At 53.2% G+C, this 115,343-nt stretch carries 98 protein-coding genes, 1 pseudogene and 2 riboswitches (1 of these 101 running past the window's edge); of the genes and pseudogenes, 25 read left to right on the top strand and 74 right to left on the bottom strand.

Annotation, left to right across the window (positions count from 1 at the left end; translation table 11 throughout):
- From ET33_RS03940 to ET33_RS03930, 3 genes are all read right to left on the bottom strand, one after another.
- Positions 1 to 285: the beginning of an acetyl-CoA C-acyltransferase gene (locus ET33_RS03940; protein ID WP_036676790.1), read on the bottom strand. The gene continues 900 nt to the left of window position 1, outside the view; the window shows 285 of its 1,185 coding nt (coding positions 1–285); it begins with the start codon at positions 283 to 285; its stop codon lies beyond the left edge, outside the window.
- Positions 286 to 308: 23 nt separating this feature from the next.
- Entirely contained in the window at positions 309 to 2,705 is a 2,397-nt protein-coding gene (locus tag ET33_RS03935) for a 3-hydroxyacyl-CoA dehydrogenase/enoyl-CoA hydratase family protein (protein ID WP_036676788.1), read from the bottom strand.
- A gap of 170 nt (positions 2,706 to 2,875) precedes the next feature.
- Positions 2,876 to 5,056: a (Fe-S)-binding protein gene (locus ET33_RS03930; RefSeq protein WP_051775121.1), complete on the bottom strand. Its 2,181-nt coding sequence runs from the start codon at positions 5,054 to 5,056 to the stop codon at positions 2,876 to 2,878.
- Positions 5,057 to 5,252: 196 nt separating this feature from the next.
- Here ET33_RS03930 and ET33_RS03925 point away from each other — a divergent pair, with 196 nt between their 5' ends.
- From ET33_RS03925 to ET33_RS03915, 3 genes are read left to right on the top strand one after another with little or no spacing between them, the layout of a single operon-like run.
- Positions 5,253 to 5,837 carry a TetR/AcrR family transcriptional regulator gene (locus ET33_RS03925; protein WP_036676785.1) on the top strand — a complete coding sequence of 195 codons (585 nt, stop codon included), beginning with the start codon at positions 5,253 to 5,255 and terminating at the stop codon, positions 5,835 to 5,837.
- Between the two features lie 49 nt (positions 5,838 to 5,886).
- A complete protein-coding gene (locus tag ET33_RS03920) occupies positions 5,887 to 6,654 on the top strand; it encodes an electron transfer flavoprotein subunit beta/FixA family protein (RefSeq protein ID WP_036676783.1) in 768 nt (255 codons plus the stop codon).
- A gap of 21 nt (positions 6,655 to 6,675) precedes the next feature.
- The gene (locus ET33_RS03915) at positions 6,676 to 7,653 is read left to right on the top strand and encodes an electron transfer flavoprotein subunit alpha/FixB family protein (RefSeq protein ID WP_036676780.1); all 978 of its coding nucleotides are present in this window, start codon (positions 6,676 to 6,678) and stop codon (positions 7,651 to 7,653) included.
- Positions 7,654 to 7,968: 315 nt separating this feature from the next.
- On the opposite strand, the gene ET33_RS03910 is transcribed toward ET33_RS03915, so the two are convergent.
- From ET33_RS03910 to ET33_RS03900, 3 genes are all read right to left on the bottom strand, one after another.
- The gene (locus ET33_RS03910; RefSeq protein ID WP_036676778.1) at positions 7,969 to 9,291 is read right to left on the bottom strand and encodes a DRTGG domain-containing protein; all 1,323 of its coding nucleotides are present in this window, start codon (positions 9,289 to 9,291) and stop codon (positions 7,969 to 7,971) included.
- 101 nt (positions 9,292 to 9,392) lie between these two features.
- Positions 9,393 to 10,610, bottom strand: coding sequence for an FAD-dependent oxidoreductase (locus ET33_RS03905; protein WP_036676777.1), 1,218 nt, complete (start codon positions 10,608 to 10,610; stop codon positions 9,393 to 9,395).
- Positions 10,611 to 10,655: 45 nt separating this feature from the next.
- Positions 10,656 to 11,273, bottom strand: coding sequence for a PadR family transcriptional regulator (locus ET33_RS03900; RefSeq protein WP_081890195.1), 618 nt, complete (start codon positions 11,271 to 11,273; stop codon positions 10,656 to 10,658).
- 125 nt (positions 11,274 to 11,398) lie between these two features.
- On the opposite strand from ET33_RS03900, the gene lgt reads away from it, so the two are divergent.
- The 4 genes from lgt to ET33_RS03880 all read left to right on the top strand — a co-directional run bounded on the left by lgt (position 11,399) and on the right by ET33_RS03880 (position 15,637).
- On the top strand, positions 11,399 to 12,193 hold the full coding sequence (gene lgt / locus ET33_RS03895; RefSeq protein ID WP_036676772.1) for a prolipoprotein diacylglyceryl transferase: 795 nt from the start codon (positions 11,399 to 11,401) through the stop codon (positions 12,191 to 12,193).
- Positions 12,194 to 12,366: 173 nt separating this feature from the next.
- Entirely contained in the window at positions 12,367 to 13,695 is a 1,329-nt protein-coding gene (locus ET33_RS03890) for a cytochrome ubiquinol oxidase subunit I (RefSeq protein ID WP_036676769.1), read from the top strand.
- A gap of 12 nt (positions 13,696 to 13,707) precedes the next feature.
- Positions 13,708 to 14,724 (top strand): cytochrome d ubiquinol oxidase subunit II, encoded by a 1,017-nt coding sequence (locus ET33_RS03885; RefSeq protein WP_036676766.1) that lies wholly within the window; start codon positions 13,708 to 13,710, stop codon positions 14,722 to 14,724.
- 157 nt (positions 14,725 to 14,881) lie between these two features.
- Positions 14,882 to 15,637, top strand: a complete 756-nt coding sequence (locus tag ET33_RS03880) for a MerR family transcriptional regulator (protein ID WP_036676764.1) — start codon at positions 14,882 to 14,884, stop codon at positions 15,635 to 15,637.
- A 77-nt stretch (positions 15,638 to 15,714) separates the two neighbouring features.
- Here ET33_RS03880 and yhfH read toward each other — a convergent pair whose 3' ends face one another.
- From yhfH to ET33_RS03830, 11 genes are all read right to left on the bottom strand, one after another.
- Positions 15,715 to 15,897, bottom strand: a complete 183-nt coding sequence (gene yhfH / locus ET33_RS03875) for a protein YhfH (protein ID WP_036676762.1) — start codon at positions 15,895 to 15,897, stop codon at positions 15,715 to 15,717.
- 19 nt (positions 15,898 to 15,916) lie between these two features.
- Positions 15,917 to 17,518: a malate synthase A gene (gene aceB / locus ET33_RS03870; RefSeq protein ID WP_036676760.1), complete on the bottom strand. Its 1,602-nt coding sequence runs from the start codon at positions 17,516 to 17,518 to the stop codon at positions 15,917 to 15,919.
- A gap of 13 nt (positions 17,519 to 17,531) precedes the next feature.
- Positions 17,532 to 18,818: an isocitrate lyase gene (gene aceA, locus ET33_RS03865; protein WP_036676758.1), complete on the bottom strand. Its 1,287-nt coding sequence runs from the start codon at positions 18,816 to 18,818 to the stop codon at positions 17,532 to 17,534.
- 77 nt (positions 18,819 to 18,895) lie between these two features.
- A complete protein-coding gene (locus tag ET33_RS38865; protein WP_157244156.1) occupies positions 18,896 to 19,069 on the bottom strand; it encodes a hypothetical protein in 174 nt (57 codons plus the stop codon).
- Positions 19,070 to 19,292: 223 nt separating this feature from the next.
- Complete coding sequence (locus tag ET33_RS03860) at positions 19,293 to 19,487, bottom strand: hypothetical protein (protein WP_036676756.1); 195 nt, start codon at positions 19,485 to 19,487, stop codon at positions 19,293 to 19,295.
- A 139-nt stretch (positions 19,488 to 19,626) separates the two neighbouring features.
- The gene (locus ET33_RS03855) at positions 19,627 to 20,616 is read right to left on the bottom strand and encodes a siderophore ABC transporter substrate-binding protein (protein ID WP_036676754.1); all 990 of its coding nucleotides are present in this window, start codon (positions 20,614 to 20,616) and stop codon (positions 19,627 to 19,629) included.
- 66 nt (positions 20,617 to 20,682) lie between these two features.
- Positions 20,683 to 21,441 (bottom strand): iron ABC transporter ATP-binding protein, encoded by a 759-nt coding sequence (locus ET33_RS03850; RefSeq protein WP_036676752.1) that lies wholly within the window; start codon positions 21,439 to 21,441, stop codon positions 20,683 to 20,685.
- Positions 21,435 to 22,385, bottom strand: a complete 951-nt coding sequence (locus tag ET33_RS03845; protein ID WP_036676750.1) for an iron chelate uptake ABC transporter family permease subunit — start codon at positions 22,383 to 22,385, stop codon at positions 21,435 to 21,437. The genes ET33_RS03850 and ET33_RS03845 overlap by 7 nt, the downstream gene beginning before the upstream one ends.
- Positions 22,375 to 23,328 carry an ABC transporter permease gene (locus ET33_RS03840; RefSeq protein WP_036676748.1) on the bottom strand — a complete coding sequence of 318 codons (954 nt, stop codon included), beginning with the start codon at positions 23,326 to 23,328 and terminating at the stop codon, positions 22,375 to 22,377. The genes ET33_RS03845 and ET33_RS03840 overlap by 11 nt, the downstream gene beginning before the upstream one ends.
- Before the next feature lie 158 nt (positions 23,329 to 23,486).
- Complete coding sequence (locus tag ET33_RS03835) at positions 23,487 to 24,014, bottom strand: GyrI-like domain-containing protein (RefSeq protein WP_235206637.1); 528 nt, start codon at positions 24,012 to 24,014, stop codon at positions 23,487 to 23,489.
- A 169-nt stretch (positions 24,015 to 24,183) separates the two neighbouring features.
- Positions 24,184 to 24,588 carry a winged helix-turn-helix transcriptional regulator gene (locus tag ET33_RS03830; protein WP_036676746.1) on the bottom strand — a complete coding sequence of 135 codons (405 nt, stop codon included), beginning with the start codon at positions 24,586 to 24,588 and terminating at the stop codon, positions 24,184 to 24,186.
- A 169-nt stretch (positions 24,589 to 24,757) separates the two neighbouring features.
- Here ET33_RS03830 and ahlS point away from each other — a divergent pair, with 169 nt between their 5' ends.
- From ahlS to metE, 6 genes are all read left to right on the top strand, one after another.
- Positions 24,758 to 25,606, top strand: coding sequence for an AhlS family quorum-quenching N-acyl homoserine lactonase (ahlS, locus tag ET33_RS03825; protein WP_036676744.1), 849 nt, complete (start codon positions 24,758 to 24,760; stop codon positions 25,604 to 25,606).
- A gap of 87 nt (positions 25,607 to 25,693) precedes the next feature.
- Positions 25,694 to 25,884: riboswitch (cobalamin riboswitch) on the top strand.
- A gap of 143 nt (positions 25,885 to 26,027) precedes the next feature.
- On the top strand, positions 26,028 to 26,795 hold the full coding sequence (locus ET33_RS03820; RefSeq protein WP_036676742.1) for an energy-coupling factor ABC transporter permease: 768 nt from the start codon (positions 26,028 to 26,030) through the stop codon (positions 26,793 to 26,795).
- Positions 26,792 to 27,076 (top strand): energy-coupling factor ABC transporter substrate-binding protein, encoded by a 285-nt coding sequence (locus ET33_RS03815; RefSeq protein ID WP_036676740.1) that lies wholly within the window; start codon positions 26,792 to 26,794, stop codon positions 27,074 to 27,076. Before ET33_RS03820 ends, ET33_RS03815 begins: the two co-directional genes overlap by 4 nt.
- On the top strand, positions 27,073 to 27,876 hold the full coding sequence (gene cbiQ / locus ET33_RS03810) for a cobalt ECF transporter T component CbiQ (RefSeq protein ID WP_036676738.1): 804 nt from the start codon (positions 27,073 to 27,075) through the stop codon (positions 27,874 to 27,876). The genes ET33_RS03815 and cbiQ overlap by 4 nt, the downstream gene beginning before the upstream one ends.
- Positions 27,873 to 28,724 (top strand): energy-coupling factor ABC transporter ATP-binding protein, encoded by an 852-nt coding sequence (locus ET33_RS03805; RefSeq protein WP_036676737.1) that lies wholly within the window; start codon positions 27,873 to 27,875, stop codon positions 28,722 to 28,724. The genes cbiQ and ET33_RS03805 overlap by 4 nt, the downstream gene beginning before the upstream one ends.
- A gap of 99 nt (positions 28,725 to 28,823) precedes the next feature.
- A riboswitch (cobalamin riboswitch) is annotated at positions 28,824 to 29,021 on the top strand.
- Between the two features lie 158 nt (positions 29,022 to 29,179).
- Positions 29,180 to 31,474: a 5-methyltetrahydropteroyltriglutamate--homocysteine S-methyltransferase gene (gene metE, locus ET33_RS03800; protein ID WP_036676735.1), complete on the top strand. Its 2,295-nt coding sequence runs from the start codon at positions 29,180 to 29,182 to the stop codon at positions 31,472 to 31,474.
- 185 nt (positions 31,475 to 31,659) lie between these two features.
- On the opposite strand, the gene ET33_RS03795 is transcribed toward metE, so the two are convergent.
- The 3 genes from ET33_RS03795 to ET33_RS03785 all read right to left on the bottom strand — a co-directional run bounded on the left by ET33_RS03795 (position 31,660) and on the right by ET33_RS03785 (position 35,727).
- Positions 31,660 to 32,892 carry an RICIN domain-containing protein gene (locus ET33_RS03795; protein ID WP_036676733.1) on the bottom strand — a complete coding sequence of 411 codons (1,233 nt, stop codon included), beginning with the start codon at positions 32,890 to 32,892 and terminating at the stop codon, positions 31,660 to 31,662.
- A gap of 245 nt (positions 32,893 to 33,137) precedes the next feature.
- Positions 33,138 to 34,874: an ABC transporter ATP-binding protein gene (locus ET33_RS03790; protein WP_036676730.1), complete on the bottom strand. Its 1,737-nt coding sequence runs from the start codon at positions 34,872 to 34,874 to the stop codon at positions 33,138 to 33,140.
- Between the two features lie 205 nt (positions 34,875 to 35,079).
- The gene (locus tag ET33_RS03785) at positions 35,080 to 35,727 is read right to left on the bottom strand and encodes a response regulator (RefSeq protein ID WP_010498018.1); all 648 of its coding nucleotides are present in this window, start codon (positions 35,725 to 35,727) and stop codon (positions 35,080 to 35,082) included.
- Between the two features lie 264 nt (positions 35,728 to 35,991).
- Here ET33_RS03785 and ET33_RS03780 point away from each other — a divergent pair, with 264 nt between their 5' ends.
- On the top strand, positions 35,992 to 36,357 hold the full coding sequence (locus ET33_RS03780; RefSeq protein WP_036676726.1) for a c-type cytochrome: 366 nt from the start codon (positions 35,992 to 35,994) through the stop codon (positions 36,355 to 36,357).
- 70 nt (positions 36,358 to 36,427) lie between these two features.
- Entirely contained in the window at positions 36,428 to 37,039 is a 612-nt protein-coding gene (locus ET33_RS03775) for an SCO family protein (protein ID WP_036676724.1), read from the top strand.
- 3 nt (positions 37,040 to 37,042) lie between these two features.
- Here the strand turns inward: ET33_RS03775 and ET33_RS03770 are convergent, their stop codons facing one another.
- Entirely contained in the window at positions 37,043 to 37,903 is an 861-nt protein-coding gene (locus tag ET33_RS03770) for a cytochrome c oxidase assembly protein (protein WP_235206636.1), read from the bottom strand.
- A gap of 206 nt (positions 37,904 to 38,109) precedes the next feature.
- Here ET33_RS03770 and ET33_RS03765 point away from each other — a divergent pair, with 206 nt between their 5' ends.
- On the top strand, positions 38,110 to 38,859 hold the full coding sequence (locus tag ET33_RS03765; protein ID WP_036676720.1) for a response regulator transcription factor: 750 nt from the start codon (positions 38,110 to 38,112) through the stop codon (positions 38,857 to 38,859).
- Between the two features lie 246 nt (positions 38,860 to 39,105).
- Here ET33_RS03765 and ET33_RS03760 read toward each other — a convergent pair whose 3' ends face one another.
- From ET33_RS03760 to ET33_RS03750, 3 genes are all read right to left on the bottom strand, one after another.
- The gene (locus tag ET33_RS03760; protein ID WP_036676718.1) at positions 39,106 to 39,705 is read right to left on the bottom strand and encodes an acyl-CoA-like ligand-binding transcription factor; all 600 of its coding nucleotides are present in this window, start codon (positions 39,703 to 39,705) and stop codon (positions 39,106 to 39,108) included.
- Positions 39,706 to 39,728: 23 nt separating this feature from the next.
- Complete coding sequence (locus ET33_RS03755; RefSeq protein ID WP_036676714.1) at positions 39,729 to 41,183, bottom strand: FAD-dependent oxidoreductase; 1,455 nt, start codon at positions 41,181 to 41,183, stop codon at positions 39,729 to 39,731.
- A 180-nt stretch (positions 41,184 to 41,363) separates the two neighbouring features.
- Positions 41,364 to 42,260: a LysR family transcriptional regulator gene (locus tag ET33_RS03750; RefSeq protein WP_036676710.1), complete on the bottom strand. Its 897-nt coding sequence runs from the start codon at positions 42,258 to 42,260 to the stop codon at positions 41,364 to 41,366.
- A gap of 145 nt (positions 42,261 to 42,405) precedes the next feature.
- Between ET33_RS03750 and ET33_RS03745 the strand changes: the two genes are divergently transcribed.
- Complete coding sequence (locus ET33_RS03745; protein WP_036676705.1) at positions 42,406 to 43,662, top strand: MFS transporter; 1,257 nt, start codon at positions 42,406 to 42,408, stop codon at positions 43,660 to 43,662.
- A gap of 423 nt (positions 43,663 to 44,085) precedes the next feature.
- Here the strand turns inward: ET33_RS03745 and ET33_RS03740 are convergent, their stop codons facing one another.
- From ET33_RS03740 to pdxR, 26 genes are all read right to left on the bottom strand, one after another.
- Positions 44,086 to 45,309: an MFS transporter gene (locus ET33_RS03740; protein WP_036676702.1), complete on the bottom strand. Its 1,224-nt coding sequence runs from the start codon at positions 45,307 to 45,309 to the stop codon at positions 44,086 to 44,088.
- A gap of 31 nt (positions 45,310 to 45,340) precedes the next feature.
- Positions 45,341 to 46,372, bottom strand: a complete 1,032-nt coding sequence (locus ET33_RS03735) for an ROK family protein (protein ID WP_036676697.1) — start codon at positions 46,370 to 46,372, stop codon at positions 45,341 to 45,343.
- Between the two features lie 168 nt (positions 46,373 to 46,540).
- Positions 46,541 to 47,404 (bottom strand): DUF6923 family protein, encoded by an 864-nt coding sequence (locus ET33_RS36215; protein ID WP_051775093.1) that lies wholly within the window; start codon positions 47,402 to 47,404, stop codon positions 46,541 to 46,543.
- 64 nt (positions 47,405 to 47,468) lie between these two features.
- Positions 47,469 to 48,002, bottom strand: a complete 534-nt coding sequence (locus ET33_RS03725) for a GNAT family N-acetyltransferase (protein ID WP_036676694.1) — start codon at positions 48,000 to 48,002, stop codon at positions 47,469 to 47,471.
- On the bottom strand, positions 47,999 to 49,201 hold the full coding sequence (locus ET33_RS03720; protein ID WP_036676690.1) for a Gfo/Idh/MocA family protein: 1,203 nt from the start codon (positions 49,199 to 49,201) through the stop codon (positions 47,999 to 48,001). Before ET33_RS03720 ends, ET33_RS03725 begins: the two co-directional genes overlap by 4 nt.
- A gap of 51 nt (positions 49,202 to 49,252) precedes the next feature.
- On the bottom strand, positions 49,253 to 50,083 hold the full coding sequence (locus ET33_RS03715; RefSeq protein WP_051775092.1) for a metallophosphoesterase family protein: 831 nt from the start codon (positions 50,081 to 50,083) through the stop codon (positions 49,253 to 49,255).
- A 77-nt stretch (positions 50,084 to 50,160) separates the two neighbouring features.
- Positions 50,161 to 50,994, bottom strand: a complete 834-nt coding sequence (locus ET33_RS03710) for a carbohydrate ABC transporter permease (protein WP_374701657.1) — start codon at positions 50,992 to 50,994, stop codon at positions 50,161 to 50,163.
- A gap of 82 nt (positions 50,995 to 51,076) precedes the next feature.
- Positions 51,077 to 51,967, bottom strand: a complete 891-nt coding sequence (locus ET33_RS03705) for a carbohydrate ABC transporter permease (protein ID WP_036676686.1) — start codon at positions 51,965 to 51,967, stop codon at positions 51,077 to 51,079.
- Between the two features lie 12 nt (positions 51,968 to 51,979).
- Positions 51,980 to 53,347, bottom strand: a complete 1,368-nt coding sequence (locus ET33_RS03700) for an ABC transporter substrate-binding protein (RefSeq protein WP_036676682.1) — start codon at positions 53,345 to 53,347, stop codon at positions 51,980 to 51,982.
- Positions 53,348 to 53,568: 221 nt separating this feature from the next.
- Complete coding sequence (locus ET33_RS03695; protein ID WP_036676680.1) at positions 53,569 to 55,119, bottom strand: response regulator transcription factor; 1,551 nt, start codon at positions 55,117 to 55,119, stop codon at positions 53,569 to 53,571.
- The gene (locus ET33_RS03690) at positions 55,116 to 56,927 is read right to left on the bottom strand and encodes a sensor histidine kinase (RefSeq protein WP_036676677.1); all 1,812 of its coding nucleotides are present in this window, start codon (positions 56,925 to 56,927) and stop codon (positions 55,116 to 55,118) included. The genes ET33_RS03695 and ET33_RS03690 overlap by 4 nt, the downstream gene beginning before the upstream one ends.
- Positions 56,928 to 57,120: 193 nt before the next feature.
- Positions 57,121 to 58,041 carry an N-acetylmuramic acid 6-phosphate etherase gene (gene murQ / locus ET33_RS03685; protein WP_036677695.1) on the bottom strand — a complete coding sequence of 307 codons (921 nt, stop codon included), beginning with the start codon at positions 58,039 to 58,041 and terminating at the stop codon, positions 57,121 to 57,123.
- Between the two features lie 57 nt (positions 58,042 to 58,098).
- Entirely contained in the window at positions 58,099 to 58,923 is an 825-nt protein-coding gene (locus ET33_RS03680; RefSeq protein WP_036676675.1) for a carbohydrate ABC transporter permease, read from the bottom strand.
- Between the two features lie 18 nt (positions 58,924 to 58,941).
- A complete protein-coding gene (locus ET33_RS03675; RefSeq protein ID WP_233455164.1) occupies positions 58,942 to 59,898 on the bottom strand; it encodes a carbohydrate ABC transporter permease in 957 nt (318 codons plus the stop codon).
- A 41-nt stretch (positions 59,899 to 59,939) separates the two neighbouring features.
- On the bottom strand, positions 59,940 to 61,238 hold the full coding sequence (locus ET33_RS03670; RefSeq protein WP_235206635.1) for an ABC transporter substrate-binding protein: 1,299 nt from the start codon (positions 61,236 to 61,238) through the stop codon (positions 59,940 to 59,942).
- A 47-nt stretch (positions 61,239 to 61,285) separates the two neighbouring features.
- Complete coding sequence (locus ET33_RS03665) at positions 61,286 to 62,335, bottom strand: serine hydrolase domain-containing protein (RefSeq protein ID WP_036676667.1); 1,050 nt, start codon at positions 62,333 to 62,335, stop codon at positions 61,286 to 61,288.
- 239 nt (positions 62,336 to 62,574) lie between these two features.
- Positions 62,575 to 63,288 carry a 2OG-Fe(II) oxygenase gene (locus ET33_RS03660; protein WP_036676664.1) on the bottom strand — a complete coding sequence of 238 codons (714 nt, stop codon included), beginning with the start codon at positions 63,286 to 63,288 and terminating at the stop codon, positions 62,575 to 62,577.
- A gap of 582 nt (positions 63,289 to 63,870) precedes the next feature.
- Positions 63,871 to 65,328, bottom strand: coding sequence for a leucyl aminopeptidase family protein (locus tag ET33_RS03655; RefSeq protein WP_036676661.1), 1,458 nt, complete (start codon positions 65,326 to 65,328; stop codon positions 63,871 to 63,873).
- Positions 65,325 to 66,302 (bottom strand): ABC transporter ATP-binding protein, encoded by a 978-nt coding sequence (locus ET33_RS03650; protein ID WP_036676658.1) that lies wholly within the window; start codon positions 66,300 to 66,302, stop codon positions 65,325 to 65,327. The genes ET33_RS03655 and ET33_RS03650 overlap by 4 nt, the downstream gene beginning before the upstream one ends.
- Positions 66,299 to 67,297: an ABC transporter ATP-binding protein gene (locus ET33_RS03645; RefSeq protein WP_036676655.1), complete on the bottom strand. Its 999-nt coding sequence runs from the start codon at positions 67,295 to 67,297 to the stop codon at positions 66,299 to 66,301. The genes ET33_RS03650 and ET33_RS03645 overlap by 4 nt, the downstream gene beginning before the upstream one ends.
- A 16-nt stretch (positions 67,298 to 67,313) precedes the next feature.
- On the bottom strand, positions 67,314 to 68,210 hold the full coding sequence (locus ET33_RS03640) for an ABC transporter permease subunit (RefSeq protein ID WP_051775091.1): 897 nt from the start codon (positions 68,208 to 68,210) through the stop codon (positions 67,314 to 67,316).
- A gap of 11 nt (positions 68,211 to 68,221) precedes the next feature.
- A complete protein-coding gene (gene nikB, locus ET33_RS03635) occupies positions 68,222 to 69,151 on the bottom strand; it encodes a nickel ABC transporter permease (RefSeq protein WP_036676652.1) in 930 nt (309 codons plus the stop codon).
- A 95-nt stretch (positions 69,152 to 69,246) separates the two neighbouring features.
- Positions 69,247 to 70,830 carry a glutathione ABC transporter substrate-binding protein gene (locus ET33_RS03630; RefSeq protein ID WP_036676649.1) on the bottom strand — a complete coding sequence of 528 codons (1,584 nt, stop codon included), beginning with the start codon at positions 70,828 to 70,830 and terminating at the stop codon, positions 69,247 to 69,249.
- Between the two features lie 110 nt (positions 70,831 to 70,940).
- Positions 70,941 to 71,939: an asparaginase gene (locus ET33_RS03625; protein WP_036676645.1), complete on the bottom strand. Its 999-nt coding sequence runs from the start codon at positions 71,937 to 71,939 to the stop codon at positions 70,941 to 70,943.
- A 504-nt stretch (positions 71,940 to 72,443) separates the two neighbouring features.
- Positions 72,444 to 73,298, bottom strand: coding sequence for a hypothetical protein (locus ET33_RS03620; RefSeq protein WP_036676642.1), 855 nt, complete (start codon positions 73,296 to 73,298; stop codon positions 72,444 to 72,446).
- A 68-nt stretch (positions 73,299 to 73,366) separates the two neighbouring features.
- Positions 73,367 to 74,821, bottom strand: coding sequence for a MocR-like pyridoxine biosynthesis transcription factor PdxR (gene pdxR / locus ET33_RS03615; RefSeq protein ID WP_081890192.1), 1,455 nt, complete (start codon positions 74,819 to 74,821; stop codon positions 73,367 to 73,369).
- Between the two features lie 177 nt (positions 74,822 to 74,998).
- On the opposite strand from pdxR, the gene hisC reads away from it, so the two are divergent.
- The 3 genes from hisC to ET33_RS03600 all read left to right on the top strand — a co-directional run bounded on the left by hisC (position 74,999) and on the right by ET33_RS03600 (position 78,141).
- Positions 74,999 to 76,066 (top strand): histidinol-phosphate transaminase, encoded by a 1,068-nt coding sequence (gene hisC / locus ET33_RS03610; RefSeq protein WP_036676639.1) that lies wholly within the window; start codon positions 74,999 to 75,001, stop codon positions 76,064 to 76,066.
- A 265-nt stretch (positions 76,067 to 76,331) separates the two neighbouring features.
- Complete coding sequence (gene blaOXA, locus ET33_RS03605) at positions 76,332 to 77,138, top strand: class D beta-lactamase (RefSeq protein WP_374701658.1); 807 nt, start codon at positions 76,332 to 76,334, stop codon at positions 77,136 to 77,138.
- A gap of 148 nt (positions 77,139 to 77,286) precedes the next feature.
- Entirely contained in the window at positions 77,287 to 78,141 is an 855-nt protein-coding gene (locus ET33_RS03600; protein ID WP_152570587.1) for a hypothetical protein, read from the top strand.
- 95 nt (positions 78,142 to 78,236) lie between these two features.
- Here the strand turns inward: ET33_RS03600 and ET33_RS03595 are convergent, their stop codons facing one another.
- Both ET33_RS03595 and ET33_RS03590 read right to left on the bottom strand, forming a co-directional pair.
- Positions 78,237 to 78,773, bottom strand: coding sequence for a hypothetical protein (locus ET33_RS03595; RefSeq protein ID WP_036676633.1), 537 nt, complete (start codon positions 78,771 to 78,773; stop codon positions 78,237 to 78,239).
- A 48-nt stretch (positions 78,774 to 78,821) separates the two neighbouring features.
- The gene (locus tag ET33_RS03590) at positions 78,822 to 79,160 is read right to left on the bottom strand and encodes a winged helix-turn-helix transcriptional regulator (RefSeq protein ID WP_010498754.1); all 339 of its coding nucleotides are present in this window, start codon (positions 79,158 to 79,160) and stop codon (positions 78,822 to 78,824) included.
- 337 nt (positions 79,161 to 79,497) lie between these two features.
- On the opposite strand from ET33_RS03590, the gene ET33_RS03585 reads away from it, so the two are divergent.
- Entirely contained in the window at positions 79,498 to 80,046 is a 549-nt protein-coding gene (locus ET33_RS03585) for an NAD(P)H-dependent oxidoreductase (protein WP_036676628.1), read from the top strand.
- Positions 80,047 to 80,073: 27 nt separating this feature from the next.
- A complete protein-coding gene (locus ET33_RS03580; protein ID WP_036676626.1) occupies positions 80,074 to 80,787 on the top strand; it encodes an SDR family oxidoreductase in 714 nt (237 codons plus the stop codon).
- Between the two features lie 418 nt (positions 80,788 to 81,205).
- Here the strand turns inward: ET33_RS03580 and ET33_RS03575 are convergent, their stop codons facing one another.
- The 9 genes from ET33_RS03575 to xylA form a co-directional block, all read right to left on the bottom strand.
- On the bottom strand, positions 81,206 to 83,482 hold the full coding sequence (locus ET33_RS03575; protein WP_036676624.1) for a beta-glucosidase family protein: 2,277 nt from the start codon (positions 83,480 to 83,482) through the stop codon (positions 81,206 to 81,208).
- Positions 83,483 to 83,512: 30 nt separating this feature from the next.
- Positions 83,513 to 84,847 carry a glycoside hydrolase family 30 protein gene (locus tag ET33_RS03570; protein ID WP_036676622.1) on the bottom strand — a complete coding sequence of 445 codons (1,335 nt, stop codon included), beginning with the start codon at positions 84,845 to 84,847 and terminating at the stop codon, positions 83,513 to 83,515.
- A 40-nt stretch (positions 84,848 to 84,887) separates the two neighbouring features.
- A complete protein-coding gene (locus tag ET33_RS03565; RefSeq protein ID WP_036676619.1) occupies positions 84,888 to 85,700 on the bottom strand; it encodes a carbohydrate ABC transporter permease in 813 nt (270 codons plus the stop codon).
- Between the two features lie 8 nt (positions 85,701 to 85,708).
- Positions 85,709 to 86,593 carry a carbohydrate ABC transporter permease gene (locus ET33_RS03560; RefSeq protein ID WP_036676616.1) on the bottom strand — a complete coding sequence of 295 codons (885 nt, stop codon included), beginning with the start codon at positions 86,591 to 86,593 and terminating at the stop codon, positions 85,709 to 85,711.
- An 89-nt stretch (positions 86,594 to 86,682) separates the two neighbouring features.
- Positions 86,683 to 87,993 (bottom strand): ABC transporter substrate-binding protein, encoded by a 1,311-nt coding sequence (locus tag ET33_RS03555; RefSeq protein WP_152570586.1) that lies wholly within the window; start codon positions 87,991 to 87,993, stop codon positions 86,683 to 86,685.
- A 110-nt stretch (positions 87,994 to 88,103) separates the two neighbouring features.
- Positions 88,104 to 89,174, bottom strand: a complete 1,071-nt coding sequence (locus ET33_RS03550; protein ID WP_036676613.1) for a response regulator transcription factor — start codon at positions 89,172 to 89,174, stop codon at positions 88,104 to 88,106.
- The gene (locus ET33_RS03545) at positions 89,171 to 90,955 is read right to left on the bottom strand and encodes a sensor histidine kinase (RefSeq protein ID WP_036676611.1); all 1,785 of its coding nucleotides are present in this window, start codon (positions 90,953 to 90,955) and stop codon (positions 89,171 to 89,173) included. Before ET33_RS03545 ends, ET33_RS03550 begins: the two co-directional genes overlap by 4 nt.
- A 170-nt stretch (positions 90,956 to 91,125) precedes the next feature.
- Positions 91,126 to 92,616 (bottom strand): xylulokinase, encoded by a 1,491-nt coding sequence (gene xylB, locus ET33_RS03540; protein ID WP_036676608.1) that lies wholly within the window; start codon positions 92,614 to 92,616, stop codon positions 91,126 to 91,128.
- A gap of 36 nt (positions 92,617 to 92,652) precedes the next feature.
- Entirely contained in the window at positions 92,653 to 93,966 is a 1,314-nt protein-coding gene (gene xylA, locus ET33_RS03535) for a xylose isomerase (RefSeq protein ID WP_036676605.1), read from the bottom strand.
- 156 nt (positions 93,967 to 94,122) lie between these two features.
- Here xylA and ET33_RS03530 point away from each other — a divergent pair, with 156 nt between their 5' ends.
- Positions 94,123 to 95,325: an ROK family transcriptional regulator gene (locus ET33_RS03530; RefSeq protein ID WP_036676602.1), complete on the top strand. Its 1,203-nt coding sequence runs from the start codon at positions 94,123 to 94,125 to the stop codon at positions 95,323 to 95,325.
- Positions 95,326 to 95,397: 72 nt separating this feature from the next.
- Here ET33_RS03530 and ET33_RS03525 read toward each other — a convergent pair whose 3' ends face one another.
- The 4 genes from ET33_RS03525 to ET33_RS03510 all read right to left on the bottom strand — a co-directional run bounded on the left by ET33_RS03525 (position 95,398) and on the right by ET33_RS03510 (position 99,256).
- On the bottom strand, positions 95,398 to 96,609 hold the full coding sequence (locus ET33_RS03525; RefSeq protein ID WP_036676599.1) for an MFS transporter: 1,212 nt from the start codon (positions 96,607 to 96,609) through the stop codon (positions 95,398 to 95,400).
- 66 nt (positions 96,610 to 96,675) lie between these two features.
- Positions 96,676 to 97,275, bottom strand: a complete 600-nt coding sequence (locus tag ET33_RS03520) for a TetR/AcrR family transcriptional regulator (protein WP_036676597.1) — start codon at positions 97,273 to 97,275, stop codon at positions 96,676 to 96,678.
- 121 nt (positions 97,276 to 97,396) lie between these two features.
- Entirely contained in the window at positions 97,397 to 98,302 is a 906-nt protein-coding gene (locus ET33_RS03515; protein WP_036676594.1) for a TIGR03943 family putative permease subunit, read from the bottom strand.
- 18 nt (positions 98,303 to 98,320) lie between these two features.
- Positions 98,321 to 99,256 carry a permease gene (locus ET33_RS03510; RefSeq protein ID WP_081890191.1) on the bottom strand — a complete coding sequence of 312 codons (936 nt, stop codon included), beginning with the start codon at positions 99,254 to 99,256 and terminating at the stop codon, positions 98,321 to 98,323.
- Between the two features lie 355 nt (positions 99,257 to 99,611).
- Here ET33_RS03510 and ET33_RS36210 point away from each other — a divergent pair, with 355 nt between their 5' ends.
- Positions 99,612 to 104,906, top strand: coding sequence for a cadherin-like beta sandwich domain-containing protein (locus ET33_RS36210; RefSeq protein WP_051775088.1), 5,295 nt, complete (start codon positions 99,612 to 99,614; stop codon positions 104,904 to 104,906).
- Positions 104,907 to 105,164: 258 nt separating this feature from the next.
- On the opposite strand, the gene sigK is transcribed toward ET33_RS36210, so the two are convergent.
- The 9 genes and pseudogenes from sigK to ET33_RS03465 form a co-directional block, all read right to left on the bottom strand.
- A complete protein-coding gene (gene sigK / locus ET33_RS03500; RefSeq protein ID WP_036676591.1) occupies positions 105,165 to 105,866 on the bottom strand; it encodes an RNA polymerase sporulation sigma factor SigK in 702 nt (233 codons plus the stop codon).
- Between the two features lie 690 nt (positions 105,867 to 106,556).
- The gene (locus ET33_RS03495) at positions 106,557 to 107,678 is read right to left on the bottom strand and encodes a Fic family protein (protein ID WP_036676590.1); all 1,122 of its coding nucleotides are present in this window, start codon (positions 107,676 to 107,678) and stop codon (positions 106,557 to 106,559) included.
- An 84-nt stretch (positions 107,679 to 107,762) separates the two neighbouring features.
- Positions 107,763 to 108,332, bottom strand: a complete 570-nt coding sequence (locus tag ET33_RS03490) for a ribonuclease H1 domain-containing protein (protein WP_036677676.1) — start codon at positions 108,330 to 108,332, stop codon at positions 107,763 to 107,765.
- A 37-nt stretch (positions 108,333 to 108,369) separates the two neighbouring features.
- The gene (locus tag ET33_RS39625; protein ID WP_407668073.1) at positions 108,370 to 108,534 is read right to left on the bottom strand and encodes an IS1096 element passenger TnpR family protein; all 165 of its coding nucleotides are present in this window, start codon (positions 108,532 to 108,534) and stop codon (positions 108,370 to 108,372) included.
- Between the two features lie 46 nt (positions 108,535 to 108,580).
- Positions 108,581 to 109,600 (bottom strand): hypothetical protein, encoded by a 1,020-nt coding sequence (locus ET33_RS03485; RefSeq protein WP_051775087.1) that lies wholly within the window; start codon positions 109,598 to 109,600, stop codon positions 108,581 to 108,583.
- The gene (locus ET33_RS37195) at positions 109,587 to 111,500 is read right to left on the bottom strand and encodes an AAA family ATPase (RefSeq protein ID WP_051775086.1); all 1,914 of its coding nucleotides are present in this window, start codon (positions 111,498 to 111,500) and stop codon (positions 109,587 to 109,589) included. Before ET33_RS37195 ends, ET33_RS03485 begins: the two co-directional genes overlap by 14 nt.
- A 380-nt stretch (positions 111,501 to 111,880) precedes the next feature.
- A pseudogene (locus tag ET33_RS03475) lies at positions 111,881 to 112,081 on the bottom strand (RNA polymerase subunit sigma-70); the annotation flags it as partial.
- Between the two features lie 240 nt (positions 112,082 to 112,321).
- Positions 112,322 to 112,984 carry a response regulator transcription factor gene (locus ET33_RS03470; protein ID WP_036676585.1) on the bottom strand — a complete coding sequence of 221 codons (663 nt, stop codon included), beginning with the start codon at positions 112,982 to 112,984 and terminating at the stop codon, positions 112,322 to 112,324.
- Positions 112,985 to 113,008: 24 nt separating this feature from the next.
- On the bottom strand, positions 113,009 to 114,151 hold the full coding sequence (locus ET33_RS03465; protein WP_036676583.1) for a sensor histidine kinase: 1,143 nt from the start codon (positions 114,149 to 114,151) through the stop codon (positions 113,009 to 113,011).
- Between the two features lie 192 nt (positions 114,152 to 114,343).
- Between ET33_RS03465 and ET33_RS03460 the strand changes: the two genes are divergently transcribed.
- A complete protein-coding gene (locus ET33_RS03460; protein ID WP_152570585.1) occupies positions 114,344 to 114,877 on the top strand; it encodes a hypothetical protein in 534 nt (177 codons plus the stop codon).
- Positions 114,878 to 115,343: the final 466 nt, after the last annotated feature.

Below are 115,343 nucleotides of genomic sequence, written 5' to 3'. Positions count from 1 at the left end.
CAGGCCGGATGAGCAAAAACGGTTGATCGTGAGCGCCGGCACGGTCACCGGAAAACCGGCATAGAGCGACATGATGCGGGCGAAGTTAAGCCCCTGCTCGCCTTCTGGCATCGCGCAGCCGATGATGATATCTTCAACATCCTCTTTCTTCAGACCGGGCGCCCGCTCCACAGCGGCTTCGAGCACGGTCTTGCCCATATCCTCCGCGCGCGTTTGGGCCAAGCGGCCTTTTTTCGCTTTGCCGACCGCGGTGCGGGCGACCGATACGATTACAGCTTCTCTCATGGGTTTCACCTCTCCCGGGATTATTAATTGCGCAGCGCTTTGCCTTTGGACAGCATGTGCTGCATGCGCTGCTGCGTTTTCGACTCGCCGCACAAGCTCAGGAACGCCTCGCGCTCCAGATCGAGCATGTACTGCTCCGTCACCAGCGAGCCTGCAGGCACATCGCCGCCGGCCAGCACATGCGCCAGCTTATTGGCAATTTTCACATCGTGATCGCTGATATAGCCGCTCTGCCGCATCGAATAAGCGCCGAGCTGCATAACCGCTTTGCCTTCGGCTCCGGCGACGCGGATTTTTTCTTCGCGAATCGGCTCGTAGCCGGCTTTCACCATGCGCAGCACGGACTGCTTCGCTTCGTGAATCAAGTGGTCCTGATTGATGACAATCCGGTCCGTCGGCTTAAACAGCCCCAGCTTGAACGCATCGTGGCCGCTGGCCGATACCTTCGCCGTGCCGATCGTCTCAAACGCCTGGTTCAAGTACGGCTGCAGATTAGCGTCCGGATGCGCGGCAAGCTCGCTTACGCGAAGCGCCATCTCCTTGCAGCCGCCCCCGGCCGGAATCAGGCCGACGCCGACCTCCACCAGGCCGAAGTACGTTTCCGCCGCAGCGACGATTTGGTCCGCCGGCATGCACGCTTCCACGCCGCCGCCAAGCGCCATCCGGTGCGGCGCCGCCACGACCGGCTTTTCGAAGCGCTTGACTTTGTACATCGTGTTCTGGAACAGGCGGATGATGCCGTCGATTTCGTCCCATTCCTCGTCCTGCGCTTCCATGAGCAAAATCATCAGATTTGCGCCCACGCAGAAGTTCCGCCCCTGGTTGGCGATGACGAGCCCGTCGTAGTTGCTCCGCACTTCGTCCAAGCTTTGCTGGATCATCGTCAGAATGTCCGCCCCGATCGCATTGTTCGGCGAATGGAATTCGAGGCACGCGACCCCGTCGCCAAGGTCGATGAGGCTTGCACCGCTGTTGGATTTCACGACGCGGTTCTGCTCCTTCAGGCTGCGCAGCGAGATGACTTCCGGCGCCGTTTCCAGCTCCTTATACTGCCCGCCGTGCACGTAGAACGCGGCGCCGTCCTGCTTCTTGTAGAACGACGTATTGCCCTGCGCGATCCACTCCTTCACCCAGCCGGGAACGGCCGTGCCTTCCGCTTCCATCCGCCCCACCGACCGGACCAGTCCGATGGCGTCCCATGTTTCGAACGGGCCGAGCTCCCAGCCGAAGCCCCATTTCATCGCTTCGTCGATCTCGCGGATCGAATCGGCAATTTCGCCGAGCTTGGCGGCCGAGTACACAAGCACCTTCTTCAAAATGTTCCACGCCAGCTCGGAGTAACGGTCGCCCGCTCCGAGCAGCGCCTTCGTTTTCTCCCGCGCGCCCTTCGCCAGCTTCGCCGCTTCCAGCGAAACGGAGGCTGCTTTTTTCTGCGGCACATAGTCCATGGTCGAGAAGTCGAGCGACAAAATTTCGGTGCCGTTCGGCCCTTTTTTCTTCAAATAAAAGCCTTGTCCCGACTTCTCGCCGAGCCAGCCTTTGTCCACCATGCCGCGCAGTACAGGCGATTCGGCAAACACGGCCTTCTCGGTTTCGTCCGAGACGTTCTCATATACGTTATTCGCCACATGCACGAACGTGTCGAGTCCGACGAGATCGAGTGTCCGGAACGTCGCGCTTTTCGGGCGGCCGAGCGCCGGACCTGTCACGGCGTCCACCTCTTCGACGCGGTACCCCTTCTCCTGCATTTCCTGCAGCGTGACGAGCAGCCCGTACGTGCCGATGCGGTTGGCGATGAAGTTCGGCGTATCTTTAGCCAGTACGACGCCTTTGCCGAGGCGGTTTTCGCAGAACTGCTTCATGCCGCTGACGATGGCCGGGTCGGTATGCTCGCCCGGAATCACCTCAAGCAGCTTCATATAACGCGGAGGATTGAAAAAGTGCGTGCCGAGAAAATGGCGCTTGAACGCTTCGCCGCAATCGGCGGACATGGCATTGATCGAAATGCCGGACGTATTCGAGCTGACGATGGTGCCTTCTTTCCAGTGCGCTTCAATCTTGCTAAGGAGCTGTTTTTTGGCGTCCAAATTTTCGACGATCACTTCGATGACCCAGTCAACGTCCGCAATTTGCGCCAAATGATCCTCCAGATTGCCGGGCGTAATGCGCCCCGCGAAAGTATCGTCGTACAGCGGCGCAGGCTTCGTCTTTTTCAGCTTGGCTATCGCTTGGACGGCCAGCCGGCTGCGCACGGCCGGATGCTCCAAGGTGAGCCCTTTGGCCGCTTCCTCTTCCGTCAGCTGCTTCGGAACGATGTCGAGCAACAGGCAGGGAATCCCGGCACTCGCCAGATGAGCGGCAATGCCGGAGCCCATGACACCCGACCCGATGACGGCTGCTTTGCGTATCGATCTCATCATGATATTGCTTACCTCCCAATACGTTTTTGATATAAATTGCTTAAACAAACGTGTGAGTAAAAAGCATTCGGCGGCGTCTTGCAGCCGGGCGGGCGAATCTCATTGCGTAACATGTCGGCACTCGCCGGCCCCCGCCAAGCCTTCGCCTTACGGGGGCGGCGGGGCCGTTCTTACGATCCGCCCACGCCGATTGCATCGTTCGCCGGTTGTATATGGGATTCGCCGAATACGGATTGCTCCAGTATTTCAGCGATATCTCTCGTCTTGACGCGGTCTTCCGCTTCCTTCATCTTCGTGCCGTCCTCCATCATGGTCAGGCAGTACGGGCACGCGCTGCTGATGACCGTCGGGTTCGTTTCGAGCGCCTGCTCGGTCCGCGCCAGATTGACGCGCTTGCCCGACGTTTCCTCCATCCACATCATACCGCCGCCCGCGCCGCAGCACATCCCGTTCTCGCGGGTGCGCTCCATCTCGACGAGCTCGACGCCGGGGATCGCGCGCAGTACATTGCGCGGCTGCTCGTAAACGTTGTTGTAGCGGCCCAGGTAACACGAATCGTGATACGTGATCCGCTCGTTCACCGCATGGCGCGGCGTCAGCTTGCCCGACCGGATAAGCCGGTCCAGCAGCTCCGTATGGTGAAGCACCTCCACGCCCTCCAGCCCGAAGTCCGGGTACTCGTTTTTGAGCGTGTTGTACGTATGCGGACAAGCGGTGACGATTTTTTTGACGCCATATTTCTCGAAAACGGCGATATTTTCCGCGCACAGCTGCTGGAACAACATTTCGTTGCCGAGCCTGCGCGGCGTGTCGCCGGAATTTTTCTCTTCGTTGCCGAGAATCGCGAAGCTGACGCCGGCCTCGTGAAGCAGCCGGGCAAATGCCCGCGATACTTTGCGGCTGCGCAGATCGTAAGAGCCCATCGAGCCGACGAAGAACAAGTACTCGAAATCCGGGTTTTCCTTGACCGTCGGGACCGTGATGCCGTCGATCTCGCCGGTCCACTTCACCCGGTCGCTGCGGCTGAGTCCCCACGGATTGCCCTGCCGCTCGATATTTTGCATCGCGCGCTGACCCTCGTGCGGCATGCTGCCCTGCATCAGGACGAGATGCCGGCGCAGATCGACAATTTTGTCCACGTGCTCGTTGCCGACCGGACATTGGTCTTCGCAGTTGCGGCACGTCGTACAGGACCAGATCTCGTCCTCCGTCATCACGTCGCCGATCAGCTCGGCTTCCTCCGCCGGCTTCTCCTGCACCTTCCAAGCGTTCTTCTGCCATGCCAGCGTTGGACGAATATCCGTGATCCCTTCGGTCTTCCACCGGACGCCCGGCTCGGCCGCCGCCTCCATCGAATGGGCCCCTGCTGCGGAGAACGCGAACTCCGGCACCCAAGGGGATTTGGACGTCACGGCGGTGCCTTTTTCCGTCAGATGGTCGCGCAGTTTAACGATCAGGTGCATCGGCGACAGCGTCTTGCCGGTGTTCGAGGCCGGGCATACACTCGTGCAGCGTCCGCATTCGACGCAGGCGTAGAAATCGAGCATTTGCTTTTGCGTAAAATCCTCGATCTTGCCGACGCCGAACGATTCGGCTTCTTCGTCTTCCAGATCCAGCTTTTTCAGCCGTCCTACCGGCTCCTTGCGGCGGAACCATATATTGATAGGCGCGGTCAAAATATGAAAATGCTTCGATTGCGGCACGTACACAAGAAATGCGAGCAGGATCAGCAGGTGAAGCCACCAGCATACATAGAACAGCGCCGCCGCCGTCTGGCCGGATATGCCTTCGAACGCCGCCGCAATCGCGGAGGAGATCGGAGCGTAGGCTGCGCTAGTATGCGAGCCAAGCCAGAGCCGTTCAAAGGCGAGCGACAGCAGCACGGACAGCATCAAGCCGAAAATAAAGAAGGCGACGATGCTCGGCTTCCAGCCCTTTTTCAGGCGGGGCAGGTTCTCCACATAGCGGCGGTAGACCGCATACCCCATCGCCACGAGGATCGAGAATACCGTAATCTCCTGCAGCAGACCGAAGACGGCGTACCCGGGGAACGATACGCTCTCCCCTCCGCGCAGCCCTTTCACGATCAGATCCAGAGCGCCGAACTGCAGGATGATGAAGCCGTAAAAAATAACGACGTGCATGATTCCGCTTTTTTTGTCCTTCAGCAGCTTCTTCTGGCCGAAGATCTCGGCCATAAACTCGCCCAGCCGCTCCTTGCTCTGCTGCCGGAAATCTACGGGCTGTCCGAGCTTCATATACGCGTAACGGTGAGACACGGCTTTCCAAAACAGGCGGATTGCGTATGCTGTTACAGCAAGAAAGGCGAGCAGATTCACGATGAGCCACATCATTTGTTACATCCATCCTTTCCGTCCAATTAGGTCCAAGCTGTGGCAGGCTTGTTTGAAAGCGATAACATTAGGCCCCCATAAAAATCTTATGAGCAAAACACATTGACAAGTAGCAGCGTTTCTCATAAGATGAAATTGAAATGAATGAATGCTCATTCAGTTTCTGATTGAATAATAACATGGTGGTGATTGGATGGCAAGCAAAAAAATGGAGAAATACAATTTGATACTGGATGCGGCACTGAAAGTCATCGCCGAAAACGGCTATCACAACGCGCAGGTTTCCCGGATTGCCAAGGAAGCCGGCGTAGCAGACGGAACGATCTATTTATATTTTAAAAACAAGGAAGACATTCTTATTTCTCTCTTCCAAAAAAAATTGGGCGACCTGGTCGGTCAATTTCACAGCAGCATCAACGAGACGGACTCCGCAGACGAAGCGCTCCGCAAAATTTGCGAGATCCACTACACGATGCTGGAGCAAAACGTCGATCTGGCGTTCGTCACCCAAATCGAGCTGCGCCAAAGCTCGCTGGAGCTGCGCAAGGAAATCGGCCTTGTCGTCAAGACGTATATCGAGCTGATCGAAAAGGTGCTGCACCAAGGCATCGAAGAAGGCATCTTCCGGGCTAACCTGGACGTCAAGCTGACGCGCCTGCTCGTGTTCGGCTCCATGGACGAGGTAGTCACTTCATGGTTGATCGCCGGCCGCAAATATTCGCTCGCGGCGCAGGTCGAGAAAACCGTAGAGTTTTTCATACAAGGGTTGAAGGCTTAATACGTTATTTATTATTGTCTTTATTTTGTATGGGAGGGGTATTGGACTTATGAACATTTATGTACTGACGAAGCAAACGTTCGATACGGAGGAGAAAATCGTCATCCGTGACGGAGAGGTATCGGAGGACGGGGCGAAATTCGTCATCAATCCGTACGACGAATATGCCGTAGAGGAAGCGATCCGGCTGAAGGAAGAGCATGGCGGCAGCATTGTCGTCGTCTCGATCGGCCCAGAGCGCTGCGCCGAAGCGCTGCGGACCGCGCTGGCAATGGGCGCGGACGAAGCCGTCTTGATCTCGGACGAGCGCATCTCCGGCGACGAGTTCGCCGTGTCCAAAGTGCTTGCCGCTTACCTCGGGAAGCATTCGTACGATCTCGTGCTCGGCGGCAATTTCTCCGTCGATCACGGCGCAGGGCAGGTCGCGATCCGCGTCGCCCACCTGCTGAACATCCCACACGTATCGTCCATCGTGAAGCTGGAGCTGAGCGGCAGCCAAGCGACGGCGCAGCGCGACGCCGAAGGGGACACCGAGACGCTGGAGGTCGCGCTGCCGGTCTTGTTCACGGCGCAGCAAGGCTTGAATGAGCCCCGCTATCCTTCCTTGCCCGGCATCATGAAAGCGAAGAAAAAGCCGTTCCAGCAGCTGACGCTGGATGACTTGGGCTTAACCGCAGCGGATATCGCCCCGAAAACGGCGCGCGACACCCTCTCGCTCCCGCCGGAGCGCAAAGCGGGACAAGTGCTGCAGGGCGATCCGCAGCAGCAAGTCTCGCAGCTCGTTCATCTGCTTCGTACGGAAGCCAAAGCGCTTTAATGCCAAAGGGAGGGAATCGATATGAGCAAAACCTATGTGATCTTTGCGGAAATCCGGGGCGGCAAGCTCCGTCAAGTTACCTTCGAAACGATTCAAGCGGCCAGGCTGGTCAAAGACGACGGCGACCGGATCGTGGCGGCGCTTCTCGGCCACGGACTGTCCGCGTTTGCCCAGGAGCTGTCGGGCTACGGCGTCGATCAGGTCGTGTCCGTCGACCATGCGGAGCTCGCTCACTATAATCCGGAGACGTATTTCTCCGCATTGAAGGGCATTCTTGACGCAGCGAATCCGCACGCCGTTCTGTTCGGCCATACCGCCATCGGCCGAGACTTGGCCCCCAAGATCGCCGCTCACCTGCAGGCGGGACAAATTTCCGACGTCATCGCGCTGGAGAAGACGGGCGACGGCCTGTCCTTCACGCGTCCGCTTTACGCGGGCAAAGCGTTCGAGAAGAAGCGGTTTACCCAAAGCCCGATGGTGATCACGATCCGGCCGAATAACGTGCCCGCCGCCGAAGCCGTCTCCGGCTCGCAAGCGGAAATCGCCGCCACTCCTTTCTCCCCCGCTGCCGACCTGCGTTCCGTCGTAAAGGACGTGGTGCACAAAGCGTCTGGCAAGGTCGATCTGACGGAAGCAAAAATCGTTATATCCGGCGGCCGGGGTGTGAAGAGCGCCGACGGGTTCCGCACGCTCGAGCCGCTGGCCGAAGCATTGAACGCCGCCATCGGCGCCTCCCGCGGCGCGTGCGACGCAGGCTACTGCGACTACGCGCTGCAGATCGGACAGACCGGCAAAGTCGTGACGCCGGAGGTCTATATCGCCTGCGGCATCAGCGGCGCCATTCAGCACTTGGCCGGGATGAGCCAATCGCGCGTCATTATCGCGATCAATAAAGACCCGGAAGCGCCGATCTTCAAAATCGCCGATTACGGCATCGTCGGCGATCTGTTCGAGATCGTCCCACTGCTCACCCAAGAGTTCAAGAAAGTGCTGGCTTAAAGACCTATTCTACTACAAAAATGCAAGCCCCTTAACCTTAAATACGGTCAAGGGGCTTCAAAGTTGAGAATGTGGTCTAAACAAAAATAGAGATGCAAACGGAGGTGGGGTGTCCACAGGAGAAGCGATAGCGGCCGCCTTTGTCATCGGGAAATGTCCGCTACTAAGCGGCTTCCAATCAAATTTCCTGATGACAAGAGCGGTCGGAAGTGGATACCCCACCCCTTCGTAACCTCTATTACCTCATTTGACCACTTTCTCAACAAGCGAAGCCCCTTAACCTGAAATACGATCAAGGGGCTTGCCTTTTCAAATCTAATCCGTCAAACGGCAAGTAAACGTCGACTTCGCCATTCGTTTCCCGTCGCAGAAAATGTCCACTTCGATCTTCCCGTACTTGCGGCTCATCTCCAGCACGTTCGGCACGCATTCGATCACGCTATCGATCGGGATCGGCAGCAAAAAATAATTCGAGGAGCTGTCCACGATCAAATCGCCTCTTTTTTGTTCCCGGATCGTGCGGATCGCGACCTGACTCATCAGGGTCGTCAAAATACCTTCCGACACCGTCCCGACCGGATTGGTCATCTGGGCGGTAACGGTTCCCTGGTAATAAAATTCGCCGTCCTTGCCCCGCACCTTCTCCATGCCGGACCATATTTGATCCTCGAGGGTTTCCCCGTGCTGCGGCTGCGTTTGCAAATACTGCATCGCTTTGAGCACATCGTCCCGGCTGATTACGCCGACCATTCTCCCGTCCTTGCCGACCACGGGCAGCAGTTCGATGCCCTCCCACACCATCGTATGGCTGACCGAGGCAACGGGCGCCTGGTCGCTTACGGTAAGCGGGTCCAGCGTCATGAGCTGGTGAATCGGCTGTCCGGCTTCGGCTCCGACGACGTCCTTCGCCGTCACCATGCCGATCGGCTTGTTCCGTTCGTCCACGACCGGGAAGCGGGTATGTCCGGTTTCATCCATCCAATGGCGTATGTCCGAGACGGTATCCTCGGCGCGGAGCGAATAGACCCGGGCATCAGCCCGGATAATGTCGCGGACGAGCATAATTTTTTTCTTGATCAGCTGGTCGTAAATCGCGCGGTTGATCTTCGTCGCCACGGTAAACGTATCGTAGCTGGTGCTGATAATCGGCAGCTCGAGCTCGTCGGCCAGCTCCTTGGCCTCGTCCAGCGTCTGGAAGCCGCCCGTCACGAGTATACCAGCACCCTGCCCCAACGCATAAAGATGCGCCTGGGTGCGGTTGCCGACAATCAGCAGATTGCCCGGCTCGATGTAGCGTTTCATCGCTTCGAGCTGCATCGCCCCGATCACGAATTTATTCAAAGACTTATGAAGGCCACTCGCGCCGCCGAGCACCTCGCCGTCCACAATGTTGACCACCTCGGCGAACGTCAGCTTGTCGATCGGCTGCGGTTCTTTTTTCTCCACCCGCACCGTGCCCGTACGGTCCTTCGTGCTGACATAGCCCAGACTTTCCGCTTCCTTCATCGCGCGGTAGGCCGTTCCCTCGCTCACTTCGAGGGCCTGGGCAATTTTACGGACAGAGATGTGCGTTCCTACGCTCAATTCCTCGATATATCGAATGATCTGCTCGTGCTTGGTCAGCGTTTCTTCCTGCATCGCTTCACCCGCCTAGTTTACAACGGTAATAATCTTTAACAATTATACTATAAGCGGATACACAAAAACAGAGCCCCGAATGACGACAAGTGTGACTGGCATTAATTCTTGTACCGGCTTGCCGATACGTTCTTCTCCCAATCGACTCTGTACGAGTACATCCAGTCGGATGCCTTCGGATTCGCGAATAGCTTGAGGAACAGCGGCGTCGTCATATCCCGGAACCACTGTTGGAGTGAACCCGTTACATGCTTGCCGGAATCGCCGTGCCGCCCCACGTCGTACATTTTGACGGTGCGCTCCCGCCTGAGCTGCTCGTAGGTTGCGAAGGCATGCTCTGCGTTAGGGATGTCCCGCAAACATTTTGCCAGAACCATGGCATCCTCCAGCGCCATCGAGGCTCCTTGACCGGAGCTGGGGGAAATCGCGTGCGCCGCATCGCCGACCAGAGCAATCGGTCCCTTGTGCCAATGGGAAGGCTGCTGGGGAAGATCGTAGGATGGGAAAAATGGAAACGCCGTTTCCGCTCCCTCAATGATTTTCCCGATAAAGGGCTGGTCGTCTTTGTAAATGTCCAGCATCATCTTTTTGCGCTCTACATCGGTAATGTCTTTGAATGCATCTCTAGCGGGTTCATTCGCTTGCGGCCAATTCGTAAACCAATAAATGAAACCGCTAGGGCTGACGTGATATCCGAAAAAGGCCCGTTTGCAGAAAATGAAATGAATCGTTTCCGGTTCGCCGGGAACTTCGACACCTGAGGTATATCCGCCGCTGTTGATTAGCCCCGTAAAGGCGGGGCCTTGAAATCCCGGGTCGATGATCTGACGGGTACGCGAATGAACGCCGTCGCAGCCGATCAGGTAGTCTCCGGAGACGCTGGTGCCGTCCTGGAAAGTCGCAACTGCTCCTCCTTCCACGGCTGCCTTAATATCTTCCAGCTTTTTGCCGCGAAAGATGGGGATGCCCTGGCGTTCGACTTCATCCGAGATGATGCTGCCTAGAGGAACGCGCTTAATAAAGACGCTTTTCAAGCCTCCTCCTGCCAAGACGCCTCCGCCCAAATACTTCCCCCTTCCATTCCACATCTTCCATTTACTTACGGCAGATCCTTCCTTCAAGACCGCTTGGTCAAGTCCGAGCTCCTGCAGGACAGCCAGCCCATTGCACGATAAAGTAAGCGAGAAGCCTTCGGAAGATGTTCGGGCTTCGTAAATCTCCGCCTCAATACCTGCTCGTTTCAGAAACAGGGCGAGCGCCGGTCCGGCAAGACCGCCTCCGATGATCAGCGCTTTTTTTGCTTTACGGTTCGTCGGCATACTACCTCTCCTCTTCCGCGTATGAGTGATGATGGTGTACGACAGCTACTCTTTGCTATTGAGGCGCAGCGTAATTTCACGCAGCCACTCCTCGTCCCAGTCGAGATCCCCATTCCGCAAATCGTCGCTGATGGAGCGCACCCACTGCCATTCGGCCGTCAGCACGGCCTGTTTATACTCGGTTTCAAGCATGAACAGTCTGGGAATGATATCCTTGTAGGTTTGCAGATCCGAGCTTACGCGTTCAATTTCTTTTTCAAGAAGAAGCGATCTTCGTTCCAACTGCTTCAAGACGTCATCCGGCGTCAATAGAGACAGGAACGATACGGCAACGGGAAAATCGGGGAACTCCTGAGAAGGCACGGACAGCATATCCCGAAGCCATTCCCGAAACAGCTTCCGACCGTCCTCCGCGGATTCGTAAACCGTACGGTCGGGTTTTCCGGGTTCTTTCAACGTTTCACGAACAGCGATCAATCCGTCGCGCAGCAGGCGATCGATCGTTTGATAAATACTCGTACGTTGGCGTACGTTAATCACTTCATCCTTTCCTCTTTCTTTAAGCAGCTGCTGCATTCGGTACGGGTGCATCGGCTCTTCCGCAAGAAGCGCAAGGATGGCTAGGGCTAGAGGGGAACGTTGGATTGTATTCGTCTTTTTCATAGTTATAATATTACTATTCATTTTATAACTAAGTCAACTGGTTTCATCACTTCCATACTTGAAAAGACATAGCGGACTAAATTATTATTTTCATTATCAAACTAACGCAGAAAGAAGTGGCCTGATTGCATCAGTATATTGCACACATAGGTTCTTTTCCCATTCGTTCGTACAGCATCTTGTTTGTTTTGGCGATTATCCTTGGCGTTGGATTTACGATCACGTTAGCCAAACTGCAAAAAAAAGATCATTTGGCAGAGCATTTGATGAACTTGATTGTGCCGATGATGATCGGAGCCATTATCGGTTCAAGATTTTGGACGGTATTTTTCTTTGATTGGGAGTTTTACTCCAAGCATCCGGAAGAGATTATCGCGATATGGCATGGCGGTTTGTCAATTCAGGGTGGAGTGATCGGGGCCATTCTGGTAGGAATTTGGTATGTGCGAAAGCACAAAATATCGTTTTGGGAACTGGCGGACTTATGCGCTCCGGGTCTCATTCTTGCCCAAAGCATCGGCCGCGATGCCAACTTGATGAACGGCGATGCTTTCGGAGATCCGACAGGCGGCAATTTTGGCATTTTGTATCCCGAAGGCACCAACGCAAGAGCCACCTATGGCGATCAACCGCTATGGCCTGCCGAAGTATGGGAAGGACAAATGGACATTATCATTTTTGCCCTGCTCATGATTCTTTTGAGAAAAAAATTAAAACGCGGCTATCTGTTTCTTGCTTACAATATCTTCTACAATATCGGACGGTTCCTGTTGGAAATGCTGCGCGGCGATTCCCAAAGGTATTTATTTCATTGGACGGCGGCACAATGGACATCGGCAACGATCGTTATTCTTTCATTAGGAATTGGCGTTTATCTTTATTTTCGAGCCCCACAAACGGAAGAAGAAGGTATGGCATAGCTACAAAATATTTTCTTTCAAAGTCGCGAATCTCGCGGCTTTTTTTTATTGTTTTCTAAAATCAAAGCTGCCGCGGCTTCCTTGTATACTTTTTGGAAAAGACAGGAATATTAATCGATGGAACTCAAAGATACCGCCAGGGGTTTGATGATCGTAAGCAAGGAGGGTTTAAGATGAATGCGTTGAATTGGAGCCGCGGCTTGACGGAAATGACACTTGCCTTTCACATACTGTTCGCCACCGTTGGCGTCGGCATACCGATCTTCATCTCCATCGCCGAATGGATAGGGATCAGGAAAAAGGACCCCCACTATTCCCTCATGGCAAGAAGATGGACGCGAGGCTTTGTCATTACGGTAGCCGTAGGTGTCGTTACCGGAACGTGTATCGGTCTTCAGCTCAGCCTGCTATGGCCGGAATTTATGCGATTTGCAGGCAATGTGATCAGCTTGCCGCTTTTTTTGGAAACCTTTGCATTTTTCTTCGAAGCTATTTTTCTTGGTATCTATCTGTACACATGGAATCGGTTCAGCAATCCGTACCTTCACTGGCTGCTAACCCTTCCCATCGTCATCGGTTCCTCCGCTTCAGCGTTGTTTATTACGATGGTTAATGGTTTTATGAATACGCCGCAAGGGTTTACGATTGAAAATGGCAAGCTGACGAATCTTGATCCGCTCGCGGCCATGTTGAATCCAGCGACACCTTCAAAAGTGGCCCACGTGCTGTCTTCCGCTTATTTGACCGCTGCATTTCTGTTAGGGATGATTGCTGCATTTTCTATGCTGCGGGGACGAAACAACGATTATTACAAAAAGTCGATCCGGCTTAATATGATGACCGGACTTATTCTTGCGGCAGCCACAATTTGGATAGGAGACGCTTCCGCCAAATTTTTGGCCGAAAAGCAGCCTGAGAAACTTGCCGCGGCGGAATGGCATTTCGAAACAAGCAATCGTGCTTCGCTTGTGATCGGCGGTCAACTGAATCCGGTCACGAACGAGATCACGGGGGCGATAAAAATTCCTTGGGCGCTTAGCGTTCTCGCAACTAACGATCCAAACGGAACGGTGGTCGGCTTAAACGAATTTCCGGAAGACCAGTGGCCCCCGCTTTATGTGCACTATTTGTTTGATGCCATGGCAGGCATCGGCTTTTACTTGCTGGCCGTTCCCGTCATCTTCCTCATCATGACCCGAATGAAACGCCGGAATGCTTATAACCGCTGGATGCTTTGGGCCATTTTTGCCGGGGGGCCCTTTTCCTTGCTCGCCATCGAGCTTGGTTGGTTTTACGCGGAAGTGGGCAGACAACCGTGGATTTTAAGGGGATACATGCGTGTGTCCGATGCGGCGACGACGAATCCTCATGTCGGAATCACCTTTTGGCTGTTCGCTGCTTTGTACCTCCTGCTAGGCATAGTTTGCCTGCTCGTGCTCAGCCGATTGTTCCGCAATAAACCGGCTGAGTATGAGCTGGAGGAAAGGCGAATTATTTTGTAGGAGGACATCAACATGCAATTGGAACAAATTGGAATTACGGTTCTGTGGATATTCCTTTATGGTTACTTGATTGTTGCGTCCATCGATTTCGGTGCCGGGTTTTACGCTTATTACGGCAAGGTCATCGGAATCGAAAACGTTATTGGGCCCGTCATTTCCAGATACTTATCGCCGGTGTGGGAAGTTACGAATGTTTTCCTCGTCTTCTTTTTCGTCGGCATTGTCGGCTTTTTTCCGGAGACGGCCTACTATTACGGAACCGCCTTGCTGCTTCCCGGAAGCATAGCGCTCATCCTGCTCGCCGTACGGGGATCTTTCTATGCCTTTGCCAATTATGGCGCAAAGAAAAGTAATCTTTATCTGCTTGCCTACGGATCGACGGGACTGCTTATACCGGCCGCTTTATCAACCGTATTTACCATTTCGGAAGGAGGCTTTTTGTCCGTCAGCGGAAACACCGTTACGCTGCTGATGGAGGAGCTGTTCTTCAGCTCCTATTCTTGGGCTGTTGTCCTTCTTGCCGTTTCAAGTGTTCTATTTATCAGTTCAGCTTTCTTGACATATTACGCCGATCATGCGGAAGATAAAAGGGCGCTTGAGTGGCTTCGCTATTTTGCTTTATGGGGAGGCATACCGACGATTATTTCCAGTCTCTTTGTCTTTATTGCCCTTCGCAATCATAACCCGGAGCATTTCCAAAATACGCTTAAGGTATGGTGGATGTTCGCTTTGTCTTTTGGAAGCTATGTAACTTCCATCTGGCTGATTTGGCGGCGGAAAAACTACGGTACGGCTTTTGTGATGGTGATGCTGCAGTTTGCATTTGCATTTTTCGGTTACGGGATTTCGCATCTTCCTTATTTGCTTTATCCGTATTTAACGCTTTCAAGCAGTGTCACGAATCCAACCATGGGGCGGGCGTTAATCGTCTCGTTCGTAGCAGGTCTCGTGCTTTTGATTCCGGCGCTTGTGCTGCTGCTCAGACTGTTTTTATTCAGTGCCAAGTACGTGAAGGGGGAAACGTCTTGAATGCCTTTGATCGGCAGGAAAAATGGCTTATGCGCCTTTGCTTCGGAATTGCGGCTTTGTTATTGTTATCCGCACTACGTTATATGCTGAGATAAGTTTTTCTTGACCCTCCCCTTAGAGGAGTCTGTACACTAAATGCAGAAGGGAGGGAAACGACATCCTCTATACGGTCAAAGAAATATCTTCCTTGTCCGGCGTAACCGTCAAGACACTGCATCATTACCATAAAATCGGGCTTTTGCTGCCGTGCGCGGTCAGCGAGGCGGGATACCGGTTATACGGGATGAAAGAGCTGGAACGTCTGCAGCACATTTTGTTTTACCGGGAATTGGATTTTCCTTTGAAGGAAATCGCGCGGCTGCTTGAAGAGGAGCCTGAGCGGCACTCGATTCTCGCGCAGCAGGAGGAGCTGCTTCTGCTCCGCAAGCAAAGGCTGGAAACGATCATTGAAACGTTACAGCAATCCATGGCCAGCATGGAGAAGGGAGAAATCATGAATAGCCAAGATATGTTCAAAGGGTTCGAAAGCGCGCAGGAGTGGGAACAGGCATTGGAGGAGCAAAATCAGCACTTGAAGGACGCCTACGGCTACGACATGCTCGATTCCGCAGAAATCGATGCGCAAAGCATGAATGAGCAGGCTCAAGAGGCGGCGGCATTTATGAATCATATCGCAGAAGCTTTGCGTACGGGGATCAAGCACAGCGACGCGGAAATTCAGCGGCTGATCCGGGACCACCTTGTCTTTATGAACAAGCACGGGCATACCGTCACCGCTGCGAATTTTGCAGCCCAAACGCGCTTTTTCCTCGGCGACGACTTTCATCTTCGCATGCTGGAAGGCCAGCAAACCGGATTGGCGTATTATCTGACCGCGGCAGCCGAGTCCTACGCAGCGGCAGGACATGAATAACTAAAATAGCCGTCCAAAAATTTACAGCTCCCTTCCGCGCAGGAAAGGAGCTGTTTTGTGTGCGCCGCTGTGGCCCGCTATTCTTGAATCGCCGTATTGTACATGCTCAGAAAGATGGGCGACAGCGGATAAAATACCGTTTCCGAGCATTTATAGCACTCCGTATGATAGCAGTCCGCCATCTCCTCTACCGTTTCGCCGCAGCGGCTGCAGCACTTGGCCGGAAGCTGCTCGTAAAACTTCGTCGGTGATTGAAGCATATTTCTTCTCCTCCATTCCTTATAAATGCGCGTAGCTTGGGATGGTCAAAAAGTCCTCGAATGTCGCGGACGTCGTCATATCGCTAAACAGCGTCTTCCCCAGCATATATTGTCCTTGTTCGAACCGGTCGGCGCCAACGCGCTCCCGAATTGCCTTCAGTTCTTCTTCGAGCAGTTCTCCGAACAGCTCAGCCGTTACTTTGCGCCCGTCCTCCAGAACGCCCTTCGGATGGTGAATCCACTGCCACAGCTGCGCCCGCGAAATTTCCGCGGTAGCTACGTCCTCCATCAGGTTGCGGATCGGCACCGCGCCGTAGCCCCGCAGCCACGCTTCCAAATAGTGAAGCCCGACGTGAATGTTCGTGCGAACGCCGGCTTCCGTAATCGGTCCCTGCGGAACTTCGAGCAGGTCGGCGGCGGTCACCTCGATGCCCGTCAGCTGCCGGTCGATCTGATTGGGCGCCGGCATCAGGCGGTCGAATACATCCCGGGCAACCGGCACCAGGCCCGGATGAGCGACCCACGTTCCGTCATGCCCTTGCGTCGCTTCGCGCGTCTTATCCGCACGGACCTTCCGCATCGCCTCCTCGTTGGCTTCGGGATCGTCCTTAATCGGAATTTGCGCGGCCATGCCGCCGATGCAGGGCGCTCCCCGCTTGTGACACGTCTGGATCGCCAGCAGCGAATAAGCCCGCATGAACGGCGATTCCATCGTCACCAAGCCGCGGTCCGGCAAAATAACATGCTCCTGGTTTCTGAGCTTTTTAATATAGCTGAAAATATAGTCCCAGCGGCCGCAGTTGAGGCCTGCGCTATGCTCCCGCAGCTCATACAAAATTTCGTCCATTTCAAATGCCGCCAAAATCGTCTCGATCAGCACCGTCGCTTTGATCGTGCCTGCGGGGATGCCCAGCTTCTCCTCGGCAAAGAAGAAGACATCGTTCCACAATCTCGCTTCCAGATGGCTTTCCAGCTTCGGCAAGTAGAAGTACGGGGCGCTCCCCCGATCCAGCAGTTCTTGCGCGTTGTGGAAGAAGAACAGGCCGAAATCGAATAGTCCCGCCGACATCGGACGCTGATCGATCCATACGTGCTTTTCTTCCAAATGCCAGCCCCGGGGGCGGACTTTCAGTACGGCCGTCTGCTCGTTCAGCGCATACGTCTTGCCTTCCGGAGACTCATAGCGGATCGTTCGCTGCACAGCGTCCCGCATGTTGATTTGTCCTTCGATGCAATTGCTCCACTGCGGCGAATTCGCGTCTTCAAAATCCGCCATATACAGTTTCGCGCCGGAGTTCAGCGCGTTGATGACCATTTTCCGGTCGCCGGCAGGCCCGGTGATCTCGACCCTGCGGTCGGCCAGATCGGGCGGGATTGGCGCAATGCGCCAATCCCCGCTGCGAACGTCCGCCGTCTCCTTCAAAAAATCAGGCAGCTCCCCCGCATCAATCCGCTCCTGCCGCTCTTCCCGCTGTTTCAGCAAGGAGAGACGCCGATGACCGAATTTCTTCTCCAGTTCCGCTATAAATTCCAGCGCGCCGGGAGTCAAGATTTCAAAATAAGCCGGGTTATGCATTCGGCCCTTCAGCAGCACGCCTTGTGAAACCGCATGATAAGTCATTGCCCTGGCCTCCTTAGCCTGCAAACTGTTCCGCTTCGGTAGAATCCTTGAGCGCCGTCGTCACGGAATCGCCTCCGGACAGGACAAGCGATACTTCATCGAAGTAGCCGGTTCCGACCTCGCGCTGGTGCCGGGTCGCTTCGTAGCCGTAGCGTTCGCTGGTGAACTCCGACTGCTGCAGCTCCGAGTAGGCGGCCATGCCCCGGTCACGGTACCCTCTGGCCAATTCGAACATGCCGTAGTTCAACGAATGGAAACCGGCCAGCGTCACGAATTGGAATTTATAGCCCATCTTTCCTAATTCCCGTTGGAACGCCGCGATCGTGGCATCGTCCAGCTTCCGCTTCCAGTTGAACGAAGGCGAGCAGTTGTACGCCAGCAGCTTGCCGGGGTACTTCGCATGGATCGTTTCCGCAAACCGCCGCGCTTCCTCCAGATTCGGCTCGGCCGTTTCGCACCAGACCATATCGGCATAGGGAGCATATGCAAGACCGCGGGAAATCGCTTGGTCCAGGCCGTCTTTGACATAATAGAAGCCTTCCGGCGAGCGCTCGCCTGTGAGGAACGCCTTGTCGTTATCGTCGATATCGCTGGTCAGCAGCTTAGCTGCGTTCGCATCCGTTCTGGCGATGATCAGCGTATCGACGCCCATGACGTCAGCAGCGAGTCTGGCGGCGATCAGATGGCGGACCGCCTGCCGGGTAGGCAGCAGCACCTTGCCGCCCATATGTCCGCATTTTTTCTCCGAGGAGAGCTGATCCTCGAAGTGAACAGCGGCCGCTCCCGCTTCGATCATCGCTTTCATTAATTCGAAGACGTTGAGCGGTCCGCCGAAGCCCGCTTCGGCGTCAGCCACGATCGGCAGGAAAAAATCGATGTGCTCTTTCCCTTCCGCGTGCTGGATTTGATCCGCTCTTTGCAGCGTCTGATTGATCCGCTTGACTACGGCAGGTACGCTGTTCGCGGGATACAAGCTTTGGTCCGGATACATTTGGCCGCTCAGGTTGGCGTCCGCCGCCACCTGCCAGCCGCTGAGATAAATGGCCTTCAGTCCCGCCTTCGCCTGCTGGAGAGCTTGATTGCCTGTCAGGGCGCCCAGGGCATGAACGTAATCTTCCGTATGAACCAGCTTCCACAGCTTCTCCGCTCCCCGCTGCGCCAGCGTGTGCTCGATCAGTACCGAGCCCCGCAGGCGAAGTACGTCTTCCGGACTGTAAGGGCGCCGTACCCCTTCGAACCGTTTGGAATTCCATTTTTGCTTAAGCTGTTCCGATTGCGCTTTACGATTATTGGTTGTCATCCCTTTTTCCCTCCTGAAATTGGTTATGAGTAATATGAGTGATTACGATGTGATAAACGATTGGAGATCTATGCGGACTACTCGTGGCTTTCTACGTAGCCGTTGCCGCAGCACCAGAAGCAGATGGTAACCTTCTTGCCTAAAGCGTCCCGGTATTCCGGAGTTTGCTTTTCGTCGTTCGCAGATACGCCGCCGGAATGAAAGTTAGGGGATTCAATTTCACCATGACCGTGACATATCGGACAATTCATGTGAACTACCTCCATTTGTTTTTATTATAGTACAGTGTTTTGTTTCGATGAGGTTATTATATAACAACATTCCAAACTGTTCAATACTGTTTTTTAAATTTTTTCACTGTTTTATAACAGAACATGCGAAACAGGCTTTGCCCTATGCTCCAAACCCGCGATACAACGCAAAAAAGCGGCTCCTCCCTTTTCGGGAAAAACCGCTTCTCGGACGTGTATTGAATTAATGCTGCTCCGACGAAGAGCGCGCCTGCTCCGAACCGGAATCGTCCGCTTCCCCGGCGAGGCCATCCATCACCCGCTCTACGAATTTGCTGATTCCATCGGTCGCTGCCCTATCCTCCTGATCCGGAGGCGTCGTAATGCTGTTATTCGTAAAATGTTCGAAATACCCTTCGTTTTCTTCTTCCAAGTCCATCGCCAAACCTCCACCCGTTAAGATGAAGATAGGGTTGACGGCCGGCGCGATAATTATTCATTTAACAAAACAAGCTCCCTTATCGCCGGCTCGGCAATGCAGGGAGCTTGTTCATGATTGCAGCGCTATGACGGCGCGATTATTGCACCGCTTTTTCCGCTTCTTTCACCATCTCGGCCACGGAAAGCAAGCCGCCGCCGGACAGATACCAATAGTTCGAATCCAGATAAATGATTTTGCCGTTTTTGTAGGCTTTCGTCTTCTTCGTCAGCTCATTTTCCACGATTTGCTTCGCCGGCGTACCGTTGCCGACAACGGCGTCGCGGTCGACGACAAACAGGTAGTCCGGATCTTTCTGAGCGACGTATTCAAACGTGATGCTTTGGCCGTGCGTCTCAACCTTGATATCTTTGTCTGCAGGCGTGAAGCCGAATTCGTCGTGGATAATGCCGAAGCGCGAGCCTTGGCCGTAAGCGCTGGTTTTGCCGCCGGTCGTCAAGATGACCAATGCGGTTTTGCCGCCTGCGGACGCTTTTTCTTTCAGCTTCTTAATGGAGTCGCCGATGGCGGCGAACTCCTTATCCGCTGCCGCTTCCTTGCCGAAAATTTGGCCGAGCAGCTTCACATTTTCTTCGAACGATTTCATGTAGCTTTTGTCGTCTATGCCCATAAAGATCGTCGGAGCGATCGCTTTGAACTCATCGTATTTGGCCGATTGCCGTGCGGAGATGATGATCAGATCGGGCTTGAGCTGGTTGATCTTCTCGAAGTCCGGCTCCATCAGGCCGCCTACGTTCGCATACTTGCTGTCTTTGTATTTGGACAAATAGGAAGGCAGGTTTTTCGACGGAACGCCGGCCACTTCAACGCCCAGTTTATCCAGCGAATCCAGCGTGCCGAAGTCGAACACAACGACCTTTTTCGGGTTCTTTTTAACTTTCGTTTCCCCAAGCTTATGTTTAATCGTCAGCTCTTCGCCGTCTTTCGGTGCGGCCGTGTTCGCGTTCTTCGCATCGCCGCTGTTGGCGCCCCCTGCCGCATTATTGGAGCTGCCCGAACCGTTCGTTCCGCACGCCGCAACCATAACGGCCAGCAGCACGATCATGAGCATCCATGACATTTTTTTCATCTTTGACCACCTCGATAATCGTAATATTTATTGCAAAGGACGGCATGGCGTCCCTTGGACAATCGGCTAAGTAAAATACACGCAAATCTTGTTCTCGTTGATATCCTCGATATGGATATCCATGTCGTAAATGTCCTTGAGCACGGACTCCTCGATGATCTCCGCCGTCGGGCCTTCGCGGACCAGCTTCCCGTCCTTGAGCGCCACGATGTAATCGGCATGGCAGGAGGCAAAATTGATGTCGTGGATCACGATGACAATCGTCTTGCCCAGCTCGTCGACCAGCCGCCGCAGCACCTTCATAATCTGGACCGAATGCTTCATATCCAGATTGTTGAGCGGCTCATCCAGCAAAATGTACTCGGTATTTTGCGCGATGACCATGGCGATGTAAGCCCGCTGCCGCTGGCCGCCGCTCAATTGATCGATATACTTGTGCTGCATGTCTTCGAGCTCCATGTAGCGGATGGCTTCGTCGACGTACACCCAATCGTCCTTCGTTAGCTTGCCCTGCGAATAAGGAAAGCGGCCGAAGCTGACAAGCTCGCGCACCGTCAAGCGGATGCCGATATGGTTGGACTGCTTCAGAATCGAGATCTTTTTGGCCAGCTCGCTGCTCTTGTACTGCCCGATTTCTTTGCCTTCGATCCACACTTCTCCCTCGTTCCTCGTCAGAAGGCGGCTCATCATGGACAGCAGCGTGCTTTTGCCGGCGCCGTTCGGCCCGATAAAAGCGGTGATGCTCCCTTTGTTGACCTTGACGGAGACTTGATCGACGACGCGCTTATTCCCGTAGGTTTTCGTTACGTTGCGTACTTCTACCACGATTTGTTCTCCTTCAACAAAAGATATAGAAAGTAAGACCCGCCGATGAAATTCACGATGACGCTGAGCGTGGTCGTAAAGGTAAACACCCGTTCCACCATCAATTGACCGCCGACCAAGGCGATCATCCCGATCAGGACCGCTCCGAGAATAAGCTGGCTGTGCCGATACGTGCGCAAAAATTGGTGCGTGACGTTGGCGACAAGCAGCCCGAAGAACGTAATCGGTCCGACCAGAGCGGTAGCGATCGACGCCAGAATCGCGACGACGATCAGCAGCCTTTTCACGATGCTGTCGTAAGGCACGCCCAGATTGATCGCATGCTCCTTGCCCAGCGAAATGACATCCAGATAGGTAAGCAGCTTCTTAAAATACAGCGTAATGATCAGCACAGCGACGACCGAAATCGTCAAAAGATCCGAGTTGACGCTGCTGAAGCTGGCAAACAGCTTGCTCTGCAAAACCATGAACGCGTTAGGATTGATCAGCATCTGCATGAACGAGGACGAGCTTTGAAACAGCGTTCCTAGAACAAGTCCGACGAGCAGCAAATAATAAATGTTCGTTCCTTCTTTGCGGAACATCAGCTTATGGAGCAGGAGCGCGAACAGCACCATCATTCCGACGGACAGCGCGAAATTCCATTGATTGCTGATCGTCGTCAGGCTGGTTGCGCCGAAAATAAAGACGATGGCGGTTTGGATCAGCATATAGAGCCAATCGAGCCCGATCATGCTGGGCGTCAAAATCCGGTTGTTCGTAATCGTCTGAAATATCATGGTCGAGAAGGCGATACAAAAGCCGGTAAGCAGCAGCGCGAGCACCTTTTTGCCCCGCCGGGGAAGGATGTAATCCCAATTGCCGCCCGACTGGATGACCATAAACAGCACAACCAAAGCCACCGCTATGACGGCAAGCAAGATTAACTTGACTTTATTGCTCATATTTCTTTCTCCTCATAAGCAGGTACAGAAAAATCCCGCTTCCGATAACCCCCACGGTCAATCCGATCGAAATTTCATACGGATAAATGATCACCCGCCCGAAAATGTCGCAGGCCAGAAGGAAGACGGCTCCGAGCAAGGCGGTATGGGGAAGATTTTTTTTCAAGTTATCCCCTTGATAAATCGTGACGATGTTCGGAATGATCAAGCCCAGAAACGGAATCATGCCGACCGTCAGCACGACAACCGAGGTCACCAGGGCCGCAATTACGAGTCCAAGGTTGACCACCTGCCTGTAATTCAATCCGAGATTGACGGAAAAATCCTCGCCCATCCCCGCGACCGTAAACTTATTGGCGAACAGGTAAGCCAGCACCGTGGCAGGAATGCTGATGTACAGCAGCTCGTAGCGGCCTTTCAGCACAACCGAGAAGTCCCCGTGCAGCCACGACGACATGCTTTGAATGAGATCGTATTTATAGGCGAAAAAGGTCGTCATCGATTCGATGAGATTGCCGAGCATGAGTCCGACGAGCGGGATGAAGATCGCATCCTTGAATTTCACCCGGTCGAGAATTTTCATAAACACGTATGTACCGGCCAGCGAAAATATAAAGGCGACGGACATCTTCTGCATCGGAGTCGCCTCTGTGAAGATCAGCAGGGCGACCAGGATGCCCAGACTGGCCGAATCCATCGTGCCCGCGGTCGACGGGGAGACGAATTTGTTGCGGCTGAGCTGCTGCATAATGAGGCCCACGATGCTCATGCTCATGCCCGCGATCAAGATGCTGATCAAGCGCGGGAACCGGCTGATCATCAGCACCTCGACCTTCTCCTCGTTCCACTGCACGATATCGGTCAGCGTCAAATCTTTCGCGCCGATGAATAAAGAAGCAACGGATAAAACAATCAGGGCAAGGACCAAATAAGTTTTTCTCATAACATTTCCTAACAATAGTTTAGTAGTAAATAATTCGATAATGATTTTCATTATCAATGAAACGATATTGAGAATCATTCTTAATGAACAATCTTAAACTATATTAGACAACAAGGCTGTGTCAGTCAAGGCTTTTTTGAAAAATTATCGGAAACGGCCTATGCAAAAAGGCAACCGCGTGAACGATTGCCTGCGCTTGTTGAGAAGCGATCAATTGAATATCTTCTCGATAGGGAAAAATAAAGACAATTTACCGTTATTATCTTTAGGGTCATAAAATTCATGAACTGCTCCAACCAATGTGTATCCATTATTCGGTAAGTAGTCATATGATTAAATGTTTCTTTATAGGAATTTAGATTACACTTAACCACAACATATTTAAATGATGGAATGACCCATTTAACCCAGCCATGCGGGGCTTCAGCATCGTCTAGAACCTCACACCCCGCTAAGTATTTCCCCTCATTTTTCCACCTTTCGAACTTTCCATCCACATCACTCATAGCTCCCCAAACCCCAACAATACTACCGTCAGAATTCAATTTTGCAAGATTGCTTATTTCAGCAAATTTACTGTTTGCCTCTTTCCATAATGGCGGTATCCAAACAGCACCTTCTGTGGCAAGTCCCTCCCCCATCTTGCCGATAACTGTAAATTTCCGTTTAACAATAATATCAACCACTTGTTTCCCCCCTCATAATTCAGCAATTGCGCCTTTGCCGTATCCAACCCCGTCTCTCCCCTTAGCTCATAAAAATCAAGCATGATGAGGTTCCGAAAGCTGCGGAACGCCATCATGCTCTTGGTCATCACTTCATCGCGCGAGCCTTCAGCAGCGCTTCCAGCAAGCCTTAATCCGCTGGCGATTGGGAATTTCCGTCATACGCTAAATCGTAGTCGGCTCTCGCCGCCTCGACATGCGGGTAATTTACTCTTGCCCATTGCCTTAGCTCTTTCATCGGTTGAAGCAGCGTTTCGCCCAGCGGGGTTAGCGAATAGTCGACGGTTGGGGGCACGGTTGGCGTAACATGGCGTCGCACCAGCCCGTCCCGCTCAAGCTTCCGGACCGTTTGCGTCAGCATTTTTTTGGAAATCCCGTCGATTCTTCTTCCCATTTCCCCGTAGCGGACACTCCCGTCTTCCAGGGTGTACATGACGAGCGCCGTCCATTTGTCGGATATCAATTCAAGAACTCTGCTGTAGCCGCAAGTCGCCGGCGAGTTTCCGAATGGTCTTGTTTCGGGTAAAGATGTCAAATGATCTCCCTCCTATACACCTGGAAGTACCCAGGACACCAAAAAGTGCCTACTTATGTAATTTTAGTTTATATACTATGGTATGTCTATACCGCCCGCCAAAGTTGAAATCCGGAGCATGAGCGAGCGTACAAGCGAATATATTTGTTTACTAATGGGAGGAATGAACATGTCAAATCTAATAAAAGCCCGGCCCAAGCTGTATGTGATGGACAACGGCCGGATGAGCATGGACAAAAACTGGCTGATCGCCATGCACAATCCGGCGACGGTCAGCAACCCGAATGCGCAGACGCAGTTCGTGGAATTTCCGATTTACACCGTATTGATCGATCATCCGGAAGGGAAAATTTTGTTCGATACGTCCTGCAACCCGAACTCGATGGGCGCCCAAGGACGCTGGACCCAAGCGACCCAGCAGGCGTTCCCCTGGGTGGCAAGCGAGGAATGCTACCTGCATAACCGGCTGGAGCAGCTGAAAGTAAGACCCGAGGACATCAAGTACGTGATAGCCTCCCATCTTCATCTGGACCATGCGGGATGCCTGGAGATGTTCACGAACGCGACGATTATCGTCCACGAGGACGAGCTGAATGGCGCCCTACAGTCCTACGCACGCAACCAAAAAGAAGGCGGCTATATTTGGGCGGACATCGATGCGTGGATCAAAAACCATTTGCAGTGGAAGACGGTCAAGCGCACTGAAGATAACCTGGATCTGGCCGAAGGGATCAAGATTCTTAATTTTGGAAGCGGCCATGCCTGGGGCATGATAGGCTTGCACGTCGACATGCCGGAAACGGGCGGGATCATCCTCGCTTCCGATGCGATCTATACGGCGGAAAGCTTCGGCCCTCCGGTCAAGCCGCCGGGCATTTTGTACGATTCGCTCGGTTACCGGAACGCGGTGGAGAAAATCCGCACGCTGGCTAACCGAACGAACTCCCAAGTGTGGTTCGGGCATGATGCGAATCAATTCAAAACGTTCCGCAAATCGACTGAAGGATATTACCAGTAAAAATTTTCGAACATTCGAAAGGAAATGACCTGTTTGTATCGAATAGTTTTGTAGCGAACCATTTATTCTGCAAGCATCGATACAACCACATAACGAAATCGATAAGGTGCCTTTGCGTGGAGCAAAGGGTAACAGGGAATCGGGTTCAAATCCCGAGCGGTCCCGCCACTGTATTCGGGGAGTTTCTTTCCATGACGTCACTCGATTCACCCGTCGGGGAAGGCGAAAGAACACGACGATCCGAGAGCCAGGAGACCTACCTTATGGATGCACCCCAAAGCCTTCGCGGAAAGGAGAGGTGTACGAACATAGCCGGACAATGACCTGTGTGCATTGTCGTTTGTCGGCGCGCGTACCCAAGACCCATCCTACAGGATCGGTCTTTTTTTTGGTTTACAAGTATCATTCAGGAGGAATTATCATGAAAAAGAAAAAGACAATCGGCACCCTGCTTTTGGTAAGCGGTTTAACGTTGTATTTATCGTTGAACGCGCCCGAATCCGCTTACGCCATGCATATTATGGAAGGATTTCTGCCGATCGGCTGGGCCGTTTTCTGGTGGGCCGCCTTTCTGCCCTTCTTCATTCTCGGGCTGCGGGCGCTCCGGAAAATAACGAAGGAAACGCCGGAACTGAAAATTATGCTCGGTCTGGCCGGCGCCTTTACCTTCGTGCTGTCGGCGCTGAAAATTCCGTCCGTGACGGGAAGCAGCTCGCATCCGACGGGCACGGGGCTCGGAGCGGTCATGTTCGGTCCGCTGCCGATGAGCGTGCTGGGTTCCATCGTGCTGCTGTTTCAAGCTCTGCTGCTTGCCCACGGCGGGCTGACGACCCTCGGAGCCAACGCGTTCTCCATGGCCGTCGCGGGTCCGTTCGTTGGTTACATGGTGTACAAAGGAATGATGAAGTCGACCGGCAAGCAGAAGCTGTCCATCTTCACGGCAGCGGCGCTCGCCGATCTGTCCACTTATATCGTAACGTCGCTTCAGCTGGCGCTCGCTTTTCCGGCCGAGCAAGGCGGCGTGGCGGCCTCATTCCTCAAATTCGGCGGTATTTTCGCCATCACGCAAATTCCGCTGGCCATCAGCGAAGGTCTGCTGACCGTATTAATCTGGAACTGGCTGCAGGCCTACAGCTCGGAAGAGCTGTCGCTGCTGCAGCGTAAAATGAAAGGAGCGCGCGAGTTGTGAAAACCGGAACCAAAAACATCCTGCTGCTTGTCGCCGTCGTCCTGCTGGCCGTACTGCCGCTGCTCTTCGTGAAGGCGGAGTTTGGCGGTGCGGACGATGCCGCCGAACAATTGATCAAGACGATCCAGCCGTCCTACGAGCCCTGGTTCTCGTCGCTGCTGGAGCCGCCGGCCGAAACCGAAAGCATGCTGTTCGCGCTGCAGGCCGCCATCGGAGCCGGATTTATCGGGTACGTGATCGGCCTGTTCCGGGGCAAGGCGTCCAAGTCGAAATCGCAATGATCCGGCTGATCGATTCGCTGTCCTACAGCAACCGGCTGCGCGGCATGTCCCCGATGTGGAAATGCGGCTTCGCAGCCGCGCTGTTCATTTTGTCGTACGGGTCGCATCCTCCCGTCCAAGCGGCGATCTTCGCCTGGATGATCGTGTGGGTCGTCCGGTATGCCCGAATTCCGCTGAAAGCCCATATGGTCATGCTGGGAACGGCTTGCTTGTTTTTTATCGCCAGTGTGCCGGCCCTGCTCATCGAGATCCAGCCGGGAAGCGCCGTCGCTCCCGGCTCCTCTATGTTCGTTCTGTGGTCCCGGCCGTACGGGTCCGTATTCGTCACCGAGACAGGACTGCATACGGCTGAGGCGTTGTTCATGCGGGCGGCGGCTTGCTTGTCGGCCGTTTCGTTCATCATGTTCACGACGCCGGTGGCCGAGCTGTTTCAAGTAATGAAACGGCTGCGGGTTCCGGCTCTGGTGCTTGAGCTGATGTTGATCACGTACCGTTTCCTGTTTATTTTGACGGAGACGGCGCACGATCTGTATACCGCGCAGCGGGCACGTGGAGGACACAACGGCTTTCGCGGCAGGCTGAACGATACGGCGATGCTGATCGTCCGGCTGTTCGTCAAGACGATGCACCGCTACAAAGGATTGTCGCACGGTCTCGTTTCCAGAGGATTTACCGAAGAAATCCGTCTTGCCCCTTACCGGGCCGGTTCGGTTCCTGTTCGATACCGCCTCGAAAGCGGCATCGGCGTCGCGATATTATTGCTGCTGGAGTGTTGGCTCCGCTGGAGGGGAATCGTATGAAACCGATATTGGAAGCGCTAGACCTCCGGTACAGCTATCCCGGCACCCGGGAGGAGGCGCTGTGCAGCTTGACCTTAACGATACCGCAAGGAAAAAAGACGGCGATCTGCGGCCACAACGGGTCCGGCAAATCGACCTTTTTCCTGCATGCGATCGGCATCCACCGCCCCGCTTCGGGACAGCTGAAGTTGAAGGGCGCGCCTCTATCGTACCGCCGCGACGACCTGCTGCGGCTTCGCCGGCAGGTCGGTCTTGTATTCCAGGACCCGGAGCAGCAGTTGATTTTGAATACGCCATACGAAGACGTCTCCTACGGTCTGCGCAATGCCGGACTCCCGGAGGACGAGATTGCCGTCCGAACGGAGCGGATGCTGCTCTCCATGGGGCTGAAGCCTCTCGCCGACACCCCGATCCACCAGTTGAGTCTGGGGCAAAAGAAGCGCGTCGCGCTGGCGGGCGTGCTCGTGCTGGAGCCTGAGCTTCTGCTGCTGGACGAGCCGACGGCTTACCTCGACCGCCTGTCCGAGCGGCAGCTGCTGGAGGAGCTGGACCTTGCCCAGGAGCAAGGAATTACGGTTGCGATGGCAACCCACGATATGAATCTGGCCTACGCTTGGGCCGATTGGGTGCTGGTCATGGACCAGGGCGCATGCTGTATGGCGGGACCGCCGCACGAAGTGTTCGCCGACGAAGAGAAGCTGCGCTCGCTCGGGTTGGAACCGCCGATGCTGCTGGAGCTTTGGCAAGCGCTCCCGGCCGCCGTCCGCAAAAGCCATGCCCCGCCCCGCAGCGTCGAAGCGATGAAAGCTTTTTTGCAAACCGGCTATATGGCCGCAAGCGCTCTTTAGCAGCGAACCAAGCGGTTCCGCTTCTCTGGAACTATCGCTGTTTAAAAATTATACTTGTATAATCTATCGGTTTAGTTGTATATTGATACAGAATCATAACTGAATATTGTGGGAACAGGTGCTCCCCTACGTTCGCGTATCGGAGCTTAAAAGGGAAGCCGGTGAAAAACCGGCGCGGTCCCGCCACTGTAACGGAGGAGTTTTACGCCATACTTAGCCACTGATCTGCGGATTGGGAAGGCCGGCGCAAAACCATGATTCCGGAGCCAGGAGACCTGCCTGTTCTGACAGCACTGCTTTACCTACGGGAGATAGGGAGGTGTTAAAGATGGCAGCCGCCGTGCGTATTCAACGAGGGGCATCTTTATCCTTTTTCGCTTTAGGATAAAGATGCCTTTTTTTCATTTTGAGGATTTAAATAGCAGAAAAAATAAAACCTGAGGAGGCTTTTAAACATGAGTCGGATCGTAAGCAGCAATATCGGATACCCGCGTATCGGGGCACAACGGGAATGGAAAAAGCTTCTGGAATCGTTCTGGGCGGGCAAATTGCCGGAGGAGCAATTTGTAAGCGGGCTCGAAACGCTCCGCTTGGCGCATCTCAAGGTTCAGCAGGAAAAAGGAATCGAGCTCATTCCGGTAGGCGATTTTTCGTTATACGACCATATGCTCGATACGGCGGCGATGTTCGGGCTCGTTCCGAAACGCTTTGCTTATGACGGTGGGCCTGTCCCGCTTCAAACCTATTATGCTATGGCGCGCGGAACCCAAGGCGCTCCGGCGTGCGAGATGACCAAATGGTTCAACACGAACTACCACTACATCGTGCCCGAGTTGAACGGTCTGACTCCGGCATTGACCGTGAACAAGCCGCTGGAGGCTTACCGCGAAGCGAAGCGCAAGCTCGGGATCGACGGGAAGCCGGTTCTGATCGGACCGTATACGTTCCTGAAGCTGTCCAAAGGCTATGCGCCGGAGCAGCTGGACGCCTTGATCGAATTGTTCCTGCCGCTGTACAAACAAATTTTGACCGAACTGGAGCAGGAAGGCGCGGCATGGGTGCAGATCGACGAGCCGATTCTGGTTACGTCCTTATCCGAGACCGATATGGAGCGAATCGCAGACATTTATTCGCAGCTTCATGCAGCCGCTCCCGGTCTGAAGCTGATGCTGCAGACGTATTTCGATTCGGTCGAGCACTTCGAGCGGACGGTCGCCCTGCCGGTTCAAGGCATCGGACTCGATTTCGTCCACGGAGCGGAGCGGAATATCGCCGCCCTGCGGACGCATGGGTTCCCGGCCGACAAGGCGCTGGGCATCGGATTGATCGACGGGCGCAACGTATGGCTGGCCGACCTCGAAGCCAAGCTGCAACTGCTGGATGAAGTGTCCGCTCTCGTCCCGTCGGGGACGTTGATTGTTCAGCCTTCCTGCAGCCTGCTGCACGTCCCGGTGACGACCCGGACAGAAGAACAGGCGAACGCCGAACTGCTGCCCTTCCTGGCCTTCGCCGACGAGAAGCTGGACGAAGTCGTTCTGCTGAGCAAGGCGGCGGCCGGGGAACGAACGGACGCCGTACGGTCCGGACTGGAAGCAAGCGCACGGCTTGTCCGGGAACTGAACGATTCTCCGTTCCGCAACCGGGCAACTGTGCGCGCGGCCACCCGGCATATTGCCGGAGGTCCATCGGCCAGACAAAGCTCTTATTCCGTGCGCCATATTCTCCAGCAAAATAAATTCCAGCTCCCGCTCCTGCCGACAACGACGATCGGCAGCTTCCCGCAGACGCCGGAAGTGAGACAAGCGCGCAAACGCTGGAGAACCGGGGAATGGAACGAAGCGCAGTACCGGACCTTCATTCAGGAGCAAATTCAAGCGTGGATCAAGATTCAGGAAGAGCTTGGCTTGGACGTGCTGGTGCACGGCGAGTTCGAACGGACGGACATGGTGGAGTTTTTCGGCGAGAAGCTGGACGGCTTCCTGTTCACCCGGAACGGCTGGGTTCAATCGTACGGCTCCCGCTGCGTTAAGCCGCCGGTCATCTACGGCGATGTCGAATTCGTCCAGCCGATGACGGTGGAAGAAACAGTCTATGCGCAATCGCTGACGTGCAAGCCGGTCAAGGGCATGCTTACCGGTCCGGTCACCATCCTGAACTGGTCGTTCGTCCGCGACGATATCTCCCGGGAGCAAGTCTCCTACCAGATCGCCTTGGCGCTGCGCCAGGAGGTGGAGGCGCTGGAAACGGCTGGCATCGGCATGATCCAGATCGACGAGCCCGCGCTGCGCGAAGGCTTGCCGTTGAAACAGCAGGATTGGCAGCATTACCTGGACTGGTCGGTGCACGCTTTCCGCTTGACCTCCGCCGCTGTGAAAGACACAACGCAAATTCACACGCATATGTGCTACTGCGAGTTTCATGACATTATCGACGCGATCCGCGCTCTCGATGCGGACGTCATTTCCATCGAAACGTCGCGCAGCCACGGCGAGCTGATGCAGAGCTTCGACGAGCACACCTACGATCAGGGCATCGGTCTGGGCGTGTACGACATTCACAGCCCGAGGGTGCCGGCCGTCGACGAGATGGTCCGCACGATCGAACGCGCGCTGTCCGTTTTGGAGCCGGAGCTGTTCTGGATCAACCCGGATTGCGGGCTCAAGACGAGAGGCATCGAAGAAACGGTCGCTTCCCTGCGCAACATGGTCGCTGCCGCCGAACAGTTCAGGGCGCGCTGCGCCAAAGCGTAGCCCGCATGGAGCGCCCGTAAGGCATAGAACGGCTTACGGCTCCCCGCTTCGTAAATCGTAAAAAAAGAAACCGTTTCTTTGCCCAATGGAGGCATGATCCCCATTGGACAAGAGACGGTTTCTTTGTCGTCGCAGCCTTTGACGAAAGAAGGCTGCTTTAGTGCTGCTGGCTTAGCGCTGACGGGTCAGTTCACTTTGACAAACGACCACTTTTGCGCATCCGTTCCATTGTCGCTCCACTGCTGGACCGCCGCGCCGTCAGCGGTCGAGGAGCCGGATACATCCGCGATCAGTCCGCTCGCTTTGGAAACAAGCTTGAAATAGCCGCCTCCTACATCGACGATACTCCATCTTTGCGCAGCGCTGCCGTTATCGTCCCATTGCTGCAGCTGCACGCCGCTGGAAGTCGACGAGTTAGGCACATCCAGCACTTTTCCGCTGTGAACGGCTGTGAGCTTGTAATAGCCGTCCCCGGTGCTCTCCACTTTGAACTTCTGGTTATTGGCGACATAGTTGGTCCATTGTTGTATTTTGGCCCCGCTCTGCGTCGACACGTCCACAACATCCATCACCTTGCCGCTGGCTTTGGAGGCTATCGTATAAATGCCTCCGTTAACAATGCCCGGCGAGGCTTGGTACACGCGCACGTAATCCACCAGCATTTGCGCTGGGAACGGTGTGGAAGGATCGGGGCTGCCGGGCCAATTGCCGCCCACGGCAAGATTCAGCAGGAGGAAGAACGGCTGCTGAAACTCCTCCGTGTTCCCGGTGCCATTTTCAATATAAAAAGCGTTGTACTCCTGGCCGTCCACAAACCACCTAATATATTTGGAGTCCCACTCGATGCTGTACACGTGATACTGAGAAAAATCGAGATTGCCGGAAACCCGCCCGTAATCGGCGTGTCCCCCCGCATCCCAGTGTACGGTGCCGTTGATATGCGGGTTGTTATTGACCCGTTCCATAATGTCGATCTCGCCGCATTTAGGCCAGCCTACCGCATTGATGTTCGAGCCCAGCATCCAAAATGCCGGCCACAGCCCCTGACCGGAGGGCAGCTTGATGCGCGCTTCGATTTTCCCGTAAGTAAAGCTTTTCAAATTTTGGGTTTTGATCCGCGCAGAGGTGTAATTCATGCCGCCATAAGACTCCTTGCGCGCCGTAATCACGAGATTCCCGTCTGCAACCCGCACATTTTCGGGCCGGTTTGTATAATACTGCAGCTCATTGTTTCCCCACCCGTTCTGGCCCGTGCCGATCTCCGCAGACCAGTTGGCGGAATTTAAAGCATTGCCGTTAAATTCGTCGCTCCAGACCAGATTCCAGTTCGGGGCCGCATCCGCATGGCCGATGGGCACTAAGGCGACCAGGAGAGTAAACAGCAGAAAAAAACTTAGCAGCTTTCCTCTTTTCAACATGAAATTCCCTCCTCATTTTCGGATCAAAGCTTCGGTTCCAAAGCAGCATCAAATGATAACGTTTACACAAGCTGTAATTCCATTATAAACGGCCTTCAATTGATTGATCAACCTAAAATATGGTTTTGTTTACATTTTGAAGAATTCCGAGTGCCTATGGCAAGTCAGCATAAATAAAAGCGACAGCCTCGGGCGTAACATGAAGGCCCGGACTGCCGCTTTATTTATTCCCTGACCGTAATCCGTCAGATTTTTAATTGCATGTTATATAAATTCGCATAGGTACCGCTCGATGCGATTAACTCTTCATGTGTTCCCTGCTCCTCCATCCCCCGGTCCGTTAACACGATAATTCTTTGTGCATTTCTGACGGTGGACAACCGGTGGGCGATGACGATGGTCGTGCGATTGTCCGCCAGCTTCTCCAAGGAATCTTGCACGGCCTTCTCGCTTTCATTATCCAGGGCGCTGGTCGCTTCATCAAAAATGATAACAGGCGGGTTTTTCAGGAAAACGCGCGCAATGCTCAGCCTCTGCTTTTGTCCCCCGGATAATTTCACGCCGCGTTGACCGATATCCGTATCGTAACCGTCCGGCAGCGACATGATAAAATCATGCGCATTCGCCTTTTTGGCGGCCTCAATGATCTCTTCCCTGCTTGCGTCGATTTTTCCGTAGCGGATATTGTCTGCGACGGTTCCGGTGAACAAGTAGACATCCTGCTGGACGATGCCGATGTTCCTCCTGAGCGAACGCATGCTGACCTCATTGATATTCGTCCCGTCAAGCAAAATTTGCCCCGCACTGACTTCGTAAAAGCGGGGAATCAGTGAGCAGAGGGTCGTTTTGCCGGCGCCCGAAGGCCCGACCAACGCAATGTATTCTCCGGCCTTGATATGCAGAGAAACGTCCTTGAGCACGTGGTCTTGGTCTTCTTTGTACTTGAAGCTCACATTTTTAAACTCCACGTTTCCCCGAACATGCGTCAGCTCCTCGGCATTGTCCACATCTCGGATATCCGGTTCCACTTCCAAAATATCCATGAACCGGTCGAAGCCGGTAATGCCTTCTTGATAAAGCCTGGCGAAATTCACGAATCGTTGAATCGGATCGATGAGGATCCCGATAAATAGAAAAAAGGTAAGCAAATCGGCCAGCGCCAAAGAAGCGTTGACGATCGCAGCTCCGCCAAAGACCACCAGGGCGACGGTAATAAGCTGCGTGAACGCAATCAACCCTGCGTGAAACCAGGTCTCGCTTTTATAGCCGTCGCTTCGGCTTTGAACAAACCGTTTGTTTTCGTAAGCGAACTTCTTCTTTTCCACCGATTCGTTGGTAAAGGATTGTACGACTCGAATTCCCGATAACGTATCTTCAAGCTGCACGTTAATATCGCCGATCCGATCCCTGCTTCTTCTTAGCGCCCTGTTCATTTTCTTATTGAAAAACCACGCGTAAACACCCATCACGGGCAGGAAGAGAAAGACGAAGAGGGTAAGCTTAGCGTCGATATGGAACAGGATGATGAAGGCGCCGACAAACTTCAGGACCGAGATGAGGATATCTTCCGGACCGTGATGGAATAATTCCGTCATGGAGAAAATATCGTTTGTCGCCCGGGTCATGAGTTGGCCTGTTTTTTGCTCGTCGTAGAAACGAAACGACAGCTTTTGCAAATGATCGAAAAATTCGGTTCGCATGTCGCTCTCCATCTTCGCCCCCATCATATGCCCTTGATAGGAAACGAACATCTCGCAAAGCGTATGCAAGGCGACCAGAACCAGCATGACCGCACCCATCGCGTAGATTTGCTCCAGCGCACGGGGTCCGCCTTCTTCCAAAACGTTTACGGTGATGTATCTGACGCATAAGGGAAGTGCCAGAGTAACGGCGGATACCACAAACGCGCAAGCCAAATCCGCAAATAACAAACCTAAATAAGGCTTGTAATAAGATAAAAATTTCTTGAACCGAGTATTCAAGTCGCTTTCCTCCAATGATTTGGAGGGTTAACGAAGCGTTGCCCTCCAAGTTTTTTTCGTTTGGGTTTGGACTGCTCCTGTTTTTCTCATATACCTCACTCATTTCTGAAATTTTTTATAACAACATCCTCAACTTACCATACCCTTTAAAAAAGGATCAACCACTTAAATGATTTAAATTGTTTTTTCCGCTTAGTCGAGCTTCCTATCCCCTGATCCAGCCCTTCTCATAGGCATAGCGCATCAATTGCACCCGGTTGTCCAAATGCAGCTTATGCAAAATATTTTTCAGATGGTTTTTCACCGTATGTTCGGAGATGGATAAAATTTCCGAAATTTCCCGGTTGGAGTTCCCTTTGGCCACGCACTCCAAAATTTCCTTTTCCCGTCCGGTGAGCGGCGAATGATCGGGAATGCTCTGCCTGACGGAGGAAAACTCCTGAAGCAGACGCACGGCGATTTCCCGGGACATCGGGGCTTCGTCGATGGCGACGGCCCTTAAATATTCGTGCCAGGACGCAGGATGAAGGTTTTTCAGCAAATAGCCCTGAGCCCCTTTCTTCAGCGCCTCGAACAAATGCGTAATATCGTCCGATACCGTAACCATGACAATTTTGACATACGGGAACCGTTCTTTGATCAGCTTGGTCGCTTCCAGGCCGTCCAATTCGGGCATGCGGATATCCATCAGAATGACATCGGGCATCCACTGCTCCGCCAGCATCACCGCTTCTTTTCCGTTCGTCGCCTCGCATATGATCTCGAACTCCGGGTCCGCTTGAATAATTTCCCGCATCGCCTGGCGCGCATGCGCATGGTCGTCAGCCAGCATAATTCGAATCGGTTGACTCATGGAATGGAATCCCCTCTCTTTCCTTACCGGCTGCGCTCGTTTCGCATCTTCTCGCCGTCCGGATCAACGATCGTACTCCTGTGATTCCATCTAACCATACCCTCCCGCAAACCCCCATGACTCAGTCGGGCTATTTCCCGCCGGACGATCGACAATTTCGTGACAAATCCAAGGAGGAAGCGCTTCAGTCTGACTCCAAAGTGCTATATACAAGCCGGAAACGAAAGTGCTAGGATTATCCTGGAAATGAAAGGAGGCGCATGTATGCATCGATGGATTATGGTATCCCTGTGCGGAATTGCCTGCGTTCTGGGCATGGGATTTTTGTTCGCCGAGGTGCAGCGGCATTCGAGCGAGGCCAAGCAGGAGGCGGCCGCTCCGGCCCTTCCCGATGCTCCGCTGAACGCCCAGGCCGCCGAAGCCGTCTACAAGCAATCCTGCATCGCCTGTCACGGCAACGACCTGGAAGGCAAAATGGGACCGAATCTGCAAAAGGTCGGCGACAAGCTGTCGGCCGAGCAGTTGTACAAAGTGATCCAGAACGGACGCGGAGGCATGCCGGCATTCAAGAGCAGCCTGAAGGACGAGGAGATTGCCAACGTCGCCCGCTGGCTGGCCGAAAAGAAATAACGCGCACGGAATACGAAATACGAGACGAACGGCGAAAAGATAACGAAACCGGAGGTTAAACAATTCACGGATGAAGCCATGGATTCAAAAGAACGGGTTTAAATTGACGGTCACCCTCCTGCTGGTCGCCCTTGCGATCTCCCTATTTACCTGGTTCAACCAAGGGCCGCCCCTGCCGGTCTTGAAGCAGGCGCCGAACTTTGAGCTGAGCGGGCTGGACGGCGGGAAGGTATCTTTAAGCGATACGAAAGGCAAAGTGCGTCTGGTCGAATTCCTGTTCACCAATTGCCCGGACGTGTGCCCGGCAACGACGTACAACATGGTTAAGCTGCAGAACGAATTAAAGAAAGACGGCATGTGGGGAAATAAGGTCCATTTCCTGTCGGTCACCTTCGATCCCGAGCGCGATACGCCTCAAGCGTTTAAAACGTACGGAGACAAAATGGGGATGGATTACAGCGGCTGGACGCTGCTAACCGGGACGGAGAAACAAACGGCGGACGTCGCGAAAGATTTTGGCGTGATGGTGCAAAAGATGAAGGACGGCGGGTTCGTACATACGGTCACTTCGCTGTTCCTGGTCGACCAGGAAGGCCAAATCCGCAAAATTTATACGATGGGCGAAGAGATGGACAACGACGAGATTCTAAAAATGATCCGGCAAATCGCCGGATCAAAATAACGCTTACAGCGTCGGCTCAAGCAGGGGATCGGGAAGGTCCTCTGCTTTGTCTTTTTCTCTCCGGTACCATTGGAAGAACACGAGGCCAAGCAGGCAGCCGTACGAAATTTCCTGCATAATCTTCATGATCACGCCTCCCAGCTGCTGGTCGGACAGCGGCGTAAGCCATGGGCTTGAGAACGACACCGGCTCCACCGGAATCGCATAGAACGGCAGGCAAAGCAGATGCGCCCCGGCGGTGTAGGTCTCGTACATCGGCGCTTTGGCAAAAATGATGAGCGCGCATGCCGGCGTCAGCAAAATGCCGTTTATGAAAATATACCCCATTTTTTTTAGCTCGCTCATCGCATAGATCGCCCCGGCGGGACTGAACAAGGACCACCATAGAGCGAACGCCGAGAAGAACAGAAGCAAATGCAGCGCATTATGAAGCGCATAATTCGACATCGCCGCATCGAAGATCATTGGGATGTGATAGAAAGAAAAAGCGCCGTTGAACAAAAACATCGCAAAGATCGGGTTGCCGAAAACAAGGATCACCCTCCGGCTCCACGGATTGTCGCTGAGCGCCCGGAAAAAGCCTTCCGGCATCCCCCGGAGCAGCAGCGGCGGAACGATCAGGTACATCACGGACTGCTGAAGCATATGGATGCTGAACCAGAAGTGCCCGCCCAGATTCAGCGGCCCTCCGAGCGCAATGTACAGCAGGAACAGCCCGACAAAAAAGCTCGCCATCTGCCGTCCGGACACCGTGCCGCCCTTGTAGCGCATGTAAAATACGGCCGCCAGCGCAACCGTCAGAAACATCTCCGGCCCCCACACTACCCGGAATCCGTACGTTTCCATCATCAACTGAAAGTCCAAGCTCAAAGCCTCCTTTACTTCTTCGTCTCCTGGCATCCCCTCCATCTTACCTAATTTCGCCCCCGGTTCCTATGACACGAAAGGGCCATCTCGCTGTCACAAAGGAGACAAGCTTTGTTCACCGGACCGACGACGAAATGACTCATTCGAGGCATGCCCTCAGGGCATTCTAAGACTACAATGAGAAGCGTGAAGGAGGAACTGTCATGACCTTAGCTTACAAGATGCTTATCGCTGACGACGAGGACCGGATCCGCCGCATATTGAACCTGTATTTGAATAAAGACGGCGCCGCCGTGGACGAAACCGGAGACGGAACGCAGGCGCTGCAAATGGCTTTGGACCGCGATTACGATATTTTGCTGCTCGATTGGATGATGCCCGGACTGAACGGTCCCGAGATTTGCCGGCTGCTCAAACAGGTCAAGACGACGCCGGTAATCCTGCTGACGGCCAAAGCGGACGAAAGCGACCGCCTCCTCGGCTTCGAAGCCGGAGCGGACGATTATGTGCTGAAGCCGTTCAGTCCGCGCGAGCTGATCTGCCGCATCCATGCGATTCTGAAGCGCACCGCTCCGGGACGGCTCCGGCTGGAAAACAAATCGCGCCACGACATCGTGCTGCCGCATTTAGTCATTGAGCACCTGGCCCGGCGCGTGCTGATCGACGGTCACGAGATCGCTCTGACTTTGAAGGAGTACGAGCTGCTGCGTTATTTTGCATTGAACGAGAATAAGACGTTGACTCGCGAGGAGCTGCTGAAGGAAGTATGGAAGTACGAGGTGATCGTGGATTTTCGGACGGTGGACTCCCATATCCGGCGCATCCGGGAAAAAATGCACGCCGTCTCGCCGCCTGCCGCCTCGATGCTTCGCACGGTCTGGGGCATAGGCTACCGCTTGGATGTGCCCGCTTCATTCGCGTTGAATAAGCAAAAAACCGTTATCGAACGATGACGGTAACGGTGAGCTTGTTGAGCAATATAGAGTGTACGAGGGGGTGGGGTATCTACTTCCGGTCGCTCTTGTCTGCAGGAAATTTTTATTGGAAGCTGCTTAGCAGCGGGTATTTCCCGCAGACAAAGGCGAACGCTATCGCTCCTCCAGTAGATACCCCACCTCCGTATGGTTCTCTATTTTTGTTAAAACTCATTCTCAACAATCTGACCGTTATCGATGGTCGACGATAACGGTTTTTGCTTTTCACAACGGTAGGCCCGCTTCCAGCTTACTCAGCGCTTCGTCCAGCAATCCGGCGAAGTCCGCATCCGGATGTTTCGCATAGTGAAGCATCACCGAGATGTTGACGCCGATGACCGCTCCGGCGAAGGTTCGCACGGCTGCGTCGTCCGGCTCTCGGCCGGTGCGCTTGGCTGCCAGCTCCGCGATCAGCTGCATCGTCTGGGTCAGGTTGTTCAGCGCTGCGGCCCGCAGCTCCGGCACCGTCATGATGAGCTGATTTCGTTCACGCATCGTGGCGAGCTCATCGGCAGACATGTCGGCAATTGCCGAAACCATGGCCCCGCGCAACGCCTGTAGAGGACTCAGATCTGACGGCTGAGCTTCAAAGGCGTCAACGAGAACGGGATCGTAATTGTCACTTAGCAGCACGTCCTCCTTGGTGGGAAAATACCGAAAAAAAGTGCTGGGCGAAATCTCCGCTGCCTCCGTAATCTGCTCCACCGTCGTGGCGTTATAGCCCAGCTCGCGGAACAGCCGCAGCGCGTGCATTTGAACCGCTGCCATGGTCTTTGCTTTTTTGCGCTCGCGCAGCCCCATGGTTCGTTTATCGTCCGGTGGCATCCTGTACACTCTCCGATCTTGTTTTATTTATAGCTTCCCGCCGGGATGGTCCGCTCCAGAAATTGCTCCAGCTGATGATCCCGATCCTCCATCGCAAATTCGGCTAACAGCCGCTCTCCCTCGCCCGATCCATCGGCGTTCAGCACGGCGCGGACCGCTTCCGCGTTCAATAATTCCCGCGGCGATAAGAGCAAGCCGTTCATCATCATGTATTTACCGAATAATTCCATATCAGGCTTGCCGACGGCTTGCTTGCGGTACAGTTCAAAATATTTTTGGGCGAAGGCGATCCCTTCCCGCGAATGCGATCCCGTGTATTCCACGCCGGGCCAGCACAGGTCGGCAACGGCCGTGAGCCACCAGGCGGGATCGATTGCCTCCTGCATTCGCCTCAATGCCTCGCGTTCGAAGAACGGCTTCGGCCGGGTACGCCGTTCGCGCAATTGAGCGGCCAGCAATTCCGCTTCGATGGCAGCGACGGTAATTCCTTGACCGTAAATCGGATCGAAGTTGCAGAGTGCGTCCCCCATCACAAGCAGCCCGGACGGCCACCGCTCCATCCGCTCGAAGCGCTGCCGGAAGCATTCCGGCACTCGGTACCCGCGCGGCGGCCCCAGCGGCTCGCACGCTTGCAGCAGCCCCGCAATCGAAGGGTCCAGCAGAGCGGCCAGCTCCTGTTCGTATAGCCCGGCATCGGTCGTCGGGTAACGCTGACCGCCCGCGTAATATAGTACGACTTCGGCCGTATCCTGCTCAACCGGTCCGAATACAGCGGTGCCGACTCCTTTGGCCGGAACGCCTTCCGTGACGACTACGCTCCATTGCTCCGCAATGTGCGGAGGGATTCTGTAATAGCGCGTGCTGTAACCGAGCGAAGCTTTTAGACGTTCCGGTTCCGGCACGTGATAGCCGAGAGCCTGAAGCCATTTTACCAGCTTGGAGGACCGTCCGCTAGCATCCAGTACCAGATCGGCTTCGAGCGTCGTGGACTGCACCGTCTTACCCCGTTCCCGAACCGTAACGCCTGTAACTGTTGCGCCGTCCAAAGCCATCTGCAGCCCCGTCGCTTCGCATCCGTTCGCAAACCGCACATTGGGGAGCGCTTGTAGGCGCCGGCGAATGACCCATTCCAGCAAAGCCCGGCTGGCACCCGCATCTTTTCGGTCAATCACTTCGAGTGTTCCGTAAACGCTGACGGACCGGATGCGCTTGCCCTCTTTCGGGAAAGCCCCTTGCGCCAGCAAATCGTCCAGCCAGCCGGGGAACAAGCTCTCCAGAATGAGCTTGCCGCGCGGCAGCAGCCGGTGCGGGTGATACGCCTGAGGCGTGCCGGGACGGTTCCCGGGCGTACCCGGAAAGTCGTCCTTGTCCACGACGAGAACCTCGTCATAATACTCCGCCAGCACCCGTGCGGCCAGCATTCCCGCCATACTGCCTCCAATGACCAGCGCTCTTCCCCAATTCGGATCGTTATTCATGCCCGCAGCCCCTTTTTCAGATAACAAATTATTTTGATAGTAACAATATAATGATAATATATGTCTTTTAATAGTTACTGTCAAATTATCGAGTGATACCGTTCAGCAAAAAAAGAAAACCGCTCCCCGGAAGGAACGGTTGACCTGAACGAATATTGTCCGCTAAACGGATGATCCTAACTAGACTGCTTCTTCTCTTAATTTTTTCCGAACAAGCCGGATAAACGATTCTGCGACCGGCGTTAACGTATGATCTTCGGCTGTGCATATCGCAATCGGCCGTTTCAGCTCGACATCCCGGACATACACTCGGGCTACTTCGCCCCGCTCGATATATTCGCGTGCCGCCATAGCCGAGATGAGATTTGCCCCATACCCCGCTCTGACCGCTCTTATCGTCTCATGCACCCCGTTAAACTGCATCCCGATCTTCGGCTGTCTGACGTTATAGGTTCGGCACATCGACAGGAACCTTTCTCGGGTCGAGCTTCCCTCCTCCCGAATAACGAACGTTTCTTCCATCATTTCCTTTAAAGAGGCTTCCCGGTTCGCCATAGGATGCCTGGCCGGAACGATAAACCACAGCTCGTCGTCGAACAGATACTCCCATTTCATCCGGGGCTGTTCCCAGCCTCCCGCAATAACGGCCACGTCTGCCCGGTGCTCGCTCAGGAGAGCAAACGCTTCGCGGGTATTGACGGTGATGACGTTGATAGCAACGTCTTCATGCCGGGTTTTGAAATACGCGATCCATCTCGGAAGCAGCACCGTTCCGGGGAGGTTGGTAACGGCAAGCGTCAGCTCCCCCCGTTTTCCCGCCGCAATGTCGCTCATCCGGTTCTCGATTTCGCGCTCCGCAGCGAACAGCTTGCCGGATAAAGCATACAGCTCCCGGCCCGCATACGTCAGAGCAATGCCTCTACCCTCCGGCCGAACCAGCTTTAGGCCGATTTCTTTTTCCAGATTTCTTAGATGCTGGGTGACGGCAGGCTGACTGATGCGAAGCTCCTCTGCCGCTTGGGTTACATGGCCGCTCTGGGCTACGGCATGAAATACTTTAAGCGCATGCAAATTCATAGCTATTCCTCCGTTCGCGCGGAATTCATAAGTATAACTTATCGGTTGGTTATCATTATATATTAGTTTTTTGCGAGGAGGTGGACTATTTTTAGGATGATCGGCTTACGTTAAAGCACCAATTGTAGAAAAGAGTGAATGCGCAATGGATAAGTCAACGCTTCGCGGGAAAAAGGAAGTGCTGCGGATCTCATGGATTACGGCGCTTTGTCTGACGGGGGACTCGATGCTGTACATCGTGCTGCCTTTGTACTGGAAAGAAGCCGGTCTGGACTCGCTCGTTCAGGTCGGCATTCTTTTGTCCGTCAACCGACTGGTTCGGCTGCCCTTGAACCCTATCGTCAGCCGGATTTACCGTCATATCAGCCTGCGGCAAGGCATGCTGGCAGCGGTCATGCTTGCGATCCTGACGACCGCTTCCTATGGGTTCATCGACACGTTCCCCCTCTGGATTGCAGCGCGGTGCGTCTGGGGTCTGGCTTGGTCGTTTTTAAGGCTTGGCGCCTATTACGCGATCTTGGAGCTTTGCCGGGATCGCAATGAAGGCCGGTTGTTCGGCCTGTATAACGGTCACTACCGGCTGGGAAGCCTCGTCGGGATGCTGCTCGGAGGTACCCTTGCCGAGATGCTGGGGCTTCGTGCCATAGCATGGCTGCTTAGTGCGGCGACCGTTTGTGGCGTCCCTTTCCTGCTGCGGGGCCTTCGAATCGATGATGTGAAAAAGAACTCCGTCCGGCAGACGGAGGAGGCTTCCGTTCCGATTCCGCAGAAGCGCTCCGGAACAGCCGCATTCATGACCATGCTGAAAACCAAGGACGTCCCTTGGCTGCTTGCCGCCGCTTTGGGCTCGGCTATGATTTACGAAGGGATGCTGACCTCCACGCTCAGCAATTATGCCGAAACGAGACACGCCTCGATGACGGTCCTCGGCTTTACGCTCGGCGGCGCGTTTATCGCCGGGGGGCTGCAGGCGCTGCGGTGGGGCTGGGGCCCCTTCCTGTCGCCGTTCATCGGCAGCCTGTCGGATCGGCAGTCCAATAAAGCCCGCCTGCTGACGTGGACGATGGGCATAGCAGCCGCCCTGCTGTTTTTGTTTCCGCTGCCTTTGCCGACGTGGGGCTGGATCGTTGCGGCGGTGGGGCTATTGATGACATCGACCTGTACGACGACGCTTATGGATGCCTTGGCCGGCTCCGTCTCCGGCACGCTAAGCCTGCACAACCGAAGAACCGTCATGACGTCCTATTCCGTTACGCTGGATGTGGGGGCAGCGCTCGGTCCGGCCCTTTCGTTCTGGGTAGTGCAGCAGGCGGGGTATCCTGCCGTTTATTGGGGTGCGGCGGCGATGTGGCTCGGACTTTGCTGTTGTTTTTTCGTTGCGAAACCGTTCGCGAAGCAATGAACCGCTTCAAGCTTACCGGTCTTAACTTCCGTTCGAATGCAAGCTATGCTCGACCCGCCTGCCACCCAATACCATAAATTCCATCTAGCAGGTAAAGGAGACGCGATGAATTTTCAATTTCGCCCCATGACTCGGGAAGAAGCCGAAGAGATCGCCGGTTGGCAGTACGAGGAGCCTTATTCTTTTTATAGGATTTGTGCGGAAAGAGACGTTTTTGCAGCAGACGAACGGGGGCACCTATGACTTTATCCGGATGATTTTGGAATCAACTCATCGAATGGAACGACGCTAGGTCTCAAAATATGTAAAAAAGAAGAAGGCAAAAACCGTTCCCCGGAAGGAACGGCTTTGCATTATCCCCGGGCTCCGGCTTGTTTTCCAACATTTCACCGCCATTTGGCAGCGAAAAGCTCCACATCGGCTCTAAGCCTTGATGTTCGTATCCTCTGTCTGCGCTCCGATTGGCCTTGCGGCATGACACAACAATCCGGCCACCACAACGCCGATCAGCACGACAATTAAGGCGCGAAGCAAGCCGACGGAATCGCCAATTACCCCCAGGATCGGCGGACCGACAAGGAAAGCGAGGTATCCGGCCGTCGACACGGCGCTCACCCTCGCAGCGACCCCGCGGGGATCGTCTCCTGCGGCGGACAAGCCTACGGGAAATCCGAAGGCCGACCCGAAGCCCCACAGCACAACGCCGATGGCGGCAGCCGTGAAGCTTTGTCCCCAAATGACGATGAGCAGTCCCGCAATCGCGGATAGCGCGGAAGCCCGCAGGACGGCGACTCTGCCGAACCGGTCGAGCAGCATCCCGCCTGCTGCGCGGCAAATGGTCATCGCGGCTACAAATAAGCCGAAGGCAAACGAGCCCGTCGCCGGGGAGACATGGTAACCGTCCACAATGACCAGCGGAAGCCAGTCGTTCGCAGAGCCTTCCGCAAACGCCATTCCCAAGACGACGATCCCGATCAAAATCGTGCGCGGCTCTTTCCACACGGCCATACGCTCCCGCGCGGTCATGGGCGGTTCGCCCGACTCCGCGGCACGTTCTTGCCCGGTTCCGGCGGGGACGAAACGGTAAAAATAGACGGCGCACAACACCACGACGACCGCGGCGAGCAACAAATGAACAAAGACGGACAGTCCGGCCCCAATCGCTGCCGAGCCCGCAACGGCACCCACCAGATTACCTACGCTGAATGCGGCATGAAAGCCGGTCAGAAGCGATTTCTGGGCGGCACGCTCGACGGCCGTCCCCTCGACATTCATCGCCACGTCGCATATTCCGTTTCCGAAGCCGAAGACGGCCAGTCCCAGAAACACCACAATGCCGCCGGTAAGCCAAACTCCGCTCAGTGCCACGATTCCGAGTCCTGCCGAGCTGACCACCAATCCGGCCATCATGACAAAGCGCCCCCCGCGGCTTGCAATAAGATGACTTGCGCTTAACAATCCGATGATGGAACCGACGGCCAAGCCAAAAATAATCCATCCCATCTCGGCGGTGGTAGCACCTAACGAATCCCGGATCGCGGGAGTGCGCGAAACCCAGGTGGCAAGCGCAAAACCGGGCAGACCAAAAATAAAATAAATGGCGATGCGCCATAGTTGAATTTGGCGGCTGCTTAGCGAATGTTCCATGCCAATTCTCCTTTTGAAGCCGGCTGCGCAATCAATCGATTCCGAGACCCAGCATCGTTCTGATCGTAAGTTGATTTAGCCCGTGGAAGTAATCTTCCTCCCAATTCCGGACAAGAAGGGACGGCAAGTTAGCTGCCGGAACATAGGGCGCGCTTCCTTTCCGGACATCGGCAAGATCGCGTTCGGCCATATCCGTACTGCAAAAAATGACGGTATGCGGATTCAGGGTGGCCGTAAACACGGCAACCAAACGGCTCATCGCGTCGATCAACTTCGCACGCCTCTCCGTGCCGTCCTGCGCGGAAGTCGGCTCTTGAACGGCTTGGGAAAAATTGTGCGAATCGTAAAGCGGCAAAAAGGAAACTTCGCCCGAAAAAAAGCTGCTCCCTCTTACAACGTCGCCGTTCACCATAATCCCCGCGCCGGGACCGTTCTGCCCCAGATACAGGTACACAAGGGAGCGGTTTTGGTCGTCTCCCGAGCGGTCATGATAACCGAGAACGGTGGCGTTCATATCATTTTCCACCTGGACCCGGAGCGAAAAGCGTTCCTCGTACAAGCCTTTGAAATCGAGGTTCTTGAACTTTTCGTAATCGGGAATATGAAAGACCCGCCCGTTATTGACCGCTCCCGGGACTCCCAAGGTCAGTGCGCGCAAATGAGGATAACGCTGCACGAAGGTTCCGATCTGCTCGGTCAACCGCTCGGGTCCGTCGTGCAAAACGCCGGGAAGCTTCTCCCGCCCAACCACCTCGCCCACATAATTCAGGACCGCATAGGAGGAATAATCCTTTTCGAGCGCCACAGCGAGCCCCGCCATGTGATCGGCATTGAGCCGGTATTGCTTCGGACGCCGGCCTCCGCTGGATGCTCCCAGCCCCGTTAACACAACCTCTCCTTGGTCGTTCATTTCATCCAGCATTTTGCTAATCGTCGGAAAACTGATGCCCGTTTTCTGCACAACCTCGGCCGTGTTCGATACCGAATCGCGATACAGCACCGCACGAATTTGCCGACGAATCATTTCCCCCATCATTTTGGGTTGAACGAAAGGAAGCTTCATGGCATTCACCGCCAACTTATTAAAGTTCTTTAATTACTTTCCGAGTGTATCACAGATTCGTCCGGGTCACAACGAATGATTTCCGTGAAATCCTAAACGACCGCCGGTACAAAAAAAGAAAGGAAACGGCATGGTGCCGTTTCCCGGTATTTTGCAAGCGGATATGTCTTACTTGGCGTAATGGCGGAAGTTGACATTGATGCGGGCGGAGCCTACGTCCAGAATGTGCAGAACGGCGCCGTCCGAAGTCGGAAGAACGGCGATGCCCTGCGCTTCCGAGCCGCTCGGCAGGTTCCGGTCGAAGGCCACCGCCACGCTGCCGGTATCGGGATCGATGCGGTAGACAGATTGGGTGCCGTTGTCGCTGGACGCGTACAGCGAGCCGTTGTACATTTCGGCGCCCTGAATACGATCGATGCTTTGGCTGAGCGGCACGGTCTTGATCAGGTGCATGTCGTTCAGGTCGAAAACGTTCAGCACGGAAGCGTTGCTCCACTCGGCCGTGTAAACCTGGCCGCGCCCGGCATCCACCGCCACCCACGGCACGCCGCCTTTGTGCAGGTTCAACGGCAGTGCGTAGGCCGTGCCCGTGTAACTCAGCGTATTCGCGTCGAACAAGGCGATGTACGGATGCTGGTAGCTGCTGCCGTCCTCGATCGGAGCGTAGATTTTGCCGTTGTAATAACTGATGTCTCCGATGTGGTTCCCGCCTTGCTTGGAGATTTCGTCCGGGATCGCCAGCCCGTTTCTTGCTTGAACAGTCTTGCCGTCGAGACTCGTGCGGAGAAGTCCGTAATTCGAGTTGAAAATCCACGAATTGCCGTCGGTAGCCACGCCCTGCCCGCGCTCGAAAGCGTCAAGCAGCCAGTACGTCTGGCTGGACGTCTGACGCCACGACTCGGTGCCCGCAGTCACGGCCGAAACCGCCGCTTCTTCTCCCTTCGCTGCCGCAGACGCCATACCGGCAAAAGATAAAGAGTACACCAACATCGTTCCTGCCGCGATCAGGCCAACCTTCTTCAAAGCTTTCATTTTTTTCTCCTCCTGTTTATGAAATGAAGAGCTTTTAAAGCTCAAGCTCCCGCATGACGGCACATCAATCGGCCGGACGGACCAGCCGAAGGACGCGCTCCCACCTCGGTCTATGAAGTTCATGAAGATACACGGGGGTAAAGCCAAGTCTTAAATATATTTTGATGGCGGGAAGCCGGAAATCGTCCGTTTCCAGGAACGCTTGGGTCTGCCCCTCGGCTCTCATCCTGTGCAGAGCCGCCAAGCTGGCCGCATAACCGAGCCCCCGCCCGGAATGGCCGGGAAGAGCGCCCACCATATGCAAATATCCGCATCGCTCGCCCGGAAGCTCCGTTTCCCATGCGGTCGCCGTAGCTGCGGGAATATCGCCGGAACATATAAACAGCACCCGCTCCGGCTGAAAATAAGGCAGATCGCCGATTTTGTGTCCAAACGCGATCTCTCTTTCAAACGATTGCCGAATGATCGATTCCCAACGGCTTTCGTCGCCCGGCTGAAAGCTGCGGATCGTGTAGCCTGCCGGACAAGACAATGCGGGCAAATCCGCAAGGCTTTCTTTGCGCATGACCAATTTAGGATACGGTTTGTCCATGCTCATCCTCTATTCTTCCGCTTAAAATCCGGAAACGGGATCGTCTTCCCGCCGGCAGCGACGGATTCCATCGACAGCGCGAACACGGAGCTCCAAGCTGCCGCATCGTACACGTCCACGCCCGGAGTGCGGCCTTCGGCAATCGCCGAAAAAAACTCCGCAAAAACGAGAAAGTCGCCGCCGCCGTGCCGGAACCGGGACGCTTCATGTCCCCACCGCTTCCATAACGGATGATCGGGCTCGGGCTGGTACCGCTTGAGCGGTTCCCATGTGACGGGCTGGCCGTCCTCCGCTTTGGGAGACCAGCGCTGCAGCCAGATGAGATCGTCTTCGCCCTCGTAACGTCCCGACACATAAGCGCCCTCGGTTCCCTGAACCGCATAATGGGTCGAATTCGGAGGCCTCGCCGACGTCCAGTCCACGCGCAGCGTAATCAGCACGTTCTTCCTCGTCTGCACAACCGCAACCGCCGAATCGCCTTGGCGCCAATAGCCGTCCCGGGCCCCCGGATGACTGCTGCCGTAACGTTCGTCAAAATAGCGCTGCAGCGATCTCGCCTTGGACACGAACACGGCGATGCTCTTCAATTCGTCTCCGTCCGGCCGGCTTGAGCCGATCCATTGCGAGACCGGGCCTAGCGAATGCGTAGGATAATTCATTCCGTTGAAGTCGCGATGCAGCTCGCCCCGCCAGGTTAAGGACCCGTCCGGCCCATGAACGAGATGACGGCAGTCGTGAATGTAGCCGCCCTCCATATACGTGATTTCCCCAAACAGCCCCTGTTCGGCAATCGACTTGACGGCTAGCGCCGAACGCGAAAAGCAATAATTTTCCGCCATCATATAATGAAGTCCGGTTCGTTCGACCGTCTCTACCAGCTCCCATGCGTCCTCCAAGGTTTGCGCAGCCGGCACCTCGCATAATACGTGCTTCCCCGCAAGCAGCGCTTCGATAGACTGTCTGGCGTGAAGGTGCATCGGACTGGCGATATATACGGCATCGACGAACGGATCCTCAAGCAACCGGTGGAAGTCCCCGTACGTACGAACGTCCGGGCATCGTTCTTGCCATGGCTTCAGCAATTCTTCGTTCTTATCGCAAACCGCCGTCAGCCGAACGCGATCCTCAAATGACTGGAGCACCCGGGAAATACCGCTCCCCCGATTCGCTCCGACGATCGCAAGACGCACAGGTTGACGCCCCATTCCTTCTTCCCTCCGCTCCCTGTTTCGTTTGCCCTGCCTGCCGTCTGCCGCCTACCGTGTCAACAAGACGGAAAGCTTCTCCGAAGCCCCGTTCCCCTCGGCCGACGGGTAAGGCTCGTAGTAAGGCATATTTTCCCCGACCGTTCGCGCCCATTTCGTGAGCGTTTCGCTTTCCAGGCGATGGAGCTCCACGCGCACCTCGCCGCCCTCGACCGTTACGATGCGGAACGCGGGAACGTCCATCGGAGCGGCCGTCTGGATAAAATGCCACTGACCCTCGCGGACGACGGAGTTTTCGTGATTGTGACCGTTAAAGTACAAGCCGGTTCCGGCCCACCGGCCGAGAATTCTACGGATGTCGAGGGACGGGTCCAGAGACATCATCGCTTCCGTCGAGCGCGCAGTGGACCCGTAAAGCGGATGATGGGCAAACACGAGAAGCGGCTTGTCCGAAGGCTTGCGCACCACCGATTCCAGCCATTCCAACTGCTCGGCATCGATAAATCCGCTCCAGTCCTGCCGCGTTTCCCGGGCCGTATCCAGCACGACGACGAGCGCTTCCGCCTCTTCCCATAGGCCGTATCGCCGCTGTCCGGTCAAGGATAACAGCTTGGCCTTGGGATGCGTGTACGTATCGTGATTGCCAAGCACATGAAGGAAGCGAAGCCGGTCGCCATAGCCGCGCACCTTTTGGAAAATATACTCGAATTCCGCAATTTCCCCGGCGTTGGTCAAATCCCCGAGCGAAATGTGATAGTCGGCCTCCGTTTCCAGAAATGCCGTCAAAAAATGCTCAAAGAATGCATCCCGCGCTTCCAGCACATCCGGACGGTTAATGAACGTCATCGGATAGTGCAGATCGCCGAAAATGGCTAATTTCATGAATCGTTCCTCCCAATCCCCTACTCGATCTTCCAGCCCTGTTTCTTTGCCGAGAGCCGGTTCGCTTATCCGACCCGTTATCCCTTGATGCCCGAGTGCATGAAGCTGCTGACGAACTGCCGCTGGAACAATAAAAATCCGAGCATCATCGGCGCCGCCACAAGCAGCGTAGCCGCGCTCACCTCGGCCCACTGCCCGCCCGACTCCGTCGATTTCGCAAAAAGCGCCAATCCTACGGTCAAAGGGCGGTTGTCCGCCGAATTGGTAACGATCAACGGCCACAAGAAGTTGTTCCAGTGATAGCTGACCGAAACGATGGCAAACGAAACATAGACGGGCCTGGAGAGCGGCACGTAAATCTGCCATAAAGCGCGCAGTCGCGAGCAGCCTTCGACGCGGGCGGCTTCGTCCAGCTCCCGGGGCAGCTGCTTGAACGACTGCCGCAGCAAAAAGATACCGAACGCAGACGCAAAGTAAGGAAGCATAATGCCGAGCTTCGTATCCAGCAGCCCCAGCTCCTGCAGCACGCGGTAGTTGGAAAAGATCAGCACGTCCGGGGGCACCATGATTTGGACCAAAAACAGCATGAACAGCGTGTCCCGCCCGAAAAACCGAACCCTTGCGAACGCATAAGCTGCCAGCGTCAAACTGACCAACTGGACGGTCAGCACGCCGCTCGTAATCAGCAGCGTATTGAGGTAATACTGCGCAAACGGCGCTGTATGCCATACGGAGGCAAAATTGTCCAGCGTCCACTCCCAAGTCCAGCCGCTCCCAAGAGCCGCTCCCTTCGGGCGAAAGGCCGTCCATACGACCCAAGCGAGCGGGACGAGCCACGCCATCCCGAGCGCGAGCATGACGGCGTGCCACAGCGCTTGCGCGGATTGGCGGCGTAAACGCGCGAACAGCATTTCCCCGCCCGCCAGCGGCCTGCGCCGCTTCGTTCGTTCCTGCCGAAGCGGCAGCCCTGCTTGATGACTCATGGGCTCCCTCCTATTCGTAATGGATGCTGCGGTCCCAGCCGAAAAACTGCACCGACGACACAAGCAGCAGCACCGCAACCATCACGACGGTCATCGCCGCCGCCATCCCCTGATCGTAATAGCCGAACGCCGTATCATAGATGTAGTACAAAAGCAGACTGCTTGCATTGTCCGGTCCTCCCCGCGTCATAATCCACAGATGATCGACCAGCTTGAACGCGTTCGTTACGGAAACGACGGCCACAAACAGCGTAGTCGGCATCGTCAGTGGGATCGTAATGCGCCGCAGCGATTGCCAGATGCCGATGCCGTCGACGGCGGCCGATTCGTACAAGTCCTTCGGGATCTGCTGCAAGCCGGCCAGGTAAAAAATCATGAAGTACCCGGCCTCCTTCCAGATCATCATGACGATCATCGCCGCCATCACCGTATTCGGCTGGCCCAGCAGCGGGGCTTCGCTCTGGCTGACCCAGGCCGCCAAACGAGCCAGCAGGCCAAACTTCGGCGTGTACAGAAACAGCCAGATGTTCGCGACAGCGATCATCGGAATCATGTTCGGATAAAAATACGCGGTCCGGACGAAGCTACGCCCTTGGAGCGCCTTATCGGCAAACAACGCCATCGCGAAGGCCAGCGCCATCGAGGTCGGTACGGTTCCGAGGGCAAACCACAGGTTGTTGCCGAACACTTTTTGAAACACAGGGTCCGCCAGCATCGACACATAATTGCCCAGCCCGACAAAACGCGGCTCCGGCGTCGCCAAATCCTGCTGATACAAGCTGAGCACGGCGGTCTTCCAGATCGGGTAATACGTAAACAAACCGAGGAACAACAGCGAGGGGAGCAGCAGTCCCCAAGCCAATCCGTTCCTTTTGAGCCTTTCGCTCCAAATGGCGTTCATGCGGGCATTCTCCTATTTGTTAAACGGCGCCAACGCGCGTTCAGCTTCTTCCTGCGCCTTCTTCAACGCCCCGGCCGGATCGATCGTCCCCGCCAGCGCCGCCTGAATCTGATTCGTCAGCGCGCTCGACACTTTGCCGTGGTTGTGCGTCGACAGCTCCGCATGCGCGTACTGCAATTGATCGCGGGCAACGAGCGCCTGCGGGAACGATGCCGCGTAGCTTTTCATCGTCTCCGTATCGAACGCCGATTTGCGTACGCCCACATAGCCCGTAGCCACGCTGAACTGCGCCGCCTGCTCCGCCTCCGTCATGAACTTGACGAATTCCCAGGCCGCCGCCTGCTTCTTCGGACTCGTGTCCTTGAAGATGTACAGATTGCCGCCGCCCGTCGGCGAGCCGTACTGCTTCTTCATCGGCGGGAAGGCGACACCGAAATCGAATTTGGCATTGTTTTTCACGTTGGTCAGGTTGCCGCTCGTATGGATCATCATCGCCGTTTTGCCTTGAATGAAGTCGGTTGGCACCGTAGCCCAGTCGATGACGCCTTCCGGCATGATTTTATGCTTGCGGGACAAATCCAGCCAGTACTGCAGAGCTTCCAGGTTTTCCGGCGTATCGAACATCACTTTTTTGCCGTCTGCCATCATCAGGTTTTGCTTCGGGTCCGTATGGTTTTGCAGCGCAAACAGCTGAAGCATCCAATACGAATCGTCGTTGCCGGGAATTTCGAGGCCCGCCCGCCCTTCTTTCTTCAGCTTCTTGCCGTACTCGATCAGCTCGTCCCAAGTTTTCGGCGGCTTCTCGGGGTCAAGCCCCGCTTCCTTGAACATGTCTTTGTTGTAATACAGCACGATCGTGCTGCGCTGGAACGGGATGCTGTAGGTTTTGCCGCCCGTTTGCGTGTCTTCGACGAAAGCAGGGTAAAAATCGCTCATATTGACGCCCGGATCTTTGGCCATAAAATCGTCGAGCGGAATGATCGCATTCGTATCCAGCATGCTGTACAGCTCCGTCGACATCATGACCGCGACATCGGGCGGCTGCTTCGCTTGAATGCCCGATTGAATTTTAATGGTGTTGTCCCCGTAATTTCCCGTGTACACCGGCTTGACTTTAATGTTCGGATGCTTCTCCATAAACTTGTTCGTCATCCCGTCAATGACTTTCATGACCGGACCGCCGACATTGACCGGATAATAAAAGGTCAGCTCGACGGCTTCGTTCGCCGCCGCAGGCTTGTCCGTCTGGCTTGCCTGTGCCGCGGATACCGCAGGCGCTGCCGGTTTTTCGCTTGCCGCCGGAGCCGCCGGCTTGCCGCAGCCCGCAAGCAGCGTCATCCCGGCCAACGGCGGCAGCAGCCATTTCAAGTGCTTTTGCATGATCGTCTCTCCTCTTCTGTCCGATGGTCGAATCGGCTAACATCCCGTTCACGCTTAGTATAAAAGGCGCGCCGCCGATTGGACATCACACGGCTTGACCGTTCGTTTATCCTTTCAGCATGGAGCGGACGAAAGAAGCCTAAGCCTCGCGCCAATATAAAAATCAAGTAAAAAAACGAATAAGCGGACGGACGGTTTATCCGGTTTTGTCCGATTAGTTATCAAGTTCGGTCCATGTAACGAGAAGGAGAGACGCCGCGTACCTTTTTGAACATGCGGGTAAAGGAGCTGAGGTTCTGATAGCCGAGCTTTTCAGAAATTTGCGTCAAGTGCATCCCGTTCTTCATCAGGGCTACGGCCAGCTCCGTTTTTTCGCGCAGCACATATTCCGTAAAGCTCTGATCCGTCACCTCCCGGAACAATCGGCTCAAATACGAGCTGTTCATATAGAACGCGTCGGCGGTTTCCTGCAGGGAAAGCTCCCGGTGCAAATGCGTTTTGATATACTGCTTGATTTGCAAAATCGTCTTCGTTTTGTCGTCCTGCGAATGGGAGCGCACCTCTTCTCCGGCCCGGGCCAGCTCGTCGAGCAGCAGCTCTGCGAGCTCGTCAAGCCGCCCGGAAGCGTAAAACCGGTCGACCAACCGGTGGTTCGCCGACACGGAGCCGGAAGCGACCTCTTCGCAGGCAGACCAGATGCGGAATAGAAACTCCGTGAACATATTTTTGACAATGGGCGGATGAAGGTACGGGGGCTGCTTCAGCGCGCCGCACAGATCGCCGACGAGTCGTTTCATTTCCTCGAATTGCAGGGAGCCTGCCCGTTCGTACATGTCTCTTTTCAGCTTCAGAACGGCTTCGCTTATCGTTTCGCTGATCAGGTCGTCCTTCGCGTAAACTTCGCCGACCCGGCCGTAAAATTCCGCTTGCAGCAGATCGGCGGCTTGGCGGTCGAACGTCCGCCACTCGTAAGGATCGGCGAACGGCGCGCTCACCGCAACCGCAAGCTCAAGTCCGCGGGCCTGCCCGACCGCCTCCTTCCACCGCACTGCGTCGGATGCCGGCGCAGAGCCGGAAAAGATCAAGTGCCATCTGCGCTTTAACGGTTCCGGGGTCCCGCCCAAATACCGGCTTCCGAATTGCCGGGCGGTCAGACGCTCGATCTCTTCGCCGACGCTCTCCGTTTCTTCCTCGGTCAGCGAAGCGCTGTGCAGCTGGACGACCCACGCCTGAAACCGTTCCGCCTTCAGGGCAGGGGAAAATTCCTGGAGCTGGACGTCGAACCGGTCCGGATCGGGAACAGGCAGAACGCCGTCGAGCCAGCTTTGGAAAAAGCGTCTCCTACGCCGGCCCCGGTTCAGGTCCTCCACACCGGACGCCTCCGCTTCGTGCCGTTTCTGCCGCAATTCCAGCGACAGGTTTTGCAAAATATCGCAAAGTTCTTTAATGTCCAGCGTCGATTTCAGCAAAAAATCGGCCACCTGCAATTGGATGGCGCTGCGTGCGTAGCTCATGTCCTGCTGGCAGGTCAAAATGATAAATTTGGCGTCCGGGCGGCGCGTCTTCGCGTAATGGATGAAGGACAGCCCGTCCATCTTCGGCAGCTCGATGTCGACAAGCACGATATCCGGAAGATGCCGCACGAACATTTCATAGGCCTCGGCGCCGTCTGCGGCCTCGCATACCAGCTCCATACCGAGCGTCGACCACGGAACGGCTTTTTTCAGCCCGAGCCGGACCAGCACTTCGTCTTCGACAATCATGACTTTCATGACAATTCGCCCTCCTTCTTAGCATCTGTAATCCAGGGAAGCGTCACGACGACTTCCGTGCCTTCCCCAAGCCCGCTAACGACCCGGATGCCGTAAGGCTCTCCGTATTCCAGCCGGATACGCTCCTGCAAATTAAGCAGGCTGATGCCGGACGTTTGCCTTCCTCCTCCTTCTTGGGCACGAGGAAGAAGCAGCAGCCGGCGCGTATCGTCGTCCATCCCGTTGCCGTTGTCGGCGATGCAAATCGTAAGCGTGCCGTCCGCAAGCCGCGTGGTGATGGCGAGGCTCGGCACTTTGGCGAAAGGAGCGCGAAAGCCGTGCGTGACGGCATTTTCCAGCAAAGGCTGCAGCGTGAACTTCGGAATCCGGGCCTGGAGCGAGCGTTCGTCCAAGTCCAGCTTGACGTCGATTTTCTGCATGGAACGGATTTCGTGGAAGCGGATATATTGGATCGCGTAGTCCTTCTCCTCCTCGACCATCCCGAACAGCACACCTGTATTTTTCAGCGTATAGTCGAGCATCCGGGTCAACGCGAGAATGGCGTCGGCCATTGTGGAATCGCCGTGCAGCAGCGCCATGAAGCGCAGCGCGTTCAGCGAATTGTGCCAAAAATGCGGCCGCATTTGCGCCTGCAGCACATGCATCTCAAGCTGCCGCTTCTCGCTCTCGCTCTGGCGGATTGTGCGGATATGCAGCTGAATTTGCTCGAAAAACCGGTACATCCCGCGGTTTAACGTTTCAAGCTCCTTGAAGCCTCTGTACTCATACGGCTCCGGCGTTGCGCCTTCCGAGGCCATCCGTACGATCCGGGACATCCGCTGCAGCGGCAGCGTAAGCTTGATATACAGAATCCAGAAGGAGGTGACGATAAGCAGGACGGAAAAGGCGGTCGTCATGGCCGTCGTCTGCCACACGCCAACACTCTCCGCGTTCAACGAACGAAGGGGAACGATCGACAATATTTCCCAGTTCGTGGAAGGGATCAGTTTATAAATGAAGTAGCAGTCTTGTTCGGCGATACGGATCTGCCCCGAGCCGGAATCTTCCCCATTTCTCCGGATGAGCCCGTCGATTCCGTTTGTTCCGAGCGATGCCAGATCACCGGAAAAGGCGGAGGACGGTTCGTTCCGAAACAAAATGCGGCCTTCCGGGGACAGGATGAACACGGCGTTGGCCTCGTTGATCCGCACCGTATCCAGCATCGTTTCGATTAACGTACCGTTCATCTTGATCGTCAGCGTACCGAGCGAGCGGTCATCCTGCACGATGTTTTTGCTGACGTACAAGGCGTTCGGGAAAGCGCTGAAGTGAAAGTCGGCGGCAACATCCGCACGGGGGTAGCTGTTGTCCAGAACCAGCCGCTGACCGTACCAGGGGAAGGAAGCGAGCGTCGTTTTAAACTGCTCCTCTTCCTTTTGCTCGACGGGAGGGTAAGCAAACACGCGGTCCTGCGCCGTAAGAATCTGGATGTATAAGGGGAACCGCAAGCGGAAGTAATTCAAGGCCCCTTCCACGGCTTCTCTCGTTCCGTCGCGATTTTCGCGGATCATGCTCTTTAAATCCGGTTTGACGGATAGGGTGCGGGCAAAGTCGTCGATATAATTCAAATAATTGATCATGTTGACCGACAGCGCATCCATTTTGTCGAAAATGATCTGGTTATACTGCTTCTCGATGGCGGACGTGGACTGCTTGCTGATAATGTACCCTTGGAAGGCGATCAAAAAGAGGACGGTGTAAGTGACGATCACGAACAGGAACAATTTCCAGCCGGACAGCATGGAGGCGAATTTTTCTTTCCGTTTCATGGTTGGATCTCCTTGAAGAGACAGCGTTTTTTGGAATACGATGGAAGACTTCGTCCAGGACGATGAAACCATCGTAACGCTTTACCATGATCTTCAAATTAAGATTGTGCTAATTTTATGTAAAGATTCGCGCGTGCGGGTCAACTAAAAAAACTTCCCGCAAGCCGCTTTCGGCGGTTCACGGGAAGCTCTATTATCCGATCCGTTGACCTTCCAGCCAACGGACCGCCTCTCCGAAATGGTCGCCCGACCGCGCTAAAGCAGCCGACGCTTCCTGCCTGTCAATGCCGAACCGGTGCATCAGAATCGCCAGGCGCGCATCACCTTCGGCCCGCCGGGCCAGCTCCTCCGCCGCAGCCCGGTCCGCTCCGGTCGCTTCGCCAATAATGCGCACGACTCGGTCGCGCAGCTTGGCGTTCGTCGCCTGCACGTTCACCATCAGGTTGCCGTACACTTTGCCGAGCTGAACCATAACGGTTGTGCTGATCATGTTCAGCACCATCTTTTGCGCGGTGCCGGCCTTCATACGCGTTGAACCGGTAACCACCTCGGGTCCGACCGGCACCTCGATGCCGTGTGCCGCCGCCCGGCTAAGCTCAGTACCCGTGTTGCACGAGATGCCGACGGTCAAGGCGCCGATGCGGTTGGCCTCGCGAATCGCCCCTAGCACATACGGCGTCCGGCCGCTCGCCGTAAGACCGACGACCGCGTCCGCTGCCGTCGCATGGCGCGCGATATCCGCCGCCCCGGCGTCGATGTCGTCCTCGGCATTTTCTACGGGGTTCACCATCGCCGTCTCGCCCCCGGCAATCATGCCGCGCACAAGCGACGAATCGACCCCGAACGTCGGAGGACATTCGGACGCGTCGAGAATGCCGAGCCGTCCGCTCGTACCGGCCCCGATGTAATAAAGCTTGCCTCCCTGCTTCAACCGCGCTGCAATCGCGGTGATCGCTTCTTCGATTTGCGGCAGCGCAGTTTGCACGGAAGCGGCAATCGTACCGTCCTCGCTGTTGATCGTCTCGATGACTTCCCGCACGCTCATCCGGTCCAAATGGACAGACTTGGCGTTGCGCTGCTCCGTAACCGGCTGCCGTTGTTCGTTATGCGTCATAAAATCTCCTTCCCTTCTCGGCTCCCTGATCGCCATAGCTGCCTTTCCCGTCCCGTCTTACTTGACCGCACCTGCCGTCATGCCGTCCATAAACTGCCTGGAGGAGAGGGCGAACAGCACGATCATCGGCAGCGACGACAAGGTCAGGCCCGCGAACAGCACGCTCCAATCGGTGGAATATTCGCTGAACAACGTCAGCATGCCGACGGGAATCGTCTTTTTCACTTCGTCTTGGATGAAGATCAGCGGGAAGAAGAAATCGTTCCACACCGTGATAAAATTCATGATCATGACCGTTCCGAGCGCCGGTCGCATCAAGGGCGCCACGATGCTCAGCAACAGGCGGATATCCGAGCAGCCGTCGATCCGGCCCGCCTCCTCTAGCTCCTTCGGCAGCGTCCGAAAAAATCCGGTCAAAATCAGGACCGACATCGGGATACCGATGGCCGTATACATCAGGATCAGCGAAGTAACCGTGTTCATTAGCCCTAAATTTTTCATCAGCATGAACAGCGGGACGATACCGAGCTTGACCGGAATCATCATGCCGAGCAGGAAGAAGAAGAACAGCGCCGGATTCCAGCGGAACGGGTATCTGGCAATATAGAACGAAGCAAGCGACCCGAACAGCAGAATCAGGGCAACGGATACGACGCTGACCGTCAGGCTGTTCCAGAAATAATCAAAGTAAGGCAGCTGGTCCAGCAGCTTCTTATAGGCGGCCATGCTCCAAGCCTTCGGCAGCCCGATCGGATTTTTGAAAATGTCGATGTTCGTCTTGAACGAAGACAAGAGCATCAGAACGATCGGATAGAGGCTGAGGAGCGCGAACAGACTGGCGATAATGTAATGCGATGCGCGTAATGCCGGGTTTGTTTTCACGAAGCGTCTACCCCCTTTCTAATACTCCATGTCCCGCTTGCGAACATAGGCCATAAACAATGCCGACAAGGTCGCGATGATCAAGAACAGCACGACCGCCAGCGCCGAGCCGAGACCGACCGCAACGCCGTCGCCCGACGATCCGCCGAAAGCCGTACGGTAAAAGAAAACGGCCAGCGTATCCGTCGAATGATACGGTTCCCCCTGCGAGCCCTGCATCGCATACACAAGCTCGAACGCTTCGAACGCGTGGATGAACGTAAATACGGTCAGAATGACAATGGACTGCGTCATCATGGGCAAAATGATCGAACGGATCAGGCGGAAGCCCTGTACCCCGTCCAGCCTCGACGCCTCGATCACCTCTTGGGAGATCGACTGCAAGCCTGCAAGCAGAATCAGCACCGCGAAGCCGACGCCGAACCAGCTGTTCGCGAGAATGATCGCCGTCAGCGCCGTGCCCGGCTCGCCCAGCCACGGCCTCGCCCATTCGGCGAGACCGATGTTCTTGAGCGCGAAGTTTACGACGCCGGAATTCGGGTTCAGCATCAGCTTCCACAGGAAGCCGACGACGATGACCGACAGCAGCCGCGGCACGAAGTAGGCCATTTTGAACAGCTCCGCGCCCTTTACTTTCGTGTAAATAATGTACGCCAAAATGAAAGCGATGCCATTTTGCACGATCATTTCCAGTATAAAATAGTAAACGTTATGCCCGAACGCGTTCCAGAACAGCCCGTTGAACGGCTCCGTCGTGAACAGCTTGACGAAATTGTCGATGCCAACAAAAGCGCCTTTCTGAAGGCCCTTCCAGTCGAACAAGCTGTAGCTGAAAGCCGCTACGATCGGATACACGACAAACAGCGCGTAGACGGCGAGGGCAGGAACCGGGAACAGGTGGATGATCCCTCGTTTCCAGTTCAAACCCGGCTGCCTTTTGCTAGTGCGGTCCCATACCGCCACTTCTCGATTCATTGCGCCCCGCCCTTTCTATAAAGTTTGTGTCGACCGGCGGTTTATTTGGCCGCGGGCTTGAACCAGGAATCGGCGCTCTTCTGCACGATATCCGTCACCGTGTCCGTTTTTTCCTTGCCCAGGAACATTCCTTGGAGAGCCGTCTCCAGCGTAGACTTGGTCGTCGGATTGCCAGCGCTGAAATGCACGACCATTGCATACGGCGTCGAATTGGCAGCAGCGAGCTGGATCATTTTCGCGACGAGCGGGTCGGAGGATTCCACGCCCGGAATCGTGCTCGGCTTCTTCAGATCGTCGGCTACCATCTTGCCAAATTCCTTCGTCGTCATGAACTCGATAAACTTCATGGCCGCCTCTTTATGCTTGGAAGCAGCGTTGACGGCGAACGAACCGTCCACCCAGTTGGTCACGCTGGCCTTGCCGTCCGCTTTCACCGGAGGAACCGGGAACAGATCCAGATCGAGGTCCGGGTTCATCTTTTTCATGACCGCAATTTCCCAATCGCCCATCACGATCATACCCGCCTGCTCGGTGACGAACAAATTGCGCATGTCATCCATGCCGAGACCCGTATAATTTTCCGGGAAATATTTTGTCAAATCTTGAAGCATCGTGATCGAATCAGTGAACTCTTTGCTTTTGAAGTTCGTTTTGCCTGCGAGCAGGTTATTGACAAACTCGGTGCCGCCGTAAAATTGCGGGCCGAGCGCGCCGTGCGTCAGGGACAAAATCCAGCCTTCCTTGGAGCCGAAGGCAAACGGCGCAATCTTGTTCTGCTTCAGCGTATCGGCCGCCTTCATCAGCTCGTCCCAGGTTTTCGGCTCGGACAGGTTAAACTTTTTGAACAGTTTTTTGTTATAGAAAATTTGCGTCGAGCTGTAGACCGTCGGCACGCCGTATACTTTGCCGTCCTTGCCGGTGGCGGCCATCTTCGCTTCCTTCGGAATCGTTTCGAGCCCCTTGACGCTGTCGAGCGGCTCCAAGTATTTGGCGTCGGCGAGCGCGATACCGGCGGCATACGGCCGGAGGTGGATGATGTCGGGGCCGCTGCCGGTTTGCAGCGCCGTATTCAGCACCGTGTTGTATTCGGTGTTTTTGGTCGGCTTGAATTCGATCTCAATGTCGGGGTTCGTCTTGTTGAACGCTTTGATGATCTTCTCGTATACTTCCTTGTCTTCCGTCCGCCAGCTGCCCATTGACAGCTTGACCTTCTGAGCTTCCGTCTTCTGTCCTCCGCCGCCGTTTGCCGCCGGCGTTTCTTTAGCCCCGTCCTTCGACGGGCTGCTGCAGCCCGTTGCGATAAGCGATATGGCCGCAGCGAGCGCGATTGCCGATTTCATGGTCTTTGTCCCCTTCATACTTAAGCCCTCCCTAGGATGATGATTCGTTATTTATCCTCGATGAGCGAGGTATAAACCGTCGTATGCAAAATCGGCCGCAGCTCCCGCATGATCGGACTTCGTCCGAAATGCACCGCGTTCGTCAAAAACACGACAATCAGCTCGTGGTGCGGATCAATCCACAGGCTCGTTCCGGTAAAGCCGGTATGCCCGAAGCTGCCGTGCGGCCAAGACGCTCCGCAAGCCGGCGCCCGCTCCTGACCGTGCCATAGTTCCCAGCCGAGCGCCCGGCCTTGATACGGATTGCGGAAGCAAGCGCCGATGATTTCCCTGTTCAGCAGCCCGCCGCCGTCCGGGTCAAGCCATGCCTGGGCATACTTGTGCAGGTTGTCCGCCGTTGTGAACAGTCCTGCGCTGCCGCTGACGCCTCCGAGATGATAGCACTTTTCGTCATGAACGACTCCGTGCACATACCCGGTACCGTCGTCCAGCGGTTCCGTGGCGGCGATTCGTCCAAGCAGCTCGGGCCGCGGATTGAACATCGAATCGGCCATCCCCAGCGGGTTGAACACGTACCGGCGCGCGCACGATTCCAGCGATTGCCCGGATACGACGGCGGCGACCTCGCCGAGCAAAATCATCCCGAGGTCGCTGTACACCGCCTGCTCCCCGGGCACTGTCACCAGCTCCTGCTTCAGCACGAGAGGAATGACGTCGCGGCGCTCCGTCCGCTTGGCATAAGGAAGCTCGGGAGAAAGCCCGGACGTATGCATCAGCAGGTGGCGCAGCGTCACGTTCGGATGGCGGAAGCCGGGAATATACGCCTGGACGGGATCGTCCAGCCGGAGCCTTCCCCGTTCCGCCAGCGCCAAGATGACCGGCAAGGTCACCGTGACTTTCGTTAACGAAGCGACGTCGAACATCGTGCGCTCGGTCACCTGACGCTCGGCGGTGCCGTCCGAATAGGACCCGTAAGCTTGGCTCCATCGAACGTCAGCCCCCAGCGAGATATCCACAACAGCTCCGGGAATCGCCTTTTCCTTCACCCAGCGCCGGATCAACCGGTCAACCGCGTCCCATTTCTTTGGATCGGTCATCTCTCCATCGCCGCCTCTCTTTCTAAGTCAACATTTTTGTAAACGCTGTCATTCTTCATACTCATATTATAAAATATTATTTCATTTTGTAAATAGTGACATGAAATTTTATTTCCGAATAAAAAAACCTTGCGCCTAAAGCGCAAGGAGCAAGGGCAGCGTGTGGAGAAACCCTGGAAGTAGAATATCTCAGACAAATAGAGGTGGGGATATCCCCCCACCTTAAGCGCGAGGACTCGTCATTGGGCATCATGAAAAATAAGCCCCAGACTGTAGCGCGTGCCCGATGTAATCGTGCTTACGCCGTGACGTAGCGTCGTCCGGTATGTCCCGCGTGTGCCCTGCACCGGACGATGCTGCGTCGGAAAAATAAGCCCGGCTCCTTGCTCCAGCGCAATCGCATGGCCTCTGGACTGCGCTCTCGGCCTCTGCTCGACCAGCAAAAATTCGCCGCCCGCATATTCCTTTTCACGCTGATTCAAAACAAAGACGACCTGAAACGGGAAAAATACATCCCCGTACATATCTTGATGCAAGCAGTTATACCCCCCTGCTTCGTACTTCAAAAGCAGCGGCGTCGGACGGGTCTGTCCGTGCTCATGGCAACGTTCCAGAAATTGCGCCAGCTCGGGAGGGTACTCGGCTTCCTGACCAAGCTGCATCTGCCAACGATTCGCCGCTTCGGCCAGCCGGGGATAAAACGAGACGCGCAGCTCCTGCAGCAGCGCCGGCAGCGGAGCCTGAAAATATTGGTATTCTCCGATGCCGAATCGGTACCGGGCCATATCGATCCGGGTCCGGAAATGCGATTCCACCTCATACATGCTTATGAGTTCGCGGCACTCCTCGTTCCGCAGCAAAGGCGGAAACGCGGCAAAGCCTTGCTCGTCCAACGCTTGTTGGATCGAAGGCCAATCCAATCCCGCGACACGCTTCGTTATTGAATCCGTCATACCAAAGACTCCTTCCGTGATGGTTTCGAGAACGAAAGATTTTATAGCGGCTGCCTTCATCATAACCAAAAAGCCTTGGCAGCGTCTTTCCATATCATGCTAACCTATTTAGGATTACGGCAGATGGATATGGACCCCTCGTTTTTACAAATTTGGATTTAGCACCCTCATTCGATTTCCGCAAGGCACTCGCTAAAATTAGCGGAACGAAACTACATCTATTTCAAAGCAATAGGCCCGTCTACACAAAATAACGAACCTGTAGTGCGTAAACGCCTCCGAATCAGGGAAATGAATATTTTTCGACACGATTAAGTCATCCCAGTTCCTCTATTCATGGGACCGAGCGTCAAAAGCTTCATTAGCGCACCGCAGTTCCTCTATACTCGAATTGGGGCATGCAACCTCTTCAACCCGCCGCCGACACCAAGCAGGCCACCACAAATCCTGGACCCCGGGCATCCTTCGAATAAAAAAAGAGACCGCCCCTCGGCAAAACATTTGCCTCTGGAACGATCTCTTATCAGTACCCCATTCAACTCGCCTCAAGCCTGTCTGTCCACGCCAAGCCGACAGCTGGCATCAAGCCTCGCCGCCCCCGGCGCTCCGGTTCGCGTCGGCCCGACCGGCCGCAAAGTCGGCCAGCAGCCGCGCGCCGTAGCCGGTCGCGCCGGCCGGGTAATAACCGCGCGCAGTCTTGGCCTGCACGGTGTTTGCCATGTCGATGTGCACCCAGCGCATCGCATCGGCCACGAAGCGGCGCAGGAACAGCGCCGCTACAATCGCTCCGCCGTACGAAATCGGCGGAATGTTGTTCATGTCGGCATAATCGCTGCGCAGCAGCTCCTCGTAGTCGTCGACCAGCGGCATCGGCCACAGCCGGTCTCCGCAATGCTCGCCGATGGCCGCCAGTGTGTCGACGAGCTGGCGGTCGCCCCACGCTCCGGCGAGGCCCAGCCCGAGCGCCTCGCCGACGTTGCCCGTGAGCGTCGCGATGTCGATCACCTCCCGGGCGCCGAGACGCCCGGCGTGCAGCAGCGCATCGGCCAGCACGAGCCGGCCTTCCGCGTCGGTATTGCCGACCTGCACGGAAAGGCCGTTCGGATACGTGACCACCGTAGACGGCACGAACGCCGCCGCGTCAGGCATATTGTCTGCGACCGCGATCAGCGCGACGATGTTCGCCTGCAGGTCCGAGCGGCTGATCATGTCCATCGCGCCAAGCACGGCGCAGGCGCCGCCCATATCGAACCGCGCGTCGCTGATATCCCGTCCGGACTTGACGTTCATGCCGCCCATATCGAATGTAATGCCTTTACCCACGAGTGCCAGTAGCGGCTGCGACGGATCGGTGCAGAACGTCAGCTCGATGAGCGCAGGCTTGTACCGGCTTCCCTGCGCGACGGTCAATAGCCCGTTCATCCCCAGATCCGCGAGTTCCAGCTCCCCATAGATACGAACGTTCACCGGCCGCTCCGCAAACCGCTCCCGAACGATCTCGACGAGCGATTCCGGGTGCAGCACATTCGGCGGCTCGTTGCACAGGTCGCGCGCAAACATAGCCCCTTCCGCACGAATCGCCGTTTGCTCCAGCGCTTCCTCATAGGAAGCGTCGCCGGCGCATACAAGGTGCAGACGCTCCACCGTACGGGCTTCCTTGCGAGACTTGTATTTGTCGAACGCATACGAGCCGAGCAGCCAGCCCTCCGTCCAGGCCCGCACCGCCTCTTCCTCAGAAAGCGCGCCGCTCAGCGTCCGGACGAACGATTCCAGCATGACGGTCACGGTTGTGAAGCCTTCCTTGTGAACCGCTCTGGCCGCATTCCCGGCCGCTTCACGTACCCGCTCCGCATTCGCCTCCGGCTCGAGTCCGACGATCAGCACGTGCGCCTCTTCGCCGCGCCCGTAAAACCAAGTGACCGCGCCGCGGGCTTTCATCCCCGGCCGCAGCTCCAACTGCGGAACCGGCTGTCCGGCGTGCTCCGGGCACAGATAAACGGTGACATCCGCCGTTTGAACGAATCCTGTCGTGATCTTCATCCTTTGCTCTCCCCATACAAGTGGCAAGCCACGTAATGGCCCGGTTCCTGCTCCTGGAACACGGGCGCCTTCGTCCGGCAGACGTCCATTGCCGCCGGGCAGCGGGTATGAAACCGGCAGCCGGACGGCGGGTTGACCGGGCTGGGCAGATCGCCTTTCAGCACGATTTTCTCGCGCTTCAGCCGCGGGTCCGGCACAGGCACGGAAGAAAAGAGCGCCTGCGTGTACGGATGCAGCGGCTTTTCATACATCGCGTCCTTATCCGCCAGCTCGACCATCGAACCGAGATACATGACGCCGATCCGGTCGCTGATATGCTCGACGACGCTCAGATCGTGGGAAATAAACAAGTACGTTAGCCCGAGCTCCTCCTGCAAATCCTGCAGCAGGTTCAGCACCTGCGACTGGATGGACACGTCGAGCGCGGATACCGGCTCGTCGGCCACGATCAGGCTCGGCTTCACCGCCAAAGCGCGGGCGATGCCAACACGCTGCCGTTGACCGCCGCTGAACTCGTGCGGGTAGCGCTCACCATGGAACGAGCTTAAGCCGACGACCTCAAGCAGCCGCTGCACGTCCTTTTCCCGCTCCGCCGCCGACATTTTCTCGTGAATAAGCAGCGGCTCGGCGATGATATCCTTGATCTTCATGCGCGGATTAAGCGACGCGTACGGGTCCTGGAACACCATCTGCATCTGCCGGCGCAGCGGACGGATGCGGGCCTCGTCCAGCTTCCCGATCTCCTGCCCGTCGAACCAAATCTCGCCTTCACTCGGCGCCAGCAGCCGTGTAATCAGGCGGCCCGTCGTCGACTTGCCGCAGCCGCTCTCGCCGACGATGCTGAACGTCTCGCCCTTGCGGATGGAGAAAGATACGTTATCCACCGCCTGCAGCAAAACCGGCTTCCCGAACCACCCTTTCTTGATCGGAAACACTTTACGCAGGTTTTTCACTTCCACCAGCGGTTTCGTCACGCTTCCCCTTCTCCCTTCGCGCTATCGTTCTCAAATAGCCAGCAGCGGCACTTTCGGCCGCCGGTGGTCTGCACCAACTGCGGCTCCCGCTCGCGGCAGATGTCCATCACCGCCGAGCAGCGGGGAGCGAACTTGCAGCCGGCCGGCATGTTCGTCAAGTCCGGCACGTTGCCGGGAATCGATTCGAGCCGCCGGTGATTCTGGCGCAGCTTCGGGACCGAATGAATAAGCCCCTTCGTATACGGATGCTGCGGGTCGTCGAAAATATCCAGCACGTTCCCTTCCTCGACGACACGTCCCGCGTACATGACGATGACGCGATCGCACATTTCGGCCACCACGCCCAAGTCGTGAGTGATCAGCATGATGGACATGTCGTTCTCGTCCTTCAGCTTCTTCATCAGGTCCAAAATTTGCGCCTGGATCGTCACGTCCAGCGCGGTGGTCGGCTCGTCGGCAATAAGGAGCTGCGGGTTACAGGACATCGCCATGGCGATCATGACTCGCTGCCGCATACCGCCCGAGAGCTGGTGCGGATATTCGTCGATGACATCCTCGGCGCGCGGAATGCCGACCAGCTTCAGCATATGAACGGCGTGCTCCCGCGCCTTGCTTTTATCGTATTTCATGTGCAGGCGGATCGCTTCCACAAGCTGCTTGCCGATCTTGAGTACCGGATTGAGCGACGTCATCGGCTCCTGGAAAATCATCGCGATGTCTTTCCCTCGGATCGAGCGCATCTCACTTTCGGACAGCGCGACCAGATCCTTCTCCTGAAAACGGACCGTACCCCCGACAATGCTCCCCGGCGTGCCGTGCAGCAGCCGCATGACGGACAAGGACGTGACGCTTTTGCCGCAGCCGGATTCTCCGACCAGACCGAGCACTTCGCCTTTGTTCACATGGAAATCGACGCCGTCAATCGCGTTGACTTTGCCTTGATCCCGGGTGAACTGTGTCTTGAGGCCTTTCACGTCAAGTAGTTTTTGAGTCATTCGCGTTACTCCTGTTCTAATTCTTGATCTTCGGATCGAGCGCGTCTCTCAAACCGTCTCCCAGTATGTTGAAGGCGAGAACCGTCAGGAAAATGGCGGCTCCCGGAAAATAAACGACATGCGGCGCGATGCTGAGGTAATCGCGGCCCATGCTCAGCATGGCCCCCCAGTCCGGGTCCGAAGGCTTCGCCCCGAGGCCGAGAAAGCTCAGGCCCGATGCGGCCAAAACGGTCGTCCCGATCCGCATCGTGAAGTAAACGATCAGACTCGGAACGGTTTCGGGAAAAATGTGACGGGCAATAATCCGCACGTTGTTCGCCCCGATGGAACGGGCCGCTTCCACATACAGCGATTCCTTCGTTTCCAGGGTGGCGCTGCGGATCAGCCTCGCGAACGACGGAATGCCGAAGATCGCAACGGCGACGACGACGTTCATCAGCCCCGGTCCGAGGATCGCGACGATCCCGATTGCGAGCAGCAGATCGGGGAACGAGAACATGACGTCGCTGCTCCGCATGATCAGCCGGTCGAGCCAGCCGCCGTAATAGCCGCTGATCAGCCCGAGCAGCGTGCCGATGGCCGCCCCGATCAGCACGGCGCTGAGGCCGACGGACAGCGACAGCCGGGTGCCGACGAGAATGCGGCTGAAAATATCGCGGCCGTACTCGTCCGTACCGGCCAAATGCTTCGCCGACGGACCGGACAAAATGTTGTCGTAATCCGGCACGGACGGATCGTAAGGCGCAAGCGCGGGACCGACGATCGCGACGACGACGAGCAATAAGATAAACAAGCCTGCGGCGAACGCGAGCTTTTGCTTTTTCATTTTGATCCAAAAATCGCGGAGCGGACTGCTTTTAGTAAACGGAACGGCCGTGTCCGCAGCGTGGTCGATGACGATGTTTTGACTCATGGTGGTCCTCCTCAGTTCTGGCCCGACAGGCGAATTTTAGGATTGAGCACGCCATACAGGACGTCAACGAGCAAGTTGACCAGAATGAATTCGACGGCAAACAGCAGCAGCTCCGCCTGAATGACCGTATAATCGCGGAAGGCGATCGAATCGATCAGCAGCCGACCGAGCCCGGGGATACTGAACACCGTCTCGACAATGACCGAGCCGCCGAGCAGAAAGCCGAACTGAAGCCCGGCCACAGTAATGACGGAGATCATCGAGTTTTTCATCGCATGCCCCCAGACGACCGTGCGTTCGTTCAAGCCTTTGGCACGGCCGGTCCGGATGTAGTCCTGCTTCAGCGACTCCAGCAGGGAAGCACGGGAGAAGCGCGCCAGCATCGACATGATGCCCGCTCCGAGCGTAATCGACGGAAGCACGTAGCCCTGCCACGTATCGACGCCTCCGGTCGGCAGCCAGCCGAGCTGGACGGAGAACAGCTGGATGAGCAGCAGCCCGAGCCAGAACGGCGGCACCGAAATGCCCGAGACCGCGGTCAGCATACTCAAATAGTCCGGCCAGCGGTTGCGTTTCGTCGCCGAGATGACGCCGATCACGATTCCGAACAGAAGCGCCCAGCCCATGCTGAAAATCGTCAGCCAGATTGTCGGCATCATGCGCGAGGCAAGCATTTCCGTTACCGGCTGGCCGGTTTTGAGCGAACGGCCCAGATCTCCCTGCAGCAGATGCGACATATAGATGAAATATTGCTCCCAGAGCGGCTTGTCGAGGCCGAGCTCAGCCTGGATGCGGCTGATGTCTTCGAGCGTAGCTTCCTTGCCGGCCACGAGCCGCGCCGGATCGCCGGGAATCAAGTGGATGAACAGAAAGATCAAGACGGAAACGATAAAAAGAATCGGAATGACGGCAACCAATCGTTTAAGCACATACTGAGCCAAGCTTTTACACTCCTCCTCTGAAAACCTGCCATTAGGCGAGATGCTGTGGTGAGCACCGCACCGGAGGGCGGGTCAACACAGCATCAGGTCAGGACTTACTTCTTGATTTCGGCTTCGCGGACGTTGATCGAGCCGTCCGGATATACTTTCACGCCTTCGAGGTAGTTTTTCTTGCCGGATACGATCTGGTCGACGGCAAGGAACACCCACGGAGCGTCTTTGTAGATTTGCGCTTGAATATCGGCGTAAACGGCTTTTTGCTCGTCGGCGCTAGACAGCTTGTTCGCTTTTGCGATCAGCTCGTCTACTTTGTCGTTTTTGTAGTAAGCGGTGTTCGATCCGTTCGGAGGGTACATTTCGCTCGCGAAGAGCGGGCGTGTCGCCGCATCGGCGTCGGCCGAGGATGGGGACCAGCTGACGTACCACATTTGCACCTTGGATTCCTGCGGCGTTTTGGCCGAGTTGATCTCGTTGGACAGCGTGCCTTCTTCCATCGGCTTCACGTCGAGCGTGATGCCTACGGCCGCCAGCTGCTGCTGCACGAACTGCATACCTTTGACCGTTTCGGAGTCGGAGCTGCCCCAGATTTCGGCTTTGAACCCGTTTTCGAGGCCGGCTTCCTTCAGGAGCGCTTTCGCTTTCTCCACGTTGCCGTCATACGGCGTTTGCTTCGCATAGAATTGCGTTTTGGATGACATGGTCGAGTCCAGCTTCTCGGCAAAGCCCGATTTGACGACTTTGATATAGGCGTCTTTGTTGATCGCGTAGTTGATCGCCTGACGGACGCGGACGTCGTCGAACGGCTTCTTCGTCATGTTCATCGTGATGTAGCGCGCAATCGTCGAAGGCGTTTTGTCCACGACGATGCCGTTCTTGCCATTCACCTGCTCCACCTGCTCGGTCGGCAGCGGATAGACGAAATCGGCTTCGCCCGTTTTCAACATCGCGACGCGGGAACCGTTCTCCGGCACCGGCTTGAAGGTGATAGTGTCTACCTTCGGCAGACCTTTTTCCCAATAATCGGCGTTCTTCTCGATCGTCATCCGGTCGCCCTGCACCCATTCCTTATACTTGAACGGACCGGTGCCCACCGGGTGCTGGCCGATATCTTTGCCGTACTTCTCCAGCGCCTGCGGGCTGATGATCATCAGCATGGCCAGCTTGTTCAGCATCGCGGAATACGGCTGGGACAGCGTAATTTTTACCGTTTTGGCGTCGACGACTTCGGTTTTCTCTACGGCGGCGAAGCTGCGCGCCATTTTCAGGTTGTTATCTTTGTTTTTCACCCGGTCGAGGTTGACTTTGACCGCTTCCGCGTTGAACGGCGTGCCGTCGTGGAACTTGATGTTCTCTTTCAGCTTGAAGGTGTATACCTTGGCGTCCGGGCTCACTTCGTAAGATTCAGCCAACACAGGCACGACCTTCATATCCTGATCGAAGCCGAGCAGGCCTTGATACATCGTGCGGTAGCCGGAAATGGACAGCGTATCGGCCGCGTTGTGCGGGTCCAGTGTCACGAAGTTGGCATTAACTGCAATCGTGATGCCGTTGCCTTCCTTCTTGGCTGTCGGCTGCTCGGCTGCGCCTTGCTGCTGCGGCTTGCTTGCGCCGCCGCTACAGCCTGCGAACATCGCGCCGGCGAGCACCAATGCCGTAAAAGCTGCGAAACGTTTTTTCATGGAAAATCCCCCCGTTTTTCATTGATTTATGCTTAATCTTCCTGCGGAACGAACGAGCCGTTCGTCCAAAAGAAGGAAGATCGTTACCCATGTGTCAGTGAAGCGCCCAACTATAAACGGAATACGGTTTTTCTCTCACCTACGACGATGTGGTTGTCGTTCTTGATCTCCTTCGGAGCCAGCGCGTACAACCGGTCGATCGTATCGCGGTTGTCGTAGCCGATCTGCTCCAGAATCGAAGCGACAATAATCGGCCATACGAGCTCCGAGCCGTCCAGAACTTTTAAGGCGAAGCTCATGCGCTCCTTTTTGAGTCCGAAGCCGTATACTCCTTTGGCGCCGCCCTTGGCGACAATGTTCGGATCGGTCAGAAGCGCGGTGCAAATAAAATCGTGGCTGGCGATGATCTCCGGGTGAGCGTTCATGTAGCCGGCGATTTTCGTCACCGCCGCTCTCGTATCGGCATTCGCGATCAGATCCGGGCAGGCCAGCTTCAGGTAGGCGCGAGCGATGTTGTGCAGCGGCATCGCATACACCGGAAAGCCGCAGCCGTCTACTCCGATGCGGATGTCTTCCTTCGGGTAATCGGCCATTTCAGCCATTGCTTCCAAGCTGAGCTGCTGCGCCGGGTGCTCGATACTCCAGTAGGTTTCGAGGTCGTAGCCGAGCTCCTTGGACAGCGCGAGAAAACCGGAATGCTTGCCGGAGCAGTTATGGTACAGCTTGCGCTTCTCCAAATGGTCCCAGTAGCAGGCCGCCCGCGGTGCTTCGTTGAGCGGGTACGTCGGACAGCACAGGATGTCTTCTTCCTTCAGCCCGGTTTTTTGCAAAACCGACTCGAGCGCCTCGATATGATACTTCTCTCCTCGGTGCGAGGCGGCAAACAAAGCCGCTTCCTTCGGGCTCAGCTTGAATTTTTCGTCGATGCCGTTCTTGATGACCGGGATCGCCTGAAACGGCTTCGCCGCCGAACGCAAAAACGTCATATGCCGTTCGTCGCCGACAGAATGCACAATCCGGCCGTTCTCGTCCATTCCGCAAACGAGGCCCATATGTACATTTTCCAGCACGCCTCCGCGGTATTCTTCCACCAATCGTTCGAAGCCCATAAGTAACTCATTTCCTTTCGGCATGTGAAGTTCAAGCTGTTCCGCTGCGGTTTGTGGCCCGGGGATCCCGCTTTGCTAACGCTTTCAAGTCGGGTTCGTCGGGTCCGGAACCGCTTTAAATGATTCCTTGAACAAATTTAATTCGTTTATTTTCACCACTGATGTTAATAATAACAGCCGTTTTTTTCGCTTGTCAATAAATATTTGAATAAATTGTGAAGAAAACGACGGTTTCCGGGAGGGGGTGGAACGGTTTGAAATTTATTTATTCCAGTGACGGTATTAATTTCATCTCCTGTCGTTTTTGTCCTTTGTACAATAAAAAAACCGCCCCTCCTCCAAGCCATTGGGCCGGGAGGCGTGCGGTTTTTCGGATTTTGCCGGATGGCTGCCATCCAGATGTTGTGCGTTTTTTCGGAATCACGGAATGGTCGTCATTTTTACATTGTGTATCCTCTCAGGCCCGACCGGAAGGACACATCCAAGCCACACGCTCGCTTTTCGTCAAGCCCGATACCCGAAAATTCTTGCAAAATTATCCATGTTTCGCATCAAGGCGTCCGCCTTTGCAAGCGGCGTCTGCTCCAGCTTACGGTTTATATCCAGCAAGAAGGAAGCCATATCGGTCGTATCGGCGCCTGCAAACCGGTTGTCGAGCTTGGTCGTCTTCAACTCGTGCAGCAGTTGTTTCGTTTCCTCGCGATACTTGCTCACCCACTGCTCATTTTGCGGGATTTTTTTGACAAACGAAAACAAAATGCTGCCCCAGTCGCCGCTGCCGGTTACCGCTTCGTTCAGCTTTTTGTAGGTATCCGGTTCGAACCTCTTCATCAGCTCGTTGATGTCCACATAGTCTTCCGGCGCCCCGACCGGCCGGGATGGCGGCATCTTGTAGGAGACACTTCCCGTGGCCGGATCAACCGTTCCCTTCGTGCCGATGACGGCAATTTGATTCATGATCGCCATCAACTCGGACGATTCACCGCCCGACATATAACGGTCCGCCACATATTTTGCCTGCGCCAATCCTGCTTCCCGCAACGCGGCTCGCTCCCCTTCGTCCGAAATAGAACCGCTAGGCAGCAGATTGGACCCGATGATCGTATGCACCGCATCGCTTACCTCCTGCGATTTCCCTTCGAGCAGCCGGTTCAGCGATTCGTCGATTTGGGCCGATACGAAAATTTTGCCCACGTGGTGCTTAATTGCGCCTTCCGCCAATTGCCGGCCGATCGGACTGATTTCGACTGTATCATGCTTCAAGCCGGCAATCGTCCCTGGTCTCAGGCCGGGCTTACTCTCCTGATCGCGGATCGCGTACAAGTTCAAGACGCTGCTTCCTTCGCCAGAAACTTTCACGTTACCCCTCCTCTTCAAAATAAAAGAAAAATGACATCCTACTGGATATATCGTCCACATTCTTTCATTTATTTAGAGAAAATTCCATTTTCCATGCATGCTCGCGCCAGATGCCTTACCCCTTCCCGGATGTCCGTTTCGGACAGGCCGCCGAAGCCGAGCAGCACGGTCGGGGCCTCATCAGACTCCGGCCGCAGCCGGTAAGCCGAAGCCGGGTAAACGCCGACTCCTTCCCGGGCGGCTGCGCGCACAAGCTCCGCTTCGTTCTTATCTCCCCGGACCCGAAGCAGCAAGTGCAGCCCCGAGTCCGCGCCGATCATCTCGACGCCCGCCGGAAAAGCGTCGCGTACCGCGTGCAGCAGCGCATCGCGCTTTTTGTGGTAGACGCTGCGCATTTTGCGTACGTGTCTGCCGAAGTCGCCGGATTGCATGAACAGCTGCTGCGTCATCTGGAAGATCGGCGAGGCGAGCTGGTCGTAGCTGTGCCGGCGGCTGCGGAACCTCGCCAGCAGCGCAGGCGGCAGCACGAGATAGCTGAGCCGGAACGCCGGCGTCAGCGCCCGAGAGAACGTGCCGACGTAGATGACCCGGCCGTCGTCGTCCAGGCTCTGCAGCGAAGGAATCGGCCGGCCGCTGTAGCGGAATTCGCCGTCGTAATCGTTCTCGACGATGTAGGCTCGCCGCTCCTTCGCCCATTGGAGCAGCTTGAGCCGCTTGCCCGCCGACAGCGTCATGCCGTACGGAAACTGATGCGACGGGGTGACATATACGGCCTGCGCGCCGCTGGCCTGCAGCTCTTCGAGGCAGATACCGTCGCTTTCCAGCCGAAGGGGCCGGCAATCGAACCGGAACTGGCCGAACAGCGCTTTTACCCCGTCGTTGACCGCTTCTTCGGAAGCGATGCAGGCGACGTCCTCGCGCAGCAATTGAAACAGCAAATCGAGCGAGTGGTACGTGCCTGCACCGACCACGATCTGTTCCGGCTGGCAGCGTACCCCGCGCATATGGTGCAGGTAGGCGGCAATTTCGGCGCGCAGCTCCGGCTCCCCCTGCAAATCGCCGTACAGCAGCAGACGGCTGTTTTCCGGCAGCAGGCAGCGGTTCATCAGCCTGCGCCATTTCGCCAGCGGAAAGCTCGCGATATCGACGCTGCCATAGCCGAAGTCGTAACGAAACGGTTCATCCTGAGACGCGTGGTACGCGCGCTTCGGCGACGGTGAAACGGCGGAACGTTCCGCCGCCGCTTCAGTCTGCACCTCCAGGGAGGCGGACGTGTCCAGCTCGGCGGCATACAGCCCGCTGCGCGGTCTGCTGTTCACATAGCCCTCGGCGAGCAGCTGCTCGTAGGCAAGGGCGACGGGCGACCGGCTTACGCCCAGATAAGCGGACAGCGTGCGGATGGACGGCAGCCGCACGTTCGCCGGAATGCGGCCGGCGGCGATTTCGTCGCGGATATAACGGTACAGCTGCATATACAGCGCTTCGCCCGACGTTTCGTCGAGCCTCGGCATCAAATCGATCATCCCGGCTTCTCCTTTGCATTAAACTGTCACTTGAAAAATTACGAAACTGACCATTTTTCGAATGTCAAAATGCGGTTATGCTCATCTTATCATCCCATTGCGCAAAGCGGAAGACGTGCATCACATCATAAAAATCACGAGCTGACCGTCAGCCGTATGTTAGGAGGAACCAAACCGATGACCCTTATTTTGCCACATATCGAACGGCTCACCCCTTACGCCTTGGGCGATCTCCCGCCGGAAGGAATCGCCGCAATCAAGCTGAATCAGAACGAAAGCCCGTACCCGCCCTCTCCGCTTGTGCTGGAAGCGCTGCGCACGCTTGGCGAAGAAGAGCTGCGCCGTTACCCCGACGCCCGCTGCGTACAGCTGCGCGCCGCGCTTTCGCGGCTGCACGGCGTCAAGGACGAGCAAATCTTTTGCGGGAACGGCTCGAGCGAGATCATCTCCTTGATCGTCAAAGGCTTCGTCGGCCCGAACCGGCGTCTGGCCCTGCCGGACCCGTCGTTCTCGCTGTATCATACGGTGGCCGCATCTAATCAGGCCTCTTCCATCGCCGTTCCGACGCGCAGCGACTTTACCGTCGATACGGAGCTGCTGATGAACAGCGGCGCGGATGCGATCGTACTGGTCAATCCGAATGCACCCACCGGACACCTGCTGCCGCTCGAAGAAGCGGAACGGCTGGTCAGCCGCTTCCCGGGGCTCGTCGTCATTGACGAAGCCTACATCGACTTCGCTGATCGCGGCGCAACGGCCATCCCGCTGGTGGACCGCTATCCCAACGTCATCGTCGTCCGCACGTTTTCCAAGGCTTACGCCCTGTGCGGAGCCCGGGTCGGCTACTGCGTCGCCGCCGAACCTCTCATCGCCGCGCTGGAAAAGAGCAAGGACATTTATAACATCAACTCCATCAGCCGGAAGCTTGCCGTGGCGGCTCTGGAGGACCGCGAATACACGGAACGCACGGTAGCGGCGGTCAAGGCGACGCGCGACAGCTTCATCGCCGAGCTTCAGAGCCTCGGCTTCGATGTCATCCCTTCGCAAACGAACTTTGTGCTGTGCACGCCTCCTGCGGGAGCCGGAAAGCCCGATGCCCGCCAGTGGTACCGGAGGCTGCTGGAACGAAACATCTACGTCCGCCATTTCGAGCACCCTCGTCTGGCCGACAAGCTGCGCATTTCGATCGGTACGGACGAAGAAATGGCTGCCGTTACCGCTGTGCTGCGCGAACTGCTCGCTTAAAGACAAGAAGCTCCCGCCCCTTTGCGAAGGGGACCGGGAGCTTTTTTTTGGGATCGCAGCGGATGCAATGCTCCGTGGGTTTCATCCGTTTTATCACCCAAATATTACCGTTCACCCATGTTTATTTCCGCGCCTCTATGCTAACTTTTATGATGGTTCTCTCACAGCGGACGTGGGTCAAAGTTAACTTATCTGCTGTCATCATTCTATAGCGTAGGAGGAAAGCATCGTGTCCCCTAGATTTCAACTCTTGGCAGCTTTGTCCATTTTATTATGGGCTGCCGGATGCTCGCAGCCATCCCCGGAAGCAGCCGGAGGCACTCCCACTCCCGGCGTATCCCCGGAGAAGAAGGAGGAGATTCGCTTGAACGAATGGAATCTGTCATCTTTTTTCCCTTCGAACAATGGGACGTTCATCATCCGGAGCCTGCGCACGAACCAATCGTATGTTTTCAACGAAACCCGCGCCGCCCTGCGTGAGGCGCCGCAGTCGACCTTCAAAGTGGCCAATGCGCTGATCGGTCTTCAGACCGGGGCCGTGCAGGACGAAAATACCGTGAAACGATGGGATGGAGTCAAGCGAAGCCGGGAGATTTGGAACCAAGATCATACGTTGGCTACGGCCATGCGCCATTCCACTGTCTGGTATTATCAAGCCATGGCCCGCGATATCGGAAATGAGCGCATGCAGCAATGGCTCGACGCCATCGATTACGGCAATAAAGATATCAGTGGAGGAATCGACAAGTTCTGGAACAACAGCTCTCTAAAAATTTCGCCTATGGAAGAGGTAGAATTTATAACGAAGCTCGTTCAGGAATCGCTGCCGTTCGACAAGAAAGTCATGCAAACGGTAAAACAGATGATACGCGAAGAAGAGCAGCAGCCCGGCTACACACTTTACGGAAAAACGGGAGGCAGCAGCAACCCGCCGTTCGGCTGGTATGTCGGATTTGTCCAGCTCCAGGAGGACACGCTCGTTTTCGCAGCCCAAGTCGATGGAGAAAGCGGCACATTGAATAAGGCGAAGGACATTACCAAGCTTGTCTTAAAGGAACGGCTTCTCCCCTAGCTTCGCCATCGTTTGAATGCAGCGCACAGCTTCCGGTCCTGTACTTGAGCCGAAGTTGAGCGCTTTTCAATTTCTATCCATTCGACTGTTAATTTTGCTATTCATATCATGATTTGCCGATAGTTACGGACGACGGAGGAACCTTCCTATGAACGTTAGCACTATAGAACACATGATGCAGTTGCTTAACGCAACAACGGATTTGGCCGAATGCAGGCGCACGGCAAAGGAAATCATCGAAGAAATAACGACTTCCGCAATGGCTTCACTAAAGGACCACCAGACCGGCGAATTGGGCACCTATCTGAACGTCAACGACCCGGAACAGATTGTCGCGCTGATCGAAATTGTTCACCAGTGCCTTGAAGCGAGCGGGGATTTATCCGGATTCATAACGCCCCTTGCACGGCTTCATCATCTGGACCGGAAAGAATCGGAGAAAACCGATACGGAGCTTTATCTTCAATATCGCGCTGCCGCCCTGCTCGATGCCTTGCTGGCCGCAGAAGTCCCTTTTCCAGATGAAGCAATTCGGCTTATCCTCGCTGCGGGCAAGCGCTATGTGATGGATCAGGCAACCGAACAATATATTTGCAGCATCCACTGGAGACTGGCGGACAGCGGCGTCAATATATCCGGTGCGATTCCGTCGCTCGTGACGGTTTTTAAAAACGGGGAGACGAGCGAGCTCGTTCATTATTCGCTTTTAGCGTTATGGGCCGCCGTTAGGCAAGGGTACTTCGATACGCCAATTCCCGACAGCGATGAGTCGTACCGGGTTTGGCTTAAACATCTTATTTCCAGCGGCACGTATAAGCTGAAGAAAGATGAACCCAACCAACTGGGAATCATCGGCTGCCTGATCGAAACGGTAAGAACATACCCCGAACTCAAAGGGCTCGCCGCCGAGTATTTAGAGCAATGCAAGATCCGGGAGCCCAGACGTCCGACCACGGATTTTCAGCACGACCTGAAACAATATTTCTCCCTTTGTCGGGAATAGCACGGAAGTTAAATAAAAGCAGCCGCGGCGTTCACATCCATGCCGGGCTGCTTCGTTATGGGCATTATTACATTTGGAGGGCCTGGAGACGAACGTCAGCCGCCGCCTTCATCGTTGCACAGCAAGCATCCGTGGCAGGACAAATAGACAGCGTGCTTGGAGCACATGGGGTACCCTCGGGGGATGGTCGGTGAATCATCATCCTCGTCTACCTCGGCCCATTCGAGATAATAGCTTGGATCAAGGTACTCCGCTTGAAAGGCATTGATCATGAGCTGAAAGTCCGCCAATCGTCCGACGACCATCTCCTTGTTCGGAGTATAGCTGAGCTTCTCCCAGCCGGATTCCTTCATAGCCCCCTGAATCGTCTGGGTCATAAACGCCTTCTCACTGGAAAAATTGTCCGCCGACCAGGGCATCTCCTCTAGACTAAACCCTACCGTTCCAATCCCGACGACCGACTGGTCGCGTTGAGCAAGCCAAATGATCAGTTCTTTTTCACGGTCCGTGTTCGCGATTCGAGAGCCGCTAAGCACCAGAACATCAAGAAAAACCGAGGTCAACCCGTTCGACATGGAAAGGGAAGGCGCTATGTCTTCTTGGGCTTCGGGCATGGAAATCACATTTCCCACGAGTATCCCCCCTCCTTTTCACGACATCCTCGCGGAACAATTCAAGTCCTATAACTGCATGCCAAATCTTTTTAATTCGATAAAAATGCCCTCCAACCGCCTTCCTTTTTCCGTCAACGTATATTCGACGCGCGGAGGAACTTCCGGATATACCGTTCTTTCCAGCATGCCGTGATCTTCCAGTTCTTTCAGACGGAGCGAGAGCGTTTTCGGACTAATGCCATCCATCGATTTCAGCAGGTCGCTGAATCGCATCGTCCCTTCGATCAGCAGATCGCGAATAATTAAAAAGGTCCATTTTGTCCCGATCACATCCAGCGTCTTGGCAATGGGACAAGGCACGCCAGGCGTTCCTTTGGTCAGAACGACGGGTTCAAGCTCACTCATCCAAGCACCCTCCCGACATTTTTTTCGCTTAATTACCCCCATTGTATCACATAAATATACTTTCGGAAACTATATGAATTAAATATCACTACTTCCGTAAATGAATCTACTACACATATAATATCGTTGTGAGCCGATCATTCCACCCTGCCTGAGGAGGTGAACAACATGTCTACGGAAATTCAGCGAAGCAGGCCGCCCTTGGCGCTCGTCGCTCCCTTGATCAGCATGTTCGCCATCGGTGGTCCGATGATTACCGCCTTCACCGGGAGGCCGAATTAGTGGAGCAAGCCGAGCATGACCGCACGTTAAACACATAAAAGGAGATGGAGACAAAATGAAAGTTTTGATCATTAACGGTCATCAAAAATATCGTTCGGCGGAGGGGAAACTGAATCAAACCTTGGTCGATCGAATGGTAAGCACATTAAGCCAAAATAACGAGGTCCAAACCACAATTATTCAAAACGGCTACAACATCGAAGAAGAGCAACAAAAATTCATTTGGGCCGACGTGATCATTTACCAAACGCCTGTATACTGGTTCAGCGTTCCCGGACTCCTGAAAACGTATATGGATGAAGTGTATGCTTACGGATTATTTTTCAAGGGCGCCGAGCAGTACGGTAGAGGCGGTTTGTTAACCGGCAAAAAATATATGTTCTCGGCGACTTGGAACGCTCCGGAAGAAGCGTTCAACGACCCGACGCAGTTTTTTAGAGGAGCCGACCTGGAAGAAGCGTTAAGTCATTTGCACCGGGCGCAAGAGTTCCTTGGATTGCAGCCTTTAAAAAGCTTCGCCTGCTACGATGTCATCAAACATCCGAAGATCGATACGTTCGCAGCCGAGCTCGACGCCCATCTGAAATCGGTATTGAATCAATAATTCGCTTACCCAAAAGGAGGAAATCTCATGTTGCAAAATCAAAAACTCATTATTATCGACGGCAGCTCCGGAATCGGTCTGGAAACCGCGAAACAGGCTATTGCGCTCGGCGCGGAAGTGATCATAGCCAGCCGCTCGGAGCATAAACTGCTAAGCGCCAAAGAGCAGCTCGGACCGAAGGCCGCGGCTTATACGCTGGATACGACGGATGAGCGGCAGGTACAGGCATTTTTTGAAAAAGTCGGAGCGTTCGATCATCTTGTCGTCAGCGCCGCGGAAACTTCGGGCGGGCCGTTCCTCCAAACCGATACGGCCCAAGCCCGCAAATTGTTCGAAAACAAATTCTGGGGCCAATACTATGCGGCCAAATACGGCGCGCCGAACATTTCAAAGAACGGTTCGATTACCCTGTTCTCCGGCGTGGTCGCCTACAAGGCGATGGTCGGCTCGTCCGCCCTTGGCGCGATCAACGCGGCGGTCTCGAACCTGGGCCAGACGCTGGCGCTGGAGCTTGCTCCGATCCGGGTCAATATCGTTTTCCCGGGGATCATCGATACTCCATCGCGCAGCAAAATGCCGGAGGACGCGCGCAACCAGTTTTACGAAACCGTGGCCGGCAAGCTCCCGGTCAAACGGGTGGGCAAAGCGGAGGATGTTGCGCAAAGCGTGCTCTATCTGATCCAAAACGGGTTCGTAACCGGCACCGTTCTGCATGTGGAAGGCGGGCATATTTTAACTTAAGCTGATGTGGGGGAAGAAAGTTCATGTTGGGCTTCTCGTAGCCCTGTGAGCTTGGTGAGAAAGCGATCAAACGGAATTATAGAGGTTACGAAGGGGCGGGGTATCCACTTCCGACCACTCTTGTCTTCGGGAAATTTGATTGGAAGCCGCTTAGTAGCGGACATTTCCCGAAGACAAAGGCGGCCGCTATCACTTCTCCAGCGGATACCCCACCTCCGTATGCTTCTCTATTTTTGTCAAAACCAACAGCCTAGTCAGGCTTCTCTTAGCCTGGCATTTTTGTAAAAAAAGAGCTTTGAACCTTACAGCACACTAAATTTTTTAGTAAATTAGATAACGAGTAAAATCGGATGCTGAGCACTTTTTGCAGACTTGGGCATAAAAAAAGAAGAAAGGATTACTCCCTTCTTCTCCACTTCTATTCGCCTATTTCATTTAACCGCCGGAGATCCGCTTCCAGCATCTCTTCCGTCACGGCGCCCTGGCTAAAAGCAGCGAGAACGCGCAGCGGCATATTCCTGACAAACTCCAGCATCATATCCGAACCGTCCTCTTCCAGCGCATTCATCACCTTGTTCTCGCTGTACTTTCGAAGCATCTCGCGAAAGATCGGGGATAGCTGCGGATCGTCCAGCAAATCGCCTACAAGCGAGTTTCGGGTAACGGTTTTCTTTAATCTGACAGTCGATTGCACGCGAATCGTCTCTTGAAGCACGAGCTTGGCCGACGATTTTCCGATCAAGATTTCAAAGTCGCCGGTCTCTACATGCCAGTCCTGCAGCTCGGGATTGTAGTAGGCGAATGCGCGCTTGTCCAATACGAACTCGACGGTCTTTTCCTCACCGGGCTCCAGTTCGACCTTCTCAAACCCTTTAAGCTCTTTTTCCGGCCGGATCACGCTTACTTCAGCATCTCTCACATACAGCTGGACGATTTCTTTTCCGGGGAGTTCGCCCGTATTTCGGACACGAACGCCGATGCGGACCGTCTCGGTATCCTGGATTTCCCGTTTGTCGACGGTCATGCCGGTGTATTCGAATGTCGTGTAGCTTAAACCGTGCCCGAACGGGAACAGAGGCTCGATCTGCTTGGCGTCGTAATAGCGGTAACCGACAAACAGCCCTTCCTTGTACTCCACCTTGTCCCCTTCGCCCGGGAAATTCAGATGGGAAGGATTATGGCTTAGTCGTTTCGGGAACGTTTCGGCCAGCTTGCCACACGGATTCGCATCCCCGAACAACAAATCCGCAATGGCGCCTCCAAGCGCCTGACCCCCCAGATAGCCTTCGAGCACACCCTTCACGCGATCGATCCAGGGCATCTCGACCGGAGCGCCGTTGCTTAAAACAACGACCACATTGCTTTGCACTTCTGCAACGGCCTCGATCAGCTTCCGATGATTGTCGGGAATCCGCAAATGCTGCCGGTCATACGCTTCGGATTCGTACCGTTCCGGCAAGCCTGCGAAAATGACCGCAGCCTTCGCTTGCGTCGCCGCCAGCTTCGCTTCCTGAAGCAAGCGGTCGTCGATGTCGTCGATGTCCAACGGATAGCCTTCGGCGTATACGATGCTGGCTTCGGCTCCCGCCGTTCGCCGGATTTCTTCATAAATATCGTCCAATCGGGTCGGGTTGATGTGGGAGCTTCCGCCGCCTTGATACCTCGGATGTTTCGCCAACGCCCCGATCACGGCGATCGTCCCGTCCTTTTTCAGGGGCAGAATGCCGTGTTCATTTTTTAACAGTACCATGCTTTCGCGCGCGACGGTTCTGGCCAGCGCATGATGAGCTTCCGCATCGAAGGAAGCATGCTCCTTTTTCCGGTCGACCGCTTGGAAAACAACGCGCAATAGTCGTTCCACGGCCTTGTCCAGAACTTCCTCGGACAGCTTGCCGCTCTTCACCGCGTCTACGATTTTCCGGTCGCCGAGGCCGTTGCTCGACGGCATCTCCAGCTCCAACCCGGCAGCCAATCCCTTCGCCCGGTCGTTCACGGCTCCCCAGTCGGACACAACAAAGCCTTCATGTCCCCATTCTTCCTTCAAAATACGGGTCAGCAAGTCCTCATGCTCCGAGCAATACTCACCGTTCACCTTATTGTAGGCGCACATCACGGTCCAAGGCTGAGCCTGCTTGACCGCTCCTTCGAAGCTTGCCAAATAAATCTCCCGCAGGGTCCGTTCGTCCACGACCGCATCCACGGTCATTCTTCGATGCTCTTGGTTATTCACGGCAAAATGCTTAAGCGACGTTCCTACACCTTGACTTTGGACGCCCTTGATATGATGGGTGGCCATTTCCGACGATAAATAAGGATCTTCCGAGAAATATTCGAAATTTCTGCCGCAAAGCGGCGAACGCTTGATGTTGGCCGCCGGTCCCAGCAGGATCGCAACGTCCTCGGCCTGACATTCCTCCCCCAAAGCGATTCCGACTTGTTCCATCAGCTTGCGGTCCCACGAGCAGGCCAAGCCTGCCGCCGAAGGAAAGCAGGTCGCCAGTACACTGTCGGCAAAGCCGAGGTGGTCCAGACCTCCCCGCTGCTTCCGGAGTCCGTGAGGGCCGTCTGTAAGCATAATCGACGGAATCCCAAGCCGTTCCACCGCCTTCGTTTGCCAGAAGTTCAAGCCGGAGCACAATCCGGCTTTCTCCTCTATGGTCATTTGCGAGATAAGCTGCTGTATATCCCTCTCCATTAGCATCCTCCCCTTACGACGAATCCGATGTCATATAATAATCGTATTGAACGATTCCGGTTCAAGCTCAAAAGCTTGCGTGCGCGTTCCATCACTTAGTCGGAGAATCCGCGGCTCGGCGAACGGGTTAGCCACAATCACCGCTTTTTGTCCGTTCGGCGCTGCAAAAGCAAGCGCGTTTCCGGCCCACGGACCTTTCAACCCGATGCGCGACGAACCCGGAGCAACGAAATGCGAGAAATGCTTCATCACAAAAAACTCGGGATTGTACACGGCCCGCTTGGCGGCGGGATCTGCCGTGATCATCGAATTTTGCTCCCAGCCCCACGTGCTTCGCCCTTTCGGCTCCAGCGCCATGTTCCAATAAATATAGCTGTTTACGCCGTTCACGAAATAATGCTGATATAAATTAAAAACATATTTCGCATAGTCCCACGTATTCAGGCCGTCTCCGCATTCGTTTTCCGTCTGCATGTAGCGAAGCTCCGGATAGCTCTGCACGGTTCGTTGAATCGCATATTTGCCCGCCCATTGGTAACCGACGCCTTGAATATATTTGTAAGCTTCCGGATCGCTTAACACGGTATTGGCATAAACATCGTAATCCGAAGTCGATTTGTGCAGCATTTCCTGCCATGGCTCCGGCGCATTGATCGTTCCCAGCCAAATTTCCGTATCCAGCCCGTGCTCCTCGAAGGCCGGCCCCAAATAGTCGCGGATGAACTCGCGAAGCTGCTCTCCCGTCCAGACGCACGACGGGAATTTCTGGTCGGCGACCACTTCATTTTGCACATGAATCTGATGAATCGTAATGCCTTCCTGACGATAAGCTTCTACAAACTTGACGAAGTAAAGCGCATAGGCCTGCAAAATGTCCTTTTCCCAACGCAGCGTTCCATAATTGTAGGCCTTGGGAAACTTCATCCAAGTCGGCGGACTCCATGGGGAAGCAAAAAATTTCAAATCCGGATTATACGTTAACGCTTCTTTGATATACGGAATTAAATACTGACGATCGCGGTCGATGGAGAAATGCTCCATGGCCAAATCTCCGTCCGTCTCGTTCAGACTATACCATTCAAGCGCGTAATCGCTGGCGCCGATCGGCAGACGGCAGATGCCGAGCTTCAGCTCTCCTTCGGGATGAAATAAGGAGTGAAGCACGCGTCTCCGTTCTTCCGGAGTCAAATGGCTTAATGCCGTAAAGCCCAATTCGTTAAAGCAGCCTCCAAAGCCCTCTACCGTTTGAAAAGCTTCGCCGGTAATCGTAAGGTTGGCGTCGCCTCTGGCCTGACCGGAGACCGGTTTTTCCGTCCAGCAAGCGTCTTTCGTGCTCGAAATCCAGCGAATGTCGCGATTGCCCATGAAGTAAACCCCTCCTATGTTCCTCCAAATTCATAATTCGTTACCCTTTTACGGCGCCGTCCGTAATCCCTTGAATGATCCAGCGCTGGAAAATGGCAAAAAAGACGACGATCGGGATCGAAGACAAAATCAAGGATGCCAGAATCAAACCCCATTCCCTGCTGTACTTGCCGAAAAACATGTTGATCGTCAACACGAGCGTATAATTGCGGAAATCGGTAAGCAGCAGCACCGGAAGCAGGAAGTCGTTCCACAACCAAAGCATGTTTAAGATCACAATCGTAAACGTAATCGGCAGCAGCAGCGGAAAAATAATCGTAAAATACGTCCTGAACTCGCCGCAGCCGTCGATTTGAGCCGATTCGTCCAGCTCGCGCGGAATGCCTTTCACAAAGCCGTGGTACAAAAAAATAGCCATATTGATGCCCAGTCCCGCACATACGATCCCAAGCCCCAGCGGCGAACCTTGCAGCCCCAGCCCTTTAGCCATTTTGGTCAAGGTGACCATGATCGTTTGGAAAGGAATCAGCATCGAAGCGACAAACAGCATAAACACAAAATTGCTTAGTCTGCTCCGCGTCCGGGAAAGCTTATATCCGGCCAAAGAGCTGAAAAAGACGATTCCCGTAATCCCCGTCACCGTAACCACGACGGTATTCCAGGCGCTTCTGAGCATGTTCGCTTTCTTGAACGCCTGAACGTAGTTGTCAAATTGCGGACTAGTGGGGAAGCTTAAGACGGAACGGTACATATCGCCCGGAGATTTCAAGGAATTGATGATCGCCATATAGATCGGGAAAAGGAAGTAGACCGCCAGCAAAGACAGCACGACGAGCGATAAAACGGAATACATGCGCCTAGTCACGCTTCCACCTCCCGTTTCTTCATCACCGACACTTGAACGAGCGTAATGACCAGAATGATCAGGAAGAGGATGATCGCCTTGGCGCTGGCATAGCCATAACGGTAGTTGCGCTGATAAGCTTCCTCCAAAATATTCATCGTGATCACCTGCGTAGCCCGGGCCGGACCTCCTCCGGTCAATGCAAAGATGAGGTCATACACTTTAAACGAGCTGTTCAAGGTCAGGAAGATGCAGATCGTCAGCGCGTGCGAGATTAAAGGCAGCGTAATGTACCGAAGCATGTGATACGGCTTGGCTCCGTCAATGATGGCCGCTTCCTTCAAGTGCTGCGGTATGCCCTGGATGGCGGACATATAAATAATCATCAAGGTGCCGACGCCGCCCCATACGGAGACAAGCATGATGCTCCAGAACGAGACGTTCGGGTCGCCGAGCCAGGATTGACCGAGAAATTTTAAAGCGGCATATTCGGACAAGGCAGGCATCACTTTTGTAAACACGAACACCCACATAAACGTACTGATAATGACGCTGAGCATATTAGGCATGAAGAAGACCGTTCGAAAAAATCCCTTCGCTCTTTTTTGCGACTCAATCAACAGCGCGAGCAGCAGCGCCAGGGCGTTTTGCAGCACTACCGCAAACAAGACATACTTGGCGGTAAATAAAAGCGCCGTTCTGAAGTTGGCATCGTCGCGAATGGCTTCGACGAAATTTTGGAGCCCGACGAAGCTGTAGGACTTATTTAAGCCGTCCCAGTTCGTGAAGCTGTAGTAAGAGCCCTGCAGTACGGGAATAACCAAGAAAATGACATATAGAATAAAAGCAGGAAGTACGAACAAAATCAGAGAAGTCGTTGCTTTGGACAGGCGTTTCAGCATGATGTTCAATCCCTCCTTCGGGGGAAGTCGCGCCCTGTTCTCAGAACGGTTGGCTGCGGGAACAGAGCGCGACGCTCTCTTTCGGGCACTTATTTTTTATTGGCGGCTGTGTTGGCATCCTTCCAGGTTTTATCCAGATCCTTGATGACGTCTTCTTTGGACATCTTTTTGCTGAAGTAGGCCTGCAGCGCCTTGCCTCCTTCGTCCTTAACCGCAGAAGGAATCGACGGATCCTTGTAGGATTTCCCTTTGTTCACGTAGCTCGAAGCTTCCTCCACCCATGGATACGGCTTGAAGGTATGGGTTTTGGAGACGGGATTGAACTTCAGGCTTTGATAAAGCTCGTTCGACGCTTGATCGTCCAAAATATAGTTCAGCAAGTCCTGCGATACCTCTTTATTTTTGCCGTTCGAGGCCATCGCCAAAGAGGTGGATACGGATACATTAATCATCGTCGCATTCGGATCGTCATTGAGCGGCAGCGGCGCGACGCCAAAATCGAGCTTGTCGTTGATCTTCAGGATGCTGTCGGAATCCCAAGGCCCTTGCACCCACATGGCGGCCTTGCCGCTCGCAAACTCGGCGGCCCCGTCATCGTTACCGATTTCAAAAGCGCGGTCCGTTCCGTTCGCGTTCACAAGGTCGATAATGTCGAACATCTCCTTGATATCCGCGAAGCTGCCTTGTCCCTTGTTCATGCTGTCGACAAAGTCTTTATGGCTCGAATTGACCAATCCGCCGATCGTGAGCGAAAGGAACAGCTGCGGAATCCAGCCTTCTTTATAGCTGAGAAGAAAAGGCTTGACGTTATTGTCTTTCAGCTTCTGTGTAACCGTCTTCATTTCCGAGAACGTGGTAGGCGGCTTCAGGCCCAAATCGTTAAATATTTTTTTGTTGTAGAGATAGCCCCACTCCAGGCTTTCCATCGGAACTGCTACTACTTTATTGTCAATGGAGACGATGGGCTTGATCCCGTCGCTCAGCTTGCTGGCCAGCGGCTGGCTGGATAAATCGGACAAATAGCCGGCTTTGTAATAATCCGGAATCTCGTTCACCGCATGGATGGAAAAGATGTCCGGCACATCCCCCGTGGCCAGCCGGGTTTTCAAAATTTGCGGAGCATTCTCCGCCCCCGGATACTCGGAGTTAATCGATACTTCGATATTTTTCTCTTTCTTTTCCTTCTCGGCAAACTGGGCAAAGTACTTGTCAAATTGATCGCGGAAACGGTCCAGGCCCCCGAGGAAAATTTTCAGCTCGACCTTTTTCGGTGCCCCCGCGGCTTGGTTGCCCTGCGCTCCCGAACCGCTGGCGTTATCGCCGCTTCCCCCGCCCGATGAACAAGCGACTGTAGACCCCAGCATGAGAATAGCTGCTGCTGTTGTAAGTGCTTTCTTCATTGCTTGTATCCTCCCTTTTTCGTGATTGGCGCTTACGTGTTTAGTATAATCGGGAGTGCGCCCTGAGCGCATTGGACCGGATTTGCGTCATGGACTGGACGATATTGATATTAGACTTGAGGGTCCTGACGGACTTGATTGGGAGTAATCCCGGTTACTTTTTTGAACAGGCGGTGAAAATAAGTAATATCCGAGTAGCCTACGGCTTCCGCCGCGCTTTTAATGGAATTGGCCGGATCTAGCAGCAGCTGCTTTGCTTTTTCCATCCGTTTGGAAATGATGTAATCCACGACCGTCGAGCCGGTTTCCTGCTTAAACGTCCGGGACAGATGCTCCTTGCTGACGAAAAATCGGCCGGCAACCGATTCCAGGGTGATCGATTCCGCAAAGGAAACGTCGATATACTGTCTGACTTCGTCAATGTCGATCCGATTCTTGCTTCTTCTCCGGTGAATCCATTCCTCCAGCACGGCAGCGTACGCGGCGGACAAAACCTCGATCCACTGCGGCAGAGGCGTATCGTCCGAAACGTAAAAGTTATTGGCACATGCCGGAATCGCAAACGTCGCATCCGTTCCCGCCATGGACACCTGTTCCTCGAGCAATAAGAGGAATTGCTTGTACAACGTATTGTTAAAGCCGGGCTGGAACGGTTCCCGGGCGCTCAATACTTGTTCCAATTCCTTGAACCGGCCCTGAACGGCCTCCACCTGCATGCCTTGAAAATGGCCGGAAATGATCCGCTTATACTCCGTGATGATCTTCAGCATTGGCTTGTCCAGCGGCTGCACGGTATGGAGCCCCCGGGCGATCCGCCATTCCCGGACAGCCTTCTCCAGCGCCATGTTCAGCTCTTCCGGGTGGATCGGCTTCAAAATGTATTCATCGACTTTGGATCGAATTGCCTGTTTGGTATAAGAAAAATCGTCATAGCCGCTGATCACAATTTTGCGGATAAACGGGTAGTCCTCCGTCAGCTTCTGCAAAAGCTGGACCCCGTTCATCCCGCGCATCTTCATGTCCGTAATGACAATTTCCGGGTTGATTTCATCGATGATTTTCAACGCGCTTAAGCCGTCCTCCGCCTCTTCGACCCGATCGATGCCGAAACGCGCCCAGTCGGCCAGCTGCTGAATGCTGCTCCGCGTCCAAAATTCGTCGTCAATAACGACAGCCTTCATACGGCTTCCTCCTCTCCATGCTGCGGAACGGCAGGAATGACGACTTTGACCGTCGTACCCGCTCCTGCCCTGCTGTCGATAAATAATCCATACTCTTCCCCGAAAATAAGCCTGATCCGGGAATGCACATTGCCGAGGCCCAGGCTCTCGCCCAGCTCCCGGTCTTCCGACTCGTCGTTCAACCGGTTACGCAGCTCTTCCAGCCGCGTTTCCTCCATGCCGACGCCGTTATCCTCGATGCTGATCTCGATTTCATCCAACACCTTCTGCGCCGTAATCGTGATGGACCATTCCGCCATTTTCCCCTCAAGTCCGTGAACAAAACAATTCTCGACAATGGGCTGCAGGGAGAACTTCGGAATTTGACAGGACCGGCATTCGTCATCGACATCCAGATGAATGCGGATCATGTCCTGAAAGCGCAATTTTTGAATCTGCAAATAATTGCCGACATGCTCCAGCTCATCCGCGACCGTGACCAAGTCCGACTTCATTCGGATGGTGTAGCGGAACAAATCGCTGATCGCGCGGACATGCTCGTAAATTTCGGGGACGTTCCGCGAGATGGCGATACCGCCTATGGCCTGCAGCGCATTTTGCAGAAAATGCGGATTGATCTGCGCCTGCATCGCTTTCAGCTGCGCCGTCCGCTTCTCGATCTTGCTTTTGTATTCAATCTGGATCAGCTCTTTGATCCTTTGAAGCATGGAATTAAACCGTCGCTCCAGCGTGCCGATTTCATCGCTGCGTATGTCGCTGACGCTGACGTCAAAGTTTTGGAATTCCACCGCTTTCATCGATTTCGTCAGCCGGATGATGGGTTTCGTCGTATAATAGGCGGTCAAAATCGCGACCAATATAGCCAGCACAATAAATATAACGGCGGTAAAGAAACTGAAGCTCAGCGTGGACGAAGCACCTTTCGTCAAATAATTCATCGGAATAAATTTAACAATACGGAGCTGACCCGATACGGCGGGCTGGTAAAAGATTAACCCCTGCTTCAGCTCCATGTGTCCGGGCCCGTCCGAATTCGCGGCAGCCTTCTTCAATACTTCGCTGGACAGAGCCTCCTGCTGCGAACTCGCATAAGGGTTATACATAATATTTCCTTGATTGTCCAAAATCATCACTTGGCTGTTCGGTTCGGAATGGATCATGTCCAGCACGCTATTCATCATATTCCAACGGACATCCAGCGATATCCCGCCAAGAACCTCCCGATTCTCAAACCGGTTCATCGTACGTACCAGGGTAAAATTATTGTGTGCCGCATGCATCACCCTGTTAACGCTTTCAAACGATTGATCCAAATCTCCCCAGTTTCCGAAGGGAGCGTTGAGCTGCCCGGTTGAACTCACCGCATCTTTATCGACGACGAATAAACGGTGCTTGGACTTCAAATAAAGCGAAATCTGCACGATATTTTTATTATTGGCGATATACAAGGATCTCAGCTTCTCTTGAATATAGGAGTCCGCCGCATCCGGGCTGTTCACGCCGTTGTCCGATCCCCCGTTCCCGCTTGGAAACAAATTGTTATCAAGCAGAAGGGAGTAGCTCACCGCTTGCAGCTGATCGAATTTTTCATCCAAATATTTGGCGGCCCAGTCCATTCTCGATTCGTTGGAACGGATCACTTCCAGGCTCAAAGATTGCTTGGTCGTATTGGCCGCAAAAAGGGTGACCAGAATTAACGGCATAATCGCAATCGTCACCATCAAAAGCATCAGCTTGTACCTCAGGCTCTTCTGAAAGCGATGGAACAGTCGCTTCATCATGGTGCCGGCCTCCCATAAAATCAAATGTCCGCCTTTATTGTAGCAGATTCAGTACGCACCGGCAGCAAAGCGATAAAAATTGTTTATCGGCCCATTTATTTCCTAACTGAAAAAGGGCAGGTCGAATACCAATTCGTCCGCCCTTTTTTTGCAGTTGAATGATGCTTTGGTTATCGATATGCCTGTAATCTCCGGTTTAAATCCCGGGTGCTGGCATAAACCGATTGATAAATTCCGAATAAGTCCTGATACGCCGCCGCACGTTGCGGGTCCGGTTCGAACTGCCGGTCATAGCCGACGAACCGGTCAGCGCACTCCGCGATGCTTCCGAACCAGCCGCAGCCGACCGCGGCAAGCATGGCCGCTCCTAAAGCGGGGCCCTGCTCGTTAGTCAGCTTCACGACCGGAGCTTGAAAAATATCCGCCTGCATTTGCAGCCAAACCTCATTTTTGGCCCCGCCGCCGATGGAGACGATCGTCCCTACTTCGACTCCCGCTTTCCTCAACAGCTCGACCGACTCCCGAAGGGAGAACGTAATCCCCTCCATCACCGCCCGAACCAAGTGCTCGCGCCGATGCGAGCCGTCCAGCCCGATAAAGCTGCCTCTGATTACCGAATCCGCATGAGGCGTACGCTCCCCGACGAGATACGGCGTAAATAACAGCCCTCCCGCGCCGGCCGGCACTTCGGAAACCTGCGCTAAAAAAGCGTCATAGCTTTCCCCGGCCGCGATCGTTTTCTTGAGCCAATCCAGACTGTATCCCGCCGCAAGCGTGACGCCCATCGCATAATAACCGCCCGGCTGCGAGTGGTTAAAAAAGTGGATGTTCCCCGCGAAATCCTTCTCCTGATCCTCGTAGGACAAGATGACTCCCGAGGTTCCAATGCTGCACAAAGCGTCGCCCTTCTTTAAAATACCGGCCCCGACCGCGCCGCACGCATTATCCGCTCCCCCCGCATACACCTTCGTATCCGGCGCAAGCCCCGTCCGGTCCGCGATTTCCGGCAGCAAGCAGCCGACGAAATCCAGCGATTCCGCAAGCTGCGGACACAGGCTCATGTCGATGCCGAAGGCGCCGCAAATTTCCCGGCTCCATTGCTTCCCGATCACATCGAGCAGCAGCGTGCCCGCCGCATCAGAAATATCCATATGCAGCTTGCCTGTCAGACGGTAGCGCAAATAATCTTTGGGAAGCAGGAACACCGCCGCTTTGCGGAATACCTCCGGTTCATGCTCCTGCACCCACATGATTTTCGGGAGCGTGAAGCCTTCCAAGGCGGCATTTTTCGTAATGTGATACAGCCTCGGCCCAAGCTTGCTTTCAATCGTTCTGCACTGCGCCGTCGTTCTCGTGTCATTCCATAAAATCACCGGGCGAAGCACCTGCCCTTGTTCATCCAGCAGAACCAAGCCATGCATTTGTCCCGAGAAGCTGATCCCTTCGATATCCTTAGGCTCCACTCCCGACTCCTGCACCAACGCGCGCAAACCGTCCACGGTTTGATTTACCCATGCCTCCGGCTCCTGTTCGCTATATCCGGGCTGCACGTGCTGCAGCGGATAGCTTCGCGACGTCTCGCAGCGCACCTTCCCTTCTTGATCGACAAGAAGAGCTTTTACGGAGCCGGTGCCTAAATCAATCCCAATAACATATTTCATGCCCTATCCTCCCCAAGGAGTGATCGTTCGCCCCGCTTATACGGAAAAGATATACTCGTTCAGCTCGGCCTTAATCCGCTCAAGTCTGCCGGATTTATTGCCAATCGTTTGGTTGCCGAGCGCATACTGCTCCAATTGGCGGAAATCCGCTTTGCCCGACACGATATCAAGGCCGATACCGCTCTTGAAGCTGCTGTAGCGCTCATCCGTAATTTTCTCAAAAAAGCGGTCCTCCATCAATTTTGCCGCAACCTTCAAGCCTTTGGCAAACGTATCCATTCCCGCGATATGCGCATGGAACAAATCTTCCGGTTCGAACGACGATCTTCTGACCTTCGCGTCGAAGTTCACGCCGCCCGATCCAAGGCCCCCGTTTTTCAAAATTTCATACATCGCAAGAGTAACCGCATACAGATCGGTCGGGAATTCATCCGTATCCCAGCCAACCAGCAGATCGCCCTGGTTCGCGTCGATAGAACCGAGCATGCCATGCGAACGGGCCACTCGCAGTTCATGCTCGAAGGTGTGTCCGGCGAGCGTCGCGTGGTTCGCTTCGAGGTTCAGCTTAAAATGATCCTGAAGCCCGTATTTTTGCAGGAATGCAATAGTGGTCGCGGCGTCAAAATCATATTGGTGCTTCGTCGGCTCCTTCGGCTTCGGTTCGATTAGAAATTGCCCCGTAAAGCCGATTTCCTTCGCATAAGCGACAGCCATATGATAAAATCTCGCCAAATTGTCCAGCTCAAGCTCCAGATCCGTATTGAGCAGCGATTCGTATCCTTCGCGTCCGCCCCAGAACACATAATTTTCCGCGCCCAGCTCTACCGCCGTTTCCAGCCCCTTCTTCACCTGCGCCGCCGCGTACGCATACACGTCCGCATTGGAGGTCGTTGCCGCGCCATGAACGAAACGCGGATTTGTGAACATATTGGCCGTGTTCCACAGCAGCTTTACGCCGCTCGCTTTCATGTGCTCTTGGATAGAGGCCACGATCACATCCAGATTGCGGTTCGTTTCGTTCAGCGAATCGCCTTCGGGCGCAATATCCCGGTCATGGAAACAAAAATAAGGAGCGCCGATCTTCTCAAAAAATTCAAAAGCCGCCTCGACGCGTACCTTCGCCAAGTCTAACCCGGTGTAGTTCGCCCAAGGACGGATGGCCGTATCGGCGCCGAACGGATCGCTGCCACCGCCCGTCAAGGTATGCCAGTAGGCAACGGCAAAGCGAAGATGCTCCTCTTGCGTTTTACCAAGCACGATTTCCGATTGGTTGTAATGCTTGAACGCCAACGGATTTTTGGAATCTTTCCCCTCGTACTGAATCTTGCTGACCGTATTGAAATAACTCATATCGATTCTCCTCCCTATGTTGGAAAAATGGTTTAACCTCATGTTAGCATCGGACACTTTGTTTGTCCAGTAGACAAAGTAAGTCCACCTTTTATTTTTTGCAATCCGTGTTATGATAAAGAAAAAGAACCGAAATAGCAGGCTTTGGAGGATGGCATGAAAATCACCGGCGATTTGCAATTGATGAAAAAAATAAACAAATACCTTGTTCTGGATACGATCCGTCATCATTACCCGATTTCCAGAGCGGACATTTCCGTGAAAACCGGTTTAAATAAAACGACGGTGTCTTCCCTTGTCACCGAATTGATCGAAAGCCACTTTGTGACCGAAATCGGGCTTGGCGAATCCAGCGGCGGAAGAAAACCGATGATGCTGCTGTTCAACCAGCAGGCCGGTTACGCGATTGGCGTCGACCTCGGCGTGAATTATATTTTGGCGATGGTCACCGATTTGGGCGGAACCGTCGTCAAGGAGAAAAAAATCGAAATGACCGATTTGAGCGTGGAGACGGTGACGGAGAAGCTCAAGAAGTGCATCCATTCGCTCATCAAAAAAACGGCTACGTCTCCGTACGGCGTAATTGGAATCGGCGTCGGCGTACCGGGGCTGGTCGACGATCAAGGTAACGTCCTGTCCGCTCCCAATCTGGGATGGACCGACGTTCCCCTCCAAGACATGCTGCAGCAGGAGTTCAACCTCCCGATCGCCATCGATAACGAAGCGAACGTCGGCGCTCTGGGTGAGAAGGAATTCGGCGCCGGGCGCTCCGTCTCGAATATGATTTATCTCAGCGTCGGGATCGGGATCGGTGCGGGAATTATTCTGAACGACGCCTTGTATCGGGGAGTTTCCGGCTTCTCCGGCGAAGTGGGGCATATGACCCTGGCGCAGGATGGGCCCCTCTGCGGGTGCGGCAGCCGCGGGTGCTGGGAAACGTTCGCCTCGGAGAAGGCGCTCATCCATCAAGCGAAAGCCCTTCAGCTCATTGACGAGAAAATTCAAGTCGCCGACGCGACTGACAAAATCAACCTGAACACTTTGCTGCACCTGGCCAAGCGGGGACATCGTCCGGTCATCGATCTATTTGCAAGCACCGGACACTGGCTGGGGGTCGGCATCACAAATCTGGTGAATGTGTTTAATCCCGAGCTCATCGTGATCGGGAACCGCATGTCCCTGGCATCCGAATGGATGGCAGATTCCATCCGTGAAACGTTGAATTCGCAAAGCCTCTCGTTCCATCGCCAAAAAATGAACGTCGTCTACGCACAGCTGGGCATGAATTCCTCGGCTGCCGGCGCCGCATCGATTGCGATCAACCGCTTCTTTTCGTCTATGAAGGCTTTGTCGGATTAAGGGTTTTAGCCCCTCCGCAAGAAAAAGGCCACTCCCCCGCCGATTGTCGACGGTAGGAACAGCTCTTCCCCATCAGGAAGCGGCATTCGCCTCCTGCGAGTTGTTCTTTTTACCTTTTACCGATAAAACAAAACAAATAAACAATATTATGAACGCCAGTGTATACGGATAGTTAAGGTCCAGATCGAATAAAAAACCGGCTACGATAGGACCTATAATATTGCCGAGACTGGTAAAGGCAGAGTTTAAGCCGGCAACATAGCCTTGCTGATCTTTTGCCACCATTGACATTTGCGTACTGATGGCCGGCCGTAAAATATCGATTGCCAGAAATATAATGAAGGTAACGGCAAATATCAACCAGAATGTGTGAACAAAAAGCGTCAGCAGAATAAACAAGCTAGCAAAGATCAGGCAGAGCGATATGACACGTTGCTCCCCGAAACGCTTCAGTATCCAGCTGAAAGCTGTAGCCTGAACCACAGCGCCGGCTATCGACCCGAACGTTATGATAAAGGCGATATCTTTAGGCCCGAACCCAAATTTGTGATCCACAAACAGTCCAAAGACCGTTTCAAAATTAGCAAGCCCAAACGACATGACAAAAACGATGATCAAGCTTAAAAAATACGGCTCTCTATAAGCGTATCTCAATTGCGAGAGAAGACCGCCCCATTCTCTTGCGCCAGATGATGGAGTACCGGCTATATTCTCTTTTGAAGGGAGCGATTCCCGTAGAATAAACAATGTAATACATGCGGCGAAGATCCCTGCAACCCCCGCGGCGAAAAAGGGCACGCGGATGCCGAATTCGGCAATATAACCGCCAATACCAGGTCCGATAATAAAGCCTGTTGTAATGGCTGCGTTAATGTAGCCCATCCCCGCCGCCCTTTCTTCCTTTGTCGTGATATCTGCCGCGTAAGCCATAACGGCCGGCATAATCATCGCAGCACTAATCCCGCCGAGCAGCCTGGAAACAAACAGTAGAGCAGATGAACTTGCTATCCCGAACAGCACTTCAGAGAAGGCGAACACGGCCAAGCCGATGACAATCATCCTTTTTCTACCGAAGGAATCGGCCAACCGGCCGGCCAACGGCGAACAAAGAAGCTGCGTCAGTGAAAAAGCCGCAACCAACAGGCCGATAATCCCCCCGGTGATGCCCAAGCTTTCCATGAACTTAGGCATAATGGGGATGACAAGCCCGATCCCCGAGAAGACCAGAAATAGATTGAACATGAGGATCAGTAAGGCTCCCCGATTTTTTGATAATAATCCCATTCTTAATTCCTCCATACTTCTTCAAAAAAATACTGAATATTTATTCAGGATAACGGCAAAAAAAAGCTAGCGGGTTGGCTTGGTAATGCCATGCAGAAACACATCCATAGCCAATCGATACGCCTCCAGCGCTTCCTCTCTTTCCATTCTCCGGCTATGTTGATTCAATCCAAGCATCAAACTATCCAAAATAATGGCGAGTCCGGTAACATTGGTGGTTTCGAATTCATGGTTATCGATCCCCCTCTGTAGCAGCTGCCGATTAAAGTCAAGATAACCTTTGACCATTTCATGAATTCGCTCCTCTACATCCGGAGCTTTCTCGGAGTTGTTGAAAAATTCATCAGAGGCCTTGGTTAGCGGATGATTTAGTTGATCAAGCGCCAAATGTTCGGCCATGCCATATAATTTATCGATCGTGGTGGGGTACAGCGTTTCTTTGTCCAGCCATGTCTTATCCCATTCCGTGTTCCACTCTTCAAGTAAATATAAAAAAAGCCCTTCCTTGTTCTTGAAATGATAATAAATGTTCCCGGCGCTGCAGCCGGTCGCTTTCACGATATCTTCTATGGATGTTGCTTTATAGCCTTTTTGGGCAAATAAAGCTCTTGCCGCATCGGCGATCTTCTTCTTCGTTTGCTCGGTTTGCTGTTTCTTTTTATTCACATCGACTTCACCACTTTTCCGGATAACAAATTTTTCAAGGTGGACACCGGTATAATACTGAACTTTTATTCAGTATTATAGGCGATGAACGAAGTCTTTTGCAAACCTTATCTTTGTTTCATCAATTCCCGAAATATGGATTCCCATAAACGTAAGGATTTGTAGGCACTTTTTGGGTGTCTATTGATTTGGCATCGATAGCCAATACGCTTTTGCCGTCAAAATGACGTTTTTCAATGGTGCCGAGAACGACCACATACATATCGTTTTGCCATTGTTCGGAGGTATCGGTTTCTACAAGGATAGCAAGTGGTACGGAGTCTGCGACACAGCACCGCATCGCGAATCTTCCCACGGCAAATTGGTTTTTATTCATACTGTCGAGACGGTAAACATAACCGCTAATCTGCACCTTTTTACCGATAAATTGCTCTTGATACAAGTCCATCGACGTCAGCGATTCTATATAAATATCATCGTTAATCGTAATGAGCGGCTGATTGTACATATCCGCAGCCTGTTTGGCATAGGGCCTTATGTATTCATTGAACGGAAAAGACGGTCCCGAATCCAATTGTAACTTATTATTGGGAGTTAAGTTTGGAGCTGCATCACCGGAATTGCTATTAAGCAATATGCCTGAAGGGGTTAAATTCAACCCTTTTTGGGCCGCCATCTTACTTCCTAATACCGCATCGGGAATTAAAAAGGCAAGAACAAGCGGAACGATCAAAGCCGCATACATGATAATAACGCTTGGTTTCCATTGATCGTGACTATGTGATGAACAAGTACAAGTGATCGCAGCAGTTTTCTTGTTGGACAAGACATCTCGAACCGCCAAATAAAGCTGGTGCATGGCCAGTACATACAAACCAAAGGCAAGACCTTTTACCCAAAGCTCCATTCTTGGAGCCACATAATAGCTCAACGCATCCGACCGGCTAATCCGGACGATAAAAAAAACAAATGCGATCAAGACCGCAGCTCGAATCGTTCGATGTACAAACGCGGAACTTATTTTCATGATGACCCCGCCTCCATTTTATAAGTGCATATACAGTTGATCGAAGGCGACAGACCCCAACAGAACAACGACCGCTGAAATGATCAGAACCGTAGCGACGGTTTTGAGGCGAAAGACTTTTAGCAGCATCAAAGTGCTTTTGATATCCAGCATGGCGCCAAATACGAGAAAAGCAAGCACTGAACCTAAACTAAAATCGGGAATGAACGTAGCTCCGACAAAAGAATCTGCCGTGGAGCAAATGGAAAGGACATAGGAAAGCCCCATCATAAACAAATGCGGGGTCCAGTCCCCATCACTTAACGTAAGAAGCCACTTCTTGCTTACAACGGTTTGCAGCAAAGCTGTGACGGTAGCGCCCAAAACTAAATATTTGCCTACATCAAACATTTCAATGGCAGCATGCTCCAACGTTTCATGCAATTTCGTTTTCCATGCTGCGTTTGGCGCTTTGTTGGAATGCAAGTGCTTGATGTTTTTTTTGCCTGCAGCGGCCTGTTCATTAGCGTTGCTCACTGAATTACGGAGCGCAGAAGCATGTACTCCCCGAGAAGCCCATAGCCCAATGAAGGCCGCTGCGGCAAACGCCAGCACCATGCGGGAGATAGCCATCTCTGGTTGGGCCTGAAAGGCCACGAACGTGGAAGCAAATACAACCGGATTGATGACCGGCCCTGCCATCATAAACACAATGCCGATATAAGGCGGCATGCCTTTGCGAATCAACCGGTGCACAACAGGGATGATCCCGCATTCACAAAGCGGAAAAATGATACCCAGCAAACATCCGAAAAGGATGCCGGGAATCGTTTTTTTCGGTATCCATCGCTGTAGCAGTTGATCACTAACCAGCGTTTGGAGCAAAGCAGAAATCACGACACCAAGTAAAATAAAGGGAAATGATTCGAGTAAAATGCCAACCATCATTGTGCGAAAATCACTTAGAAAACTCATCGGGCCACCTCATCAAGAATAAATCATCACAAAAACAACAAATTTTAAATTAGGATAATTTGTTTGCCGTGTTTTTCCCTTTATTTAGTTTAACTTCTGATTGTTATATCAACATCAACGCATTATTAAGAAAATACGAAGACTATTCCTTTACAAAAACATTACCTCTATTTAATCTCACAAAAACAAAATACAAATAAAATACAATCAAACAATTATAAAAGCAACCAATTAATGTGTTTTTATATTGTTTTATAGTTAAAGGAGGGAATGCCTATCTAAGTCATCGGTACAAGCACGTATGAAGCTATTTACATCAATCCATCATTCAAGCTTGTGAAAAGGAGGACTTCACTTGTTGACAGCCAAGAAATTTGTATCCGCATTCCTTGCTTGCACCATAGCAACTTCTGTTGTTTCAACAGGAGCAGGCTCTATACCGGCAGCGATCGCAGCAGCTACAGTCGACACGCCGGTCGTTTCCGTACCCGCAGGACGCTATGAGCAATCTGTTACCGTTGCGCTTAGCTCCACCACCTCAGGTGCCGACATCTATTACACGTTGGACGGGACCATGCCTGATGAAACAAGCCTTAAGTTTAACGGAACGCCGATTGTCCTTACGGAGTCCACGAATATCTCAGTGATCGCCTTGAAAGACGGCGCCTGGAGTAAACCCGCTACATACGGCTACATCATCAAAACAACCGAAAAACCGCTGCTGAAATTCGCTGCGATGTCGGATATCCATGTCGGTCCCGGCACGGATACCGAGAATGCCAAGACACGCGCAAGGTATGCCAGCAATTTCGATGTTCTTTCTTCCATCTTTCCCAATCCGGATGCCATCGTTATCGCGGGCGACATCATCAATGACAACGGTGATGGCAAAGGGCCGGATCATCTGTTTGCACGCGATGTTCTGCAAGAACAATTGGCACGCAAAAATTGGTCGGGCATGCCCGTTCAGATTGCGATCGGCAACCATGACGCAAGCGTAGCCGAAGTGAAAAACTATTACCCGGCGGAATGGTTTACTGATCAGCCGAATGGCTATTACGAGAAAACAATCGGCGGCTATTCGTTTTTCTTTTTGAACGGGAACAATTATAACGGCGACACAGGACAAAGAAACTGGCTGAAGGGTCGGCTCGCAGCAATAACAGCCGATCCGGCGAATCTGAATAAGCCTATCTTCATTACTTTGCATCATCCTGTGTCCGGCACCGCCATGGACGGCCAGCAAGGAAGCAATCAGAACCTGTATACGGATTTGAAGGATTATCCGCAAGTCTTTGTTTTATCCGGCCATTCACATTTGAATATTAACGATGATCGTTCGATCTATCAGAAAGATTTTACCGCTGTCAATCTTGGGTCCATGTCATACATCGAGGTAGATCATGGCTATTCCGCTGTAACGGAAGAAGGATTGATGGATGGGCGATTCGAATTCCCTGTCAACCAATCCCAACTCATTGAGGTATACAAGGACCGTGTAGAGATTGAACGCATGGAGTATAACGGGGATCCAGGCTCTATTTATCTGGGTGGCAAATGGCAAGGCAATAATTCCCCAACACCTTATAACAGTGCCGGCGCTTTAGCGGGAAAAAAATGGGTAGTGAAATTAATAGGCAAGACGAAGGATGAAATAAAAAGCAATTTCACGTATACCTCAAGCAACCGCAACAAAACGGCACCGCAATTCCCGGCGAACCCCGACCTTAAAGTGTTGCCGGGTTCGAATAACGTGCCGATGCTCTCGTTCAAGCAAGCCAAGGACGATCAATCCATGCATCATTATGAAATCAAAGTGTATAACCAGCGTACGGCAGAAGTCGCAAAGTCGTACAATGTTTTATCGGACTTTTACTTCTCTCCGATTCCGAACAAAATGAATATCCCGATAACGGGTCTCAGCCCGGCTACGTCCTACGTCCTTACCATAGCGGCAGTGGATGCTTACGGCAACAAAAGCGCACCTTTGCAGACTTACTTACGAACGGAAGGCACGGCACCGGAATTGACGCCTATCGATCCTAGTACGATGTGGAAGCAGCTTGTGTCCGACATGAAATTTGACGGCAATTTGAATGATGATGCTGCCGGCGCAATAGGTCTGGCCACCTCTGCTGGTAATGTCACTTATGTGTCAGGCAGATCCGGACAAGCGGCCAGCATTGCGGCCGGCAATACCAACTATATCGATCTTGGAGACAGATCCGACTTGAAGTTCGGTAATGGCGATTTCACCGTATCGTTCTGGCACGCCGGCAATCTGGCAGGTGACCAGACGGTAATCTCTAACAAAGACTGGAATTCCGGTAAGAATGCCGGATGGTATATTGGGCCTGCGACTACGAACAACATGACGCTTAACATGGCAGACGGCACCAATCGTATCGATTATTCGGCTCAAAGTGTAGGGACAGAATGGCATCACTTCACCATATCCGTAGACAGGACGAACAAGACGGCCACCACTTACGTCGACGGTGTCATGAAGGCGACCAAGGATATCACCGCACTGGGTACGTCCAGTATGGATACTCCTTATCACGTCATCATCGGTGCAGACGGTAATAAAGGAAACGGCGGAGCAACCGTTACGCTGGACGACTTAAAGATATGGAAGCGCGCCCTATCCGCCACGGAAGCCAAAGCGTTATCCGATTCGTACCAGTCGACGACTTTGTACAACTTTAATCAATTGTTAGCTAAAATTCAGGAAGCTGAACAATTCACTGCGTATGTCAAAGGAACTACAGGATTATCACTTCCCGTACAGGCACAAAATGAACTGAAGACTCGACTTGCTAACGCTAAGGCTATTACTTCTGGCGACAGCGCTGCTGCGATCGATCAAGCCTATCTCGATTTGATGTGGGCTTTGCAAACTGCCAAGAATGGCATCATCTATACATTCATTCCAAAAACGGCTTTCTCTATCCATTCTTTTAGCTCTTATGCGGACAATGAGAACGCTGTAGCCAGCAACATCTTGGACGGTCAAGAAACAACCATCTGGCATTCCAAATGGGAAGCTCCTGCTGCACCATTCCCGCATTGGGTCATTATCGATATGGAGAGCACGTATAAACTGAATGGTATTCAGAGAAAGAGCCGACCTAACCAAAGTGCGATGGAATTTCCGAAAACATTCGAATTGTACGCGTCCGATAACCCGGCCGACTTAAACGATCCTGCTTTCTTGAGCAATGCGGCCAACAAAGTCTCCGGCACGTTTGGGAAAACTTGGACAGGCAACGTATATACAGACTTTGTCTCTTTGGATAAGGCTGTGCAGGGCCGCTACGTAAAATTCGTAGTTACCGGAACCTACAATACGGATCCATCCAAAACATTTACAAGCATGAGCGAGATCGATTTTACCGGTGATAAGGTTGCAAGCGGGAACGCGAACCTGACGGATCTGAAAATTAACGGTGTCTCGGTAGACGGCTTCACACCGAATACATTGGAGTATTCGCTGAACGTTCCGAATACCGTGACGAATGCGAAAGTTACCTATACGACTTCAGAACCTCAGGCAACGGTAGTAGTTAATGGCGGCTCCAACCTTCAGGTTGGCAATAACGTTGTGACAGTGACCATAACAGCACCGAACGGAAACGTCAGATCGTATGTCATCAATCTGAACCGTGCCAACATATCGCCTGCTTCTTTGAGTGATTTGCGCGTTAACGGGGTGACGTTGAGCGGTTTCGCATGGGATAAGTTTGACTATTCATTATCGGTACCGTATGAGACCACGGTGACAAGCATAACTTATTCAACAGCAAGTCCTACTTCAACCGTGATGGTTACTGGCGGAGATAAATTAATTGTCGGTAAAAATTCGGTTACGGTTACGGTAACAGCTCAAGACGGGACTAAGAGCATTTATAGCATCGTGATTACCAGACAGCCTCAGGGGCTATCGTCCGACAGTTCCTTGCTCGATCTGCGCGTAAACGGAAAGACGTTGGATGGATTCGCTTCAGACAAGCTCAATTATTCATTGTCGGTACCGTATGAGACTACGGTGACAAGCATAACTTACTCAACAGCAAATCCAGCTGCAACCGTTGTGATTGCCGGTGGTGATAAATTAATTGTCGGAGTAAATACGGTTACGGTTACGATAACAGCTCAAGACGGAACTAAGAGTATTTATAGCATCGCGATAACCAGACAACCTCAAGCGCTATCGTCCAACGCTAACCTGCTTGATTTGCGTGTCAATAATATCGCATTGAACGGATTCGCACCGGACAAGCTGAGTTATACGGTTGATGTATCCTATGGCACAACGGTAGCGGCGGTAACTTATTCCGCCGAGCATGCCACTTCCCAAGTCGTTGTTACTGGTGGCAGCAGCCTGCTCGTCGGCTCGAATCGTATCTCTGTCCTTGTCACTGCACAGAACGGAACTTCTAAAGAATATGTGATACTAGTTCATCGATTGCCAGATTCGTCGGAATCATCAGAATCGTCACATTCATCTCCAACGGCTGTAGTACCGCCAACGAAGCCGGAGCTGCCGGGTAACTCGGCTGTGATCAAGGACGAAGACCTGCGAAAGAACTCTGCATCCATATCCGTCGCACTGACGGAAGGACAGAATCGCATTCTCATTCCAATCGCGCAGGTAGATCAGCTTAATGGGCGTCCATTACATGTCCAGGCACACGATGTAAAACTGATCGTTCCTGCTGATGTGTTGAAATCCGCAACCAGCTTGCTGCCATCTGTTGACGCCTCCGCTGTGATTACGGTGAAAATCGAACCGGTCTCAGCAGAACAAGCGAACCGGACATTAAAAGAAGCGAGCAGCAAGGATAACGGACTTTATACGCTGGGCGGAAAGGTATTCGACCTCGCGATCTTCGTGACCGATGCAGCCGGGAAGCAGTATGAAATGAATGAGTTGAAAAAGCCTGTAACCATTACATTCCCGATCCCGGTTGGAATGAATCCGAAGCTGGCCGGTATCTATAAGATTCTGGATGACGGAAGTCTTACGTACTTGGGCGGAACGCTTACAAACGGCAATACCGCAATCGAAGTCGGAATTGACCGACTCGGCCATTACGCAGTCCTTTCGTTGGAAAAAAATTATAGTGATGTAACAAGCATACATTGGGCATACTCGACGATTCAAGAGCTGTCTGCCCGACATATTGTGAACGGAGTGACGAACTCGAGCTTTGCACCAACCCAAGATGTTTCCCGTGCTGAGTTCGCATCGCTTCTCGTACGGACACTTAGTCTCAAGTCTTCCGAGACAGCTCCGTTCGGTGACGTGGCTGGAAACGCATGGTATGCCAAGGAAGTATCCGCAGCTTATAAAGCAGGCATTATCACAGGTGTTTCCCAACAAATGTTCGATCCGAATCGAAGCATTACCAGAGAAGAGATGGCCATTATGCTTGTCCGCGCTTATGAATATCGAACGGGTGTAAAATTAGAAAAAGCTTCAACGGAAATCTCTGATGCTCCAATGATCAGCGATTGGGCTTTGCCTTATGTTAATAGTGCAATCAAAGCGAAGTTGTTGACGGGACGCCAAGAAGGGCTGTTCGTACCAGCTGAACACACGACACGAGCAGAAGCGGCTCAAGCGGTTTACAACTTATTGAAATAAAAAGAAACACCCCCTCAAAGTGGTGTCTTGGCTTCAAAGCGGATTCAGGTACTTTGCGGGGGGCCCCGAAATTAAAACTTCTATAAAGTTGTCGCCAACCAGCTGTATGAGAGGCTGGTTGGCGATCTTCTGCACATCGAGTAGACCCGCCCTCACCCCCAATCGAACAGCAACAAAGTATTGTTTCTTAAACAAAGATTATCTGAACGTATTGGTACAACGTGTCAATGACCGCAACAAGGCAAGCTATTACCGTGTTTATCTCTTCGCCTTATAAAACTCATGATATAGCTTCATGAGAGCTCTTTTCTCAATCCTAGACACATAACTTCGCGATATGCCTAACTCCTTCGCGATCTCCCGCTGAGTCCGCTCTTCTCCACCATGCTCTAGTCCGAACCGCCCTACAACGACTTCTTTTTCGCGGTCGTCGAGAATATCCAGGTTTTTGTAAATCTTGCTTTTCTCGATCTTGAGCTGCACTTTATCCACCACCTCGTCGGAGTCCGTGCCAAGGATATCTATAAGAGTAATCTCATTTCCCTCCTTGTCCGTCCCAATCGGGTCGTGCAGCGATACGTCCTTGCGCGTCTTTTTCAGCGAGCGAAGATGCATCAGAATTTCGTTCTCGATACACCGCGCCGCGAAGGTCGCCAGCTTGGTCCCTTTGTCGGGGGAAAACGATTCAATCGCTTTGATCAAACCGATCGTACCGATGGAGATCAAATCCTCCAGATCCTCCCCCGTATTGTCGAATTTCTTGACGATGTGCGCGACAAGCCGGAGGTTATGCTCGATGAGCACGTTGCGCGAGTGTTGATTGCCTTGAGCCATCAGCTTCAAATGTTTGTCTTCTTCATCCTCCGCCAAGGGCTGGGGAAACGCGTTGTTTTTTACGTAGGAAACGAGCAAAGTAAGCTGCTTAATAAATAAAGCTACGGCACTGAACAATCCGGGCATTCCAGCCACCCCCTAAGGTGTTTGCCGATCAACGGTCTCAGAAGTCTTCGCGCAAAGATTAGTATTAGTGTATGTGGGCGAAAGCCCGGAAGTGCCTGTACACAAAAGTTTACATCCGCTCGAAGAAAAAGAGACATTCCCCCGTGAAGGTTTTTGCGATTTCTTCGACTGGACTTGAAAAGTCTCTTCATCAAAAAATTATACGATTCGCCACTTGGCACTAATTTGCTTTCGATAAGTTATTTATTATAACTGCAATTCAGCTCTATTTATCATAATTTTCCGTTTTATGGAGATACTTAATACTTTCACCCCGTATTTGTTATTTAAAAATAGGCATAACTTGTTCAAAATCGGCCGGCACTGCGGCAACCTTTCGGTACGGTATGGGTGCTGTTGGCAACGTGGCCAATTTTGTCTAATGGGATCATATCCACTATAATCGCTTCATGGTCATGCGGATTATTCGAGTCTTTGATCAAGTGAACGATCTAACCCGGCTTTAGAAACGTTATCCCATAGTAGTGCTGTGTTCCTGTGATGGCGATGTATAGGTTAATTCATTTTGCTCACTTCCGTCTGTCTTTTCTCCATTATGACGGTTCGTAGCGACCATAGATTGTCAGCGAATGTACGTTCTGATATGAAAGAAGCACTGCGGCATCTCAGGTTGAGATCGCAGTGCTTCTTTCATTTTAGAAAATGGGCGAACTTATCCGGCGCATTCCGAATTTCTTGTGCCAATTTCTCGTACGCCGCTGATAATTTAATCGAACGAACTCTTTTGGCGTCTTGATCGCGCGGTTCAATAAATCCTTCTTCTCTCCAATGACTTACCTTTTCCCTTATCGAACGATCCGACAAACGCAACAGGTCCCTCAATTCGCTCGTCGTCAGTGTATCTTGTTTAAAGGTTAATTGGGCGAACACCATTCTCTGCTGAGGATCTAGCTTTCGAATCAGATCCGGTTCGATTTTCGTCATTTGGGCAGATTTCTCCGTTACGATGGCAGCGGCCTCTTGAAATACCTCAGCCAAACCATCGATAAAGAATTCCAACCATGGCGTCAATTCAGCCTCGTTACGTCCAAAATAATAATTGTGGTGGAGTCCTAACTGGAGTCGGCGATAATATTCAGCCAAATTGCGATCGTAGAAATTCTCGAGAACGAATAATCCTTTTAGCCCAAATCCGCCTCGGCGTAGAAGATAAGTCGTGATCATCCGGGCAGTTCGGCCATTCCCGTCCATATACGGATGGATCGTTAGAAACTGCCACATGAAAATCCCTGCTTTGATTGGAACAGGAACCGAGTAAGATTCCGGTGAGTTAATCCAGGCAACCAAATCCTCCATTAATACAGGGACGTCTTTCCATTCCGGGGGCAGATAAAATCCGGAAGCATTACGGCTACCTACTTGGTTTTGCTCTTCGCGATATTCACTAACGCGTGGTCTTCGGCCGTGCAATATTTTGATAATGGCATGCAGCTTCTTTATAAACTCTTCTGTGACTGGGAGGTGCCTTCTTTCGGCTTCATCCAAGTATTCCAAAGCTTTCATCAAGTTATAAACTTCCTGCTCTTCATTGTCACTGCTGGTTTGGTACAATACCTTTCGTTTCGTTGCCTCGTCGAGCGTATTTCCCTCAATTTTTGTTGAAAGAATGACCGTCTTTTCCATAGATTCTTTCTTGAGCAGGTCCAAAATTGATGCGGGCAATGGAAGCAAATCCACTACGGCACTGGCGCGCTGTATATCCATCAGTCTGCGGGCAATGGTATCCGTTATTGAATATTTGGGTGTGAACATAAAATCACCTTCCTCAATAATTACATTATACCATTGCCGCTATTTTGCCGCAAAGTGATATTTCATTAAGCAGTGCGACCTTTTCTATTCAGTTTTTTCTTTGAGGATCAAGTCGATCCATTCCTTATGTTCACGCCAACCATTTAACACACGAATGCCCTGGTATGCAAGCTTTTTTACCCATTCCGTTTCCGAACGAAGGGAATCAGCGTTTGTTGGCTGTGTATCAACGACCAGGAATTCCGGTTCGAGACCATCCTTCCGAATACTTGCAATCCTTTTTTTATAGGCTCTGTTTTTATTAGAATCACGCAAGTGGCCGACTTTCCTATGTTCAACATCACGAGTTTGTCCGACGTAAAATGGTGTCTGGGTTCGAGGATCAATAATAAGATAAGTATAGTAAGGCCCTGGTTCTTCATCTGTTTCGATAGACTGAATTTCCAAGGAAATCTCTGATTGATCAAAATGGTAGGTAGGACTTCTTGTCTCTGGGGACATCTGCTGCCACCATATCTCTGCTAGCTCTAACTTCGAAAATGATTTATAGACGGCGCCTCTATACCCTTCAACGTTTTGTTTGGCCCCCCCATCCCATTTGTTAAAAATCCCTGGTTGGAGCCCTTTAACTACCACGTAGAATTTTGTTTTCACGGAATTCCCTCCCCAAAGGTCTTCGTTCCATTTCTCTTCAGCTTTTCTCCATAAAAACGCGGGTTAGCTTCACAGGATTTTTGCTCTCCGACCGCTGCTCTGGATGATTGGGAGCAAGTAGTACTTCCAGCAATTGCTGATGTCCCCAAACGCCTCCCACATCTTCCTGAGGACAGCTGCGAGCTCCATCCAGACACAACACAAGGGTATAGGATCGGAAGCTATAGATGTGTCTAGGCCGCAAAACTTTACCAAATATATAATTCCAACTCTTCGACAATATCCTGTGTAATTTTGGCTAATACTTTTTTATCCTGGTTTTCATGTCCTACGTAGTTGGACGTAATCATTTGGATCACATCTTCACGGCTAGAAAAGAGCAGGCCTCTATACCGATCATACAATTCATCAACTTGTGATTCAGAATAAACGACCTTTTTCTTAATCAAATCGAGCACATGATCTTTGTGATGATTATATAACTCCTTGATTTTGAATACCTGAAGGTTATTTTTAACTTTCTGCTTCAGTACAGGATCTGTGCATGTGTCTCGTATGACGATTTCAAATTCTTCGCCTTTGCCAAACAAATAATCAATCTGGGATGTATCTCCCGGTTTTAATTTGCTTTTGTCAGCCATGTCGATTCCGAATTTGAAATATTGGCCGAACTCATCTACATAGGGATGTAAATGCGTGTCTATTGTGAAATCATCGGTTCCTTTGAGATCGGAATTGCATATGCTGCAACAGGGAATCAGATTGTATAAGGATGTTGCCAGATATGGATACGTCGCTTTGTCATAGAAATGGTCGAGCCGCGCACGTGTCTTCCCTTTGTTGGCCGGGTCGTCGCTGATGACCATAAACGTATATTGGCGATTGCAGTAAGGGCAAACGTTTACATTTAACTTGGAAACCAGTTGATAGGCCCCCCATTTTGCTGGCGGATAGCTCGTAACAAAAGTCTTATAATTGAATATTTTAATTAATTCCTTGCATAGTGCGGTTTTTCTAGAGGGTTCATCTTCGAATGTTATTCCATATGTCCCCTTGATTTCCTTCGCGATTCGATCTAACCCCTGTGGTTTACCGATTAGGATTTCGTCGATATGATCTCGAATATAGGTGTAAAAAGGCTTGTTTCGAGCGTATCTGGCTCCAATCTTCTTATCCAACTTGCGTGTAATTTTTGTTTTAAAATGTTTCAGATGCTCACTCTCAACTTCCGCCATATTGACCAGATTATCCGCATTAATTAAAATCATTACTTTTCCCTCGTTTCAACTCCTCAATCTCGATTTGCATCTTTTTGATCGTTTCGAGGAGCTGCCTGTTAACTTGAGTATTGTCCGCATACTCTTGAATCTTATTTTTCAACATACTGGATATTTTCGTTCGCAGCACAGATTCCCCGATTTGCCCAATCAGGGATTCAAGTTCCGTCCGTCGTTTAAACAATTCTGGGGACGGGGTTTCGTTGATCGTGTTGATGAGCGATAATAAAACTTGATTCGCAAATTCACCAATAAGCCCGGTCTTTATAAAAAAGGCATCAGCAAATAACGTATGAATGTTAGCGGCAAAAGTTTGTTTGGTTTCCTGCAGCCCGTCAATGACCCGGCATCCATTCTCCCCTTTATCAATAAAAATCAGGTTAGACTTGGGCAAATCGGAAATGATGATGGGTGAATTGGAAGTAAGAATGATTTGAATATTCCGATTGGTATAGACAGATGGTAAATAACGAATCAAATTGTATAAAAAGTTCTTTTGCCATTCAGGGTGTAAATATAGTTCGCCTTCATCAATAAGAATCAATACATTTTTCTGAAGCTGCATATTGCTTGCGATCTGTTGATGGTCCGTTAAGGCATAAAATCTTGCATAGCAGCTTAAAAATGCTTTTTGCCCCGAGCTTAAATCTCCCCAGTCAAAATCAAGAAACGGCGTAAAGCGTGCCGCTTCCAAATGTAAATCTAGTAATTTCTTCAAAGAAGATTCGGATTCGTTTTCCGAACCGTCCAGTGGAATGATAAAAGAGTAATCGACAGGGCTGACGGTATCCTTGGTTATATGTACTTCAAAAAAATCAATTAATTGTTTGATGCAATCAAGCCAACGGCAAAGTGAATCGTGACTGTATTTATCATGTTTAACCATCTGAATCATCATTTGGAGAATAAGAATTAATTTTTTATGTAAACTCACCTTTTCATCGAATGCATACTCTAAAGTAATGTTATCAAATATGAGTGCCCACTTCATTTTTTGTAGTTCATGAAAGAATGTATTCATGAGCGAACCCCAAAAGTGTTTCTTTACTTTATCGATCCAATGTTGTTCTGAATTTGAATTCACTAAATCTCTTATGAAGTGCTCAAGTTTAAAAAGATTTCTTTTCCTTTTGTTCTTCGAATCTACAGCCTGAAACTCGAAACGAGTGGGCCGTGCGGTTACAATCACACGTTCTGGGAGTTTGATAGGTAAATCCTGCATTTCATATCGGTTACTATAGATAAAATGAAGTTGTTTTCGAATTTCCTCCCGCCGATACAATTCCGTTTCGCTAATTAAAAAGTTCTCATCCATTTCTACGATGTCACGTTTATATTGCTTCACTAAGTAATTCGTGGAAATATTACGCATCCCCGCCCATTCGCGTTCTTGTCGGGCGTCGAAGATGTTGGAATAAAATACAACCGTTGTGTCGCTTATGACAGAAGTAAACAACGGAAGCATTTTATCTGCTTTTTCCTCATAATAATAGGGTTCTTCGAAATCAAAGTCATAAAAGTTACCTTTTTCAATCCCTAGGTCGGAATGAACAAAAATTATTCCCTTCCCCTTCTCATCTCGCATAATGACGATTGCTTTAACTAAAAGTCCTCCTGCCCCCTCGACAAGGTTCTCCTTTATGTATTCCAAAATGGTTGTTTTGCCGGCACCATTTTTACCGATTATGCCTGTCACGTTCACGATCTTACCATGCTCAGGGTCGCGTTCTTTACCTATTTGAAAGAATTGGGGCAGATACTGATCATTTCTCTCAACCCGTAGTTCCTTTGAAGCCTTGTTATATCTAAAACGGAGCTCATTACTGAAATTAAGCTGTTGTTCTTTAAATACACCTCTGTAGTTGTTTAAATAAATATATAATAGCTCCATTTCGCACCTCGTTATATGGAAAAATAATTATTGCCCAAAATGCAAGAATATTGTGAAGCAAAGTATGAATGCCATCAAAATCGAGAATAATTTCGGCCCGAGAATTGGCTTAACTCGGGTGAATATAGTGCAATAATACCATATTTTTCATGACCGGAAAATAAAAATAGGCAATTAGTACTTAGTGAATTTTATTACAAAAGTATGATTAGGAATGTTACTTTTTTACCAAACAAAAAAAGAGGCCCTTTGGCCTCTGAATCATGTCAAGGATACTTCCGGTTCGTCCACAAAGGTTTTTGTATGGCTTTTGCTAATCCGTTTTACTTTGGCTCTAAACTGAAGGAAGTAATTATGACGTTTGACTTTGCTCATATCATCTTGACGATGTGCGCGACAAGCCGAAGGTTATGCTCAATGAGCACGTTGCGCGAGTGTTGATTGCCTTGAGCCATCAGCTTCAAATGTTTGTCTTCTTCATCCTCTGCCAAGGGCTGGGGAAACGCGTTGTTTTTTACGTAGGAAACGAGCAAAGTAAGCTGTTTAATAAATAAAGCTACGGCACTGAACAATCCGGGCATTCCAGCCACCCCCTAAGGTGTTTGCCGATCAACGGTCTCAGAAGTCTTCGCGCAAAGATTAGTATTAGTGTATGTGGGCGAAAGCCCGGAAGTGCCTGTACACAAAAGTTTACATCCATTTCGCACGGCCGCAGCGTCGAAGCTACCGAAATCGTCCATACAAAAAAGACATTCCCTCGTAAGAGAGAATGCCTCTATGTTGATGTGTAAACGCCGTTCAGGAACTTGAGGAAGTTTCATTCATTTCACGAGTTTACGGCGTATGCCCATCACTACCGCCTGGGTGCGGTCCTCTACGCCCAGCTTCTGAATGATATTGTGGATGTGAGTTTTAATGGTGCCTTCCGAGACATGAAGGATACCGGCCAGTTCATGATTTCGCCTGCCATAGGCGAGCAATTGCAAAACTTCTAGCTCCCGATCGGTTAGCGGATTGGCAGGCAGTTTGTCATAGGCTGCCGTTTCTTCCAAATTCGGATTCAGAATTTGAGTGAAGGCTTGCTTCGCAGTCGTCGTGTTGTAAATCATGGCCCCCCGATCCATGGCGCGAATGCCTTCGAGCAATGCTTCCGTTTCGGTATCCTTCAACAAATAGCCAACAGCCCCGGCGCGAATACCGTTAAAAACATATTCCTGTACGTCGAACGTTGTAAGGAGGACGACTTTAACGCCGGGCAACGATTGGACAATCTCTTTAGTTGCCGAGATGCCGTCTGAACCGGGCATTTGTATGTCCAAAATGACCACATCGGGAGTGGTGCGCAAGGCGGCGGCCACCGCTTCATCACCGTCCGCCGCTTCTCCCACAACTTGCATGTCGGGCTGGCTATCGATAATATAACGCAACCCTTTGCGAACAAAGGGCTGATCGTCGGCAAGCACGATACGAATGGATTTCATAATCTCATCTCCTTGTCACCGGCCTTTTTAGGTCAACGGTATGACCGCTTCAACCTTCAGACCTTGCGGCGTATTGAAAGAAAACGAACAATGCCCGTTTACGGATTCGCATCGTTCCTTCATTCCACTGAGGCCGAAGCCGCTCTCCAGAGGCTTTTTTCCATTATAGGCTCCATTGTCGGCAACCGTGAGTCGGACACGCCCACCTGCCTCCTCGACCGTCACGGTAGCGTGATCAGCATCGGCATGCCGCAATATATTCGTAAGGGATTCCTGCAATATGCGATAAAGAACGGTGCTGCGCTCCAACGTCCATTCCGAAATATTGCCGCACTGAAAAAATTCGATCTGGAGCTTCGAGTTGGATTGTGTTTGCGATACGAGTCCTTTCAACGCAATAATGCCGAGCCCTTTCTCGTCATCCGACCACTCCCGAACGGCCGTTCTGATTTCCTCCATCCCTTTTCGCGCTACCTTTAGAAGTTCCTCGACGCTTTCCTCCGCAGCTGCCGGTTCTTTGCCAAAAATAAGCTTTAGCGCTTGCAGTTGGACGATCAGAGAAGTCATGTGATGCCCGAGACCGTCATGAATATCTCGTGCCAGCCTTGTCCTTTCCGAAATCGCTGCATATCGCATGGAATGGACCGCGGCTTCTTGAAGCTCGGCATGCGCTTGTTTCAACTCTGCAAGCTGCCTCTCATTCTCCTGGTTGGCTGCCTTCAGCAACGTCAGACTGCGGATTGAAATATAAACGCCGATTAAGGCCAGTATGTCCCCGTAAGATATTTTATCGGTACAGGACAGAAGAACGATTACAACGCCGGTTAAAACAGCAAGAGAAGTCGTGACCCGGCTCCAAGCCGGTTGTGCTCTTGCCAGAAGAAAAACAAGCGGCCATAGCAAAAAATTGTCGGGATATCCTGTATGCAACCCGCGTACCGTAACCGCCGCAGCAATCAATATGGCGGTAACCAGGATGTATCGGGATGCATTCCATGACGACGGATTCGACCAAAGCATCCAGACGTAAACCGCAACAATGCCCGTGCTTATCCCAAAAACTTGGAATCCATAGAAAAAGACATGATTATAAACCAAGAGCAACAAGGCGAGGGTACTGATGACATGGCTGACGTTCTGATCGATCATTTGAAAAAATGATTTTTCCATACGGACATTCCTTCGCATGCTATGATTTATTTATTTTATCACATGAGGACGACACCTAACCTCCATCGATCGATATAGACGAACGTCGTAAATCAACCTTAGATAGATGAAGGGAAAAGCAGCATGTGATACCGTTGGTGAGGAGAACAACCTGATCAGGTTCTTGACAAATAGAATGAAAGGAATAGTGATATGGGGACGCATCAGATTGGGAATTTAGCCAGCGTGATCGAAGGAGGGCTCAGCTCCTTGTTACATGGGCCCATGCTAGCATTGGTCATTATTGCTGTTGTCGTTTATGTAGTGATTAGGAAATTGATGCCCAAAAAAGTAGATCGTGGAGATATTTTGGTTCTTCCGATCCTTGCCGGTTACAAGGCGTTCACCAGCTTGCCCAAAGACATGACCATCCTGATGAACACGGAGTTATTTCTAGTGTGCATCGTCTCCATTGTAATTGGGGTATGGCAAGGAATAAGCACACAGGTTTACAGCAAACAAGGGATTCTTTATTCCAAAAGTGGACCTTCATATATCATAGCCTGGATATGCTACCTTGCCGCTAGAATACTGATTAAACTGATTTTTGAAGGCAGTTTAACAGGCGGCGGAGACTGGCTGACGTGGGCGGGAATAGCACTTTCATCCGGGGCTATGAGCGGGATATTGTATCTTCGTTATCCGGAAATCGGAAAAGTCATCGCGAGGAGCGGGGAGCGTAAGTAAGGTCTAAATCACGCTTATTGTCCGATAGCCATTTTAAGAAATCAAATGGAAGTAGCAGTGTTGATCACTTCTTGCATCGTTTTATTCCGATTTTTTTAAAAGCACTCTTAAAGATAAATATAAAGTCGAACTTAGAAGAGTTATCCCAACGACATTCCAAATTAGTTCCATAGAAACACCGCCCAATCTCAATTCATGAATCTATAATACTACTATTGGAATTATTTGTCGAATTAAATAGGCATTTTAGACCAATTACGACTGATGCAGGTCAAGCGCGTACTAAAAAAGGGAATGCAGATGCTGGTAACATCTACACTCCCACACACAATAGCCGCGTTTAAGAGCGGTGGCTTCAAAGGTATATCGTTAGAAAATAGGTCGCATCCCTCTGCTAACAGGGCGGCCTATTTCTTTTTTGTTAAGGTACAGGAACGACTGCCCTTGAACACTCCCGCCACCTGCG

It is taken from the genome of Paenibacillus tyrphae, from assembly GCF_000722545.1.
Taxonomy (GTDB): Bacteria; Bacillota; Bacilli; order Paenibacillales; family NBRC-103111; genus Paenibacillus_G; species Paenibacillus_G tyrfis.
The sequence above is the reverse complement of the archived record's forward strand: the minus strand, read 5'-3'. Positions and strand labels throughout refer to the sequence as shown.

Excerpts from the sequence above, each read along its gene's own strand:
- ET33_RS03840 (WP_036676748.1), bottom strand. The coding sequence starts at position 23,328 with ATGAGAAAAACTTATTTGGTCCTTGCCCTGATTGTTTTATCCGTTGCT.
- ET33_RS03885 (WP_036676766.1), top strand. The coding sequence starts at position 13,708 with ATGCAATTGGAACAAATTGGAATTACGGTTCTGTGGATATTCCTTTAT.
- ET33_RS03715 (WP_051775092.1), bottom strand. The coding sequence starts at position 50,083 with ATGAAATTAGCCATTTTCGGCGATCTGCACTATCCGATGACGTTCATT.
- ET33_RS03845 (WP_036676750.1), bottom strand. The coding sequence starts at position 22,385 with ATGAGCAATAAAGTCAAGTTAATCTTGCTTGCCGTCATAGCGGTGGCT.
- aceB (WP_036676760.1), bottom strand. The coding sequence starts at position 17,518 with ATGACTTATCATGCGGTTTCACAAGGCGTGCTGCTGAAGGGCCGAATG.
- ET33_RS03460 (WP_152570585.1), top strand. The coding sequence starts at position 114,344 with ATGGGGACGCATCAGATTGGGAATTTAGCCAGCGTGATCGAAGGAGGG.
- ET33_RS03930 (WP_051775121.1), bottom strand. The coding sequence starts at position 5,056 with ATGTGGCTCATCGTGAATCTGCTCGCCTTTCTTGCTGTAACAGCATAC.
- ET33_RS03775 (WP_036676724.1), top strand. The coding sequence starts at position 36,428 with ATGAAGCCATGGATTCAAAAGAACGGGTTTAAATTGACGGTCACCCTC.
- sigK (WP_036676591.1), bottom strand. The coding sequence starts at position 105,866 with ATGCCCGGATTGTTCAGTGCCGTAGCTTTATTTATTAAGCAGCTTACT.
- ET33_RS03765 (WP_036676720.1), top strand. The coding sequence starts at position 38,110 with ATGACCTTAGCTTACAAGATGCTTATCGCTGACGACGAGGACCGGATC.
- ET33_RS03565 (WP_036676619.1), bottom strand. The coding sequence starts at position 85,700 with ATGTATTCCGTTTTATCGCTCGTCGTGCTGTCTTTGCTGGCGGTCTAC.
- ET33_RS03780 (WP_036676726.1), top strand. The coding sequence starts at position 35,992 with ATGCATCGATGGATTATGGTATCCCTGTGCGGAATTGCCTGCGTTCTG.
- ET33_RS03495 (WP_036676590.1), bottom strand. The coding sequence starts at position 107,678 with ATGTTCACACCCAAATATTCAATAACGGATACCATTGCCCGCAGACTG.
- ahlS (WP_036676744.1), top strand. The coding sequence starts at position 24,758 with ATGTCAAATCTAATAAAAGCCCGGCCCAAGCTGTATGTGATGGACAAC.
- ET33_RS03705 (WP_036676686.1), bottom strand. The coding sequence starts at position 51,967 with ATGAACGCCATTTGGAGCGAAAGGCTCAAAAGGAACGGATTGGCTTGG.
- ET33_RS03795 (WP_036676733.1), bottom strand. The coding sequence starts at position 32,892 with ATGTTGAAAAGAGGAAAGCTGCTAAGTTTTTTTCTGCTGTTTACTCTC.
- ET33_RS03600 (WP_152570587.1), top strand. The coding sequence starts at position 77,287 with ATGAACGTTAGCACTATAGAACACATGATGCAGTTGCTTAACGCAACA.
- ET33_RS03700 (WP_036676682.1), bottom strand. The coding sequence starts at position 53,347 with ATGCAAAAGCACTTGAAATGGCTGCTGCCGCCGTTGGCCGGGATGACG.
- ET33_RS03745 (WP_036676705.1), top strand. The coding sequence starts at position 42,406 with ATGGATAAGTCAACGCTTCGCGGGAAAAAGGAAGTGCTGCGGATCTCA.
- ET33_RS03465 (WP_036676583.1), bottom strand. The coding sequence starts at position 114,151 with ATGGAAAAATCATTTTTTCAAATGATCGATCAGAACGTCAGCCATGTC.
- ET33_RS03590 (WP_010498754.1), bottom strand. The coding sequence starts at position 79,160 with ATGAGTGAGCTTGAACCCGTCGTTCTGACCAAAGGAACGCCTGGCGTG.
- ET33_RS38865 (WP_157244156.1), bottom strand. The coding sequence starts at position 19,069 with ATGAATTGTCCGATATGTCACGGTCATGGTGAAATTGAATCCCCTAAC.
- ET33_RS03670 (WP_235206635.1), bottom strand. The coding sequence starts at position 61,238 with ATGAAATCGGCAATCGCGCTCGCTGCGGCCATATCGCTTATCGCAACG.
- ET33_RS03925 (WP_036676785.1), top strand. The coding sequence starts at position 5,253 with ATGGCAAGCAAAAAAATGGAGAAATACAATTTGATACTGGATGCGGCA.
- ET33_RS03920 (WP_036676783.1), top strand. The coding sequence starts at position 5,887 with ATGAACATTTATGTACTGACGAAGCAAACGTTCGATACGGAGGAGAAA.
- ET33_RS03890 (WP_036676769.1), top strand. The coding sequence starts at position 12,367 with ATGAATGCGTTGAATTGGAGCCGCGGCTTGACGGAAATGACACTTGCC.
- ET33_RS03690 (WP_036676677.1), bottom strand. The coding sequence starts at position 56,927 with ATGAAACGGAAAGAAAAATTCGCCTCCATGCTGTCCGGCTGGAAATTG.
- ET33_RS03665 (WP_036676667.1), bottom strand. The coding sequence starts at position 62,335 with ATGACCGATCCAAAGAAATGGGACGCGGTTGACCGGTTGATCCGGCGC.
- ET33_RS03860 (WP_036676756.1), bottom strand. The coding sequence starts at position 19,487 with ATGGACTTGGAAGAAGAAAACGAAGGGTATTTCGAACATTTTACGAAT.
- ET33_RS03485 (WP_051775087.1), bottom strand. The coding sequence starts at position 109,600 with ATGATTTTAATTAATGCGGATAATCTGGTCAATATGGCGGAAGTTGAG.
- yhfH (WP_036676762.1), bottom strand. The coding sequence starts at position 15,897 with ATGCTTCAATCACCGACGAAGTTTTACGAGCAGCTTCCGGCCAAGTGC.
- ET33_RS03645 (WP_036676655.1), bottom strand. The coding sequence starts at position 67,297 with ATGACTCAAAAACTACTTGACGTGAAAGGCCTCAAGACACAGTTCACC.
- ET33_RS03910 (WP_036676778.1), bottom strand. The coding sequence starts at position 9,291 with ATGCAGGAAGAAACGCTGACCAAGCACGAGCAGATCATTCGATATATC.
- ET33_RS03935 (WP_036676788.1), bottom strand. The coding sequence starts at position 2,705 with ATGATGAGATCGATACGCAAAGCAGCCGTCATCGGGTCGGGTGTCATG.
- ET33_RS03725 (WP_036676694.1), bottom strand. The coding sequence starts at position 48,002 with ATGAGCATGGACAAACCGTATCCTAAATTGGTCATGCGCAAAGAAAGC.
- xylB (WP_036676608.1), bottom strand. The coding sequence starts at position 92,616 with ATGAAATATGTTATTGGGATTGATTTAGGCACCGGCTCCGTAAAAGCT.
- cbiQ (WP_036676738.1), top strand. The coding sequence starts at position 27,073 with ATGATCCGGCTGATCGATTCGCTGTCCTACAGCAACCGGCTGCGCGGC.
- pdxR (WP_081890192.1), bottom strand. The coding sequence starts at position 74,821 with ATGATCGATTTGATGCCGAGGCTCGACGAAACGTCGGGCGAAGCGCTG.
- ET33_RS03515 (WP_036676594.1), bottom strand. The coding sequence starts at position 98,302 with ATGAAAATAAGTTCCGCGTTTGTACATCGAACGATTCGAGCTGCGGTC.
- ET33_RS03785 (WP_010498018.1), bottom strand. The coding sequence starts at position 35,727 with ATGAGTCAACCGATTCGAATTATGCTGGCTGACGACCATGCGCATGCG.
- ET33_RS03740 (WP_036676702.1), bottom strand. The coding sequence starts at position 45,309 with ATGGAACATTCGCTAAGCAGCCGCCAAATTCAACTATGGCGCATCGCC.
- ET33_RS03525 (WP_036676599.1), bottom strand. The coding sequence starts at position 96,609 with ATGGGATTATTATCAAAAAATCGGGGAGCCTTACTGATCCTCATGTTC.
- ET33_RS03695 (WP_036676680.1), bottom strand. The coding sequence starts at position 55,119 with ATGAAAGTCATGATTGTCGAAGACGAAGTGCTGGTCCGGCTCGGGCTG.
- ET33_RS03570 (WP_036676622.1), bottom strand. The coding sequence starts at position 84,847 with ATGGGCAATCGCGACATTCGCTGGATTTCGAGCACGAAAGACGCTTGC.
- ET33_RS03750 (WP_036676710.1), bottom strand. The coding sequence starts at position 42,260 with ATGAATTTGCATGCGCTTAAAGTATTTCATGCCGTAGCCCAGAGCGGC.
- ET33_RS03510 (WP_081890191.1), bottom strand. The coding sequence starts at position 99,256 with ATGAGTTTTCTAAGTGATTTTCGCACAATGATGGTTGGCATTTTACTC.
- ET33_RS03905 (WP_036676777.1), bottom strand. The coding sequence starts at position 10,610 with ATGCCGACGAACCGTAAAGCAAAAAAAGCGCTGATCATCGGAGGCGGT.
- hisC (WP_036676639.1), top strand. The coding sequence starts at position 74,999 with ATGACCCTTATTTTGCCACATATCGAACGGCTCACCCCTTACGCCTTG.
- ET33_RS03630 (WP_036676649.1), bottom strand. The coding sequence starts at position 70,830 with ATGAAAAAACGTTTCGCAGCTTTTACGGCATTGGTGCTCGCCGGCGCG.
- murQ (WP_036677695.1), bottom strand. The coding sequence starts at position 58,041 with ATGACGCATAACGAACAACGGCAGCCGGTTACGGAGCAGCGCAACGCC.
- ET33_RS03675 (WP_233455164.1), bottom strand. The coding sequence starts at position 59,898 with ATGAATCGAGAAGTGGCGGTATGGGACCGCACTAGCAAAAGGCAGCCG.
- ET33_RS03805 (WP_036676737.1), top strand. The coding sequence starts at position 27,873 with ATGAAACCGATATTGGAAGCGCTAGACCTCCGGTACAGCTATCCCGGC.
- ET33_RS03655 (WP_036676661.1), bottom strand. The coding sequence starts at position 65,328 with ATGAAGATCACGACAGGATTCGTTCAAACGGCGGATGTCACCGTTTAT.
- ET33_RS03640 (WP_051775091.1), bottom strand. The coding sequence starts at position 68,210 with ATGAGTCAAAACATCGTCATCGACCACGCTGCGGACACGGCCGTTCCG.
- ET33_RS03550 (WP_036676613.1), bottom strand. The coding sequence starts at position 89,174 with ATGAAGGCTGTCGTTATTGACGACGAATTTTGGACGCGGAGCAGCATT.
- ET33_RS36215 (WP_051775093.1), bottom strand. The coding sequence starts at position 47,404 with ATGAAAGCTTTGAAGAAGGTTGGCCTGATCGCGGCAGGAACGATGTTG.
- ET33_RS03755 (WP_036676714.1), bottom strand. The coding sequence starts at position 41,183 with ATGAATAACGATCCGAATTGGGGAAGAGCGCTGGTCATTGGAGGCAGT.
- xylA (WP_036676605.1), bottom strand. The coding sequence starts at position 93,966 with ATGAGTTATTTCAATACGGTCAGCAAGATTCAGTACGAGGGGAAAGAT.
- ET33_RS03555 (WP_152570586.1), bottom strand. The coding sequence starts at position 87,993 with ATGAAGAAAGCACTTACAACAGCAGCAGCTATTCTCATGCTGGGGTCT.
- ET33_RS03915 (WP_036676780.1), top strand. The coding sequence starts at position 6,676 with ATGAGCAAAACCTATGTGATCTTTGCGGAAATCCGGGGCGGCAAGCTC.
- ET33_RS03560 (WP_036676616.1), bottom strand. The coding sequence starts at position 86,593 with ATGCTGAAACGCCTGTCCAAAGCAACGACTTCTCTGATTTTGTTCGTA.
- ET33_RS37195 (WP_051775086.1), bottom strand. The coding sequence starts at position 111,500 with ATGGAGCTATTATATATTTATTTAAACAACTACAGAGGTGTATTTAAA.
- aceA (WP_036676758.1), bottom strand. The coding sequence starts at position 18,818 with ATGACAACCAATAATCGTAAAGCGCAATCGGAACAGCTTAAGCAAAAA.
- metE (WP_036676735.1), top strand. The coding sequence starts at position 29,180 with ATGAGTCGGATCGTAAGCAGCAATATCGGATACCCGCGTATCGGGGCA.
- ET33_RS03660 (WP_036676664.1), bottom strand. The coding sequence starts at position 63,288 with ATGACGGATTCAATAACGAAGCGTGTCGCGGGATTGGATTGGCCTTCG.
- ET33_RS03720 (WP_036676690.1), bottom strand. The coding sequence starts at position 49,201 with ATGGGGCGTCAACCTGTGCGTCTTGCGATCGTCGGAGCGAATCGGGGG.
- ET33_RS03530 (WP_036676602.1), top strand. The coding sequence starts at position 94,123 with ATGAAAATCACCGGCGATTTGCAATTGATGAAAAAAATAAACAAATAC.
- ET33_RS03585 (WP_036676628.1), top strand. The coding sequence starts at position 79,498 with ATGAAAGTTTTGATCATTAACGGTCATCAAAAATATCGTTCGGCGGAG.
- ET33_RS03575 (WP_036676624.1), bottom strand. The coding sequence starts at position 83,482 with ATGGAGAGGGATATACAGCAGCTTATCTCGCAAATGACCATAGAGGAG.
- ET33_RS03545 (WP_036676611.1), bottom strand. The coding sequence starts at position 90,955 with ATGATGAAGCGACTGTTCCATCGCTTTCAGAAGAGCCTGAGGTACAAG.
- ET33_RS03710 (WP_374701657.1), bottom strand. The coding sequence starts at position 50,994 with ATGCTGTTCGCGCGTTTACGCCGCCAATCCGCGCAAGCGCTGTGGCAC.
- ET33_RS03820 (WP_036676742.1), top strand. The coding sequence starts at position 26,028 with ATGAAAAAGAAAAAGACAATCGGCACCCTGCTTTTGGTAAGCGGTTTA.
- ET33_RS03855 (WP_036676754.1), bottom strand. The coding sequence starts at position 20,616 with ATGAAAAAAATGTCATGGATGCTCATGATCGTGCTGCTGGCCGTTATG.
- ET33_RS03735 (WP_036676697.1), bottom strand. The coding sequence starts at position 46,372 with ATGAAGCTTCCTTTCGTTCAACCCAAAATGATGGGGGAAATGATTCGT.
- ET33_RS03760 (WP_036676718.1), bottom strand. The coding sequence starts at position 39,705 with ATGCCACCGGACGATAAACGAACCATGGGGCTGCGCGAGCGCAAAAAA.
- ET33_RS03580 (WP_036676626.1), top strand. The coding sequence starts at position 80,074 with ATGTTGCAAAATCAAAAACTCATTATTATCGACGGCAGCTCCGGAATC.
- ET33_RS03625 (WP_036676645.1), bottom strand. The coding sequence starts at position 71,939 with ATGGGCTTCGAACGATTGGTGGAAGAATACCGCGGAGGCGTGCTGGAA.
- ET33_RS03900 (WP_081890195.1), bottom strand. The coding sequence starts at position 11,273 with ATGAAAAAGACGAATACAATCCAACGTTCCCCTCTAGCCCTAGCCATC.